Raw genomic sequence first — 111,191 nt, 5'->3', positions numbered from 1 at the left:
CCATTGCCGTCAGTGACCTGAGTCCAGCAATCGGCAGTGAACTGCACCTTGATCTGACCTGCACCGGCAGGAATCGGTGCCGCCTCGACAGGTGCCGCCGGTGCCGAAGGCGCGGCCGGCGCGACGGATGGAGCCGGTGTCGCAGCAACCGCAGGCGCTACAGGAGCAGGAACGGGAGCTGGAGCAGTCGGGGCAACACTCGGCGCAGCAATCGCCGGGGCCGGTGCCACAGGGGCTGCGGCTGGCGCTTCGGACGGCGCGCTCGGCGTCAGAGGCAATACAGACTCGTTGGGAGCCTTGCTTTCGGCCACAGCCTGATCTTCCGGCTCATCCAGTGGATGAATCTGTGTCGTGCCATCGGCGCTTTCGACCTCGACATGCTCAAGGCTCAGACCAGACTGGTCCTTGCCGCGCATGGAGGTTTGATCCTGCCACCAGAGAAATCCGGCGCCAACCAGCACCATCAGCAACAGCAGGCTGACAATGCGCAGAATATTGTGGGAAAGACGAACAGGCTCTTCGATACGACCCAGCGCATGGACGGAACTGCCCTTGCCATCGGTGCCGGTGCATTGATCGAACTGATTGACCAGCACGGCCTGATCGAGCTCCAGCAGCTTGGCATAGGCACGCACATAGCCCCGGGCAAAGGTGTGCCCGGGCAGCTTGTCAAAGTTCCCGTTCTCCAGATGGGTCAGGGAGGTCACGGTGAGATTCAGCCTCAAAGCCACATCTGGCAGCGACCAGTTCCTGCTCTCACGGGTCTGGCGCAAGGTTTCACCAGGGTTCACGCGAGTGGTTGCCACAACTTCGGGATGCGCCGCTTTCATCATTGCTCCGACAGGTATTGCTGATATTCCGGCGTACCGGGATAGAGTCTTTTTAATTGCAGGCCAAAACTGGCCGCCTTGTTACGGTCGTCATAGACCTTGGCCAAGCGAATGCCGAGCAACAGGCTACGCGCATTCTGCTCGCTCAACTGGCTGAAACGGTCGTAGTAGTCACGCGACGGCACATAATGCCCGTCTTCGTAAGACAACTCAGCCATTTCCAGCAAGGAGCGCGGCTGCTGGCGATCCAGACGCAATGCCTTGGTGAAGTGTTCTCGGGCCTCTTCGCGCCGGTTCAGCTTCAAGGCGGTCATGCCCAGGCTTTCGAATACACGGGACCGCTCAGGATACAGGTTATCTGCGGCAGCCTGCTCAAAACGCTCGTAGGCTTCCTGATAGCGCTTCTGTTCGTAGAGGAAACTGCCGTAATTGTTGACGATACGTGCATCGTTGTTGCTTGACGCGAGAGCCTTCAGAAAGTGCTGGTTGGCCAGTTCTGGTTCCATCTCGGCTTGAAACACCAGAGCCAGCGCTGCGTTGGCGGCTGGATCGGAGCTGTCGAGCTCCAGCGCTTTCTTCAAGGGAACCTTGGCTCGCTCGGTCTGCCCCTGCTGGAAATAGCCCAGCCCCAGTTGCACGTAAGCCTTGCGAGCCTCTTCACGCCCCTGGCTTGTCTTGAGCGGATCGACCTGCCCTGTCGAGACACACCCTGCCAGCAAGATAACGGAACATAGCAACAACAAGGCACGCACAGACATGGAGTCTCTCTCGGTCAGGTTCGAGCTGTAGTGCCTGGAGCCACATCGGCGTCGGCATTCAGCTCACGCACTGCAATATAGCGTTCGCTACGGCGTGTGCGGTCCATGACCTGCCCGACCAGTTGGCCACAGGCGGCGTCGATGTCCTCGCCACGCGTGGTACGCACTGTGACGTTATAGCCCGCCTGGTGCAACAGGTCCTGGAAACGACGGATCGCATTGTTGCTCGGTCGTTCGTAACCGGAATGCGGGAACGGGTTGAACGGGATCAGGTTGATCTTGCAAGGTGTGTCCTTGAGCAGCTCGATCATCTCGATGGCATGCTCGACCTTGTCGTTGACGTCCTTGAGCAGGGTGTACTCGACGGTCAACACACGCTTCTCGCCCAGGCTGGACATGTAGCGGCGGCAGGCGTCGAGCAGAACGCTCAGCGGGTATTTCTTGTTGAGCGGCACCAGCTGGTTGCGCAGCGCGTCGTTGGGCGCATGCAGCGACAGGGCCAGAGAGACGTCGATGTGCTTGGCCAGCTCATCGATCATCGGCACCACGCCGGAAGTGGACAGCGTCACACGACGCTTGGAAATGCCATACCCCAGGTCATCCATCATCAGATGCATGGCGGCAATGACATTGTCGAAGTTCAGCAGTGGCTCACCCATGCCCATCATCACCACGTTGGTGATGGCACGGTCGACGGTTGCCGGGACACTGCCAAAGGATTTGTTGGCAATCCAGACCTGGCCGATGACTTCGGCGGCGGTCAGGTTGCTATTGAAGCCTTGTTTGCCGGTGGAGCAGAAACTGCAATCCAGGGCACAGCCCGCCTGGGACGACACACACAAGGTGCCACGCTTGCCCTGGGGGATGAAAACGGTCTCGACGCAGCTGCCGGACTCCACGCGCACCACCCATTTACGGGTGCCGTCGCTGGAAATGTCCTCGCTGACGATTTCGGGACCACGCACTTCGGCACAGGCCTTGAGCTTTTCGCGCAAGGCCTTGCTGACGTTCGTCATGGCATCGAAATCATCGATGCCAAAGTGGTGAATCCACTTCATGACCTGACCGGCACGGAAGCGCTTCTCCCCGATCGAGTCGAAGAATTTCTCCATTTCCTGTTGAGTCAGCCCCAGCAGGTTGGTTTTACCAGTCGATGCAATCATGAATTCACCTTTCACTCGTGAGTCGGCAAGACTTAGCGAGTGGTTACCTCTGTAGCAGCGAAGAAGTACGAGATTTCGCGAGCGGCAGCGGCTTCGGAGTCCGAACCATGAACGGCGTTGGCGTCGATGGAGTCAGCGAAGTCAGCACGGATGGTGCCGGCAGCCGCTTCTTTAGGGTTGGTAGCGCCCATCAGCTCACGGTTCAGAGCGATAGCGTTTTCACCTTCCAGAACCTGAACAACGACAGGACCGGAGATCATGAAGGCAACCAGGTCACCGAAGAAGCCACGAGCGCTGTGCTCAGCGTAGAAACCTTCAGCTTCAGCCTTGGACAGTTGCTTCAGCTTGGAAGCAACGACGCGCAGACCGGCTTTCTCGAAACGAGTGGTGATCTCGCCGATTACGTTTTTAGCAACGGCGTCAGGCTTGATGATGGAGAAAGTACGTTGAACAGCCATGTGAAACTCCAGAAACGATGATTAAAGCGAAAAATTAAACCCGCGAATTATACGCGGGTTCTGGTGTATTGCCTAACTGCTTGCGTTACAGCGTCAGTCAGCCTCTTCGATCCAGGCCGCCTGAATGGCTTCCAGGACCTTCTCTCCGCCGCGATTGATCTCGTCGTCGAACTCGGGCAAAGCCGCTACCCAGTTGCGAAGATCGACGAAGTTCACGTAGCGCGGATCGACATCAGGCCTTGTTTCAGCCAGCTGAATCGCGATTTCCAGTACATCAACCCACTTGAGACTCATGAGTGTTCCTTGAATCAATGCGGCGCTTCGGCAGCATGGTTGAGCGAATACTTTGGAATTTCAACGGTCAGGTCTTCATTTCCGACGATTGCCTGACAGGACAGGCGCGACTGCGCTTCCAGCCCCCAGGCCTTGTCCAGCATATCCTCTTCCAGCTCGTCCGCCTCATTCAGCGAGTTGAAACCCTCGCGAATGATGCAGTGACAGGTCGTGCAGGCACAGACACCGCCGCAGGCGCTCTCGATTTCGATGTGATTATCGTGAGCGATTTCAAGAATAGACGTACCGGGCTCCACTTCTACAACCAACCCATCCGGGCAATGCTCGGCATGGGGCAGAAAAATCACCTGCGGCATCAGTTATTCCTCAATATCATTCAGGTTGCGCCCCGCGAGCGCGGCTTTCACCGTCGAATTCATGCGTCGGGCAGCAAATGCATCGGTCACCTGCGACAGACGCCGGGTCTGTTGCTCGATGGCCATGCCATCGGTGCCTTGCATCAATTCACGTAGTTCTTCCATCTGCAGATCGATCACCATCCGCTCTTCGGCATCGAGCAGGCGCTCGCCGTCAGCTTCCAGCGCCGCCTCTACCGCCTCGACAAGGCGCTGGGCATCGACCTGCTGTTCACGCAGCACGCGGGCAACCTTGTCGTCACCAGCATATTCAAACGAATCCTTGAGCATCCGGGCAATTTCGCCGTCGGTCAGGCCATAGGACGGCTTGACCTGAATGCTCGACTCGACACCCGAGCCCAGCTCACGCGCCGAAACACTGAGCAGACCATCGGCATCGACCTGGAAGGTGACACGAATCTTCGCCGCACCGGCCACCATCGCCGGAATGCCGCGCAATTCAAAGCGCGCCAGCGAACGGCAATCACTGATGAGCTCGCGCTCACCCTGCAGGACATGGATCATCATGGCCGACTGGCCATCTTTGTAAGTGGTGAAGTCCTGAGCACGCGCCACCGGAATCGTGGTGTTGCGCGGAATGACCTTCTCCATCAAACCGCCCATGGTTTCCAGCCCCAGCGAGAGCGGAATCACATCGAGCAGCAACAACTCCTCACCGTCACGCTTGTTGCCCGCCAGGGTATCGGCCTGGATCGCAGCCCCGATGGCCACCACTTGATCCGGATCGATACGGGTCAGCGGCTGGCGACCGAACAGCTCGGCAACCGCTTCACGAACACGCGGCACACGGGTCGAGCCGCCCACCATGACAACAGCGCCGACCTCTTCAAGCTCGACGTTCGAGTCGCGAACCGCACGACGACAGGCTTTCAGGCTGCGCGCCACCATCGGCTCGATCAACGCATTGAAGGCTTCGCGCGTCAGGACGCCACGCCAGTCACCATGAGCCACGTCAACCGATTCGACATCGGTCAGCGCTTCCTTCGCCGCACAGGCCGTCTGCAACAGGCTGCGCTGAACCGAAGGATCCAGACTGGCCGACAGGCCTGCCTGGGTAACAATCCAGCTTGCAATGGCGTGATCGAAGTCGTCACCGCCCAGCGCCGTGTCGCCGCCAGTCGCCAATACCTCGAAAACACCACCGGTCAGACGCAGGATCGAAATATCGAAGGTACCGCCACCCAGATCGTAGATGGCGACCACGCCTTCGGCCTTCTGATCGAGACCATAGGCCACGGCTGCCGCCGTCGGCTCATTGAGCAGGCGCAGCACATTGAGACCGGCAAGCCGGGCCGCATCCTTGGTGGCCTGACGCTGGGCATCGTCGAAATAGGCCGGGACGGTAATCACCGCACCCACCAGATCGCCACCCAACGTCGCCTCGGCCCGCTGACGCAACACCTTGAGGATATCGGCCGACACTTCGACCGGGCTTTTCGGCCCCTGGACGGTATCGATGAACGGCATGTGCGATTCGCCATCCACGAAGCGGTAAGGCAGTTGCTCACCCAGTTGCTTCACGTCGGACAGGCCGCGCCCCATGAGGCGCTTGACCGAAAGCACGGTATTGAATGGATCGGCAGGAGCGGCAGCCCTGGCGGACAATCCCACCTCGACACGGTCGGCGTGGTAGCGCACAGCCGATGGCAAAATGACCTGCCCGTCGGCGTCGGCCAGCGGCTCGGAAAGACCGCTGCGCAACGCAGCGACCAGCGAATTGGTAGTGCCCAGGTCAATGCCGACAGCAAGACGGCGCTGATGCGGTTTAGGACTTTGCCCGGGTTCAGCGATCTGCAGTAAGGCCATGCTTATTCTGAATAATCACAGGCGTGCGGCCAGGGCGGCACGGGGTTAATCGTCGAGGCGCTCTTCCAGCTGGCGCACTTCGTAGGAGAGCTTGTCGAGGAACTGCATACGCCGCATCAACCGTTCGGCGTGCTCGCGTTGTGCAGCGTCATCCCAACAGGCGGCGAAGCTTTCGTTCAGTTCATCCTGAGCGCTCTTGAGGCGACGCTTGAACGCCGCTACTCCGGCCAGATCGGCCTCGTCCTGCAAATCCTCCAGCTCTTCGCGCCATTGCATCTGCTGCAGAAGAAAATCGGGATCATGCACAGTGACTTCGAGCGGCACCTCATCGCCTTTCATGACCAACAGGTAGCGCGCTCTTTTCGGGGCGCTCCGAAGGGTCTGGTAGGCATCGTTGAGACGTGCTGACTGCTCAAGTGCCAGACGCTGCTCATGCTCGGGAGCATCGGCAAAACGGTCTGGATGTACGCTGCGCGCCAGCTCACGGTAGCGCGTCGCCAACTGGTCGAGATCAAGACGGAAATCAGGCTTGAGATCGAACAGGGCAAAGTGACAAGGAGTACCCACGATAGAAAGCCTCAGACGTTGAAGCTTTCGCCACAGCCGCACTCACCGCGCGAGTTGGGGTTATTGAACTTGAAGCCTTCGTTCAAACCTTCCTTGACGAAATCGAGCTCGGTGCCGTCGAGGTAGACCAGGCTTTTGGGATCAACAATCACCTTGACGCCGTGCATTTCGAACACAGTGTCTTCACCGCCCGCCTCGTCCACGAACTCGAGCACATAGGCAAGACCCGAGCAGCCTGTGGTGCGAACGCCCAGACGAATGCCATCACCCTTGCCACGCCCTTCGAGGGAACGACGCACGTGGTTAGCGGCAGCTTCTGTCATGCTGATAGCCATCGGAACTCCTTACTTGTCGCCAGCTTCTCTGAAAAGACTGCTTCTTACAGCAAGCCTTTCTTCTGCTTGTAGTCACGAACCGCCGCCTTGATGGCGTCTTCCGCGAGCACGGAGCAGTGAATCTTCACCGGAGGCAGGGCAAGCTCTTCAGCCAGCTGAGTGTTCTTGATGGTCTCTGCTTCATCCAGAGTCTTGCCTTTCATCCACTCGGTCGCCAGGGAGCTGGAGGCGATCGCGGAGCCGCAGCCGTAAGTCTTGAACTTGGCGTCTTCGATGACACCCTGCTCGTTGACCTTGATCTGCAGGCGCATCACGTCGCCGCACGCAGGAGCGCCGACCATGCCGGTGCCAACATCTGGATCTTCCGCGTTCATCTTGCCGACGTTACGCGGGTTCTCGTAGTGGTCGATGACCTTTTCGCTGTAAGCCATGATTATGTTCCTCTCACATCAGGGAGTCGCTCTACAGGCCGGTCAAACGGGTTGAGCCCGGCCTGTGTGGCGGCGACTTTAAATTAGTGCGCCGCCCACTCGATCTTGGAGATGTCGACGCCGTCCTTGAACATGTCCCACAGCGGCGAAAGAGCACGCAGCTTGGTAACAGCTTCACAGACTTTCTGTGCGGCGTAATCGACTTCTTCTTCAGTGGTGAAGCGACCGAAGGTGAAACGGATCGAGCTGTGAGCCAGCTCGTCGTTGCGACCCAGAGCGCGCAATACGTACGAAGGTTCAAGAGAAGCCGAGGTACAGGCCGAACCGGACGAAACCGCCAGATCCTTGAGTGCCATGATCAGCGACTCGCCTTCGACATAGTTGAAGCTCAGGTTCAGGTTGTGCGGCACGCGAGCAGTCAGGCTGCCGTTGACGTACAACTCTTCCAGATCTTCAACCTGCTTGTAGAAACGATCGCTCAAGGCCTTGATCCGCACGTTTTCGGCGGCCATCTCTTCCTTGGCAATACGGAAAGCTTCGCCCATGCCGACGATCTGGTGAGTCGCCAGGGTACCGGAGCGCATGCCACGTTCGTGACCGCCACCGTGCATGGTCGCTTCGAGGCGAACACGCGGCTTGCGGCTCACGTAGAGCGCGCCGATACCTTTAGGGCCATAGGTCTTGTGAGCCGAGAACGACATCAGGTCAACCTTGAGGCTGGCCAGATCGACTTCAACCTTGCCGGTGGACTGGGCAGCGTCGACATGGAACAACACGCCGCGCGAACGGGTCAGCTCACCGATGGCAGCGATATCGTTGATGGTGCCGATTTCGTTGTTCACGTGCATGACCGAAACCAGAATGGTGTCGTCACGCAGGGCTGCTTCGATCATCGCAGGCGTGATCAGGCCGTCTTCGCCCGGCTCGATGTAGGTCACTTCAAAACCTTCACGCTCCAGCTGGCGCGTGGTGTCGAGAACAGCCTTGTGTTCGACCTTGGAAGTGATGATGTGTTTGCCCTTGGTGGCGTAGAAGTGCGCAACGCCCTTGATCGCCAGGTTATCGGACTCGGTGGCACCGGAGGTCCAGACGATTTCACGTGGATCGGCGTTGACCAGATCGGCGACCTGACGGCGAGCGTTCTCGACTGCCTCTTCGGCCTTCCAGCCGAACACGTGGGAGCGCGAAGCCGGGTTGCCGAAGTTTCCGTCAACCAGCAGGCAATCCATCATTTTCTGCGCTACGCGCGGATCGACCGGGGTCGTCGCGGAGTAATCGAGGTAAATCGGCAACTTCATTGAATCTCTCCTATCAGGCAGGCGCACCGCTCATTCATCTACGTTCATTCGACGGCGGACGTTTCAATCTTACCCAGCTGCGAAATATGGTTACTGCTGCGGCGCAGGTCCTGGCGCTGGGCGACTTCCTGCACTTCACGGCGAGTGACAAGGTCAGCCAGGCTGATACCGCTTAGAAATTCGTGGATCTGCTGGCTGAGGTCACACCACAGGTGGTGGGTCAGACAGGTATCACCGGCATGGCAATCACCCAGCCCCTGGCAACGGGTGGCATCGACCGACTCGTTGACCGCGTCGACGACCTGAGCGACCTGGATGCCCTGCATGTCGCGGGACAACTGGTAACCACCACCAGGACCGCGCACGCTCGACACCAGATTGCTGCGGCGCAGCTTGGCGAACAATTGCTCAAGGTAAGACAGGGAAATGCCTTGCCGCTCGGAGATATCGGCCAGAGACACTGGCCCGTGCTGTGCATGCAATGCCAGGTCAAGCATTGCCGTTACAGCGTATCGGCCTTTTGTAGTCAGTCGCATGGCATGTACCGCAGAGGTTCGGAATGGGAGCGAGTATGCTATTCCCGAGCATTTAAGTCAACTATTAGACCGAGTGAAATAGTCGGGTTTAGCAAAAATAGCGGGCGGTATCATAACAAAGGGCGTGGCGTATTGACACGCCCTTGTACATAGACCTTCAGCCGACCTTCTCTTCGCTCTTGTCCTTGACGCAATCGAAGACCTCATCGCGCAACTCAGGCAGCTCCTTGGCGCAATAATCGCTGCCCAACCGGCTGAGCGCGCCACACATATCCTCAAGACGACCATCCACCGCATGCAGATGATCGAGCAACTGGCCAATGGCACGCGCAACCGGGTCCGGCATGTCCGCACTGACACCGTAGGCATCAAAGCCCAGCTTCTCGGCCATCGCCTTGCGTTTGGCTTCCGCATCGTCGCCCGACTTGACGATGATACGCCCCGGAATACCGACCGCCGTAGCTCCTGCCGGCACCGCCTTGGTCACCACGGCATTGGAACCGATCTTGGCACCGGCACCGACAGTGAACGGCCCAAGCACCTTGGCACCGGCACCGACCACCACACCGTCTTCCAGCGTCGGGTGACGCTTGCCGGCATTCCAGCTGGTACCGCCCAGGGTTACACCCTGATAGAGCGTCACATCATTGCCGATCTCGGCCGTTTCGCCGATCACGATCCCCATGCCATGGTCAATGAAGAAACGACGACCGATGCGAGCCCCGGGATGGATTTCAATCCCGGTCATCCAGCGACCGAAATTGGAAACAAGCCGTGCAGGCCACTTCCAGCCGCTGCGCCAGAGAATATGCGCCAGCCGATGCAGCCAGATCGCATGCATGCCCGGATAGCAGGTCAGGACCTCGAAAGCGTTGCGCGCAGCAGGGTCACGATGGAACACACTTTGAATATCTTCTCGTAGACGCTCGAACATCACTGATCCTTCCGCTTATAAGGCTCACCGCGAGCCGCTTTCTGGGTTTCGGTGAGAATGCCGCGCAAAATACTCAACTCCGAACGCTCCACCTCGCTGCGACCATACAAGCGCCGCAAACGCGCCATCAGATGACGTGGCTTCTCAGGGTCAAGGAAACCGATGGCAACGAGCGAGGCTTCCAGATGCCCATAAAAGCCTTCCATCTCATCCATGGTCGCCAGCTCATCATGACGCGCCGACACGACTTCAGCCGCTTCACCACTCGACGATTGAGCCTGAGCCGCCAGCCACGACATGCGCACCTCATAGCTCAGCACCTGAACGGCGGCGGCCAGATTGAGCGAACTGAAGCCAGGGTCCGACGGAATATGCACATGGTAATGACAGCGCTGCAATTCTTCGTTGGTCAGACCGGCATGCTCACGCCCGAACACCAGCGCGACCTCTGCCCCCTGCCCCGCCTGCTCGACGACTTTCACTCCCGACTCACGTGGGTCGAGCATCGGCCACGGCAGACTGCGATCACGGGCACTGGTGCCCAGCACCAGACTGCAACCGACCAGCGCCTCTTCAAGGGTCGCCACTACCTGCGCACCCTCCAGGATATCGCCCGCCCCAGAGGCCCGCGCATCCGCCTCAGGAGAAGGGAATACGCGCGGTTCGACCAGCACAAGGCGCGAAAGCCCCATGTTTTTCATGGCTCGGGCAGCCCCTCCGATATTTCCGGGATGGGTAGTGCCGACCAGGACAACACGAATGTTCTGCAGCAATGCGAGCGCTCACTGACACGATTAAGGGGTGCAAATATTACAGAACCGACCCGATTAACGCTATGAAGCCGTGCGCCCTGCACAGCGCGCAACGAAGAAACGGGCACACATCAAAAATCACAAAACCTGATCGCGACGACAGCCCCGGGGCTGGAAATAATTCGACATACGCCATAGAATGTTCGGCTCTCTTTAACAACCTTAGGTGAAATGTCCATGCAGCCCATGCTGAATATCGCGCTGCGCGCCGCCCGCAGCGCCAGCGAATTGATTTTCCGCTCCATCGAGCGCCTGGATACCATCAAGGTTGACGAAAAAGAAGCCAAGGACTACGTCACGGAAATCGACCGTGCCGCCGAGCAGAGCATCATCACCGCCCTACGCAAGGCCTACCCTACCCACGGCATCCTCGGCGAAGAAAGCGGCCTGCATGCTGGCAGCGGCGAAGGCGCCGACTACCTGTGGATCATCGATCCGCTGGACGGCACCACCAACTTCGTTCGTGGCATTCCTCATTTCGCTGTCAGCATCGCCTGCAAATACCGCGGCCGTCTTGAGCACGCCGTCGTTCTCGACCCGGTTCGCCAGGAAGAATTCACCGCCAGCCGTGGCCGTGGTGCTGCACTGAATGGCCGTCGCCTGCGTGTCAGCCAGCGCAAGAGCCTCGAAGGCGCTCTGCTGGGCACCGGCTTCCCGTTCCGTGACGATCAAATGGACGGCCTGGAAAACTACCTGAACATGTTCCGCAGCCTGGTCGGCCAGACTGCTGGCATCCGCCGCGCAGGTTCCGCCAGCCTGGACCTGGCCTACGTCGCCGCCGGTCGCTTCGACGCCTTCTGGGAATCCGGCCTGTCCGAGTGGGACATCGCCGCAGGCGCCCTGCTGATTCAGGAAGCAGGCGGCCTGGTCAGCGACTTCACAGGTGGTCACGACTTCCTGGAAAAAGGCCACATCGTTGCCGGCAACACCAAATGCTTCAAGGCTGTCCTGACCGCCATCGCACCACACCTGCCGCCTTCGCTGAAACGCTAAGCGACAGACGTAAAAAAACCGGCGAAAGCCGGTTTTTTTATACCTCGATTCTGTAGGAGCGAATTCATTCGCGAATAAATTCGCTCCCACACGACAGCATTACTGAGCAGCCTGACTCAGGATCAACTGCCCATTCTTGTCCACTGGAATCTGGCTGCCCGGATCATTGGCCATACGCACCTGACCCACTTTTTCGTTCAGCTTGTACTTCACGTTGTAGCCCACGACCTTGTCGCTGATATCGTTGACCGTGTTGCAACGGGTCTCAGTCGTTGTGTAGGTATCACGGTTCTGCATGCCTTCCTGAACCTTGTTACCGGCATAACCGCCACCGACCGCGCCCGCTACCGTGGCAATCTTCTTGCCGTTACCGCCACCGATCTGGTTGCCGAGCAAACCGCCCGCCACTGCACCGATGACACTGCCTACGATCTGGTGTTCATCCTTGACTGGAGCGCGGTGGGTTACCGCCACGTCCTTGCAGACCTCACGCGGGGTCTTGATTTGTTCCTTGATCGGCTCGACCGCCAGGACATCGGCATACTCCGGGCCGCTCTTGACCAGGCTGTAGGTAGCAACGGCACCGCCCGCAGTTACGACAGCAGCACCTAAAACAGCACCAACAAGCATAGACTTGTTCACTTCAACCTCCTGACCATCCTTAAACGCAGTTTCCTGCGCAGTACCAAGCCTTGGAGCAGAAAAAAAGGCGCGAGTTCCGAACTCGCGCCTTTTTCGTTACAGCGTGTTGTTTTCGCGAATAAATTCGCTCCTACCGTGTGGGAGCGGATTCATCCGCGAAGAGTCCCTTACGGCAGGTCGTCCGCCTTCTCCGTCACCACCGGCGGGATCAGGTCCTCGGTCGTGAGGTTCAGCCAGATCAACACCACGTTGGCGATGTAGATGGACGAGTAAGTACCCGCCAGAACACCGATGAACAACGCGATGGAGAAGCCTTCCAGGCTGTCGCCGCCGAAGATCCACAGGGCAATGATCGCCAGCAGGGTCGAGACCGATGTCGCCACGGTACGCAGCAGGGTCTGCGTGGTGGAGATGTTGATGTTCTCGATCAGCGAAGCCTTGCGCAGCAGACGGAAGTTCTCACGAACCCGGTCGAAAACCACGATGGTGTCGTTCAGCGAGTAACCGATGATCGCCAGCACCGCCGCCAGCACCGTCAGGTCGAAGGTGATCTGGAAGAACGACAGGATACCCATGGTCACGACCACGTCGTGAATCAGGGAAATGATCGCGCCGACCGCAAACTTCCACTGGAAGCGGAACGCCAGGTAAATCAGAACGCCACCGAGCGCCAGCAGCATGCCGATACCGCCCTGGTCACGCAGCTCTTCACCGACCTGCGGACCAACGAACTCGACGCGCTTGACGGTCGCCGGGTTATCGGCACCCGCCTTGCGCAGCGCCTCAGCCACCTGAGTACCCAGTTGTGGATCTTCACCCGGCATGCGCACCAGCAGGTCGGTGGTCGCGCCGAAGCTCTGCACCACGGCTTCGTGATAACCGGCCGAAACCAGCTCTTCACGCACCTTGCCGAGATCCGCAGGACGCTCGTAGGTCAGCTCGATCAGCGTACCGCCGGTGAAGTCCAGACCGAAGTTAAGCCCTTTATGGAACCAGCTGAACAGCGCCAGTGCGGTAAGGAGCATGGTAATGGCGAACGCAACATTGCGAACGCCCATGAAGTTGATGGTACGTAACATGGCAGCCCCTTAAATCCACAACTTCTTGAAGTCACGACCGCCGTAGATCAGGTTGACCATTGCGCGGGTCACCATGATGGCCGTGAACATCGAGGTAAAGATCCCGAGCGACATGGTCACCGCAAACCCTTTGACAGGGCCGGTGCCCATCGCAAAGAGAATGCCGCCGACCAGCAGCGTCGTCAGGTTGGCGTCGAGGATCGCCGTGTAGGCACGATCGAAACCTTCGTTGATTGCACGCTGCACGCTCATGCCGTTGGCAATTTCCTCACGTATCCGCGAGAAGATCAGCACGTTGGCGTCCACCGCCATACCCATGGTCAGCACGATACCGGCGATACCCGGCAGGGTCAGCGTCGCCCCCAGCAAGGACATCAGTGCCAGCAGCATGACCATGTTGAAGGCCAGGGCGACAGTGGCGATCAGACCGAAGAAGCGGTAGATCGCCATGATGAACAGCGACACGAACAGCATGCCCCACAGGGAAGCATCGACACCTTTGGTGATGTTGTCGGCACCGAGGCTCGGGCCGATGGTACGCTCTTCAGCGAAGTACATCGGAGCTGCCAGACCACCGGCGCGCAGCAGCAGCGCCAGTTCGGAAGACTCACCCTGGCCGTTCAGACCGGTGATCCGGAACTGACTGCCCAGTGGCGACTGGATGGTCGCCAGACTGATGATTTTCTTGTCTTCCTTGAAGGTCTGCACCGCCACGTCTTTCTCGACGCCATCGACCATCTGCTTGACATAGGTCGTGGTCGGACGCTGCTCGATGAAGATCACCGCCATGCTGCGCCCCACGTTGCTGCGGGTTGCACGGCTCATCAGCTCGCCACCGTGACCATCGAGGTTGATGTTCACCTGTGGACGACCATGTTCGTCGAAGCTCGCCTTGGCGTCGGTCACCTGGTCACCGGTGATGATCAGGCCACGCTCGACCGCAGCGGCCGGACGTCCGCCTTCGCGGAACTCGAACATCTCGGTCGTGCCCTTGGAATCATCAGGACCTGCGCCCAGACGGAATTCCAGGTTGGCGGTCTTGCCGAGAATACGCTTGGCTTCGGCGGTGTCCTGCACGCCCGGCAGCTCAACCACGATACGGTTGGCGCCCTGACGCTGGACCAGAGGCTCGGCCACACCCAGCTCGTTGACACGGTTACGCACCGTGGTCAGGTTCTGCTTGATGGAGTATTCACGAATTTCAGCCAGCTTGGCTGCGGTCAGCGCCAGACGCAGAACAGGGATACCGTTCAGCTCGGCAGGCGTAACCTCGAAGTCGGTGAAGCTCTTGCGGATCAGGGCACGGGCCTGTTCACGCTCGGCATCGTCGGTGAAACCCAACTGAATGACGTTGTTGACCTGCGGAAGGCTGCGATAACGCACCTTCTCCTTGCGCAGCAGTGTCTTGACTTCGCCTTCGTAGACTTTCAGGCGGGCATCGATGGCCTTGTCCATGTCCACTTCCAGCAGGAAGTGCACACCACCGGAAAGGTCCAGACCCAGTTTCATCGGGCTTGCACCCAGGTTGCGCAACCAGGTCGGGGTCGTACGGGCCAGGTTGAGCGCGACGACATAGTCATCACCCAACGCCTTGCGCACCACATCCTTGGCTGGCAGTTGATCTTCCTGCTTGCTCAGACGCAACAAACCGCCCTTGCCATTCTCAGCCAGAGAGGAGGCCTTGACCGAGATACCGGCATCGGCAAGCGCCTTGCCTGCACGGTCCAGATCCGCCTGACTGACCTGCAGCGCAGTACTGGCGCCACTGATCTGGATAGCCGAGTCGTCAGGGTAGAGATTGGGTGCGGAATAAATGAAACCGATCGCCAGCACCGCCAGGATCAGTACGTATTTCCACAGAGGGTATTTGTTCAGCATCACGCCGCCCGCTTAGAACGCGGGGCGCCTTGCGCGCCCCGTCGATTGGTAAAAGATGGTACTCAGATCGCTTTCAGGGTGCCCTTTGGCAGAGTGGCAGCGATAGCGCCCTTCTGGAACTTCAGCTCGACCGTGTCGGACACTTCGATGACCACGAAGTCTTCGGTCACTTTGCTGATCTTGCCCGCGATACCGCCAGTGGTCACGACTTCGTCGCCTTTCTGCAGGTTGCTGAGCAGGTTTTTCTGCTCTTTGGCGCGCTTGGCCTGTGGACGCCAGATCATCAGGTAGAAGATGACCAGAAAGCCGACCAGGAAGATCCACTCAAAGCCGGTGCCCGCAGGACCGGCAGCCGGTGCAGCAGCATCCGCGAAAGCGGGAGAGATGAAAAAGCTCATTTAGCGCTCCAATTGCATAATTAGTATAAGAAACACGAAAAATCGGTTCTGTTTCAGCCAAGCGGCGGCGTTGGAAGGCCGCGTTTGGCATAGAAGGCATCGACGAAGGCGGCCAATGTACCTTGTTGAATAGCCTCGCGCAAACCAGCCATAAGCCGCTGGTAATGCCGCAAATTGTGGATCGTATTGAGCATGCTCCCCAACATTTCACCGCACTTGTCCAGGTGATGCAGATAAGCACGGGAGAAGTTCTGGCAGGTGTAGCAGTCACAGGTCGGATCCAGCGGCGAATCATCATGACGATGGAACGCATTACGGATCTTCAGTACACCGGTGTCGATGAACAGATGGCCGTTGCGGGCATTGCGGGTCGGCATCACACAGTCGAACATGTCGACGCCTCGGCGCACACCCTCAACCAGATCCTCGGGCTTGCCTACCCCCATAAGGTAACGAGGTTTGTCTGCTGGCATCTGGCCCGGCAGGTAATCCAGTACCTTGATCATCTCGTGCTTGGGCTCGCCCACCGACAGGCCGCCAATGGCCAGACCGTCGAAACCGATCTGCTCCAGGCCTTCGAGCGAGCGCATGCGCAGGTTTTCATGCATGCCGCCCTGAACGATACCGAACAGCGCCGCCGTGTTTTCGCCATGGGCAACTTTCGAGCGCTTGGCCCAGCGCAGCGACAGCTCCATGGACACCCGCGCCACGTCTTCATCGGCCGGGTACGGCGTGCATTCGTCGAAGATCATCACGATATCCGAGCCCAGATCGCGCTGGACCTGCATGGACTCTTCCGGCCCCATGAACACCTTGGCGCCATCGACCGGAGAAGCGAAGGTCACGCCCTCCTCCTTGATCTTGCGCATGGCCCCCAGGCTGAACACCTGGAAACCACCGGAGTCGGTCAGAATCGGGCCTTTCCACTGCATGAAATCGTGCAGGTCGCCGTGGCCCTTGATGACCTCGGTGCCCGGACGCAGCCACAGGTGGAAGGTGTTACCCAGAATGATCTGCGCACCCGTGGCCTCGATATCCCGAGGCAGCATGCCCTTGACCGTGCCATAGGTGCCCACCGGCATGAACGCCGGGGTTTCCACCACGCCACGGGGGAAGGTCAAGCGACCGCGACGGGCCTTGCCGTCGGTGGCCAGCAACTCGAAAGACATACGACAGGTGCGACTCATGCTTGATCCTCTGGGGCCGATTCCTGCGGGGCCGTCGGCGCGGGATTGCGGGTGATGAACATTGCATCACCGTAACTGAAGAAGCGGTACCCATGCTCGATGGCCGCCGCGTAGGCCGCCATGGTTTCGGGATAACCGGCGAACGCCGAAACCAGCATCAACAGCGTGGATTCAGGCAAATGGAAATTGGTCACCAGGGCATCGACCACATGGAACGGCCGGCCCGGGTAAATGAAGATGTCGGTGTCGCCACTGAACGGTTTCAACACGCCATCACGGGCAGCACTCTCCAGCGAACGCACGCTGGTGGTCCCCACAGCAATCACTCGACCGCCCCGGGCACGGCACGCAGCCACGGCATCGACCACGTCCTGGCTGACTTCCAGCCATTCGTTGTGCATGTGGTGATCTTCGATGCGATCCACACGCACCGGCTGAAAGGTGCCTGCACCCACATGCAGGGTCACGTACGCCGTCTCGACGCCCTTGGCGGCAATCGCCTCCAGCAAAGGCTGATCGAAATGCAGGCCCGCCGTCGGCGCCGCCACCGCACCGGCACGCTGGGCATAGACCGTCTGATAACGCTCGCGGTCCGCGCCTTCGTCCGGGCGATCTATATAAGGAGGCAACGGCATATGCCCGACCCGGTCCAGCAGCGGCAACACCTCTTCGGCAAAGCGCAGCTCGAACAGCGTGTCATGGCGCGCCACCATCTCGGCCTCACCACCGCCGTCGATCAGAATCGACGAACCCGGCTTGGGCGACTTGCTCGACCGCACATGCGCCAGCACCCGATGACTGTCCAGCACCCGCTCCACCAGAATCTCCAGCTTGCCGCCGGACGCCTTCTGCCCGAACAGCCGTGCGGGAATGACGCGGGTATTGTTGAACACCATCAGATCGCCAGGGCGCAAATGTTCAAGCAAATCAGTGAATTGACGATGCGCCAGCGCGCCGCTCACCCCGTCCAGGGTCAACAGACGACTGCTGCGCCGCTCGGCCAGCGGGTGACGAGCGATCAGGGAATCAGGAAGGTCGAAGGTAAAGTCAGCAACGCGCATGATGGGGTTCGATTAGCAGGGCCGGGAAGTTTATCCGGTTTGAAGGCATTAGTAAAAAACCAGCAAAAATCCTTGTTGACCAACGGTATGCGCATCCCTATACTTCGCCGCCATTGAGCCCTGATGGCGGAATTGGTAGACGCGGCGGATTCAAAATCCGTTTTCGAAAGGAGTGGGAGTTCGAGTCTCCCTCGGGGCACCATATAGCAACACACTCAAGCGGTTACAGAGCTTGAGCTTAAAAGAAACCGGCCAGTTGAGCCGGTTTTTTTGTGCCCGTTTTTTGATGATTGCCGGGCCTGTAGGAGCGAATTCATTCGCGAAACGGCGTACCAGGCAATACATGTCCTTTGAATGTGCTGGCCTCTCGCGACTGAAGTCGCTCCTACAGGTCCGATGCCAGGCCACGACTTAACTCCCCCTCTTTTGACCCTCTTTTTTAACCCTCTCAAGGCTTCCTTTAAAATCAACAAGTTACGAAGGCCTCAAAAAAGAGGGTAAAACGACGTCAGGCAGGTGGTTTCTCTTTAAAAACGGAGAGTTATGAGGCAAGGTGTCTACTTCACTGCCGTATAGGCAGCTCAGAAATGATCGAACGCTTCATCCCGATGGTCGCTGACCTTCACTGCCGTATAGGCAGCTCAGAAAAACCAAGCTCAATACCGTCTCTGGCTCATTGTCTTCACTGCCGTATAGGCAGCTCAGAAAAGGGAGTCGAACATCCACTGGAGCCACTGGGCCTTCACTGCCGTATAGGCAGCTCAGAAACGCATAAAGGCCCCGCGTCCGCCGAAGTCACGCTTCAACCCCGAGAGTTCACCTACAACTCGTTGTGACTTTACCCACGACCTCAACCGTACCTCTGGCCTTAAAGACTGCGCGCCTTCCAATTACCATGCTCGACATTCGCTACCAGTTCAGCGATCGGGTTTGGCGACCCGGCCAAGCTAAATCTCTCTCCATCGTGATGCAGTCGTTTTATCCTGTCTGCTCATCGCGTTATGGCGGTTGTGTGCGGGAGGCCTTCGGGCCTGCCGGGTTTGGAAATAGCTACCGGTTCGCCAACCCACACACAACTGCCACCCATTGTTTGGCGACAATTCAGGCAGTTCCATCAGCCATTTCCGATGAATGTAAGCCATGCACAATTTCAGCAGCGATATTCCTTGTACCTCTCACTTTGAAGCCACCCTCTTCCTCCGCCACAGCCGCATGCTGCGCGCCATGTTCACAGAATCCCAAGCCTGGTTCTGCCTCTCAGACCTCGCCCGCTTGATGGGCCAAACCCTGGGCGAGCGGTCAGCGCTCAAGCTGGATGCAGACCAGCATCGGGTTGTGTGGTTGCAGGCCAACGGCAAGTGGCAAAAGCAGTTTATGGTCAGCGAGTCGGGCGCATTTGCGTTGTTGGTTCATCATTACGTGCCTGAAAACCGGGCATTGCGGCAGTGGCTGACGCATGAGGTGTTGCCGGTACTGCATGGGGCGCAGAGCGCAACGCTGGATAATCCGAGGCTGAGCCATTTGCAGTGGCCGGGTACGTCGCTGAGTGTGATGCAGTGGCGTGATGAGTCCTGGATTCGGTTGCGGGATATGCCGAATGTTGCGCCGGAGGTTTTGTCTTCACCTGAGCGTGGGTTCTGGCAGAAGGTGATGGGGCGCTGAGGCAACACAGTGATTGAGTAAGGTCGTGTTGCTTATACGGCCTTGCTGATCAGCGTATTTTCACCGGGTAGACATCGTTGGCAGAGCTGGCTCCTTCCCGGATAAATCCGGTCCCACAAAAGCGATTGGGAGCCAAAGTCATTCCACCCTGGAATGCATATCATAAAAATTATGAATTTTTGTTATTTCGGCAAATGGCTATAGTGGCGATACACGCCCTCGGCGTTTCAGTCGCCACTCAATAACAATGAACATTGGAGCCTGCCATGTCGCTGAAAGAAGAATTCGATAATCCCCAGTTCAAGAAAGGCCTGGAAGTGCGTCGCGAGGTGTTGGGGGCGTCGTATGTGGACAAGTCGGTCGATGAGGTCGAGGACTTCATGATTCCGATGCAGAAGATCACCACCGAATGGTGTTGGGGCGAGGTCTGGACCCGTCCGGGGCTGGAGCGCAAGACTCGCAGTATGCTCAATCTGGCCATGCTCACAGCGCTCAACCGGCCTAACGAGGTGCGTCTGCATGTGCTGGGTGCCTTGAACAACGGCGTGACGCCGGCCGAGATTCAGGAAATTCTTCTGCAGGCCTGTATCTACTGCGGCGTGCCGGCGGCGCTCGACAGTTTCAAGATTGCCAATGAGGTGGTGAAGAAGTTCCAGGCCGATCAGGCCGCAGACCAGGCGTGACCTGAGCGAATCACGTACCGGCACAGGAGCAACACCGGACCATGACGTCTTCCACCGCAATCAGCCCGCCGCCGCAGCTCACCGCACGACAGTGGCGGGCGATGGCGGCGATTCTGGTGTCCATCGCGCTGGCAACGCTGGATATCGCCATTGCCAATACCGCCCTGCCCGCGATTGCGGCGGATCTGAATACGCCACCCGCCGCAGCGGTATGGATCATCAATGCTTATCAGTTGGCGGCGGTGGCGACCCTGCTGCCGCTGGCGGCGTTGGGGGGTGTCATCGGGCCGCGCAAGATTTATCTGGGCGGCATCATTGTGTTTGTCCTGGCTTCAGGGCTGTGCAGTCTGGCGGATTCGTTGGGCACACTGATCGCTGCACGGGTGCTGCAAGGTCTGGGTGCCAGCGCGATCATGAGCGTGAACACCGCTCTGATCGGCCAGATCTTTTCGCGGGAGCATCTGGGGCGCGGGGTGGGCCTGAATGCTCTGGTGGTGGGCACTTCCTTTTCAATCGGCCCCACCGTGGCCTCGCTGGTGCTGTCAGTCGCCAGTTGGCCCTGGCTGTTTGCGATCAACCTGCCCATCGGCCTGTTTGCAGTGGCCTTCGCCTGGAACTCCTTGCCCACAAGCCATAGCCGTGCCGAGCAGCCTTTCGATTACAAGACAGCCTTGCTGAACACGATCACTTTCGGCGCACTCATTTTCGCCCTGGGTCAGGCCGCCCAACTGGCGTCCATGTTCAGCGTACTGGCTGGCCTGGGGGTATTCCTGATCGCCGGTGCCCTGATGTTGCGTCGCGAGCGCCATCATCCGGCCCCGATGTTTCCGCTGGACCTGCTCAAACGCCCGATGTTTGCCTTGTCGGCTCTCACCGCGTTCTGTGTGTTCAGCGCCCAGGGGCTGGCATTTGTGTCGCTGCCGTTCTTTTTTGAACACACGCTGGGCCTTGATCCAATCCAGACCGGCTTTCTGATGACGCCGTGGTCGGTCGTGGTGGCTGCCATCGGCCCCTTTGCCGGGCGGTTGTCGGATCGCTATTCACCGGGCGTGTTGTGCAGCATCGGACTGGCCATCTTGAGTACCGGCATGCTGTCGCTGCTGTGGATGCCCGATCATCCTTCGACCGGCGAAATCGTGGCACGCATGATTTATTGCGGGATCGGGTTCGGGTTTGTTCAAGCCCCCAACCTCAAGGCGATCATGACCAGTGCCCCCAAGGAACGGGCCAGTGGTGCCAGCGGCACTGTGGCCAGTTCCCGCCTGATTGGCCAGGCCACCGGCGCAGCTCTGGTGGCCCTGTGTTTCGGGCTGGTCGGTGAAGGCGGCCCCAGTCTGGCGCTGGCTGTCGGTGCAGGCTTTGCGGCGGCGGGTTGTGTGGCCAGCAGTCTGCGGATGGTGGCTCGATAGCGCCTTCCCGGATAAATCCGGTCCCACAGAGCACGCGGTGAAGATTGCATTCATCGCGTCCGTTGCCTATATTCCCGCCAGGCGCCATCCACGCCCCCATCCGCGGAAAGGGCTGCGCCCAGGATCTTACCTCTCGCATTCGTCACTACGACTCCCGACCTTCAAGCGGACAAGGTTTGTGCAAGGAGATCGTATGCCTACTCGTCCCACATGGTTATCCCACGACGGTCGTATCAACCTTGAGCAGCAGCGCAAGCGCGCCAAGGCGCTTCTGCAGCATCTGAAAAACGGCGCTGCACCTGATGGGCTTTCACTGATTTCACGTGGTCCCTCTTTCGCTTCCCCGACGTTGTCCGATGCTCAATGGCTGATCGCCAGAGAGTTGGGGTTCAGCAGTTGGCCGAAGCTGAAGGCGCACGTGGATGCAGTCGAGTTTGCAGCGCGTCATCCGGATTTCGAGGCCAGTGATGAGGCGCGTACGGTGCATTGGCGATGCGGCAATGACATTGCGCACAGCCTGCAACTGGCGGGTTTCAAGGGTTCGTTTCAGATGCTGACGGACCCGCTGTGCATGGGACCGGTTCAGGATTTGCCTGCCGAGGCGTATCGGGCGCTTCGTGGCCAGTTCATCAGCCAGGCCTTCGGGATGGCGGTGGGCGATACCACGCGCAGGCTCGATGACGAATACACTCACCTCAAGCTACTCGGCAGCGCCGACCACAGCGTTTTGTGGTGTGAAGCGGATGCCTATGATCAGCTTTTCCTGATTCGGGCTTTGGCGGGGCTTGAACGCCTCCCACCTAAACTTGAGCTGATCGAAGTGGACCGTGTACCCGGCATTCAGCGTTTTATCGGCATTGGTCAGTTGGCTCCCGACGTTCTGGCCTGGCTCTGGCCGCAGCGCAGACCGGTCGATGAGGAGGCGCTGCTGTTGGCGCGTCAGGCATGGCTGGCTTATTGCGATGCATCGCCCGTTGCCCTGGCGAAGCTGGCCCACAGTCCGCATGACGCCCTGCCCTTTCTGGCTCCGGCGTTGTTGCGACAGTTACAGGAATTGCCGGGCGTTCGCGACGGTTTATCGCTCACGGAGCGTCTGGCCTTGCAGGTGATAAATGAAGCTGGCTCGATGCCCTTTGCCAGGGTTTTCGCCGAGCTGATGGGTAAGCGCGAGCCGCTGCCCTTTCTCGGGGACATCATGTTTCACGCGATGCTGAGGCCTCTGATCGATACCCCACACCCCTTGCTGATAGAGTCTGAGGGCCACTTGGAATGGCCTCGCCGCCTGCTGACGATTACTGAGTTGGGCAAACAGGTTTTGAGTGGTGCGGCTTATTGGCTGGAGCATGCGACCCATGAGCGCTGGGTTGGTGGGATTTGCATACGTTCCGGTCAGCCTCATTGGGGAATTGATCAGCAGGCGTTGCCAGTTTGGTGTGAATCGTTTTCGGACAGTTGAGAGGCTGAATAGGCCCGCATTAGTGGCGTTCTTTTCACCGGTAATACACGAGAAGCGCTGAAGCGTTTTGAAAACGGCGAGACCTATGACCTGCTCTTCCGCGACCTGATCATACCGGGCGGAATGAACGGGTCAATGCTGCCCGGGGAAGTGAAACAGCGCTATCCGAAAATCAAGGTGCTGCTGACCACAGGTTACGTCGAAAGCTCTATCAAGTGCAGTGACTTGAGCGGTACTGAGTTTGAAGAAGTGCCCAAGCCTTGCATGTCTCACGGAAAGATACGCTAGGTGTTCGATGGCCCTCCCGGGGTAGCCTAGATTTTGTACGTAAAGAGGCTGCGCTCGGTCATGCTGCGTTAAAAACCGGCTCGTGCGCGAGTCCGATCAGAATGCTCATGGACAACCCGTCAAGTCGAGCGAGACTCCAACCGTTTCTCTCCGTTTTTTGCCTTGCCTGACCTTAGCTCGCCGATTTTTCGTAAAAAACCTAGGGATCTGCACGCTCCTACATACCGCAAACCAGCGTGGAGGCGTCCCGAAGCACCAGACCAAGTATTTCAGTTTGCCAATCATCACTGAACAGCGGCAGCCAGGAAAAGAACTTCGGACTGCCGCAAGCCAGCCATCAATGAAGGGGGTCGATACGTGCAACGAGGCTCTGTCGATGGGTACCGATCTCGCCCGTCACATCAGGCCCTTCGTACACCATGGACGTTTCATAATTGGCCCCACCTCCACGCTTTGCGCTGAACCAGTTGAATGAGCCCATGCACAGTAACTGATCATCAGCCATGACGATTTTGCTGTGTACCTTGCGCACGACATGGGACTCGATTTTCTGGCCTCGTAATGCCTGCAAGGCCTGCTTGAGTGCTTCGCCGGGATTGCTTTCCCAATGCGCGCCAAGATTGAAATCCCGATCCGTATAAACCTTCACCTTGATGCCACGTGCAACAGCATCAATCATGGCTTGCCATGCACCGATGTCATGGATCCGCTGCAAAATGATCCACGGCGAAACGATGTGTACTTCGCGTGTTGCAGTAGCCAGGATCTTGAGCAGGAACTGATCGTGGGCCGGGGCATTGATCAGATGCTTCAGAGTTGATCGAGAAGTCTGCAGGTCCTTGCGCGGCTGGTATTGGAATATCAGTTCACTGGCAGGGTCGCGCAGCAGGTATTCAGCCAACAAGCCCCGAGGTTTAGTTTCAGGCACCATGCCGAACAGGTCCATGTCGCCGAATACCAGAAAACTGTCCTTGGCGCGGGATACCGCGACATTCAGCATGCTTGAGCGACGGTCGATGAAACCACCATTGGCGTGTTTGGAATACACCGCCGAAAAGATCACCACGGGGCGCGCGGCTCCTTGGAAGGAATGCACGGTGCCCACCGTCAGTTCACCGTCGCCCTTTCCGGTCCTGATACCGCAAGCATCACATGCCTCGGCGATAGCCTGGGACTGAGCGCCAAAGGGTGTAATGACCCCGACGATCTTCCACAACTCCTCACCATAACGCTCTTCAAGCTGCGAGCGATGGGCGGCGAGCCATTGCGCGATGGTTTCCGCTTCCAGCCGGTTCATCCGGCTCCGGCCGTTCTGCTGTTGGCACATACCATCGACATGCAGATAACCCAATGCTGGTAATCCGCCTTGAGGCTTTTCACCACGTCTGGGCACCAGCTTGCCCTTATAGCAGAGGGCATTGCAGTAATCGACGATCGAATCGTAGCAACGACGATGTTCGTAGAGGAACATGCCGCGCGCCATGTCGGGGTCGTAATGGTAGCGGCTGGCATTCTGGGCAATACGCATCACGCTGCCCGAGGCCGCACTGACACCGGTGTCACAGAGCGCTTCATAAGCTTGGTCGACGCCAACCCGTGGCAACAGCCCGGCGCTCATCAGGTTGCCTATATCCACCGAATCGGGGATCGACCAGATAGGCTCGATTTGCAGGGTATCGCCAATCACCAACGCCTTTTTGGCCAAGGCAAAGGAGGCCCCCGCCACTTCGGGCAGGACCTGGCCGGCCTCATCGACGATCAACAGGTCGATAAGCTCGTACATGTAACTCTCGTCGTGGCCACTGCCGTTATATTTGCTGCCCTTCAGATGGCTGGGCAGCATGAAAAAGGTCGACACCACGCAAGGGGTCAACTTCATCCAACGATGCCAGCGCTTCTCCAGGCTCTTACGACCATTTTTTTTGTGATCTTTCAGAATTTGCGGCAAGGTCTGCTCAAGTTCAAGCAACCAGCGCCCTTCCCAATAATGGGTACTCAACAGGAAAATCGGAAAGCGTATGCGGGTGTCGGTCAGTGCATCGCACTCGCTGAGCGTCATATCGTCGGTCACCGCATCGGCAGGCAACTCCAAAGGCAGCAATGCTCTCTGCCAGTTCGTCAGGCATTGCTGCCGAACCTGCAGCAGGACTTGAGCACTGACGATTCTGGCTTCCTGCGTGGCGACCAGCTCTGTGACAGCCTTACGCCAAGCCACCAGGACATCACTAATTGCCGACACTTTGTTCAGAGATGACAACTGCTCCAGTTGCTCCTCACTGAGCAGAGGCTCTGAGGTCTGCGGATCAAGGTGGTTGAGCTCGATATGCAGGTAAGCCCGCAGCTGACGTTTTTGCTGTATGGGAGCGATCCAGGCAAACAACACGTACCACAGGGGCTCGTCGGCCAGATACTGACGAAATGAGTTTTCCAGAGCCTTGAGCCGGGAGCTTTTTGTCTTGAGCGTCTGTACAGCAGCTCGCACGCTTTCGATAGCAGCATCAGGGTCGTCGCCCCATTCGGACCGAAGTACCTCTCGGGCATCGACAAGCGCATGCCACGAATGCTCGATCGCCTTCAACTCATTGACGCGAGCCTCAAGCGTGCGATGCAGTTGCTGGACTGCTACATCGACCGTAAGCGGCGTAACCTCCGCAAAAGCTACTGCCGCGCGGCTCAACCATTCGCCTTTTGCACGCGTCAGATAGTCCGAGGACTCAGTCTTGGTAAAGAAGCTCTGGCTCTGATACTTGCGTACTGTTTCAGGGTTAGTAGATGAGCTTGCAAAATAGGCCCCGAAACTGTCGACACCCGGTAGCCAGCGTCCGGCAAAAGGGCCATCCCCCTTGGCGAAATCCGAGCCGAAGGCATCGAGAATATTGGTCACAGCCTGGTTGTTGGTGGAACTGGCCACAATCACCGCAGGCTCTCCCTGCGCAAGCGCCGCCTCGGCCCACAATGAGGCAACCACGGATAACAGCAACGTTGTCTTGCCGGTGCCGGGCGGCCCGTTCACCCCCAGAATATCGCCATGGCGAGATGCCAGAAAATGCGCCAGCGCATCACGTTGCTCATCGGCCAAAGCATATTGATCGCTGGCATGTCCGAGTCGCGATGCAAAACCTGAACTTTTCGGCAGACAGGGTTCAGGTCTAAGGGTTACCTGACTGGTATAACGCTCAAAAAGTGGACTGTCAGGGTTCGTATCACGCATATGATCATACAGACGAACGATATGCTGGCTGGCCCCGGATATCTTTTCTTCCTTGAACAGACACCATTCATTGGAACGCTCGTAACCGTTGTCGCCTTGCAGCCAGCCAGGACAGACATTCTCTAGGAAGCGCTCACAAAACTGCAGGTAGGCGGCCCATTGCGAAGCATATTCATCGGCATCCGCAGCCTCGTCATCTTCCGGCGGCTCAAAGGTCGGTAGCGTGTTGACTGCCAGAAAGGTATCCACATCGGAGACATCGCCCAGCGAGAAACAGCCCGATTCCAAGGGTTCGAGAATGTCGCGTGGTATGACGGTATTGGCGGTTGGGAAAAGTTGCCCGTGGCGATTGACCCGCACATGCCCGATCAATGGCGTCACTATCGCATGCATGCCGCTTCGGACTTTACCGTGCTCAAGTCGCGCCCTGAAAACCCAGGGCCGAATAGTGACCTCAATATTCTGGCATCGCTCAGGCTCATCCTTGAACAGGGATTCGACGGTTTCGCTCCCCAGATAGCCCGACTGCAAGGCCTCAGCCGGAAGACCAATATGACCGCTCAGGCCATCAGACTTGAGACCACCGTTATCATTTTCTGCATCGACCAGCGAGTTACGCCAATACTTGGCGAATTTGAGAGCGTTTTCGTTCATCGTCCTGATTCATATTGATCCATTAGCGGGATAGAACCTTAACAGACAAGCAAATGATGCCATATAGCCTCCAGCCCGCATCTCTGTACAAAAACCAGCGAGTCTGCCTGGCTGGTCTATCGTTGAACCTGATCGCCCCATGACGGGACGGCCGTTCGGAAAATGGAGAAGTCTATGAAGAAGCTAGTGATGGCGACATTCGCTACAACGCTGCTGTTGGGCAGTGTCACCAGCCAGGCCTTTGCTGAAAGCGAGCTGGAAAAAGGCGTCCGGCACGATAATCGTGAAGTGGACAAAGGGGTCGAGCATGACGCCAAGGAAGCCGAAAAAGGCCTCAAGCACGATGATGAAGAGCGCCACAAGGCAGACAAGCATGTGGACAAGGAAGTGAAGAAAGATCTCTAGTCCAGAACGAATATCCAAAATCTGGTCGTCAGCCAGTCATGACGACCAGGTCCCCTCACTTCAACGACTCGTCAAGAAACACCATCAAGGCCTGTATCCGTGCAGTGCGGTGTTTGCGCGAAGGCACCAGCAATAGGATCGGCGCGCTCTCGAACGACCAGTCCGCCAATACCCGGACAAGTGCGCCACTCTGGATGGCATCGCTGACATCCCACTGCGAACGCAGGATCAACCCCTGATCCTGCTCGGCCCAGCGTCGAGCAACGCTGCCATCGTTACAGAGCATAGCGGGTTCGATGCGTAGGGTATGCCGGGTGTTCTGTTTACGAAGGTGCCAGAGCGTGACGTCTTCTTCGTTCTCACGAATGCAGATGCAGCGATGGTCCGCCAGTTCCTCCGGAGTCTGCGGTGTGCCATGAGTCTTCAAGTAATGCGGACTGGCACACAGCCAACGTTCGTTCTGCATCAATGTGTGGGCAACCCATGAACTGTCATGAATGCTACCGATGTGGATCACGGCATCGCTGTCATGCCGATCCGGCCAGGGTGTTTCACGCAAGTCCAGGTGCAGACGAAGCCCGGGGTGCAGCTTCGCAAAGCGAGCCAGCATTGGCGCAATGCGCTGACGGCCATAACCGAAAGGCGCTGCGAGCCGCAGGATGCCGCTCAATTGATCGTTTGGTTGTCTGAAGGACTCCGGCAGTGCCTCAAGCTTCTCCAGCAAGGCCACGCTTTCCTTGGCAAAACGTTCTCCTTCGGCTGTCAGGCTCAAGCGTCGGGCATCCCGACTGGCCAGATTGGAGCCCAGCAAAGCTTCTAGCTTGCGCAGGCGCATGGACAGCGCTGGCGGCGATACATTAAGGGCTCTGGCAGCAGCACTTAGCGACTCTGAGCGCGAAAGGGTCACGGCCAGACGCAGGTCTTCGATAGTTATCATTCACTTTATCTTAATCATAGGTAACATTTGATTTAACCATGAATTTACGATCATTCAGTAGAGTGAGGTCCTTCAGCCGCCATTCGAGAACCGATCATGCCCAACGTCCTTTCCGGCCTGGAAACACCTGCTGCAGTCATCGATGTGGCAAGGATGCAGCGCAATATTCAGCGCATGCAGCAACGCATGGAGGGGTTCGGCGTTCGCCTGCGCCCTCATGTCAAAACCAGCAAGTGCCTACAGGTAATCGATGCACAGATTTCGGCGGGAGCCAGTGGTGTCACGGTTTCAACCTTGAAGGAAGCCGAACACTGCTTCGCGGCCGGGATCACCGACATCCTCTATGCCGTCGCCATGGCTCCCGGCAAATTGCCTCAAGCCCTGGCGCTGAAACGTATGGGCTGCAAACTGAGTATCATCACCGACAGCATTGCTGGTGCCCGGGCCATCGTCGCGTTTGCCGGGGGACAAGGCGAAGTCCTGGATGTCTGGATCGAAGTGGACAGCGACGGGCACCGCTCGGGGATCAAGTACGACGACAATTTGTTGCTCGACGTCGCGCAGACATTGCATGACGGAGGTATGCAACTCGTCGGAGTCATGACACATGCTGGCTCCAGTTATGAACTGAATGATGCCGAAGCCCTGCAACGACTGGCCGAGCAGGAGCGCTACCAATGTATCAGTGCCGCCGAACGAATCCGGGCAGCAGGTCTGACATGCCCTGAGGTGAGTATCGGCTCGACGCCTACGGCGTTATCGGCAGCCGATCTGGAAGGAGTGACTGAAGTCCGCGCCGGGGTTTATGTGTTCTTTGATCTGGTGATGCATAACGTGGGCGTGTGCCAAACCGATGAACTGGCCTTGAGCGTACTGACGACGGTCATCGGGCATCAACTGGAAAAAGGTTGGGTGATCACCGACTCAGGCTGGATGGCCATGAGTCGGGACCGTGGCACCCAGCGTCAGCAACAGGATTTTGCCTATGGCCAGGTGTGTCACGAGGACGGCCAATGGATCGACGGCGCTCTGCTGCGCAGCGCCAATCAGGAACACGGCATCGTCACCCTGCAAACCCCGGCAGACAGCGACCTGACCGTCCTCTTCCCGATAGGCAGCCACCTGCGCATTTTGCCGAATCATGCCTGCGCCACAGGTGCGCAATTCCCTCATTACCACGCTCTTGATGCCAATGGCGAAACCCACATCTGGAGTCGCCTCCATGGCTGGTGAACCGATCGGACTGATCCACTCCCCGAACGTCGCCGCACCGGGCGGGCATTATTCACAGGCCGTGCAACATCAAGGTCTGCTATGGATATCCGGACAATTACCGATACGCGCCGATGGCAGCCACAGTGCCGACGAACCTTTCGACACCCAGGCTCGGATTGCCTTGAATAACCTGATGGCGATTCTCGACAAGGCAGACTGCCGCGCCGAAGACCTCCTGAAAGTGACCGTCTACATCGTCGGCATTGAACACTGGCCCGCGTTCGATCAGCTCTATGCCTGCTACCTGGGCCAGCATCGCCCGGCTCGCGCGGTGGTGCCTGTTCCAGTTCTGCATCATGGATACCGGGTTGAAATCGAGGCGGTTGCGCGCTGCGCGGTCTGACCTCACTGCAAGAATCCTGCCCACGCCGACACAAGCAATAGCACCGCCATGCAGCGATTCAATCGCTGCATGGCCTGCGCGGACTTGAGCAACCGCGCCGATCCTGTCCCGAGCAGCGCCCAGCTGGTCATGCAAGGCAGCGATACCAGAAAGAACACCAGCGCCAGGTCCGTCACCGAGCTCTGGCTGAAGACACCCACAACCGCCAGCGCCATCATCCAGGTCTTGGGATTGACGACTTGCAGGCCCGCCGCGCCGATAAAACCGAGACGTTGTGGCTTGTCCGTCTGTTCGAGGGGGTTGGCCGTGTCGCTGAAAATCTTCCCCGCCAGCCAGGTCAACCACGCCACACCGACCACCGACATCAGCGACTGGGCACCCGGCACCTGGACCAGCGAACGCCCGACGCCCGTGCCCACCAGCAGCACCAGGGCCGCCGCGCCCATGCAGCCCCCGAGAATGATCGGCAAGCTGGCACGCAGGCCATAGCGGGCGCTGTTGCTCAGCACCAGAATGTTGGTCGGACCGGGGGTAATCGAGGACACAAAGGCAAACAGCATGAAGGACAGCATGAACACAGGCTCCGCAGGCAAGGAGCCGTTATGCTCGCCCGGCGCAAGGGCCTAGTCTGGAAGGTCTGTGCAATGCTTGCGATAAGCCGAGGGGGTCATGCCATTGGCCCGCAAGAACCATCGCCCCAGATGACTTTGGTCGGCAAAGCCCAGATCGCTGGCGACTTGCGCAGGCCTTGCGCCGGCCGCCAACAACCGACGAGCCTGAGCCAGACGCAATTGCACGAGATAGGCATGGGGCGGCAGACCAAATGCCGACTTGAAGGCCCGAGTCAGGCGGAAACGGTCAACACCACAGGCCTGTGCCAATTCATCGAGCCCCAGATCGCGGCGAAAGTGGGCATGCAGATAATCACGGGCGCGCAAGGCAACCTGCGGCAGACGCGGGTCCTGATGCTGTCGAAGACGCCAGCGCAGATTCCCGGTCAGTCGCTCCAGCAAACCATCCAGCGCGCTCTGCCTGAACAGGCGCGTCTCCTGCGTGTGCAGCGCGGAGAACGCAAACAGCGTGGCGTTGGTCAACCCGGCATCTTGCGTCAGGGTGTTGGCGAACCCGAGCTGATAACCGTCAGGCGCGTCCTCAAACAACGCCGGCAATTCACGGGCCACCCAACCAGGGTCGAGGTACAGCATCCGGTACGTAAAGCCATCCGCGCTGGGCGCATCCCCATCATGAATCTCCCCCGGCTCCAGCATGAACACCTGCCCCGGCGTACTGGCGTAACGTTGCCGCCTGCAATGAAACTGCTGCACCCCTTGCTCCGTGACACCCACCAGGTAGCTGTCATGCCAATGGGGGTCATAGACATGAGCATTACCCTGGAAATGCGCGTGCAGGGTCTCGATACCGGTATCGCGGTCCTGAGCAAGATTGATCCAGTTGTTCTGTGCCATGACGACCTGTGGGCCAGTGGAGGGAGGACTGGCTGTTATCGCGTGAGAGGAAGGCAGAGTCTAGAAGGTTTGTGCGGGAGACGTAAAACGGCCATGACAAACCTTTTCTGCAGGACCGGATTTATCCGGGAACAGGCCGGGCAATCACAGCCAGTGTGCCGTCAGAAAGAATGTCTTCCCGGATAAATCCGGTCCTACCTGCTTCCCGTTTGTTATCCAGTCAGCGACCGGACCTGACGACCTTGAAGATAAATGGCCTGATTGCGGTCGAGCCATGCCTGCTTCATCAGAGGGTGTTCTTGACCCTCTTTTTTCGGCGCTTTTCGACACCTTTTAAAATCAATCACTTACGAAACACGCAGAAAAAAGGGTAAAACTGCGTTTCGTGCATGATTTCTCTTTAAAAACGATGGGTTATTGAGCACAGTGTCTACTTCACTGCCGTGTAGGCAGCTCAGAAATCACTGTCTTATTGAATTCGCTTCGGCACATGCTTCACTGCCGTGTAGGCAGCTCAGAAAAGAGGAAAGTGAAATGCCGATCACGCAACAGCCTTCACTGCCGTGTAGGCAGCTCAGAAATACTCGCGGAGCCTCAAGCGGATTAGACTGTACTTCACTGCCGTGTAGGCAGCTCAGAAAAGATGCAGGGCCATGTGTCGATCGAGGTGCCGCTTCACTGCCGTGTAGGCAGCTCAGAAAATCACCAGCGACTACTCCGGCGGCGAACAGGACTTCACTGCCGTGTAGGCAGCTCAGAAATATGAGACCAAGGAGACCAAGAACCCAGAGGACTTCACTGCCGTGTAGGCAGCTCAGAAAAACGAAGATTACTTTGTTTACGCCACGTGCCACTTCACTGCCGCATAGGCAGCTCAGATGACAGCCTCGCACTTGACGTAGAAAAGACCCACCCGCGAAAACACAGACAGTCCGCAGACTCATCACGTTACCAGAGACAACTCAACGAAGACGGCTGGATGCGCTCTCATACACGTTGCCTCGTTCGCGTCTGCCAACGGCAACCACACTGACAACCAGGCGATTGTCGATGACTTCATAAACCAGACGATAACCAATGGACCGGAGTTTTATCTTGTAGCAACCCGGCATGTCTTTGAGTTTATCGGCCTCGACGCAAGGGTTATCCAGGCGCTCCTTGAGCTTCTTTGCAAATTGCAACTGGATACCACTGCCGAGCTTGTCCCATTCTTTCCTGGCTCGTGCATTGAATTCCAAAGAGTACTTAGTCTTTACCGGCTCCGCCGGCTTCTGCGATGAGGTCATCGATATCTACTCGGACTGTAGGCTCACCGCGTCGCGCACGTACGATCTCAGCCAGCCGCATATCATCAATCAGTTCCAGCATTGCTTCGTACCGTGCAGGAGGCACTGCGTAAAAAGCTGGCTCGTTTCGATTAAGGATCACAACCGTTTCGCCGCCGCCTTCGCGGATGGTGCCCATGGGGTCTTTTTTGAGGTCTGTAACCGACGCTGCAATGTCAGCCAGCACCGCATAAGTCATTGCCATATCCACCTGTCCTCGCTATCTGCGCTGTCTATCGTGCCTGAGCTATCTCTAATGGCCGAGTCATACGGGCTCTCTGTATGGAGCTAATCTGGACTCTCTACTGTCGGGCCTGGCTATCGTGATTAAGGTCTTTTCTTCAAAGGGATAAGGGTGTTCGGACACTGGGTCAAGCGACAGCAGATTAGCACTTATAAAAGCACTCTGAAAAGCACCATTTTAACCATTTACAGTGGCTGGGCACGTCATTGAGCGTGATGCAATGACGTGATGAATCATGGATTCGATTGCTGGATATGCCCCATGTAATATCAGAGATTCCGCAACGGCCCCAACGGGGTATGTGGCGCAAGGTACTGGATGCTTTCGCAACCTGATCGATATGACCCGCTCTTGGTGAAATGGCCTGATCAGAGGGTATTCTGGACCCTCTTTTTTCAGGCTCTTTCAACACCCTTTAAAATCAATCAGTTACGAAACCCGCAGAAAAAAGGGTAAAACTACGTTTCGTGCATGATTTTTCTTTAAAAACGATGGGTTATTGAGCACAGTGTCTACTTCACTGCCGTATAGGCAGCTCAGAAAAAGCGCATATTCGACCGACCCGACGCGGTCTTCTTCACTGCCGTATAGGCAGCTCAGAAAAGATCCAAGTTGTACTTCTCGCGAGACGAAAGCTTCACTGCCGTATAGGCAGCTCAGAAAATCAACCTCGTAATCTGCGCTGCTTACCTCTCCTTCACTGCCGTATAGGCAGCTCAGAAAGCCATGGGTCTGGATGATGGAGTTGCGAATGCCTTCACTGCCGTATAGGCAGCTCAGAAAATCGAGAACTGCTGTGCGTACCTTCACAACTTCTTCACTGCCGTATAGGCAGCTCAGAAAATCGAGAACTGCTGTGCGTACCTTCACAACTTCTTCACTGCCGTATAGGCAGCTCAGAAATGCACGGTCGGCATCGACCCGGTGAGTCAGACCTTCACTGCCGTATAGGCAGCTCAGAAAACGCAGGCTTGAAGCTGCCATCCCAGACGCCGCTTCACTGCCGTATAGGCAGCTCAGAAACAATTCTGAATCACGCCAGCCCGGCAATGCCGCTTCACTGCCGTATAGGCAGCTCAGAAAAACGTCATCGACGGTAAATTCAATTACTCGGGCTTCACTGCCGTATAGGCAGCTCAGAAACGGTACCAGCATGGCGCAAGGAGAGAGTCATGCTTCACTGCCGTATAGGCAGCTCAGAAATGCCGCCGAGTGGTATCACCCATGACCTGCAGCTTCACTGCCGTATAGGCAGCTCAGAAAGATCGTGTTTGGTATCAAACTCAGTTGGACCACTTCACTGCCGTATAGGCAGCTCAGAAAGAAGCAATGGCCGCGGCTGGCAGCGATATTGCCTTCACTGCCGTATAGGCAGCTCAGAAAGTCCAGGTTCTCCTGGTTGCGGATCCGCTGACCTTCACTGCCGCACAGGCAGCCATAACCAAATCAATCTCCCCCCACTCGCCTCCATCCGTAGCCCCGGTCCCACAAGAATAACGGAATGCTCTCTCGGCCAGACCATTGACCCCCCATCCTGAAAAACCCGAGACGCGGCATTACGCTATCGGCTATATATGTAGCCCTCATATGGCATAACGCCTCTATTGGTTCGATTCATGGATGACATCAGTTCTTCGGATCTCAAGACGATCCTGCACTCCAAGCGTGCGAATATTTATTACTTGCAGCATTGCCGGGTATTGGTGAATGGCGGGCGGGTCGAGTATGTGACCGACGCGGGCAAGCAGTCGCTTTACTGGAATATCCCCATCGCCAATACCACGACGGTGTTGTTGGGCACCGGTACTTCGGTGACTCAGGCAGCCATGCGAGAACTGGCCAAGGCCGGTGTATTGGTCGGTTTCTGTGGCGGTGGCGGGACGCCGCTGTTCAGTGCCAATGAAATCGATATCGAGGTCGCCTGGTTCTCGCCGCAAAGCGAATATCGCCCGACCGAGTACCTGCAACAGTGGGTTGCGTTCTGGTTCAAGGACGATCTGCGTCTGGAAGCCGCCAAGGCGTTTCAACGTTTGAGGCTGGAGCACATCCGTCGCCAGTGGTGTCAGCACAAGGCCTTCGACAAGGCCGGGTTCACTGTGGACGCCGCCGAACTCGACGCGATATTGGCTCAATCCCTTGCAGCCCTCGATAACGCCCCGGACCATACCTTTCTGCTGACGGAGGAGGCCCGGCTGACCAAACGCCTGTTCAAGCTGGCCGCGAACGCCATGAAATATGGCGACTTCACTCGGGCCAAGCGTGGCACCGGCGGCGACCCGGCCAACCGGTTTCTCGACCATGGCAATTACCTCGCCTATGGCATGGCCGCGACCGCCACCTGGGTGCTCGGCCTGCCTCATGGCCTGGCGGTGCTGCATGGCAAGACCCGTCGCGGCGGGCTGGTGTTCGACGTGGCCGATCTGGTCAAGGATGGGCTGATTCTGCCGCAGGCCTTTATCTCGGCCATGCGTGGCGACGATGAGCAAGCGTTTCGACAGGCCTGCATCGAAAATCTGACTCGCAGCGAAGCCCTGGACTTCATGATCGACAGCCTCAAGGACATTGCGCAAAGACTGGGGGCGTCAGTCGTTTGAATATTCTGCTGATCTGCCAGTGCGACAAACGAGCCCTCGTCGAAACCCGCCGTATTCTGGATCAGTTTGCCGAGCGTCGGGGTGACCGGACCTGGCAAACGCCGATCACGCAGGCGGGGCTCGACACATTGCGCCGCCTGCTGAAAAAGACAGCACGTCGCAACACGGCTGTGGCCTGTCACTGGATAAGAGGGCTGGACCACAGCGAATTGTTGTGGATCGTCGGCGATGCCAGCCGCTTCAACGAGCAAGGCGCAGTGCCCACCAACATCACCCGTCGCAATGTGCTGCGCAAAGGCGATGAAAACGACTGGCACACCGCTGAAGACATCACCTTGCTCGCACAAATGGCGGCGCTGCTGCATGACCTTGGCAAATCCAGCATCGCCTTCCAGCAGCGGCTGCGCACACCCGTGCGGGAGAAAAACCTTTATCGCCACGAGTGGGTGTCGTTGCGTCTTTTTCTGGCCTTTGTCGGCCAGGATACCGATGAGGTCTGGCTAAGACGTCTGGCTGAACCGACTGCACAAGACGATGCTCACTGGCTGGAGCACGGCCGTTACCTGCGTGATGGCATCGATGCCCACACGCCTGCGCCCTTTCAAAATCTGCCACCGCTGGCAGCAGCGATTGCCTGGCTGGTGGTCACCCATCACCGTCTGCCAGTGCTGCCGTGGAATGATAAAGAAGTCCCAGGATGGTTTGGCAAGAAAGTCCAGTTGTTCAATATGAAACAACTTCCCAATCTGCTTGAAAGCGTCACCCATGAGTGGAATGAGGTGAAACGCCCCGCCGCCCCCAATGAAATCGAAGCCTACTGGCAGTTTGAGCATGGCTTGCCGGTCACGCTTCCCAAATGGCGTGCCCAGGCGGCCAAGCTGGCGACTCGATTGCTGGCCCTGAACGGCAAGGCTGGCAAAGGCGACTGGTTGAACAACCCGTATGTCATGCACCTGGCACGCCTGAGCCTGATGCTGGCGGACCATCATTACTCCAGCCTCAAGGCGGACTCGAAAGAGCGTATCAAAGGCGATGTGCAATGCGTGCTTTATGCCAATACAGAGGACGGCAAGCCCAAGCAAACGCTGGATGAACACCTCTTGGGCGTGGCGCGCCTCACCGGAACCATCGTCCACGGTTTGCCAGGCTTCGAGCGTCATCTGCCACGCCTTGCCCGCCACAAAGGGTTGCGCAAGCGCAGTGGCTCAGAACGCTTTCAGTGGCAGGACAAGGCCACCGATGCTGCCGTCGGCCTGCGTGCCCAGTCCGTCGAGCAAGGGGCGTTCATCATCAACATGGCGTCCACCGGTTGCGGCAAAACGCTGGCCAACGCCCGCATCATGAACGCTCTGGCCGATCCACAACTGGGGTTTCGCTGCACCTTTGCGCTGGGGCTGCGCACGCTGACTCTTCAGACCGGTGCCAGTTATCGTAAGGACCTGCACCTGAGGGATGACGAACTGGCCGTGCATGTTGGCGGCTCCGCCAGCCGGGCGCTGTTCGAGTTTCATCAGGAACAGGCCGAGAAAACCGGCTCCAGCTCAGTGCTGGACCTGATCGAGGAAGACAGCCACGTTCTGTACGAAGGCCAATTGGCCGATCATGGCCTGTTGTCCAAAGCCATGGACAATCAGCAGATACGCTCGCTGCTCACCGCCCCCATGCTGGTCTGCACCCTCGACCATTTGATGCCCGCCACCGAAGCACAGCGGGCAGGCCGCCAGATCGCGCCCATGCTGCGCATGATGAGCAGCGATCTGGTGCTCGACGAACTGGATGATTTCGACCTTGCCGACCTGCCCGCCCTGACCCGCCTGATGCACTGGGCGGGCATGCTGGGCACACGCGTGCTGCTGTCGTCGGCAACACTACCGCCCGCGCTGGTCGATGGCATGTTCCAGGCCTATCGTGCAGGGCGTTTACACTATCGCCGCAATCGCGGCACTCATGACCAGCAGACTTATCCGCCCTCCGAAGTGGCCTGCCTGTGGGTGGATGAGTTTTCCGCACACAGCGCAACCTGTGGCGACCCTCAGCACTTTCTTCGAGAACATGAAGCCTTTGTGGAGCGTCGCGTCGAAGCGCTGGGCAAAGAAGAGCCACGTCGATGCGGCGAACTGATACCTCTGAATATCACGGTCAAAAAGCCAGAGGCCATTCGTGCCGACTTCGCCAGTCATGTGGGCAACGCCATGCTGCAAGCACACGCACGACATGCCGAAACCTGCCCGCGCAGTGGCAAACGGGTGAGCTTCGGGCTGGTACGCATGGCCAATATCGAACCGCTGCTCGATGTGGCGCTGGCGTTGTTTCAAGCCGGAGCCACAGAAGATCACCACATTCACTTATGCGTGTATCACTCGCGCTTTCCGCAATTACTGCGCTCCGCCATCGAGGCACAACTGGACAGCAGCCTGAACCGACGCAAGCCGGAAGCGGTTTATGACGTGCCGGACATTCGACGGGCCATCGATCAGTATCCGGAACACAATCACCTGTTTGTGGTGCTCGGCTCGCCGGTAACCGAGGTCGGGCGCGATCATGACTATGACTGGGCCATCGTGGAGCCTTCGTCCATGCGCTCACTCATTCAACTGGCCGGGCGTATACAGCGCCATCGCAACAAGCCGTGCCAGTCGCCCAATGTGTTTATCTTCGATACCAACCTGCGGCACTTCGAGCAGCCGCAAGACGCAGCGTTTGTTCGGCCTGGTTTCGAGAGCACGAGCAAGGTGCTAAGCGATCCCTTCCGGCTGACCAAACACCGGCTCGGCAATCTATTGCAAGAAAACGAATACAAGCTGCTGACCGCCCGCCCCCGAATCCAACCGCGCCCGATTCAAGAACAACAGGCCAAAACCAGCCTGGTCGATCTGGAACATCAGCGGCTCACGGCACAAATGCTGCCCAAGGATCATAGTCAGGCATTACAACCGACAAAGCGTGGCGTCAAACCGCAGGTACTCGATCTGGATGCTGCCTGTGCCTGGCAGTACCCGCAGGCTTCATTGACCTGGGCGCTACCTCAACAACAGCCCTTCCGCGAACAGACTACCCCGGAAACCGAACTGCTGTTTCTGCCCGACGACGATGAGGAACAGCTTTTGTTGAACCGCATTCATGAAGAGGCCAAACGCGGTAAACCGGCGATTCATACCCTCGCCCAAGGCGACCTAACGCTTATCGACCTCGACAACCAGCTTGGCCCACGCATAACGCCTTGGGGTCGGCACGATTTGATGGCGTTGCTGGTAGAGCAGGCCGAAGCCCAAGACATGGAACTCAAGAAATGCGCCGAGAAATTTACCTCGGTCAGTGTGCATGAGAGCAAGTTTGGGTGGCGGTATCACCCGGTTTTGGGCTTTGGAAAATCCAGAAACGAATAAGAGACAAGACAAAGGAAGGCATATGCAGCTAACGAGTGACCACAACGAAACCACAAGACGGGCATCCGCCAAGTCGATTTTTAAAGGTTCCGAACATGGATGAAGGATCTAACCGCTCCAACCTATTCCGCAACGCCATCGCCGCTTTTATCAACGAGCGCAAAGAAGCCAAGCTCAAAGGCAACGATGGCGATGGCAATGAGGCCGCCAGCAAATATGACTACGCCACCTGGCTGGCCGATGCCGCTCGCCGGGTTTCGCAGATTCAGGCGGTGACTCATGTGCTCAAGGCCACGCATCCCGATGCACGGGGCAGCAGTTTGCATGCAGTGCCGCAATCACTGCATCAACATACCGAGGTAGGCAGCCATGTATTGGGCGAGGCCTATGCCGACGATATCGTGGGCAATGCAGCGGCGCTCGATGTGTACAAGTTTCTCAAGCTGGAAGTCGGAGGCCGGCGCTTGCTGGACTGGCTACAGGACAATGATGCCGATCTGTTGAAGGCTCTGAGCGATGACCAGGCCATTGCCCATGAATGGGCAACGGCCTTCAAGGGACTGATTCGCCCTGCGGCGGCCTTGACGACTCACACCATGGCCAAGCAGGTGTACTGGAGCGTTTCCGGTGATCCGACTGACAACTTGGGCTTTCATCTCTTGCAGCCCTTGTTCGCCAGCAGCCTTGCCCATGCGGTGCATCAGGACATCAACGATAGTCGCTTCGGTGAAACCAATAAGGCCGCCCGACAGGCCAAGCGCGAGGACAAGCTTCACGAAGCGCCATACAGCGATTATCGCAATCTGGTCACTCGCAAGCTCGGTGGCACCAAGCCGCAAAACATCAGCCAGTTGAACAGCGAGCGGGGCGGGGTGAATTACCTATTGGCCTCGATACCGCCAAGCTGGAAACAGGACAGGCCACGCAACTTTCTCAATATCGAGTCGGCGCTTGATCGCTTTCGGCGCTTTGAGGGCGTTGATGAGCAAATCAAAGCCTTGTGCGACCTGCTTAGACGCGATCCGCCCAGAACGATGCCGACTCGTGAAACGCGCAAGCCTATCGAACAATCGCTGGGCGCATCACTGGCCGCCTTCGGCCTAGCCAGTCGCGAGTTGTTTGAACCCGGCTGGAGCCGCCACCCGGATTGCACACTGGCGTTGTGCGAACAGCTATGGCTTGATCCCGGGCGTATCTCTCTGCCCTTGCGTGACGATCATCTCGATGAAGACCAGGCCTTTATCACAGCCTTTCATAGCGGTGACTGGCCCGAGCAGGTCGCCCTGCGTTTTGGACAATGGCTGAACGATATCCTGCGCAAGATCGGCTTGCCTGTCGGCGATGTGGAACTGAAACATTGGGCAAAACAGGCCATCATCGAGGCAGACTCCTCTCTGCCCATCACAGGCCTGGAGGCATCCCATGGCTGAATGTCCTCACTTCACTCATCTGTTGGTCATCCCGCGTATTCGTGTGCAGAACGCCAACTCGATTTCCAGCCCGTTGACCCACGGTTTTCCGTCGATGACAGCCTTTCTGGGCCTGATGTGGGCACTGGAACGCAAGCTCAGCGAGACGGGGCTGGATCTGCAATTCAATGCCGTTGGCGTCGTGGCTCATCATCATGAAGAACAGATCACCCAAAGCGGTTTCGTCAGCACATTGCGCCTGACCCGCAACCCGATCAACAAGGACGGCAGCACTGCCGCGATTGTCGAAGAAGGTCGGATGCACATGGAAATCAGCCTGGTGTTTGCAGTGCAAAGCGAAACGCCGCCTGCCAATGCCGAAGCCGCCCAACTACTCGCAAGACAAGTACGCGATCAGCTTGCGCAACTGCGCATCGCCGGTGGCAGCGTGATCCCGTCCTCGGCACCGCCTCACAAGCAACAGCCCTTCATGGTGAACATGCCCGAAGACGATGAGGCCAAAGAAACACTCTTCTCCAGGATCCGTTTGCGCCTGCTGCCGGGCTTTACGCTGGTCGATCGTCAGGAGTTGCTGGAACAACGGCATGACGCGCTCCGGGAAGACAATCCCGATGCCTCTCGACTCGACGCCTGGCTGTCGTTGTCACGTATCAACTGGCACTGCGTTGCCAACGAAGACCCGGACAAGAAACCTGAGTGGGTCAACGATAAGAAGGGCGGCGGCTGGATCGTGCCCATCCCCGTTGGCTATGGCGCGTTGAGTGCACTGCAAGCCCCCGGCTTGGTGACCAATGCCCGCGATGGGCAAACCCCGTTCCGTTTCGTCGAAAGCCTGTACGGCATCGGTGAATGGATCAGCCCTCATCGCCTGCAAAAGCCTGAACACATGCTCTGGTACGCCGACTCACAAGCTGATGACGGCCTCTATCGCTGCGCCAATGACTATCGCCCCGTAGTGCTTCACGACTTCGACTGACTTGCTGACCATCTTCCTAAAAGGTATTTGAACATGGCTAACGACAACACCCTCAAGACCGCTTCCGTTCTGGCTTTCGAGCGCAAACTCGACCCTTCCGATGCGTTATTTCATGCTGGCGACTGGCAGTCCCGCAAGGATTGGACGCCACTGGCGATTCGTGAAAAGTCGGTTCGCGGCACCATTTCCAATCGCCTGAAAACCAAGGATCTGGACCCCGCCAAGCTGGATGCACAGATCGAAAAACCCAACCTGCAAACAGTCGATGTTGCTGCCCTGCCCCATGATGCCGACACCCTGCGAGTCAGCTTTACCCTGCGCATCCTGAGCGGCACCGGTCAACCTTCGGCCTGTAACGACACCGAGTACCGGGACAAGCTGCTGGCGACTGTCAAAAGCTATGTGGACAGCCACGGCTTCGATGAACTAGCACGCCGCTACGCCCATAACCTGGCCAATGGTCGTTTTCTCTGGCGCAACCGCATCGGTGCCGAACAGGTGCAGGTGGAAGTCGCTCACTTGGTCGATGGCAAGGCTACATCGACCTGGATTTTCGATGGTCTGGCGCTGTCGTTGCGGGACTTCAATACCAGCGCTGAAAACACCAAGGCACTGGGCGAACTGACGAAACTGATCGCCAGCGGTCTGGCCGGAGAACAGCATGTGCTGCTGGGCGTGACGGCGTATGTACGCATGGGTGCCGGGCAGGAAGTCTTCCCGTCACAGGAACTGATTCTGGATCGTGCCAGTGGCAGCAAAAGCAAGACGCTGTATCAGGTAGATGGCGTCGCGGGCATCCATTCGCAAAAGATCGGCAATGCCCTGCGCAGCATCGACACCTGGTATCAGGAAGCCGATACCAACGGCCCGATTGCCGTGGAACCCTATGGCTCGGTCACCACTCAAGGCAAGGCCTATCGCCAGCCACGCAGCACCAAGGATGACTTCTACACCCTGCTCGACGGCTGGGTGCTCAAGGACAAGGTGCCGGAGTTGAATCAACAGCACTTTGTCATCGCGACCCTGATTCGTGGCGGTGTATTTGGTGAGGCGGGCTAAGCCATGGATCATTACCTCGACCTGCAATTACTGCCCGACCCGGAGTTTGCAGCCACTTACCTGATGAGCGCACTGATGTCCAAGTTGCATCGTGGTCTGCATGACCTGCGCCGCGACGACATCGGCATCAGCTTCCCGGGTGTAGAAGGCAAAGGAGCCGGCCTTGGGGACCGTCTGCGCCTGCACGGCAGTGCACAAGCCCTGGATGCCCTGCTGGCGTTGAACTGGCTGACAGGCATGCGTGACCATGTGCGGGTGGGCAATCTGAGTACCGTGCCGAGCGGCGCACAGCATCGTCGCGTCAGCCGCGTACAAGTGGACAGCAACCCGGAGCGCGCACGGCGACGCCTGATCAAACGTCATGGCCTCACCGAAGAACAGGCCCGCGAACGCATCCCGGACAATGCCGCCAAGCGCTGCAACCTGCCCTTTACCCAACTGCGCAGCCACAGCAATGATCAGACATTCCGCCTGTTCATCCAGCACGGCCCGCTACAGGCCAGCGCTCAACCCGGAGTATTCAATAGCTATGGGCTGAGCGGCACGGCCACTGTTCCCTGGTTCTGATTTCAGGGGGCAAAGGCTGTCTTGCCCTGTCACGGGCAAGCCCCCTCCCACTGATGTGGGAGGGGGCCTTGGCCGCGACGGCGGCGTCTCGGATAACCAATAAACAGGGGCATAGGTGGGAGCGAATTCATTCGCGAAAACGGCATTCACGAGCGCTGTTTCTGACCCTCTTTTTTTGCGTCATTTCAGGCTCCTTAAAAATCAATCACTTACAAAGTCTGCTGAAAAAAGGGTAAAAGCGACTACAAAGCATGATTTCTCCTTTAAAACAGATAGTTATGGGGAAATGTGTCTTCTTCACTGCCGTGTAGGCAGCTCAGAAATGTCGCCGGACGAGACCTTCCCAGTTATGGACCTTCACTGCCGTGTAGGCAGCTCAGAAAATACGGTCAAAGGCCTGTTCGGCGATCTCGAACTTCACTGCCGTGTAGGCAGCTCAGAAAAACCTGCGCTATGCCAACCTGCGCTACGCCGACTTCACTGCCGTGTAGGCAGCTCAGAAAATCGCGAAAGCTGCAGAGCAGAGCAAGCCGGACTTCACTGCCGTGTAGGCAGCTCAGAAAGGATCGGCCTGTTTGCTGATCCCGGCCATTGCCTTCACTGCCGTGTAGGCAGCTCAGAAAACTGGCATCCATGATCGGGGTGTTGTCGAGATCTTCACTGCAGTGTAGCCAGCTCAGAAATTGAGCGGTACCGTGCGCTTGAGTTCTGAGCGCTTCACTGCCGTATAGGCAGCCCCCTAAATTGCTTTCTTGACCTACACATCGTGAACGGTATTCCTACAGCCTGCTCATAACTCTTGACTGGCTTAAGCTGAATTCCCTCATTTCTTACCCCTGGTCCTCAAGCTAACCTCACTGCCGTTCGCTGCTCAATCAGCGAGCGGGTTTGGCGACCCGATCAAGTACAAATACTCCCCATCGCGGTACAGTCGTTTTATGCTGTCTGCCACCGCGTTATGGCGGCTGTGTGCGGGAGGCCTTCGGGTCTGCCGGGTTCTTCTACTTGCCGGTTCGCCAACCCTCACACAGCTGCCACCATTGTTTGGCGACAATCCATGGCAGCTTTATTGAGCAATCCAAGTAGAGTGCCCTTAATGCGAAATTTCTTGCCCGCGTCCCCTTGCACCGACCACTTTGAAGCCACCTTGTTCTCCCGCCACCACCGCATGTTGCGAGCGATATTCACCGAAGCTCAGGCATGGTTTTGCCTTGCTGACCTCGCCCGCCTGATGGGCCAGACACTGGGTGAACGCTCGGTGCTCAAGCTTGATACCGATCAGCGCCGGGTTGTCTGGTTGCAGGCGAATGGCAAGTGGCAAAAACAGTTGATGGTCAGCGAATCAGGTGCATTTGCGTTGTTGGTTCACCATTACGTGCCTGAAAACCGGGCATTGCGACAGTGGCTGACACATGAGGTATTGCCGGTGCTGCACAGCGGGCAAAACGTGACGCTGGATAACCCGAGACTGAGCCATTTGCAGTGGCCGGGTACGTCATTGAGCGTGATGCAGTGGCGTGATGAGTCATGGATTCGTTTGCTGGATATGCCCCATGTGATATCAGAGATTCCGCAACGCCCCCAGCGAGGCATGTGGCGCAAGGTACTGGATACCTTTGCAACCTGATCCGATATGGCCTGACCAGAGAGTGTTCTTGACCCTCTTTTTTCGGGCCTTTTCGGCACCTTTTAAAATCAATGACTTACGAAACCCGCAAAAAAAAGGGTAAAACAGCACCCAGTGCATGATTTCTCTTTAAAAACGATGGGTTATTGAGCAAAGTGTCTACTTCACTGCCGCATAGGCAGCTCAGAAATGGTCGATGCCGGCGTCGGCCTTCTCGTCAAGCTTCACTGCCGCATAGGCAGCTCAGAAAAGCAGCAGGCGGGTCAATGGGGCGAACTGCAACTTCACTGCCGCATAGGCAGCTCAGAAACTGGGATCCCGTCAGGTGCCAAGGCGTCCCCACTTCACTGCCGCATAGGCAGCTCAGAAATGTACGGCCTGTGCAGCGAGTCCGAGAAGTGGCTTCACTGCCGCATAGGCAGCTCAGAAACGCATGAGTGATGGATTTGTACGCCTTGTAGCCTTCACTGCCGCATAGGCAGCTCAGAAAGTCAGAAATCATTGTGTTTGGTGGGCCATGGCCTTCACTGCCGCATAGGCAGCTCAGAAATGCCGGCCGCCGCCGAGATCTATCAGTGCTGGCTTCACTGCCGCATAGGCAGCTCAGAAATTCGCTCCTTTATGTTTCTCGGGTTGATTTCCCTTCACTGCCGCATAGGCAGCTCAGAAAATAACGGACAGCCCCACCCTCCCCAATTCTGACTTCACTGCCGCATAGGCAGCTCAGAAAAACAATTCGGCGGGGACATCGCAAAAGTTGCTCTTCACTGCCGCATAGGCAGCTCAGAAAAGGAAGAGCGGGCATAAAATCAGGACAACCAGCTTCACTGCCGCATAGGCAGCTCAGAAACTGGGCAATACCGCTGAACAGGGCGGTGCCAGCTTCACTGCCGCATAGGCAGCTCAGAAAGGCACAAACTGCAGAAGTCGTTTTCTGTGACAACTTCACTGCCGCATAGGCAGCTCAGAAAACAAGCCCCGCCGTCAAACGTGGGGCCGAGCCCTTCACTGCCGCATAGGCAGCTCAGAAACGCAGGCGAATCCGGGACCAATCGGTCAGACCCTTCACTGCCGCATAGGCAGCTCAGAAACGGTCGTTATCCGCAACACGAATGATCTGCCCCTTCACTGCCGCACAGACAGCCTCATTCCCCTCAAAGCCTCCCTCCTTGCCGTTCGCCAGCAAGCCCCGCCCTTCGCTGCAAACACCCCCACTCTCGTCTACCCTCAAACCCATCATTTAAGCGGTTGATGCCCTAACCACCTTGATTGATGGGGCCAGAACAAGAATGAAAGACCCTTATGCCTTCGGGTTCTACAGTGCCTGTCTTGCGCTGATGGTCATTGTGGCGGCGACTTTCTACAGCGCGGTTTCCGGTACGGGGCCTGCCAGGGGGCCGGAGGCTTATTTTGTCATCTATTCAGCGTCCTCTCTGATCGAAGCGCTGGCGGTGATCGGTATCGCGGGGGTGGTATTCAAGGCTTATGGTGCCTGGAAGCGGGATGTTCGCCAGCACAAGGCGCTCAGTATCATCTGGGAGGCGAATGTCGCGTTTCGGGAGATCGAGATCGGCTTCAGCGAGTGGTTTTTCGGCCCCAATGCCGATCAGAAGGCTGGCAGCGATATGCACAGTCTCGAGGTGTTGCTGAGTGGAAGCCCGTTTGGCCTGGCGCTGCGGGCGTTCAAGAAGCAATGCATCCTGCTGGACAAGGTGGTCATCAAGGATCACTGGCGCTGGCTGAACCATGCCACGACACTCGACATGCTGGCACGTGCACTGAGCACCGAGGCATTCGGGGGTGTTGCCAAAAGCCGAAGCCCCCATTCGGTCGTGGACTTTCTCTATGTGCACGAGGGCGAAGCCTGGCAACGGACCCTCGGCGAATGGGAAAACCTCATGGCGACGGTCGAAGAACAACTCGCGGCCCTGGAAGAGACCTGCACCTGAGGCCTCCTCCTGCCATTACCGATCAGATATCCAGCGTGATCTTGCCGAAGTGCCGGTTGGTTTCCTGATAGCGGAAGGCTTCGACGATATCCGTCATCGGGAACGAACGGTCCATGACCGGGCGCAGGCCGTTGGCGTTGATCGCACGGATCATGTCTTGCTGCTGGGTGCGGCTGCCGACCAGCACACCTTGCAGGCGCAGTTGCTTGAGCAGGGCCGGTACGATCGCCAGTTGACCGCTGACCCCGGTCAGAATACCGATCACCGAGATATGCCCGCCTACACGGGCCGCGTTCATGGACTGCTCCAGTGTCGAGGGGCCGCCCACTTCGATGATGTGATCAACGCCACGGCCACCGGTCAGTGCGCGTGCGGTCTCGCCCCAGTCGGGGTCCTTGCGGTAGTTGATGAGATGATCAGCACCCAGTTTGCTCAGGCGCTCCATTTTCTCATCGCTGGAGGATGTGGCAATGACCGTCGCGCCAGCCATCTTTGCGAATTGCAGGGCGAAGATCGAGACGCCGCCGGTGCCTTGCACCAAGACGGTATCCCCCGCCTTCAAGGCCCCGTCGGCCATCAAGGCGCGCCAGGCGGTCAGACCGGCGGTGGTCAGGGTCGAGGCTTCGGCATGGGTGTATCCGATCGGTGCATGGGTGAAGGCCGTAGCACGTGCCGTGACCTGCTCGCGGGCATAACCGTCGATGCCATCCCCCGGAACCGTGATAAACCCTTCTACCAAGGGTTCGCCGCTGATCCAGTCCGGGAAGAAGGTGCTGACCACCGAGTCTCCCACCTTGAATTCGCTGACGCCCTCACCCACCGCAGTGACCACGCCCGCACCGTCGGCCATGGGGATGCGCGATTCGCTGGGCCCCCACATGCCGCTGACCACGGCAAAGTCGTGATAGTTGAGGGAGTTGGCATGCAGGCGCACGGTGATTTCCCCGGCCCTGGGTGCCAGCACCTCACTTTCCCCGACAATCACCCGGTCGTAACCGCCACCGGCCTGCACGTAAATGGTCTTGTTGCTCATGAAAAACCTCCTGTCGATTCAAGATTGTGCGAAAAACGCCTGTTGGGCATGGCTTCGTTTTTGCTTCCTCTGTCACTCCTCCATTGATCGCGAGTACCGCCCATGATGAACCTGAAACACTGCACTCTGCCGCTTCTGCTGGGGCTTTCAAGCATGGCACAGGCTCAGGAGTTGTCTTCGCATCTGGACAAGGTGCTGCAAACCAGGCAAATGACGGTATGCACCACGGGTGACTACAAACCTTATTCGTTCCTGCGCGAGGACGGTGAGTACGAAGGTATCGATATCACGCTGGTGCGTTCGCTGGCACAAAGCCTGGGAGCCAGCATTCAATGGGTGCCCGGCACCTGGAAGTCCCTGATGCCCGATATGATCGCGGGTAAATGCGATATCGCGGTCGGCGGTATTTCCGTCACGCTGGAAAGGCAGAAACAGGCCTTCTTCAGCAGCACGCTCGATATCGACGGCAAGGTCCCCATCACACGCTGTGAAAACCAGGCGCTGTATCAAAGCATCGAGCAGATCAATCAGCCCTCTGTCCGCGTGATCGAACCGGCTGGCGGCACCAACGAAGCATTCGCCCGTACCTATCTGCCCAAGGCGCAACTGGCCTTCCATGACAACAAAAGTATCTTTCAGGAACTGCTGGATAAAAGAGCCGACGTGATGATCACCGAGGCTTCCGAAGCGCTTTACCAGCAAAAGCGGCTGCCCGGTCTGTGTGCAATCAACCCCACGCGTTACCTGCAATACGGCGAAAAGGCCTATCTGTTACCTCGCGGCGATGTGGCCTGGAAAAGCTATGTCGATCAATGGCTGCACCTGAGCAAAGCCACCGGCGCGTATCAACAGGCAGTGGGCGAATGGCTGGCTTTGCCGGACCAATGATTAAAAGCCATTAAATAGACATCGCTCACGCTTGAGTTTGCTTTTGTGAAGCCGATAATCGTTAAGCCCGCGCTTCAGCCGCGAGGCCTCTACTCTGCGCATAAGAATCCCATAGGGGAACGCCATGGTCCAAACTCAAGCCGCCGTTAATAAGGGCTTCACCGTAAAACAACGATTGATGACCTCTACTTTCGCCATCATCGTTGCCTTCTTCGGGCTGTCGGTTTTCATGATCCACACACTCAAGACGTCGACCGAGAATGTGGATGCACTTTATAACCGTGATTTCCTGGCGACCGAATCCGTAAACAATATCGACGGTGCGCTGACCCGGGTGGACATCAACATTCTGCGCATGATCGCTATCGCGAATCCTGAACAGACGGTCATCTGGAAAAACGAAAACGAAGCCGCCTTTGCCCAGCTCGACAAACTGACGGCCCAATTGAGCAAGGACACTGCCGATACGCTGGACGTGAAACTGACGCAACAGTTGCAAAGCGACTATGCCAAGTTGCGTGACGGCATGCGCCATCAGACCAGCGTCATCCAGGCCGGGGACATCGCCGCCGCCACCAACATCAACCGCACCGAGGTCAAACCCTTTGCAGAGCAGGTCTTCAAGACCCTGCAAACCCTGCGTGAACAAGGCAAGCAGCAGGCGGGCAAGCGCTTCCAGGAGCAGGAAGCCAGCGCCAGCCAGGCCAATACACTGGCCATTGGCGCGACCCTGCTGATTGCCGTACTGGGCGTGATCGTCACATTGCTGACCACCCGTAGCATTCTGGGGGCCATTGGTGGCGAACCGGACATGGTGGCCGCTATCACACGCACCATCGCCAAAGGCGACTTGAGCAGCACCATCCGGACGGCACCCAATGACAACGCCAGCGTCGTGGCGGCCGTCGGAGCCATGCAGGCGCAACTTCGGGAAACCTTGCAGCAGATCTCCAGCTCCGCCACCCAGCTCGCTTCCGCAGCCGAAGAGATGACGGCCATCACCGAAGATGGCGTGCAAGGTATCCAGAGGCAGAACAACGAAATCGATCAGGCCGCCACGGCGGTCAATGAAATGACCAGCGCGGTCGAAGAAGTCGCCCGCAACGCCGAGCACACCGCCCGTTCTTCCAGCAATGCCACAGGGGCGGCGCAAGACGGTCTGGGGCTGGTCAAGAAGACGGTCAACGCCATCGACACCATGAGCACCGATGTGCAGAAAACCGCCACGCTGATCGGTGAGCTGGCAGACCAGTCGCGTGATATCGGCAAGGTACTGGATGTGATCCGCGGCCTCGCGGAACAGACCAACCTGCTGGCCTTGAACGCGGCCATCGAAGCGGCGCGTGCCGGTGAAGCCGGGCGCGGGTTTGCGGTAGTGGCCGACGAGGTGCGCGCCCTGGCTCATCGCACTCAGCAATCGACCAGCGAAATCGAGCGTCTGGTCACCAATATCCAGAACGGTACAGAGAAAGCCGTAGGCTCCATGCGCGGCAACACGGAACTGGCCAGCGAAACCCTGGGCATCGCCGAAGGGGCCAACGAGGCGTTGAGCAAGATCAACGCCGCAGTCAGCGAGATCAACGACCTCAATCTGGTCATTGCCAGCGCAGCACAGGAACAGGCCCATGTGGCCCGTGAAGTGGACCGCAACCTGGTGAACATCCGCGACCTGTCGGCACAATCTTCATCCGGCGCCCAACAGACCAGCACAGCGAGTCGCGAACTGTCGCGGCTGGCGGTCGATCTGAGCGGCATCGTCGGACGTTTCCGTCTGTCCTGATGCAGACGACACCCTTTCCGCTGCAACGGCGGAAAGGGTTGCCCGCCCACCTCTCCTCGTTTTATCCGAACATCCCTGTTGAAAGCCATCACGAGCTGAAATAGCGTATCGCCCTGGACGACCAAGGAACTACGCATGAAGCCCAGCCAAACCATCACTCGTGCGTTCTGCGTCGAGTTGCAGCAGGAACTGTCGATCACAGCGGCCCGACGGGAGTATTTCTCTCAGGAACCACCACGCTCGCGATTCGAGTTTCTGTGCTCAAGCGAGGCCTGTCGTGCGCAGGGGGTCAAGGTGACGGGTGTCAGGTATGACGTGAAGCCTCAGGACAATCCGACCTTCGTGGCCGCTCACTTTCGCGCCAACCCGCATTACGGCCATCACCCCGATTGCGAATGGGTCGATGAAAATGCCGAAGAAACCGAGGCAGAGGTCAGCTCCGAAGAAAGCGATCCACTCGTACGCCAGCGCAAGGCCCGGCGCAAGCTGGATGATTACATCGATGTCTTCGATCCCGTCATAAAAGACCCCGTCAAGGAGAAAGCCGGGGAAGACAAATCAGGCTCTCGTACACCACAGCCAGCCAACGCTAATCCCGCGACAGCAACTACCAGCCCTGGCGCGCCTCGCTACAACGAAACCCGCACCAATAACCTTGAGCGGCTGGTGGAGTGTTATCGCCAGGCCAAGGCTCAACTGTCTCCCGATGATTTCAAACTGCTGACTCTCAGGATTCCCGGGCAGGGTGAGCTGTCTCTGCGTTCGTACTTTCGCCATATCAAGTACGCGCAAACAGGGAACAATGAAAAAGTGCTTTATGGAGGCGGCCTGGTAGAACGCTATGGGCTGGGCTTCAAGTTCAAGTTCTTCGACCGTCTCGAAGGCAAACTGGTAACCCTGTACGTCTCGCCCGCGCAAATGCAGGCCTATCGTTCCAGCCGGTATATCAGCGAATTGCTGAGCCACGCTGACGAAGTGAAGTTCTTCACGGTCTACGCGCTGGGGAATGTGGTCAAAAGCCCGTCGGGCAAGAGCTTCAGCGTTGAAGTCGATGACCTTCGGCACCTGGTGATTGTGCTGGGGCCGACGAAGGAATAGAGCATGTATTCGCGGATAAATCCGCTCCTACAGTGTAGGAGCGAATTCATTCGCGAAACCGGGGTGAAGCGATCAGACCTTGACGATCCAGCCTGCAGGCGCTTCAACATCACCCGATTGCACGCCGGTAAGCTCAGCGTAAAGCTTGCGGGTTACCGGGCCGACGTCTGTCTCGCTGTAGAAGACGTGCAGCTTGTCCTTGTAGGAAATGCCACCAATCGGGGTAATGACAGCAGCGGTACCGCAGGCGCCCGCTTCCTTGAACTCATCGATCTTGTCGATGAGCACATCGCCTTCCACGACCTTCAGCCCCAGGCGGGTTTCGGCCAGCTCCATCAGCGACAGACGGGTGATGCCCGGCAGTACCGAAGGCGACTTGGGCGTGATGAACTCATTGTTGGCCGTGATGGCAAAGAAGTTGGCCGAACCGACTTCCTCGATCTTGGAGTGGGTTTGCGGGTCCAGGTAAATGCAGTCGGCGAAGCTGTATTTGCGCGCTTCGGAACCCGGCATCAGGCTGGCGGCATAGTTACCACCGACCTTGGCGGCGCCAGTACCGTTGGGAGCCGCACGGTCGTAGCCGGAGATCACGAAGTTGTTCGGCTTCAGGCCGCCTTTGAAGTAGGCACCGACCGGGATACAGAAGATCGAGAAGATGAACTCGGGGGCACTGCGCACACCGATGTTGTCACCAACGCCAATCACGAACGGACGCAGGTACAACGCACCACCGGAACCATAAGGCGGGATGAAACGTTCGTTGGCCTGGACGACCTTGCGGCACGCCTCGATGAACACATCGGTCGGCACCTGTGGCATCAGCAGGCGACCACAGCTGCGCTGCATGCGCAGGGCGTTCTGGTCCGGGCGGAACAGGTTGATCGAGCCATCCTTGCAACGGTAGGCCTTCAGACCTTCAAAGCACTGCTGGCCGTAATGCAGCGCGGTGGAACCTTCGCTGATGTGCAGGATGTTGTCTTCTGTCAGGGAACCTTCATCCCAGGCACCGTTACGCCAGTGAGAGAGGTAGCGCATATCGGTTTTGATGTAGTCGAAACCCAGGGTTTCCCAGTTAATGCTTGCTTGACTCATAACGCCCTCTTTCATTTAGCCGCTGCCTGGACGAATCAGGCCAAAGCCGTATTCTGCCAGATCATTTCAAGGCTGAGGCTTGAAATAAGCACTCTTCATGGGTTTTGAAGCAACCACTGCAACCAATGCCCGTCATTTACCCCGGCCACTCAACACCAGACGCTTGAAACGCTTCCAGGTGGTGCGGTTCATGTGCTTGAGGGGAATCGAGCGCAGCAGGCCCCAGGCATGTTTCTTGTCCGACACGACGGCGTACTTGAGCGCCTTGTGAACGATGAATGTCCGGCCTTTCTGGTATTCGTGGTGCGAACTGTAGGGTGCGATGCTCTTGAGGTCAGCATCGAGCAGCACCTTGTAACGCCGGGAAAGATTGTTCGCATGACGCCGGTAGCGTGTCACGATGACAGGAATGACATCGACGCCATAACCCTGGGCGGCAATTCTCAGTGTGATCTGGAAATCCTGAACCTTGATCGCAGGGTCATAGCCGTTGGCGTCCTTGAGGGCCTGCATGCGATAAAGCGCCACCGGAGCCCCCACAACCGAGGCACGACGGAGAATATCGTCGAAATTCAGGTGTTCCACTTCAGTCCGCGACTGGGACTTGGTGTTATTGCCATCACTGTCCATGTAAGTGATCAGCGCGCCGACACAGCCTACGTTCGGGTGTTGGTCCAGGTACTGTGCACGGACACGCACGGACGACTCGAGCATGATGTCGTCCAGATCCGGCGTGGAGACATACACGCCCTTGGCGTATCGAAGACCGTGGTTGAGCGCGGCGCTCACGCCCTGATTGGGCTGGGTGTACAGTTGAAAGGAATACTTGCCCTGCAATGACTGGAGCATGGCGTAGCTGTTGTCGGTGGAACCGTCATCGACAATGATGACCTCGAAGTTTTCATAGTCCTGCGCGAAGATGCTTTCCAGGGCTGACTCGAGGTATTTTTCTGCGTTGTAGCAGGGTGCAATGATCGAAACGAGAGGAGACCCTCCCGACGACTGCTTTTCTGTAGAGATCATTTGGTCATTCATCGTTTGTATTGTTATACCTTTACGAGCGGACGCTGAACGTTCCACCCTGCAACCAGCCACATGAGAACCTGATGAATCGGCAGTCCCTGCGCACTACGCGATTAAACAACGTTCAACAGGGCAATGTCGAACGACAGCATGCTAACGAAACCGCACACCCGACGGAGAACAACCATGGGTATAGACAAGATCCTGCTGGCACTGGCCCTCACCGGCCTTGCAAGCCTGGCCAATGCTGCCAATAGCCCGGTGGTCAACGCTAAACCCGCACCGACGCCGACGACCACAACCACCACGACTCAGCAGACCACCCACGTTGATCTGCCCAAGACCAGCACGGTTGTCAGCCCCGAAGACATCAAACGTTTCAAGGCTGGCAGCAATGACTCGAAAGCCGAAGTGAAGTGAACACCCATAAAAAAACCCTGCTCTTTTCAGAACAGGGTTTTTGATGTTTCGGCTTCAGGGGATGAGTCAGAAGGCGTAGGTCACCAACAGCTCTTTTGTCACCTGAAAGTCCACCGACATCATCACGCTCAAGGCAGTGATGGTGAAGATGGAGAACACGAACAGCTTGCGGGCCCAGACAGTATCGTCCGCAGCCTTGTAGCCCTTCCATGCCATGTACAACCAGTACATCCCCATGCCCGCTGCAACAGCGAGGTAGTTCAGACCGGCGTAACCGCCGAACGTCAACATCAAGGTGGCCACGAGGAACGCCAGGATGTAGAGCAGGATATGGCGCTTGGTAACCAGAATGCCGCGCTTGACCGGAAGGACCGGAATCTTCGCTGCACGATAGTCGTTGAAACGGAAGATCGCGATCGCATACGAGTGCGGCATCTGCCACAGGCTGAACATCACCAGTAGCGTCCATGCCGCAAAGTCGAAGCTGTTGCTCACTGCGCAGTAGCCAATCACCGGAGGCATGGCCCCCGACAGGCTGCCGATCAGGGTGCCGTGTACGGATTTACGCTTGAAGTACAGGCTGTAGAAGCCCACGTAGATCACGAACCCGATCACCACCAACATGGCAGCCAGAGGATTGGCGTAGGTGTACAGCAGGCTGACACCGGCTATGCCAAGAATCGTGGCATAGATCAGTGCAAGCTTGATGGAAACCAGGCCCTGCACCAGCACACGGTTGCGAGTCCGCTCCATGCGCTGGTCGATATCACGATCGATGCAGTTGTTGAATACGCAACCGGACGCTACGACCAGGGAGGTACCGATTACCGCCGCAAGAAACACGACGAAATCGATATCACCCTTGGATGCCAGAAAAAAGCCACCTGCCACCGAAAGCACGTTACCGAAAATGATCCCCGGCTTGGTGATTTGGATAAAGTGCTTCAGGGACATCTGGTATTCCTCAATGCGCCATCATTTCGCGATGGATGCTGAAAATGATCCACAGCGACAGGCCAACCAGCAGAACGATAACCAACGTCGTGAAGGCAAAAGCCATCACGTTGTTGCGCTGCGTACCCGAGAAGTCCAGGTGCAGGAAGTAATGCAGGTGTACCAGGATCTGGATGATCGCGAATGCCAGGATGATCGCGATGGTCATGTCTTTCGGCAACGAAGGAGACATTACCAGAGCGAACGGGATGGCCGTCAGGATAATCGACAGAATGAAGCCGATGACATACGACTTCACTGAGCCATGACTGTTGTCATCGTGGTGTGAATTCGCCATTTACAGGGCCCCCATCAGATAGACAACAGTGAACACGCCGATCCAGACCACGTCCAGGAAGTGCCAGAACAGGCTCAGGCAGCTCAGACGCGTCTTGTTGCTGTTGGTCAGGCCCTTTTTCTGGACCTGATACATCATGACCGCCATCCAGATCAGACCGCTGGTCACGTGCAGACCGTGCAGACCTACCAGCGAGAAGAACGCCGACAGGAAGCCGCTGCGGCTAGGACCGTAGCCTTCGTGGATCAGGTGATGGAATTCATAGATTTCCATCCCGATAAACGCTGCACCGCACAGGAAGGTCAGGAACAACCAGCCCAGTACCTGGCTTTTCTTGCCCTTGTAGAGCGCCAGCATGGCAAAGCCATAAGTGATACTACTGACCAGCAGGAACGCAGTTTCGACCGCTACGAAAGGCAGCAGGAAGATGTCCTGGCCCGACGGGCCGCCCGCGACACTGTTGACCATCACGGCGTAGACCGCGAAGAACGATGCGAACAACACGCAGTCGGTCATCAGGTACAGCCAGAAGCCGTAGACCGTCATGCCACCGCTGTCGTGGTGATCGTCATGCCCATGATCATGGTCATGACCGTGGGCTTCGGAGTTCATTGCAATATTTGACATGTTTAAACCTGTTCCAGCGAGGACTTGACAGGAGTGTATGCACCGTTGGCCGCCAGGACCTTGTGATGCTCACCTTCAATACGCGCTACTTCTTCAGCCGGCACCATGTAGCCCTGGTCGTCACGCGCAGCGTGAGCAACGAAGACAGAGATGGTCGCGATCAGGCTTGCACCCACCAGCCACCAGATGTGCCAGATGAACGCGAAGCCAAAGACGGTCAGCAGCATACCCATGTACAGGCCGGTGGCCGTGTTGTTAGGCATGTGGATCGCCGAGTACTTGGCCGGAACCTTGTAGGCGGTACCGTCACGCTTGGCATCGGTGAACGCATCGATGTCTTTTGCCTCAGGCAGCACGGCAAAGTTGTAGAACGGTGGTGGCGAAGAAGTGGACCACTCCAGGGTGTGGCCATTCCACGGGTCACCAGTGACATCGCGGTTCTTGTTGCGGTCACGGATACTGACGAACAGTTGAATCAACTGGCAGGCAACACCCAGCGCAATCAGTGCGGCACCGAAGAAGGCGACGTTCAGATAGATGTTCCACTCAGGCATGTCGGTAGCGTTCAGGCGACGGGTCATACCCAGGAAGCCCAGCGCATACAGAGGCATGAATGCAACGAAGAAGCCGGTGATCCAGAACCAGAATGCGCCCTTGCCCCAGCCTTCGTGCAGCTTGAAGCCGAACGCTTTCGGGAACCAGAATGCGAAACCGGCAACGTAACCGAATACCGCACCGCCGATGATGACGTTGTGGAAGTGAGCGATTACGAACAGGCTGTTGTGCAGTACGAAGTCAGCACCAGGGATCGCCAGCAGAACGCCGGTCATGCCGCCGATCGAGAAGGTGACCATGAAGCCCAGGGTCCAGAGTACTGGCGCGGTGAAGCGCAGGCGGCCCTGGTAGATGGTGAACAGCCAGTTGAACAGCTTCACACCCGTCGGGATCGCGATGAGCATCGTCGCCAGACCGAAGAAGGCGTTGACGTTCGCACCCGCACCCATGGTGAAGAAGTGGTGCAGCCAGACCATGAAGCCCAGTACGCAGATCGCACCGGAGGCGAAGATCATCGACTTGTGGCCGAACAGACGCTTGCCGGTGAACGTCGAGATGACTTCGGAGAAGACACCGAACGCCGGCAGAATCAGGATGTAAACCTCAGGGTGACCCCATGCCCAGAACAGGTTCACGTACATCATCGGGTTACCACCCAACTCGTTCGTGAAAATGTGGAAGTCCAGGTAACGGTCAAGTGTCAGCAGCGCGAGGCAAGCGGTCAGGATCGGGAACGAAGCCACGATCAGAACGTTCGACCAGGTGCAGGTCCAGGTGAAGATAGGCATGTCCATCAGTTTCATGCCAGGAGTGCGCATTTTCAGCACGGTCACCAGGAAGTTCACGCCCGTCAATGTCGTACCCAGTCCGGACAGCTGTAGCGCCCAGATGTAGTAGTCGACACCCACGCCAGGGCTGTACTGCAAGCCCGACAGCGGCGGATACGCAACCCAGCCGGTCTTGGCGAATTCGCCAACACCCAGCGAGATGTTGATCAGCAGCATGCCGGCTACCAGCAGCCAGAAGCTCAGGGAGTTCAGGAACGGGAAAGCCACGTCGCGAGCACCGATCTGCAGAGGCAGAACGATGTTCATCAGGCCGGTGAAGAACGGCATCGCCATGAAGATGATCATGATCACACCGTGAGCGGTGAAGATCTGGTCATAGTGTTCAGGCGGCAGGAAGCCTTCCGCGCCGTTCTGGGCCATTGCCAGCTGGGCACGCATCATGATGGCGTCAGCAAAGCCACGCAGCAGCATGACCAGAGCGACGATGATGTACATCACGCCGATTTTCTTGTGGTCGACGGACGTCAGCCACTCAGTCCACAGGTAGGACCACTTCTTGAAATAAGTGATAGCCCCGACAACGCCCAGACCACCGAGCGCGATCATGGCAAGGGTCACCATGACTATCGGCTCGTGGAACGGAACCGCTTCCCAACTTAATTTGCCTAACATCGTTTACTCCTCTGCCCCAGCAGCTGAATTTTTGCCTTTTTCCGCACCTTCGGTACCGGCAACTTCCTTCTCACCAGGGACAAGCTTCTTGCCTGGATTCATACCTTCATACTTGTCGATGACGATCTGGAACAGGTTCGGAGTGACCGTGGAATAAAGTTCGACGGGGTTGCGCTCGCTAGGTTTGGCCAGTTCAGTGTATTCAGCCGCACCAAGCTGTTTTGGTGAACTCTTGACTTCGTTGACCCAGGCATCGAAATCAGCCTGGCTGGTAGCGATAGCCTTGAATTTCATGCCGGTGAAGCCCGCGCCGCTGTAGTTGGCCGAGATACCGTTGAATTCGTGGTTTTCGTTGGCGATCAGGTGCAGCTTGGTGTGCATACCCGCCATTGCGTAGATCTGGCCGCCCAGACCTGGAATGAAGAACGAGTTCATTACAGTGTCGGAGGTCACCTGGAAATTGACCGGTGTGTTGGCCGGGAAAACGATCTTGTTGACCGTGGCAATGCCTTGTTCCGGATAGATGAACAGCCATTTCCAGTCCAGCGCGACAACCTGGATGGTCACAGGTTTCACTTCGGACTCAAGCGGACGGTATGGGTCCAGCGAGTGAGTGGAAATGTAGGTGAAGTAACCCAGGAAGATCAGCAGGATGATCGGCACGCCCCAGACCGCGACTTCGATCTTGGTGGAGTGGGACCAGTCCGGCGTGTACTTGGCGGCCTTGTTGGACGCGCGATACTTCCAGGCAAAGATGAGGGTCATGAAAATGACCGGAATGACCACGATGAGCATCAGCAACGTAGCGATGACGATCAGGTTCCGCTGTTCGATACCCACCTGCCCTTTCGGATCGAGGAGAGGAAAGCCGTCACAGCCGCTGAGAAACAGCATGCTGAGCAGGGCCAAATAGCCAAAAAACCAGGGGTACCTTTTTTTACTCATCTCACGACCTCTAAAAGCAGCTTGCGCGGTGCAGTGGGTTTCGACCGCCAACACTTCACCCTGCCAGTGCCGGCATATTTTTTAAATTGAACAAGGACCAGCCAGTACGCACAGAGCGAAATGACCAATCCGGATTTGCTATGGATTCTTATTTTGAGTAGCTGGTAATTGCTCGCTCTGCAAAGCAATCGCCTTCAGCGCAGCCATTCTGATGCGCTCGGAGGCCAGCATTGCGCTGCCTGTTTAGCCTGCACAGGGCGCCTCAAGCCTCAAAATTTCCGATCGCCAAGCATGGCTGGACGATAAGTGCTGGCGATTGTAGATATGTAAATTTTTATTGACTATGCCTAATTTTGTAACAGTTATTATCGAAAAGCGCAACAATCGCAAACCATTGATCTGTATAACCAGAAAAAATGCCTCGTCGAAACGAGGCATTTTTTCCCTAAAGCCCTTGTAATCAGTAAGGTCTACGGCGATTGCGGATGACCCCGAGCGGGACCAGAACGGCAGTCAGGACGAAGGCGATCAATGCCCATTGGGCCAGTGAAAGTCCGAGAACGGGAGGATAGGGAGTGGAGCAGAAACCGCTGACCTGGAACACCAGGGGAAACATCGTGGCCAGAGGCAGGCCATCGACGATGGGTTGCAGGGTGTCGATTCCGCAACTGACCGCCGGGTAGGCCAGGGTGTAGACATGGTGCCCGGCGGCAGCGATACCGCCCAGCGCACTGAGGGTGACGAGGGTTTCAAGCAGGGTGATGCTGCGACGACCCGGCATGGCCGCGCCGATGAACGCGAAGAGCGCGATGAACAGCAACGCATAGCGCTGCAGGATGCACAGCGGGCAAGGTGCTTCGCCCAGAACGATCTGCATGTACAGGGCGCCGCCGATCAGGGACAGGCAGATGATGCCCAGCAAAACCAGGAAGCGCTTCTCGCGTTTCAGGTACAACGTGTTGTCGCTCATTCACATACCTTATCGAAATGGTGCGCAGGTGCGCCGTACTGACGCCTGCGGTGACTGTCGCGCGGGATGGAGACCCGCTGCCGGACCGACCGCGATATTCATCTCCCCGCCTCGACAACTCAAGCACCCACCCGCCATACGGATGCTTTTGGCCGCCGGATGGTTCCGACGGTTTTTGCAACGGTGCGACCCGAAACGGGCCAAAAGGCAAATCTCTTCCTTATATATAGAAGGATGCGTCCTTTTGTCGCACCACACCGCTTGCCGAAGCGCTGCGGCAGTTTACCGCAGCCAGATGACGAAGCGCGTCTTCCTCAGGACGATCTCACAGCGAGATGAAACAATCCGTCATGTTCCTGGCCCGGCAAGGGCGACCAACTATTTGACGTCAAATAAGCCAAACTGCCAGTATTACGCACCCGACCCTGCGGCCGAAACAGTCCTGCACGAGTCACCCTCACGCTAAAAACGTGAACGAGTACCCAGGCCCTCAACGCTACGGCCAGCTACCCTGTTAAAAACCTAAAGCCAGCCTTTCGCATGTCGATAGCCTGTCACAGAAGTTGTTTCTTGCCGCGCAGGCGACGAACACCGTTAGTCAGAAGGTTTATATGTCACCCAAGAATGTCCGAGCAGATTCACTTTCGCTGCTGCTGTTCACGCTGCGCAGTGGCAAGTTGATGGCAATCAATCTGCTCAAGGTCAGTGAAATCATTCCCTGCCCACCCCTGACTCACCTGCCCGAGTCCCACCCGCACGTCAAAGGTGTCGCCACACTGCGCGGGGCTTCCCTTTCGGTGATCGACCTCAGCCGTGCCATTGGCGAGCGCCCGCTGGCCGATCCCGATGGCGGCTGCCTGATCGTCACGGACGTCAGCCGTTCCAAACAAGGCCTGCATGTGCAAGCCGTCAGCAAGATCGTCCATTGCCTGACGACCGATATCCGTCCACCGCCCTATGGTTCGAGCAGCAAGTCGTTCATCACCGGCGTCACCCAGGTCGACGGCGTACTGGTGCAAGTGCTGGATATCGAGAAAGTGATTCACGGCATCGCGCCAGCACAGATCGTTGTCCAGTCTCACGAGCTGGCAGCCGAAGACGCCATGGCCCTGGCCCAGGCACGGATTCTGGTGGTCGACGACAGCCAGGTCGCCCTGCAGCAATCGATCATCACCCTGCGCAACCTGGGTCTGGAGTGCCACACGGCCCGTAGCGCCAAGGAAGCCATCGATGTCCTGCTTGAACTGCAAGGCACGCCTGCACAGATCAACATTGTGGTTTCCGATATCGAAATGTCGGAAATGGACGGCTATGCCCTGACCCGGACCCTGCGCGAAACGCCAGACTTCCAGAAGCTGTACATCCTGCTGCACACCTCGCTGGACAGCGCGATGAACGGCGAAAAGGCTCAACTGGCCGGTGCCAATGCCGTACTGACCAAATTCTCGTCCCCCGAGTTGACCAAATGCCTGATCGAGGCCGCACACGCCGTCATGGCCTGACTGGTTTCTCGCCACGGACGACGCTCCCCTCCCCCACCGACGCATCAGCCCGGCACAGCTGGTTGATGCGTCGGGATCTTGCAAGATGTTTAGGACTGAGATAAAGATACAGGGGAAGTTGAGATAATTGTGGGATATGGCGAGGGACTGTGGGAGCGACTGGGATGGCGGTTGCAAAAGCGTTGCTGGTGCTGCAATTGGAAATGACCCGGTCAGTTGTTGCTGACCGGGGGATTAAAGCCTCACGCCGAGCCGTTATTCATCCTCGGGTGGCGCGAAGAGATCATGTTGATCGCGGGCAATGATTGCCAAGCGCATGCGTTTAACCACTGCGTAAACATGCTGTACGGACACACCATGCTTCGTCGCAACTTCATGGTGATTGCGGCCATTCCAGTCATCATAGATTTTCTGGTGCAGCTTGGATGCCTGGATGCAAACACCCTTAGGGATATATACAACCTGCCCACCCCAGAGATGAGCGAAGAGCATCGTAATTTCGACGCTCGCCGCCTCTGCCTGCTCTGCACTCACCCCCAGCGTTTGCTGGATCACCTTAGCGATAGGCTCCACGGTCTCACTCAAAAGATCACTTCCACGGATCGTACTCATTGCTGAACTCTCCCCATCCACTGCTTCAACGTTTCAATCACATGACTCGCTTGACTGGTCGTAAGCCACTGCAGTGCTTCGACTTTGGTCATGCTGAAAACATATTTCGCTAACGCAGTTTCAGATGAGTCTCGAACAGTTCCCATCTCATGAAGCTGTAGCCAAAGAGACCGGATCTTTTGTGCTTGTGGATCATCTGCCAAGGGGCGCTTTGGCTTTTTGTTTGGACGGACCTTGAAGCCTTTAGATTTCAGTTGTTCCAAAACCCGCTTTAGGTTTGGAAGACTCAAGTCGGCTGTAGATGTAGTACCTTCCAACCCCTTCATACCTGCAAGCATCAATCTATAGGTGTCGCTCTCCATGCTCAGTTCACGCCGAGCTACATGAATCAGTCTGATTAAGCGCGTACGTTGATCGTTCATATCAGCCTCCGGCAGTCAGGCGAGCAAGAGGCTGATGGCTCACTGCTTGGTGCAATTGAGCTGTTTTTCCTGCTTTGTAGCCAGCGTCAGCAGCAATTTCATCACGTGACTTAAGTTTTCGACGTTTGAGCTCAAAACCTTCCAGATCTGGATGGTTTTTCTTCATAAATGCCTCAATAGCATCGGCTATGTTGTCTTCAACCCCCGCAAATGCGTCGATTTTGCTATGCACCGCATCAATCCAGGCGTTAGCAAATGCATCTCCACGGGCTACTTTTGTTGACCGTTTGCAGCGCTTTTGCGTGTCCAAGTAATCGCGCCTGGCCTTTTGGAGCTGACGAACCAAGACTTGATAGGCATAGCCAGTGAGTTCTGGCGATGCAGCGCAACCGATCAAGATGAAGCGAGATGCACTGAAAATGCTTGTGCGGATTATTAGTCGGGTACCAAATGCGAGACAGCAGACCTCTGCAAGACGAACACGCCATGCAGGAGGAGCCCCTTCAGATCCAGCAGGAATCGATATCTCACACGCCATACTGGCGAGAATATCGCCCATTTCAAAGCTGTACATATCCATCAACTTGCGAGCTTGGCGCAGAGCAATTTCCGCTTCATTTGGATTACTGGTTTTGGACTTGGCCATTTCCAGGCATTTTTTGATCTTGTCGAGAATACGATTCTCTTCCATCTCACGCCCCCGCGATATCGAGGCTGATTGGGCGGTACTGATCCGAGTCGCCAATTCGCTCATATACGCGGATGTAGGACTTGGAACCCACCACTTGGCATGCCTCACCGATCGCCTTCATTGCTAGCTGCCAGCGTTCATCCTTGATGTCTAAGCGCCGAAGCGCCAAGACTCGTGCAGTACGGATTTCGCCCTGAGCGTCAGTGCGAAACGCATCATTCGCTATGGTTGCGACCTCTGGCCTGGCCCCTTCAGTCCAATCGCGTAGGCATTCGTCGATCAATGCGCGGGCTGCCTGCAGACGTTCGTCGAAGGCAATCGACTCCTGCACGGCGCGCAGGATCTTGAACCGACCATCGAAGCTATAGAGGGTGACGTTGCCTTTTTTACCACCGACTTTAACGTCATATTGTTCGGCACTTAGCTCGACAAACGCCTCAATGTCGCCAAATGCAGCAGCCTTGAAAGCAATCAGTTCAGCATTTAGTTTGCTGGCACGATCAACCAGATCGCGCACCAAGCGATCTCGTTCGGCATCAATAGGCTTGATCAGGTTTTCGTGGACCAATCGACCCTGTGCGTCCTGCCAGAACCCTTCGGGGATCATTGCTTTTTGTGCTTCAGCCACGGGTTTTAACCTCATGATGGTTGCAGATTGCGGACTTGCTAGTCGCGAAGTCACCGATCGTGCAGTGATATGTAGCCGATTCGCTTAGCGAGTCGGGATTCTTGATTTTCTGATTGACATGCATGCAGTTCCCACACTGGGGGCGTTGCTTAGCGGTGAGCCAGCCTTGTGTAAAGCGCATTTGCTCTACATAAGTGCCGTACTTCAGGGCCTTCATAGTTCGATCCCCTGAGGTTTGAATAACCTTGAGCCCTCAGGTGACTCCAAAGTACAGCCACGGCCAGCCAAGACACCGTTGTAAAGTAAGAGAACCGTACGAAAATCCTTACGAGCTCGCTCTCGCTGGGCTACCGTGTCGATCAGCATCAAGCACATAGCCATAAGTGCTGCAAACAGGACCCAAGACACCTTATTCATTTTCATCAGCGCTTCTTTGCTCAGAAAGTACCGGTAGATCTGTTTGGGCTATCACAAGCACATCGACTACATTCTGAATTCCTAGGGCAAACCCCTTGGGTTTATTGGGTTGTAGGGTTGTAAGTCTCTGGATGGCATCGCTAATACCCTTGGGGGTAAGCAACTGCGGTCCAAATGACTCGACAAGATCCAGTGCAAACCGACGTCCTTGGACGAGTTGGTATTGATCCAAATATGGCTTGGCTTTTACTTGAGGTTTCAAAGACATATTCAGGGACTGGCTCATTTGTCCTGCTCCTTCACACGAGAGAACCAGGACACGCTCATATCGCGGATGCGTACTGAATGGCGGGTGTGGGGACCATGGGTTTTGCTGCTCTGACTACGAATTTCGTGACCAAAGCGGCGCGAGATAATGTCCAGGTCATCACCTGAGATCACGATGCGTTTATCCAGGAGGTTCAGTGAAAGGATATTTGCACCTGCATTGCGAAGATCCCGAGTCAATTGGTTGAACGCAGCGAGCATGGGTTGAAAGTCATGAGCCAGCAGGCTCAGTGGCGGCTTGGGCTGTGGTGGTACGAGGTGTAGGTGTGCCATCTCACACCCCCTTTACGACGTCAGCATTGACCACAGGCACGCCCAGTTCGGCGGCAAGGTTCAATGACGCTATTACGAGATTTCCGATGGCCAGCGGGTACAGGAGCGAAACGGACTCATCGCGGCCCCCGCGACGTGCGGCCTGGGAAAGGCGTGCAGTAATAGCTTGGACGCCGCTCTCGTCGATGACTTGGCGCATGTCCTTGCCTGCTCGCTCAAATCTGAACCCGAGAAACTCTTCCAGGCGCGGCCCTTCAATCGGTGGCAGTGTTACGCGCTCGCAGCGCTGCACAACCTCGCGCACGTCGGCGTTACGCTCGGAGAGTTTCACGCCCAGTTCCGGCTGACCGATCATGATGATGCTGACCAGTTTGGTGAAACCGATCTCCAGCTCCAGGAAGCGCTTGAGGTGCTTGAGGGTCGAAATCGGCATGCTGTGGGCCTCTTCGATGACCAAGCAGTGCCGGTAACCCGCAGCATGGGACTCTTTTAATGCCCGGTGGAGTTGAGAGAAGCGAGCCTCAGGACTGCTCTTGACCTTTTCCAGTGGTGCGACTGCCGCCATCATGGATTCGGCGATATGGGTGCTCTTCAGAGGTTTGCCCTTGGGCTCGTTGTCCTCAGATGCAAGCACGTAGGGTTCAATGATGATTACCGGGTCGTTTTTTTCGACCAGTCGGTTGATCAGATCTCGGCGCAAAGTGCTCTTGCCAGCGCCTGACTCGCCTTCGATCGCCAGAAAACCACCGTGGCGCGCCACCTGATACATCGCTTCTCGAACGTAACGAATGTCGGGGCTGACCCACATGTCCTTGGCGTCCTGCAGCTCATCGAAGGGATCTCGGAAAAGGCCAAAGGCTTTACGTGTAGCTGCCTTCAGGGTCTGTTTTGGTAGTAGCATGGGTTCGTCCTCCCCGGACGGCTCTTTATTAAGGGCCGGACCTACCGTGTTGGCGCACGGTGGGTCCACTTTTTCAAATACATCTGCAACGTCAGCATCATTGGCCCCGTACTCGACCAGGAACGCACGAATGCGTCCCTGCAGGTCTTCACTGTCTAGGCTGCGGGGCCATTGACCATGGTTGATCAGTTGGGCAACGGTGGCAGGACTGACCTTCAACGCGTCAGCCAAGGCCGATTGAGGTCGGCCCATCCCCTGCAACACTTGCTTGAGCTTCAACATCATTCACCTCCAGCAGCACGCACCAGGGCTAGCGCTGGACGCACTGCCTCGGCAGGTTGGGTTAGCTCAACTTCAATGGTGTCGAGCTGTTCATGGGGAACACCTTCAGGAAATTTCTGCTGTAGCCAGGCGAAGGTTTCGCCTGACCACTTTGAACCCAGCCGGGAGCGCAGAAGCTTTGCGGCCTCGACATGCGTGAGTGGAGTCTGGTCAACAGCGGGCACGCTCACGTTCAGCGAGGTACCACGACGTGGCATGTACGTTGGCAGAACGGTGTCGGTGATATGCTTGTGCGGGTCGATCTGACCACCAAAGGGCAAAGTTTTGGCCTTACGAGCGGCCTTGGCGTCTTCCTCATTGGTGGTGCCAGTAGCAAGCTGTTCCAGAACTTTTCGAGATAACTGGGCAGGCGTCTGTGCATGACTTTTGAAGTTTTCCCCGATCGTTGCCGATCCTTCGGAAAAGCCAAACTGGTCTGTGCCAAGACGTTCAATTACGTGATAGCACTCGCGTCCGTCCTCGCCGATCAGCATGACCAATGCTGCGTCCTTGTCCCTCCAGCAGTTTCGAGTTACCAGTAGTTTTTCACCGACCATTACACCCGGCACATTGCTGACATCGAACTGGGCACCCCGGAACGAGATGCGTAGGAGCGTCGTGACCTTGCGCTCTTCAGGCGTGCTGACAGCGAGTTCACGACAGACCTCAACGCTGGGTGCCAGTCGAAGATGCTCTGCCTTGATCAACTGCCAGACGCCGTAACGGGTGCGTTGAGTTCGTGTGTGTATCGCCGTTGCGTTGTAGTAGCGCAGCCACTGCCCCGCCCAGTCGTTGATTTGCTTAAGGCTCTTGGCTGCCTGGAATTTCAAAGCGCTTTCAAACTCACGCTCAACCAGGTTATGGGCTTGCTCGACCTGGCCTTTTGCCCGAGCGTTGCCGACTTGGTTGATGATCAGCTCAATGGACATAGCCCGACACAGATTGCGGAAGATACCGCTGGTCATGGCTGCGCCTGGGTCAGTCATCAGCATGAAAGGCACGCCGTGGAATGGGTCTGACTCGTGCCGTTTCTGCATAGCATTGATCAGCACGTTGCACAGGTTCTCCGAAGATTCAGCACCCAACACGTATTCCAGATAAAGCGTCCCACTCGTGTGGTCTGTGATGACGTAGCGCCAGAGGCGTTGGCGTTCAATCTTCTTGAGATTTGAAGGCTTACCGTCATAGAACTCGGCAGGATTCATTACCTGTGCGCCGTCATCCGCCAAGTAATACTGGGTCGAGATAGAGGCATCGATCTGCCAGACATGATTCGGATGCTTGCTGGCCAACGATACTGAAGGAGCGTCGTGCAGCAGTTGCTCCGGGTGCAATCTGTAAGCCCGCAATGCGCGGGTGATTGCTCCTGTTGAAAGCTCCGTAAATACGCCGGTGCTCTCATCCAGGCGACCGGCGATGATCATGTTGTTGCTACGTAGGCGTTCAACTGCACGTTCGACTGTCGACAGTTGTTTGTTATTGGCTCGGATCGACTCAAGAAGCACTGCCGAAATCAACTGTGCTTCGTTCAACGGCAGTGCGCTACAGCCTGCATCGCTCCGGCGTTTACGTGGTTTGCTCACAGACGTCTCCTTCAGCTTGCGCTGCAAGGTCTGGATCGATACGCCCAGCTCGACCGCGCCCGCCTTGTAAATGGCCGTTCGCTGTCCATGCGGGGCATTGGCTGCTTGCTGGGCAATACGAGCCAGAAGCTGGGTTTGTACCGGTGTCATGAGTTAAGCCTCAGCCGTTTCGAGCCAGACAGGCGCGCTGGCCATGGCATTGGTCAGGAAGAACTCACTACGTATTGAGGCTAAGGCCAGTTCCAAATGCTGGATCAGACCCGCCTGAAAGGTGCGTTGGTCTTCGCCACTTTCCTCAGCGTGTTCCGATAACCTGGTGAGAGCCTCGCGCAGTCCACCAAGAATGCTGGTTTCTGCAACATAGGCGACACGCTGAGCTTCTTGGCGAATATTGACGGAGAGCTCGCTAGGCGGCAGCAGGTTGATGTGACCGCGTACCTTCTCCAGCTCCATCTTGGTCTGATCGAGTTCGCTGGTTTTCGTCGCCATCAGTTTGCTCTGGGCGTCGTAGTCGGCATTCACTTCGTCAAGCCGCTGGGTCAGCGCTTCTTTTTCTTTGGAGTGTTTGGCAATGATCTCTTCGGCCAGATCAATGAACGCATCTTTGTCGCCAGTCTTGGCAATTTCGATCAGAGCGGCTTGCTGGTCCTCTGGAAGTCGACGGTACTGGCGCATTTCGCGGTAGCCGATGCCCATGCTGCTCATGCTTTCGAGAGCAGCTTCGCCAAAAGCACGCAGATTATTGATGTCTTCATTTACCTTGGGCGCTGAGGAACCCAATAAGCTGCAGAACTCTTCCCATGTGCCTTTCAAACCGCGACCGTCGCGGTTGCGCATCCCTTCCAGGCCCTTATAAAGCTTGTGTTCTTTAACGTGAGCCATCTTAGAAACCGCGACCGTCGCGGTGAACTTCCCAATTGCGTCGGCCATCTGTGCTTGACCCAGGAGTTGGTTAACCAGGTCTCGCTCTTCGCTGTGTGACCCCAACACTGTTGCCATCAAGTTCTGATTGGCAGTCAGCTCATCGCCATTCAGTGCAGGAAGTTCGATAGTCTGTGGTTGATCCAGTTTTTTACGCGCCATGGTGTTACTCCCCTTAATTCATTGAGCCAGCAGCAATGCGCTGATTGATTTCCTGCATTCGGCCTTGCAAACGTGCCATGTGCTCAGCGTGGGCCTGTGCGATTTGCAGCATTCCAACCGAATGTGCGAATCGCCCGTTATCCAGCTTCACTGCCAGCCCCTCTTCAATGAGGGTTTGCATGGCACGTGTGATGTTGCTGGGGCTGTCCCCAGCCAACTGCGCCAGCTCGGTGTTGCTGAGCCCTGTAACGGTGTGGCCTTTAAGTGCTTTGAGCACACGCAGGACTCGCGCCGAGGCTGAGATCGTGACGCTCATGGCCGGTCTCCAAATTCGAGCTGAGGGTTTTGGGTTTGAACTACGTTGCCGTTGTGCCAAGCCAGTGCTTCCATCGCCGCCTGAATAGCCGCCAAGGTCTCATCGGCTTCGCTGTTCTTTGAATAGAACGCGAGGAGCTTCCCTGAGGCTGTAGTCAACAACTCTTGCAAGGCCTGCATGTCCTCGGCGGAGCACTTGCGCCCGGATGGCATTTCAATGGTCAAGCGGCCAGCGCTGGCGGCAATCCACCGTGTGACGTAGTCACAGCCACAGGCACGCTCGTAGGGGCGAATCAGGTTTGCAGGCATGCGCCCTGTCTGGAGCCACTTATAAAGTGTCCAGTGGTCGGACAGCCCCATTTCAACAGCAATGCGTTCGACGCTTTGGTTGTGGATGTCTTTTGCGAAGTCCTTGCACAGCTCCAAGGCGTGCCGCAGAGATGTCGGTTGAATGCCTTTCCAGCGCCTGCGGGTCATTGGAAGGCCTCTAAAACGGACACATCCAAACAAATGACACGTTTGTGTCTATGCAAAAGGATTGCGCTGGATGCAATCTTTTGGGGTAAATTGACAAGCGGAGCCAATGAGAATGACAACGCAGGAATTTGGTGAGTTGGCTGGGCGCATTGAGGGCATTGCCCGTAGCGTGTTGATCTTGGCTGGGACGCTTCAGCGCCAAGGCGCTTTAGATGAACAGAAGCTGCAGGCTGATCTGAGGATTGCAGGTGAAAGACTTGCGTCTGGGGTGTCGAACCGCTCAACAGTTGTGCAGACACTTGGCGAGATCGCTGAGCAGCTTTTGGCTGACTACAGGTATCTGAAGACGGGCGAACGCAGTTAGGGTCATTGACGGCCTTGTTTGTGCCGAAGCCGTGAGGCATGACGGCGCTCATGCTGCCAACGCCACGATCGGTTTCAGGCCAAGCTTTACGGCGATGTCATGAGCCTTACCGTAGTTCGCTTTGGCTTGTCCATTGAGGACACGATAAACCTCATTGCGGGTGTATCCGTTCTCGGTCGCCCATTCCGAGATTGTTTTACCAGCTTGGCGGAATTTCTCTTTCACTTGGCTGGAGGTTAGGGCTTTGGCATGGGTGGCCATGGTGGTGGCTCCTGTGATGCAAAGATGATTGCTGTTTGTGCAAATGATTATGAGAACTTTGGTTCTCTATTTCAAGGGGTTTTTGTGTCGTTTTCTTCTCTTTCTGCTGGTCGGCTTAAGGCAGAGCGAGCACGGCTGGGTCTTAATCAGGCTTCTGCCGCCCATATATGCGGTGTTTCTCGCGAAATTTGGGGGCGCTATGAGCGTGGGACCACGGTTCCAGGAGGGGATGTATTGTTCTCTTTTGCCAATGCAGGAGCGAATGTGCAGTTCATTCTCACTGGGTCATCAGGTTCAGAGCGCGAAGCGCCCGCTCATCTAAAAGAACTGGCGCAGATCAACATTGACCGCCTGGAACGAATAACGGAGATGTTAGAGGCTGCTGCACAACGAGCAGGAAAGCGTTGGCCAGCAAAAAAGCTCGCTACGATTGCGGCCGAGGTCTACAACGCGATTAGCGCAGATAAAGGGATGGATGAGCCTCAGGTCGAACGAATATTGAAATTGGTAGTGAATCGTTGAAATGACGAGGGGCTTTATGCTGCGTGAGGATGAACTGATTTCCAAACTATCGGACAGACTTGATGAGGAAATTAAAAATCTCCCCAAGGATGGTAAAGATCATGAATTGATAATTAAGATCAAAGGCGATCATGGGAATATAAACTTAGGCAAGCAGACCTTTGAAATTCATTCCGGTGGCAAGCAAACTCCTCCTCAGGGGAGCGCTATGGCACGTGAGTGTCCGCAATGTGGAAACACTGCTTGGCGTTTCACACAGCTATGCATGCATTGTGAGTATGATTTACGTCTACACGACGAAATTGAAGCCGAGCAAAAGAGGAAGCGCCAGGAAGAATTGGAAAACCTTCGGATGCTAAAGTTTTTTGGAGGAGCCGCTTTTATCGCCATTGTTAGCTTTCTAGTAAGGGATCACTTACCCGAATCGTTGCAAAACTGGGCATTGGGCGTAACAGTAGCAGCGGGTTTTTTAGCATTTTGCATCATGCAGAGCCAAGGTAAGTGATTTCTGCCAGAATCCAGAAAACACGTCATAACACCATTAAAGGAATGTATTTTGAAAGCTTGGATTTTTGCTCTCCTCTCCCTATTTTCTGTATTCGCCAAGGCCGAAGGCGTTGCTGAAAAACTTACTGAACTGAGTCTGGACAAATCTCTGAAAAGCAGTTCTCCAGAGGTCGAGCGTACTCAAACGGCACTCAAGAGAGGAATGACCGTCTGTAACTTTGAAAGCGAGGAAAAGCTTGCCAACGTTGTATGGTTCATAACCAAAGCAATTCGTGAGAAAGGCCAGTATGCAGAGGCCACCGATATCATTGAAGGTGTGAATGCTGTGCTCTTAGGCGCGAAGAGTAAGCAAGACTGTACCGAACTGATGTCTTCGTATGCGGTAAACCGTATTGACGGAAATACACATTCTGATGCTGTCACGGGGGCGCGAGGAATATATCGCACCATGGGAGTCGTAAAGTAATTGCACAAAGATGTCTTTCCGCCATCTCTTTAAACAGGATTAAAAGCTCTTCTGCACCACGCCGCCGATCATGGCGGCGTGTTCGTTTCTGGTGTCCGCATCCTGTGGCACCGAACAGCAGGAGGCTTACATGCGTTCCAAGACCCCACGCGGTATCCGCAACTTCAATCCTGGCAACATCCGCCACGCAAAAGGTGTGCGCTGGCAGGGCCAAGCCTCGACGCAAATTGACGCCGAGTTTGTTCAGTTCACTGACCCCCGCTGGGGTATTCGTGCTATTGCCCGTGTTCTGATCACCTACCAGGACAAACGCCGCGCAGCTGATGGCAGCCGAATCGACACGGTACGCGAGATCATTGCGCGTTGGGCACCGCCCAATGAGAACAACACCGAAGCGTATGTGGCCAGTGTGGCGCGCGTGCTGAACATCGGCCCGGACGACGAGAGCATCGACGTCTACGACTTCAACACCATGCGTGAGCTGGTGCTGGGCATCATTCGCCATGAAAACGGTGCAGGTCAGTTGCCTGATAACCAATGGTATGGCGAAAAACTCATTCAGGAAGGCTTGGCTTTTGCGGGCGTCGTACCTGATGCGCTACATGGTCGGAGTGTAGCTGTATGAAGCTGATCCCCGAATGGCGGCGTTGTTATCGCCTGTACAGTGTCCAGTTGGGCCTGCTCATTGCCTTCTTCGGCTTTGCACAGGTCACCCTGTTGCCGATGTGGGAAGCCGAGTTGTCTGCCAGTGCTTACGCCACAGCCAACAGTATTTTGGCCGCTCTGCTCTTTGTAGTGCGCTTGGTCAAGCAAGGTCCTGACCAGGAGATATCCTGATGCGCCTCCTACGTCTCGTTTCATTGCTCGGTAAACGCTGGCGCTGGGTGCCGCACCTATGGGGTGTGCAACGGCGCCTGATTTTCACTGCTGGGGTCTGTTCACCTGGTCGCTGGGGACACCGCTCACCACTCCCTCAATACCGCCTCGGCAAAACCAGTGTGGCCATTGCAAAGCGTCGTGCTCGAAAAGCCAGGTTCTGGCATGGATCTGGAGGCGGCTATGGGCGTAGTTGAAGCATTGAAATGGCTGCTCGACCGTTGGCAGATAGTCCTGATCATTGCCATTTTGGTCGTTGCGTACTTTTACGGCCAATCCCAATGGGCTGAGGGCTACAACAAAGCGCAAGCGGAAGGTACTGCGGCTATTGCCGTACTGAAAAAACAGTATTCAGAGCAAGCGTTTGAGGTAGCGAGCAAGGCCCATAGCGACCTGCTCTTGCAGGTTACACGTGCCCAGGCCGCCGAGGAGTCATTGCTCGGCCAATACACGCTTCACGCTAAAGAAGTGGAACAACTCAAGGATCGGATCGCCCATGTCACCATTCAGTACAAGCCTGGGCCGAGTCTTGCTGCTCGTCCTGTTCCTCACTGTGTGTTCACTGCTGGCTGGCTGCGCGACTACAACACCGCCCTTGGTGTGTCCCCAGCCAGTACGGGTGCCGCTGTCACCGTTGCTGAAAAAGCAGCCTGGCCCACCCCCGGTACTGACGCCGAACTACTGGAAAGCGGTGTCACCCCAGCAGACATTCTGGCTCATGCCCAGGACTACGGGCGTTGGGCTCGAAACAACCTGGCTCAACTCAACGCGCTACTCGACCTGCAAAAGGAATGACCCTGCATGGATTTTGTAGAACCCGTCATGGATGACGACGAAGCTGCGACGACACTGTATGCCCGCCGGTATACCCGTAGCAGTGGCTTACAACACAGATCCGGCAATTCGGGTTATCGGTGCGAAGCCTGTGGCGATGCAATTCCTGAAGACCGACGCCAGGCAGAGCCTGGCACTCAGCACTGTGCAGACTGTAAAGACACCCTGCAATTTTTGATAAAGGAGGCTTGTGATGACCTTTGAAGAAACCAGTTTTAGCCTGAAAACGGTGCAGTGGGTCGTCATGGCCGTGCTCGGTGTATACACCTGGCTGACCAACCGTCAGGCCGCCAGCGCACAGGAAATGATGGTGCTGCGCACTCGCATCATTGCCCTGGAAGAACACATTCGGCATTTGCCAGATCACTCTGCCGTCACCGATTTGCTCGGGGACATGAAAGCCATGCGATCCGAACTCACGGGGGTCAAGGATGCATTGGCCCCTTTGTCTCGATCGCTGGACCGGATTAACGATTACCTGTTGCGAGATAAAAAATGACTCACTATGCCGAGTTTCTGCGCGAAGACGTACGCCTGGTATTGCTGCGCTTGCTGTCCGAAATGGTGGCTTACCGCGCCAATAGCTCGGTACTGACAATGGCTCTTGACCGCTATGGCCACAGCCTCAGTCGTGACCAGGTCAAGACCGAGCTGCACTGGCTGGCCGAGCAAGGTGCTCTGACGGTTTCTGATGTGGGCCCAGTACTGGTGGCAACTTTGACCGAGCGTGGTCAGGATATCGCAGTTGGACGTGCCCGCGCTCCAGGCATCAAGCGTCCGGGAGCCTGAAATGGCAGGAAAATCGTCGATCGATCGCTTGCCCCCAGTGGTCAAGGCCTATATCCAGAAGCTGCTGCGTGAAGATCGATTCACGCTTGATGACATGCTTGATGACATTCGAGCACGTTTCCCTAATGAAAAGTCTCCGAGCCGCAGTGCATTGGGCCGCTTCAAACAAGGCTTTGAAGAACTTACCCAAAAGGCACGCCAGCAGCGCGAAATGGCCGAGGCATTCGTCGGTGCCTTAGGCGAAGATGCCTCCGACAAGACCGGCGTATTGCTGGTCGAAGCCATCTCGACGCTAACCTACCAGGCCGCCCTCGGTGCGCACGAAAAAGACGATGTGACCATTGGCGAAGTGACGGCGTTGGCCCGTGCTGCGAAGGCGACAATGGAAGCCCGGACGATGAGCGTCAAGGAACGCCAGGCGATCGAGAAAGCTACCCGTGAACGCTTACTGCGAGAGCAAGCAGCCGAGCTGGACAAGGCCGTCAAGACCCAAGGCATGACAGAAGACCAGGCCCAGTTCTGGCGTCAGAAGTTCCTGGGGGTGTGACGTGAGCGCCTCAGCTGTTAAACCGTCAACCAGCACTCTGCGGGTCGTTGAATGGGATGAGCTGCCTGACAGCGTTCGCCAGATCCCAGAGGATTACAATCCTGTCGCCGACGGCATTCTGATGGCGCACCAGGCTGACTGGCTGCGCATCCAGGCCCAAATCAAACTCTGTGAAAAAGGCCGCCGTACCGGTATCACTTTCGCCGAGGCGCTGGACTCGGTGATCACCGCTGCTTCTCGCAAGAGCGCCGGGGGTATGGACTGCTTCTACATCGGCGATACCAAGGAAAAAGGCCTGGAGTTTATCGGCTACTGCGCCAAGTTTTCGCGGGTCATGGCTGAAGCCCAGGCGTCCGGTGTCAGCCAGATCGAAGAGTTCTTGTTTGAAGACCAAGACACCGATGGCAACACACGGCAAATCAATGCCTACCGCATTCGCTATGCATCCGGCTTCAAGATCGTGGCCCTGTCAAGCAACCCGGCCAACCTGCGCGGTCTACAGGGCAAGGTGGTGATCGATGAGGCAGCGTTTCACCGTGACGTATCCGCCGTACTCGATGCTGCTACGGCGCTCCTGATCTGGGGCGGTCGTATCGTCATCATCAGCACGCACAACGGCAAAGGTAACCCCTTCAACCAGATGGCCAACGACATTCGTGACAATCGTTACGGAGACTCTGCAGTCGTGTACCGGGCGACCTTCGATGACGCTGTGACCAATGGCTTGTATGAGCGTGTGTGCTTCATGTCTGGGAAGGAGGCGACCCCTGAAGGCAAGGAAGCCTGGTACAAGAAGATCCGCAATGCCTATGGCCCGCGCAAGGCACAGATGCGTGAAGAGCTGGATGCCATCCCGCGTGACGGCAATGGCGTGTGCATCCCCGGTGTGTGGATCGATGAGGCCATGCAGCCCGGTCGCGAGGTTTTGCGCCTGGCCCTGGACGACGACTTCGCCCTGCAGGCGGTTTATCGCCGGGAAGCCTATGTCGACGCCTGGATCGAGCAGCAACTGCTGCCATTGATCACGACACTGAACAGCGGGCTGCGCCATTACTTGGGCATGGACTATGCCCGTCACCGGGACTTTTCGATCATCTGCCCGATGTCGGTCGATCAGGACCGTCACCGTGACGTGCCGTTCGTTGTCGAGATGCATAAGGTGCCAACCCGGCAACAGCAACAGGTGCTGTTCTACATCCTGCGCCGGTTGCCCCAGTTCGTCGGTGCCGCGCTGGATGCCACCGGCAGCGGCGAGACCCTGGCCGAGGACACTGCAGATGAGTTCGGACACAACCGCATTCACCAGGTGAAAATCAGCCGTACCTGGTACGGTCTGTGGATGCCCAAGTTCGTACAACTCTTTGAGGACGGTGCGGTGACCATGCCTCAGGATGACTCACTGCACCAGGACATCCGCGCCATCGAGCAGGTCGACGGCATCCCGATGATCGTCAAGGCCCGCTCCCAAGACCTCAAAGACCCTGACCTTTACCGCCATGGCGACTTCGCCGGTGCCGGTGCGTTGGCCAACTTCGCCACGCTCGAAGTCGGCTCAGGACCGGTCAGCGTCAAATCACGTCGCCCTCGCCAGGGCCGAAGAATCACCCAGGGGTACGCATGAAAAACCAAGGTGTGTGGGTCAGCCCCACCGAGTTCGTGAGCTTCGCAGATGCCAAGCGCTCGCCCAGCCTCACTAGTCACGTCGCCACCCGTGGCCGAGCCGATATCGCGTCAATGAGTGGCATCAATCTGCCAAACCCTGATCCGATCCTGAAAGCCCAGGGCAAGGACATTACGGTCTATCGTGACCTGCGCAGTGCTGCACTGGTCGGCGGTAACGTGCGTCGCCGGAAGTCGGCAGTGCTTGCTCTTGAGCGCGGGTTGAAGCGTGGCAATGCCCCGACCAAGGTCGAACGTTTCATCCGCGACTGGCTTACAGACTTGGACCTCGATCGAGTGATCCGCGAGCTGCTCGATGCGCCTCTGTATGGCTATCAACCCATAGAGTTGATGTGGCAACCGGTTGGCTTGTTCTCTATGCCTGAAGATCTGTTAGGTAAGCCGGCTGAGTGGTTCTTCTATGACCAGGAGAACGCGCTGCGTTTTCGCTCCAAAGAGGCAGGCAAGGACGGCGAGATCTGCGATCCGCTGCGCTTCGTTGTGGCGCGCCAGGACGCCACTTACGCGAACCCTTACGGCTTCCCGGACCTCAGCATGTGCTTCTGGCCGGCCACCTTCATGAAAGGCGGCCTGAAGTTCTGGGTGCAGTTCACTGAGAAGTACGGCTCGCCCTGGGTCATCGGTAAGCACCCTCGTGGCGCAACCGATGCAGAAACCGACCTGCTGCTCGACAGCCTGGAGGCCATGGTGCAGGACGCCGTGGCGGCAATCCCGGACGACTCCAGCGTGTCGATCGTCGAAGCGGCGGGTAAGGCTGACAGTGCAGATGTATATCGCGAGCTGCTGGAATACTGCCGCAGCGAGATCAACGTGGCCATGCTGGGTCAGAACCAGACCACTGAAAAAGAAAGTAACCGAGCCAGTGCGATGGCGGGAGCCGAGGTCACCAATGATATTCGTGACGGTGATGCAGGCATTGTCGAAGCCAGTATCAACGCGGTGATTCGTCGCATCGTCGACATCAACTTTGGCGAAGCGGTGGTTGCTCCGGTCTATGAGCTGTGGGAACAGGACGAGATCGACAAGACCCTGGCCGAACGCGACAAGAACCTCACCGACTCGGGTGTCAAGTTCACCCACGCATACTGGATGCGAACCTACAACCTGCTGGAAGGCGATCTCGCGCAAGAAGTGGCAGCACCTGCGGCTGAGTTCGCAGAGCCAACTTTCAAACCCATCGTTGATCAGACAGCGCTTGACCAGGTGATTGCAGCGCTACCTGCAGAGTTGCTGCAGGAACAGGCTGAGCAAGCGATTGCACCGATTCTGGAGGCCCTGCAACGTGGTAGAACCGAGGCCGAAGCGCTACGCCTGCTCGCCGAGGCGTACCCAAAAATGAACGATCAGGGTTTGCAAGAAACCCTGACACGTCTGATGTTCGTCGCTGATATGTGGGGTCGATTGAGCGCTGCTGCTGACCTGGAAGACTGACATGGCCAAGAAAACGCTACCCTCCCAAAAAGCGCTCAAGGCACCTCTCAAGCAGCCGGTCATGGCGGATCTGAAAGCTATCTTTGGTCTGGAGCCAAAGATAGCTGTCGAATACATGAAATCAAAAGGCTATGCCATCACCTGGGCATGGCAAGACATGCTCGATGAGGCTCACGATCAGGCATTCACCGTTGCCAAAGCCATGCGCCTCGATCTCCTGTCTGATATCCGTGCAGCCTTGGAGACGGCTCTGCAGGATGGTCAAACCCTGCCTCAATTCATCAAAACGCTGCAGCCAACCCTCGAAACACAGGGTTGGTGGGGCAAGCAGGGAGTTGTCGACAGCCAAGGTAATGTTGAGATGGTTCAACTGGGCAGTCCGCGTCGCCTTAAGACGATCTACCAGACCAACTTGCAGAGTGCATACATGGCGGGCCGTAAGGCCAGTATGGAGGAGACAGCTGACACGCATCCATACTGGCGCTATGTCGCTATTCTGGACGGGAAAACCAGAGCCAGTCATCGCGCCTTGAGTGGCAAGGTCTATCGCCATGATGACCCGGTTTGGTCTGCGATCTATCCACCAAACGGGTTCAACTGCCGGTGCCGGGTAACAGCGTTGACCGAGGCAGCGCTTAAACGTAAAGGGCTGGTCGTAGATACCAGTGCTGGACGAATGCAGACGGAAACAGTTGAAACCGGTACCAACATGCGTACTGGCGAAATCCGCACAGCCCAAGTGACCGCTGTCCGCACAACCAATGCCGGAGGTCAGGTGGTGTTGTTTCGCACCGACCCTGGGTTCAATCATGCTCCTGGTACTGGCCTTTCTGCCGTTCTGAAAACCAAACAGGCCAAGGCCACGCAAAGAGACTGATATGATCACTATCGAGATGGATCACCAGCGCCTGCAGCAACTGCTGAGCAAAATCGAGTGGGCTGTTGGTGATACAGCACCTCTGATGCGAGCATTGGCTGCTGAGATGGCCTCACTGACTGAAGAAAATCTGGGAGAGCAAGGTCGGCCCAACTGGGCCGGGTTGTCCGATGCGCGGATTGAGCAGCGTGAGAAAGCCGGTACATGGCCAGGACAAATTTTGCAGGTCAGCTCTGCAGGCTTGGCAGCTTCGATTTCGAGTTACTCCACCGATACAACAGCCGTGGTGGGCAGCAACAAACCTTACGCAGCCATGATGCATTTTGGCGGTTCAAAGGCATCCTTTCCTCACTTATGGGGAGACATTCCAAGCCGACCATTCTTACCCATGGATGAAAAAGGTGTATTACAGCCTGAAGCCGAAGAAGCACTTCTTAATCTGGCGTTGCTGCATCTGCAAAGGGCTGCTCGCCTATAAGGCTTCAGGACGCGATTAGGGACGCTCATTTTCGATTCATAACAACTGCCCCATGAAATTAACTGAATGGGCCTTGTAAAGCTTTATAAAGCGCTCCCTGCCGCACCTCATGCTCAGATGAGCAGGTGCATATGCGGTTTTCCTGGAATCCCCCTCCCAAACACTCTTTAAACCCGATTAAAAGTCTTGGCTCTACTCGTGGGGCAGTCTGTGCGTGTACTCCACAAACACGCCAAGACACCCCATGAAGCCACTGCATATTTTCAAGCCAGGTAAGCACACTGCAATGAGCGGTGACAGCTTTAACTTCAGTGAGAGTGATCTGGCTGCCACTGTTCGTGCTTACTCTCCAGCCTTGCATGAAGCACCGTTAGTGATTGGTCATCCCAAGCATGATGCACCTGCTGCTGGCTGGGTGAAGTCTCTGCAGGCAACACCTGAAGGTTTGATTGCCGAGTCACAACAGGTCGACCCAGCGTTCGCCGAGCTGGTTAGTCGAGGCAGCTACAAGAAAATCTCCGCATCGTTCTATCACCCCGACTCACCGAGCAACCCTGTGCCAGGCGTGTACTACCTGCGCCATGTCGGCTTTCTCGGCGCACAGCCGCCATCGATCAAGGGCCTGCGACCGATCGAGCTCGCTGACGCCGATGAAGGAGTGATTGAGTTCGGTGACTTTGGACATGAAGTCAGTTCTGGTCTGTGGCGCAGATTCCGCGAATTCCTGATCGGCCAGTTCGGTGCCGAAACTGCCGATAAGGTCGCCCCGTCCTGGGAGATCGAAAGCCTCGCTGAAATCGGACGTCGTCCAGAGCCAGGCGTTGGCCCGTATTACGCCGAATCCCAACCCACCACCACTGAGGTAAATACCGTGACCACGGAAGAACAGGCCGCCCTGCAGGCGGACAACGAGCGCCTCAAAGCGCAACTGGCCAAGCGTGAAAAGGCAGAGAAGGTTGCGGCTCAAGAAGCGATCCATGCTGCCAATACGGACTTTGCCGAAGCATTGGTGGCCAGCGGTATGAAGCCTGTCCACGTAGCCGCCGTAGTGGCCGCGTTGGACTTTGCCGATTCAGGGGCCAAGCCCCTGGAGTTCGGTGAGGCTGATGATCGTCAGCCGCTGAGTGAAGGCCTCAAGGCCGTGTTCCAGGAGCTGACAGGGGCTGTCAGCTTCGGCGAGCAAGCATCCAAAGCCCGTGCAGGAAAAACTATGGACAAGTCCGTCAATCCGCTTGTGGCCGACGCCGAAGCCCGAACCAATAAATAGGAGGTTTTATGGCCACTTTTAAACCCGCCAAGCAGGTTGGCGATTTGCTCCTGGTCGAGGTCGCCGCGGGATGGACCAAAGACACTGTCACGCTGCTGGGTGGTTCGGTTTACCCATTCGGTGCTGTCCTTGCGACAGTCAGCGGCAAGTTTCAGGTGCTGGACCCCGCAGGTACTGCCGCCGCGAAAAAGTCAGTTGCTGTACTGACTGAACACGTCGATGCCTCTGGTGGAGATGCCCCTGGTGTCGTGATTGCTCGTGGAGCGGTGCTCGATATCGCTGAACTGATCTGGCCTGAGGGCATCACTGATGCCCAGAAAACCTCTGCACTAGCCGAACTCTCTGCTCAAGGCATCGTCGCCCGTGCGGCACTTTAAGGAACTGTTATGAACCTTCAAGATCTGTTTACCGTTTCGAGCCTCAGCGCTGCCGTCAACAAGCTGCCTACCATCCCGAGCAAAGTCGGCTCGATGGGCCTTTTTGAAGAAAAAGGCATCACGACCACCAGCGTTGTGATCGACGAGTACGAAGGCCGTCTGGTACTTGTACCCAATACCTCACGCAATGCTGATCCTTCACCGATCAAAGGCGGCCAGCGTGCGCGCCGTACCTTTGAAACCCTTCATCTGCCGATCTCCCGCCCATTGCTGCCGAGCCAGCTTCAGGGTATTGCCTCGTTCGGTCAGGAAAACGCTGCACTGCCTCAGGCAACGGTGATCAACGACCAACTCCAGGAAATGAAAAACAGCATTGAATCCACCCGTGAGTTTCAGCGTGTGGGGGCATTGCGCGGCAAACTGCTGGATGCGGATGGCAAGGTGATTGTTGACCTTTTCGACGAGTTCGGTGTTGAACAAAAAAAGATCACCGTCGCTCTGGGGACTTCTACCACAGACGTTCGCCGCACGTGTCTGGCTGCCAAGCGCCATGCTGAGTCAAAGCTTGGTGGTGTGATGGTGACTGGTTTTCGTGCCTTCTGCGGCCCAGAGTGGTTTGACAAATTTACCGATCACGAAAAGGTTCAGAAGGCATTTGCAAACTACCAGGAAGCTCAGGATCGAATCGGTGGCGATCTGCGCTCTGGCTTTACTTTCGGTGGTATCGAGTTCGTTGAGTACGACGTGACTGTCAGCGGTCAGCGCTTCATCCCAAGCAACGTTGCCCAGGTGTTCCCGGTTGGTCAAGGCGTCTTCAAGATGTTCAATGCCCCTGCCAACTACAACGAGACAGTCAACACCATCGGCCTGCCGTTCTACAGCAAGGCCGAAGAGCGCAAGCTCGGCAAGGGCTGGGACATGGAAGCCCAAGCCAACCCACTGGCCATGTGCTTGTTCCCCGAAGCACTCGTCGAACTGTCGTTCTAAGCCATGCGTTACTGCACTCGCGCCGATATCGGCACCGCCATTCCCGAGATGACGCTTATCCAGCTCTCGAACGATGACCCAGCGGCCATGGAGGCCAACGAGTCGGTGATCGAGGACGGTGTACGCCAAGCCGAAGAATTGGTCGATGGCTATCTGCGCGGGCGCTATAGCTTGCCCCTCGACCCGGTGCCCACGGTTCTGCGTGACGCGGTGGTCTACCTGGCACGGCACTGGCTGTATCAGCGCCGTCCCGAGGGCGTGCTGCCGGATGCGGTCAAGGACAGCCGCAAGGACACCATCAAGCTGCTGGAAAGCATTCGTGATGGTGTTGTCACTCTCGGCATGCCGTCTGGCCAAGCAGCTCCAGAACCAGGAGAGATCCGCGTTCGATCCAGGCGTCAGCAATTCACCAACACAGAATGGGAAAAATACTGATGAGTAGGCCGGGGACGCCATCACAGACCCAAACAGAGCAACTGATCGCATCGATCGTCGATCGCCTGGCAACAGGCTTCGGCAAAGAGTTGATGGTTGAGCTGTTCCCGGAGAGTCCTGGTGTTTATCGGATGAACCACCCACGAGGTGCTGTTCTTGTGGCTTTTGGCAAATCGACGTTTGATGAGTCTGAGGCATTTGACTCGATGTTCCAGGCTCGAAAAATCACCTTTCGCCTGACATTGGTGTTTCGGCAATTGAACGGTAAGGATGGGGCAATCAGCTATCTGGACCGTATTCGCGCCAGGCTTACGGGGTGGAAGGCTCCTCACTGCGACATCGCCTGTCGGGCAGTCGCAGAGGCATTCATCGGTCAGAGCCAAGGGCTCTGGCAATACAGCCTCGACATTTCTACCCGTTCGACTCAGATACAAACCATGGAGCCCGAATCCGGGTATTACGCAAAATCGTTCAGTTCTGAGGAAGTCCTGTGAATCTTACCCGCTACATCTACAAAGGCCCTCAGAGCGCAGCGTCTCTGCGTGTGGGAGAAGCCAAGGAGTTGCTTGAAGTGCAGCTCATCCCAGGACGGGAAGTCGAACTACCAGCTGGACATGAATACGTCGAGGTGCTGCTGGTGCTCAAGCATTTGGAGGCGGTCCCCGCTCCGGTTAAAATCGGCAAGGAGAAAAGCTGATGGCTGCCAACTATCTGCACGGTATCGAAACAATCGAAATCTCCCGTGGCCCTCGTGCTATCAGGGGCGTTAAGTCTGCGGTCATCGCGTTGGTTGGCACCGCACCCACTGGCCCTGTCAATGCGGTCACGCTATCGCTGAACGATACGGATGGAGCCAAATTTGGCCCTGGTGACCTGGATGGTTTCAGCATCCCCAAGGCCTTGGAAGGCATCTACGACTTCGGCGCTGGCACTGTGCTGGTCGTCAACGTGCTCGATCCGTTGATCCACCGCACCAATGTCGTAGGCCAAGCCCGTTCGTTTGGCGATAACGAACGGCTGAAACTTGGGCATGGTGCTCTTCAGGCTCTCGTCGTGAAACCGGCCAACAATGGCGCTGAGTACGCTGTCGATGTTGATTACACCGTCGACATGCTCACCGGCCAAGTAACTCGCTTATCCAAAGGCTCTATCCCGGCCAACGGTGCGATCCTCGCTGACTACACGCATGCTGACCCGTCCAAAGTGATGTTGGCGGATATCGTGGGTGCAGTGAACATCGCTGGCCAGCGTAGTGGTATCAAAGCATTCGCTGACAGCTACAACGAATTGGGCTTCTTCGCGAAGATCTACATTGCCCCTGGTTACAGCCAGCTCACTGCGATCAGCACCGAGTTGATCGCGGCGGCCACTCAAGTGGGGGGCGTTGCCTACATCGACGCACCGATCGGCACAACGGTGCAGCAATGTATAGCCGGACGCGGACCTGCTGGCGTAATCAACTTCAACACCAGCAGCGACCGCGTACGACTTTGCTATCCCCACGTAAAAGTGCTCGATACAGCGACCGGCCTGGAACGCCTGGAGCCGCTTTCGATTCGTGCGGCGGGCCTGCGCGCCAAGATCGACAACGACAAAGGCTACTGGTGGAGCAGCTCCAATCAAGAGCTGCTGGGGGTGATCGGCTTAGAGCGCCCACTGACGGCTCGCGTAGATGATGCGAGCAGTGAGGTGAACCTACTCAATGAGAATGGCATCACCACAGTCTTCAACTCGTTCGGTACCGGCCTGCGACTGTGGGGTAACCGCACAGCGGCTTGGCCGACAGTGACCGAGATGCGCAATTTCGAGAACGTTCGACGCACCAAGGATATTGTCGACGAGTCGATCCGCTACAGCTCATTGCAGTTCGTTGACATGCCGATTACAGACGCGCTGATCGACAGCATCACCGAAAGCGTGAACCTGTTTCTGCGCAAGCTCATTGGTGACAGTGCGTTGGTGGGTGGTGAGTGCTGGTACGATCAGGCTCGCAACCCTCAAACAGAGTTGGAGCTGGGGCATGTATTGTTCAACTACAAAATGACGGTGCCGCTGCCATTTGAACGCGGCACCTTTGAAACTGAAATTACCGGGGAATACCTGGTCAACCTGGGAGCTGCATAATGGCCTTCTCAGCACATCGTATTTCAAACGCCAATATCTATCTGGACGGTTCCAGCTTCTTTGCCAAGGCTGAAGAGATTGATCTGGGCTCCGTGAAAACAGTGATGTCAGACTTCCAGGGTTTGGGGATGATCGGCCTGATCGAGCTGCCTGACGGTTTCGACAAGATCGAGGGCAAAATCAACTGGAACAGCCTTTACAGGGATGCAGCCATTAAACTTGCAACACCTTTCAAGAGTGTTGCATTGCAGTGTCGCTCGAACGTGCAAGTTTTTGACAGCACCGGCCTGGTGAAGGAAATCCCGCTGGTCACAATGATGACCATCACTTTCAAGGAGTACAAACTCGGAAGCCACAAACCTCGCGACCCTGCCAAGTACGAGTCTCCATTTTCGGCCACCTACGTGCGGCAGGTACTCGACGGGGATGAGGTTTTACTGCTGGATTACATGTCGAACATCTTCAAGGTCAAAGGTGAAGACCAGTTGGCCACGTATCGCAAGAATATCGGCCAAGCGTAATAGCTGATTTGGAGAAGCCCCATGGACGGGGCAGCAAGGATGCATCTGAAGCCCCGCCATCGTGCGGGGCTTCTTTTATTGAGCGACTAGATATGCAGGTTTGGTTGCAAGCAGTGAGGGGTCGCGTTCACAGCTAAAAGGCCCTTGCCAGTTAGTACTACCCCTATGAAGGTGGCATTCGTGCCGCCAGATCCGGTGATGAGGCCTTCACCAATCAACCAAGAAACACTGGCGGAGAAAAAGGTTTCCTCTGCTGTCAGCTTTGGCCTGGCATTTCCACTGAACCCCACATTTTCCTGCGAAAGCTCAGCGCTCCCGGAAACACCTACAACCTCTGGCCTCAAGGTGATAGTGCGAGGAAACGCCTCAAGCAACGCAGCAAAAACGCTGTTTACTACATCGTCGAATTGATCTGAATTTTTGATTCTCATTCCTAAATCCTTAGTGGGTGAAGGTCTGATATTGCATGCTTTAGCTTCCTTTATCAAAACGACTTTTAGCCTCTTTAAAGTCGATTAAAAGCAGGCCCCGCCCTTAGGTGCGAACCTCTGGATTCTTTCAGAGTTTACCCACTACCTGGAGCACCTATCATGGCCGATCAAATCAAAGTCCCCCTGAAGTTTCCCATCACCACCGGCGCTGGCGAGCGGTTGGAATCACTGCCAATCACACGGCTCAAACGCAAAGATCTGGGCGCAGCTCAGAACTACAGTAAAAACGACGCTGACCAGGAAGACTTCCTTCTTGCGAAGATGACAGGCGTAACACTTGAAGATCTGAATGACCTGGATATTGCCGATTCAGCGATGCTCACAAAGGTGTTTCGGGGAATGGTTGAGGGCAGCGACTTGGCTGCAATCGTGGGACGAAGCGCTGCTTCTGGTACTGCGGATGCAGCCTTCGGAGATAGCCAATCTGGACATGCCGGACTACCTGATCTGGGTTGAAGCCTGTGGACGGGAGATCGATCGGCGTATTGAAGCTGCCGACCGCATGAGCTCCCAGTAACCCTTTCTCGAAATACTTTCTCCAGGAGCCCGGCAGTGGCCAATGAAGTTCTTGTCGGACTCCGTATCGGAGCTGCTGTTTCCGGCTCCCTGCAATCAGCTTTCGGCTCAGCCAGATCGACCATGCAATTGCTTGGCCGAAGCGCTGACAATCTCACCTCTCGACAGAAACTGTTGGGTGCCGAACTTGCCTCAAGCTTGGCGCGAGGTGGAACTGGCATTGAAAAAATGCGCAATCAGTACGCGCAGCTTGGTCGGGTAATCGATCAATTGAAGGCCAAGCAAGAAAACCTCAACGCGAGTATTGCTCGCCAAGACAGGCATACAGAAGCACGTGGCGAAACACGTGGCCAGATCATGGAGACACTCGGCAACGCGGCTGCTGTAGCGGCTCCTATCGTGATATCGATGAAGTCGGCGATCGATTACAAAGACCAGACGAACGATATTGCAATTACAGGTGGCTTTGACGAGGCCAACGAAGAGTCACTCAGCAATGTCATGCGTGGGGCCGCTCTCAAATGGAACCAGACACAGGAAGAAGTCGCCAAGGGAACTGCAGTTCTGATTGCTGGCGGTATCTCTAACGTAAAAGAGCTTGAAGGCTATGCTCCGATCATGGCCAAAACTGCAACAGCGACACGTGCGAGCATGGACGATCTTGGTTCTGTTGCTATTGCTTTGAGCGACAACCTTGGTATCGGGGCAGCAGGTCTTGAACGTTCAATGAATATGCTGGCTTTCGCAGGGAAGAGCGGCCAGTTTGAGCTGGCCGACATGGCTAAGTGGCTTCCACAGCTTACACCTCAGTTCGCAGCCTTAGGCATCACTGGTGAACGTGCCGTCGCCGAGATTGGGGCATCTCTGCAGATTGCTCGGAAAGGTGCAGGGAGTAACGATGAGGCAGCGAACAACTTCAAGAATTTCCTCTCAAAAATTACAGCATCAGACACCCTTAAGTCATTCAAGGACGCAGGGATTGACTTGCAGGGCTCAATGAAAAATCTCGTTGGCAAAGGCATGACGCCTATGCAGGCCATGTTGGAGATCATCACCCAATACATGACGAAGAAAGGTCCCAAAGCGGCCTCTGAGTTCGAGAAGGTCATGGGCATTAAGGATGATAAAGAACGGGAGATGGCACTAGAGCGGCTGAATGAGTCGTACAAACTGGGGGAACTATTCGCAGACCAGCAAGTGTTGGCTTTTATTCGGCCAGCAATCGCTAACAAGGCGGACGGGGCCAACATCCAGAAGGGCAGTATGGAAGCGGCAGAGAACGGTGTTCTGGATCAAGATTGGGAACGCCGGATGCAAAGTCCTAAGGAGCAGCTGAAGCTGCTCACAACGAACATCAACGATGTTGCGATTACGGTGGGTACCATCCTCTTGCCAGCATTGGTTGATGTCTCATCGGCCATTCTTCCAGTTGCTAAGTCCTTCTCAGTTTGGGCTGGCCAAAATCCTGAAGTCATAAAAACTGCAGTTGGCGTGGTGGCAAGTCTGTTCGCCGTCAAGCTTGCATTCCTCGGAGTCGCCTATGGTGCGAATCTGGTTATATCTCCGTTCCTCTCGATCCACAGAGCATTCACGCTGGTCTCTGCGAAATGGACATTGCTACGTGCCGCTTGGGTGGCTGGTAGATTTGCGCCCTTCATTTCCGCATTGGGAGTTGTTGGGCGATCCTTGCTTTCTGTTATGCGATATAGCGGACTGTTTATCAGAGGCTTTGTCATGGCATTGGGAGCCCCACTGCTGATGATAGGACGCGGAGCCCTCGCGTTAGGACGTGTTTTCGGAGGCAGTTTATTACTCGGTTTGAAGCTTGTAGGCCAAGCAGTGCTGTGGCTCGGTCGTGCATTGCTGATGAACCCGATTGGGCTGGCAATTACAGGTATTGCATTGGCTGCATACCTGATTTATCGATATTGGGAGCCTATCAAGAGTTTCTTCACAGGCTTGTGGAGTGAGATCAAGGCAGGCTTCAGCGGTGGGTTTGCAGGGATTGCGAGTGTTATTACCAACTTCTCCCCAATGGGGCTGTTCTACCGTGCCTTTGCGGGCATCGCGAACTACTTTGGGATAGAGCTGCCAGGCAAGTTCACCGACTTTGGCGGGATGATCATTGATGGTCTGATCAACGGCATTAGCAACAAACTCGAAAGTGCAAAGGGTGTTGTTGTCGGTGTTGGCTCATCGATCAAAAGCTGGTTTACCGAAACCTTAGGTATCCAGTCGCCGAGTCGAGTATTCATCGGCTACGGAGCCAATATCAGCGAAGGCGCAGCGATCGGTATCTCGTCGCAAGCTGATCAGGTACGTCAGGCAGCCCTCGGCATGGCCAGCCAAACGGCAGTTCAGATGGGGGTGCCCAATCTGGCCGGCGCTACTCAGGCTAATATGGCTGGAGCCTCTGGTGGAATGGGTGGAACAGGTAGTTTTGGAGTCGCAGCCCAAACTACGATGCCGCCAGTTGTCTATTCCCCCGTAATCAATATTCCGGGCGGCGAAGGTGCATCCAGTCAAATCACTCAGGCCCTGCAGGCAGGTTATGCCGACTTCGTGAGATTCATGGAGCGCTATCAGCATGATCAGAACCGCCGTAGCTACGGCCCTTCTGCTGGAGGCAACTGATGTACGCAGTTTTGGGGACTCTTGAGTTTGAAGTAGCCAGTGGCATCACAGGCATGGAGCAACGTGGTACTGCTGACTGGGCTGAGCACTCCCTTATCCAGGGAAAACCGCTTCTGGAGTGGATCGGTGAAGGTTTGGAGGAACTGACATTCACGATGCAGTTGCATCCGTGGCTTGGAGATCCTGAAGTCCGCTTACGTAACTTGCGTGAGTTAAAGGCCAAGCACGAACCGTTGGCATTTGTGCTGGGTAGTGGTGATTACATTGGTGCATTCGTTATCACGGATATCAGTAACGTGCCGAAGCGTACGTCCTCTGACGGCAGAGTTTTTTCTAGCGCCGTGCAAGTAGGCCTACGTGAGTACGCAGGCCCATTCAAACCCAAAGTGTTCAAGCCAGGGCTTGTCGAGTCGGCTCTGACAAACACCTCAGCCTCTAAAATTGCAACACCTGCTGTAGTTTCAAAGTTCGCACCTCTACTGACAAAAACCCAGCAAGTGATCGGATATGCCCGCACTGCGGGCAACATGATTAAACAAGCAAAGAACATCTACGATGCAGTAAAAAACTTCAATCCGATGACTCTGCTGACTCAGGCTCCGCAGATGGCCGCTCTTGCTGAACGGGCTTTGGGACCGATAGCAGGTCTGACCGAAGCCGCGAGCTATATCAGCGAAGGGCAGGACATAGTGCAGATGAGCCAGGGGTTGTACAGCGATGTCGCCAATGCTCGATCAAGTCTGAGTCCGCTGGATCTGGACAGTGTCGCAGACCGATTCAAGAGCTCGGGCAATTATATTACTCAGGCTTATGACAAATTCGATGGTGCTTCAACCAGGCTTTCCGGCTTGGCCGCTCAAGTCATCACCAGGAGAGCCTGATGTTCTTGACCCATACAACGACCGAAGGTGAGCGCTGGGATCAGTTGGCCTGGAAATACTACGGGGATGCACACAGGTATCACCCGATCGTTGCAGCAAACCCTCATGTGCCGATCACACGAGCCTTACCTGCTGGCCTGACACTGGCCATTCCAATGCTTGAGCCTGTTACAACCAGCGAGGATTTGCCCCCATGGATGCGTTAGTACCGGGCCAAGTACCTGAGGCACGTTTTGTACTGAATTATCAGCAGCGGAACATTACTCGTGATATCAGCAAGCACCTTATTTCAATCTTCTATTCAGACATCCTGAGCGGACAGGCTGACAGCCTTGACGTCGAACTGGAGGACTCGGATGGAAAGTGGCTTGATGCCTGGTATCCAGGACATGGTGATACGCTGACATTAGCACTGGGATGGGAAGGCAAGCCATTACGTCAGTTGGCCAGCCTCGAAATCGATGAAATCAGTTTCAGTTCGCCACCGGCAACGGTCACGATTCGTGCAATCGCTGCAGGTATCAATACAGCATTACGCACCACCGAACATCATGCCTACGAGAAAACCACATTGGATGCCGTTGCTCAAACGATCGCGAAGCGTCAGGGGCTGAATCTGGTGGGAAGTATCGAGCCCATCAAACTCGATCGATTGACGCAGCAAGAGCCAGATCTGGAGTTTCTCCGCAACTTGGCTGATGAGTATGACTATGCCTTCAAGGTCACCGGCTCGCGCCTGGTCTTTCATGCGATCAGCGAGCTGGCCAAGGGACAGTCAGTGGCACAGTTGGTTCTGAAGGATCTTAAAAGCGTCCGATTACGTGACCAGATTCTGACCGTGCCGCAGAAGGTCTCGGTCAAGCACAAGGACTCAGCCAAGAAAAAGCTGATCTCCTATGACATCAAGAATGGCGAGACAGTAGCTGTCCCGAGTAGCGCCAGTCAGGCCACTACCAGCTCTGATACCAAAAAGTCCCGTAAGCGTGCGGCCTCTGAAGAGGTGGCTAAAGCCAAGGCAAAGGCTGACTTGGCTAAATCCAACCGGGAGCGCACCACCGGCAGTTGGGCGTTGATGGGCAGGCCAAACCTGGTCAGTGGCAATGTGGTTACGCTGGTAGCGGCAGGTAAGTTAGGTGGCAATTACTTGATCTTGGCCGCGCATCATCGGATCAACCGAGGTGGCGGCTACACCGTCGATCTCGACTTATGTCGTATCTCAGCGTCCTCGATCTCGCTCTCTTTTGAGAACACTAAACCTGACTTGGCTCTATCGAGCTACGGCATGCAAAGCGAAGTCCTTGTCTGATCATCATGAGCCACCATCGAGGCCGCAATGAGCGTTGAACTTGAATACGGAGAAGTGAGCGCCGTCGATTACCTGGGCTGCCGCATTCGCGTTCGCCTGGATGATCGCGACGGGGTCGAGAGTTACTGGCTGAATGTGCCGCAGCGTAATACCCAGGGCACACAGCGACGTCCGCTGATGCCCGAGTTGGGAGAGCAGGTAGCAGTGCTACTCGATGCAGATGGAGTTGGTGGTGTGTATCTGGGCGGTGTCTACTCGTCTGCTGAACCTCCTCCAGTTACTGATGAGGACACCGATTTTGTGAGGTTCAGCGATGGGACCAGCGTGACCTATGACAGCATGACGAATGTTATGGCCGTTGATTGCGTCGGCGCTACAACGCTCAAGTGCGCGAGGAGCCTGAGCGTTGACTGTGGAGAGCCGGTCACGATAAAGGCCCCCTCAGCGACGCTGAACATCGCCGAGGTGGCTTTGAATGGAAATCTGAAGGTCAGCGGTAGCGTGACCGTTGGGGGAGATGTTGACGTTGCCGGTAAGGTTCTGGATGCAGGTGGCAACTCAAACCACCATAGCCATTAGATCTACGGTTTTGGTGCGTCTCTCTTCGCGATTGCAGCCAAACTGTCCGCTGGAAGAGAGGCGAAGCGAGTTGCTCTGATTTGCGGTCTGTGGATCAGCTCCTCCACGATAAAGTTGATCATGTCGAACATGACGACAACCTGCTCAGGATTCTCCTCTAAGTTGATCTCTCCAGGGTGGACCGCGTTATTACCACTGATTCTAATGAAGTCCAACGCTTGTTGAACCTCCTGAGCTAGGCCTTTCCTGACCAGTTCAGCTATATCATCATTGATGTTTTTCCCCTTCTCACCTAAATGCACGCAGAGCTTTTGAAGAGATAGTCTCAGCAATGCTGCAGCTCCGCGTGGGGATTCGCCTAAGATATTTCTGGCTTCGTCGAAGTCAATTTTGCAGTCGTCAGGCAGCGAGTTATGCGATAAGGGAGCGGTCGTATCTCTTGGTACTATCATCGAGTAGTTTAACTCGGTCCAAAGACTCGAACCGTTACAGTGATCGCAAGAACATAGCCAATAATGAGTATGTCTATATCCGTTAGCCCGAAAAAAGGCCAACTGCATCCATAACTGGGTCGTCAAGGTTCCGCAATGGATACAGGAGAACGATTTTCCTTGGAAGGTTGGTACAACGACTGTAGCCATTCGATCTGGTCCTTCATGGTAGTGGCACAATGATGGATTATTGTCTTTAAACCCGATTAAAAGCCAGCCGACCGCCAAATCGTCACCATTGGCGCATGACGACGCCTATCTCCCTCTCCAGCATCACCGCCGCTCACTGGCAGCCCGCACTGGGATCTGCCGGTGTGGTTGTCGAAGGCCTGCGTGATATCGACCAAGCAATCCGCATCATTCTCACCACCCCTAAGGGCAGTGATCCTCATCGCCCGACCTTCGGTTGCGACATCAATTTCTATATAGATTGGCCCGTAAATCGCGTTGTACCACACCTGGTACGTGAGGCGGTTGACGCGATTCGTCTTTGGGAAACTCGCGTAAGTGTTGTGCAGGTAAGTGCTGTGATTGAAGGTGCTCAAATCACAGTGCGTGTGATCTGGCGTATAGCGGATGGCGTAGATCAATCTACCGAGGTGGCGTATGCGCGAGCTGCCTAAGCCGGTATTTGTCGCCATCGACCCTGCTGTCACCGAAGCGGATCTTATTGCTCGATATGAGGCTAAGTCGGGTAAGACGTTGTATCCAGCCCAGGTCGAGCGACTGTTCATCGACCAGATCGCCTATGCAACCACCGGCATGCAGATGTCGATACAGAACGCTGGCGAGCAATTACTGGCTAGGCATAGCGATGGTCCAATCCTTGACCACTTGGGCGAGCTGGTCGCAACTCCTCGCTTACTGGCAGTAGCAGCCCGTTGCACATTGCGCTTCGCCACTGCAGTTGTCGCAACCCAACCACTGCTGATACCGGTCGGCACTCAAGTAGCCACGCAAGATGCCAGGCTCTCATTCCTGACTGATGAAGATGTGTTGGTTCCTGTGGGTCAGTCCCAAGTAAGTGTCACCGCGACCTGCAGTTCGGTTGGCGAAATTGGTAATGGCTGGGCGATCGGGCAAATCAACGTAATTACCAATCCACCATTGACCGATCTGGTAGCCAGCAACATCACAGTAAGTGCAGATGGTGCAGAGGATGAAGGTGATGATCGTTATCGCGAACGCATCATTCTGGCCCCTGAGGCTTACTCCAACGCTGGTAGTCGTGGGGCTTACCGCTATCACGCAATGGCGGTGCATCAGTCAATTATCGATGTGGCGGTGCATGGTCCTGCTGAAGGTCAGCAGCCGGGGCATGTTGCACTGTTCCCCCTCACGGCCAGCGGATTGCCGTCAGCAGATCTTTTGCAGCGTGTACTGACCCTGGTGAGCGGCGAGAAGATTCGGCCTCTTTGTGACACTGTGCATGCGTGGCCCCCAACTCAGGTCAACTATGCGATCAGCGCTCGTATTGTGTTCTTCAATAGCGCTGATCGCGTCACGACCATGGCCTTGGTTCAAGCCGCTGCAGATGCTTATGTACTTGAGCTGAGCGCCGCACTGGGTGTCGATATAGTCCCTGAGCAACTGATTGCTCGCCTTCAGGTTCCTGGTGTCTACCGGGCATTCGTAGAGTTGCCAGCAGCACCTCGTGAACTGCTGGGCAGCGAATGGGCTGTTTGCTCTTCGATCCAGTTGGTTGATGCAGGTACATCCAATGGCTGACCAGCTACTACCACCAGCGTTGGCCGGTGACGAGCGCTTCGTCTGGCTGAACGAGTTGCTGAACGAGAACATTCAGCAACTCGATCTCAATGCGATGCTTGTGTACTTGGTTGATCTGGCGAAGCCTTCTCTGCTTCCGATCCTGGCCGAGCAGTTCTCGATGCTTGAAGAGGCTACTTGGCCTGTAGCCAGGTCAGATGACGATCGGCGAGCGTTGATCAAGACCGCCATCATGCTGCACCGCTACAAGGGCACGCCCTGGGCAATCAAGCAGGCCTTGGCGACTATTGGCTATCCAGTCCTGGAACTGATCGAGCAGAGCCCGTATCAGGCAGAGTGGATTGCTGCCGGTGGTAAGACTTTGGACGGTACCTGGCTACTTGATGGTGCCGTCAGCCTTACTCCACCTGCGACAGGCATAAATGGCCAAGTCATGAAGCGAATCGCCCTGAGCCATTGGGCTCAATATGCGATCCGTATCAACGCGTCTGAGGGCGACTGGTCTCGCGAACAGCAGAAACGTATTCGCAAGGTTGCAGAAGCCTATGCACCAGCTCGTGACGAACTGGTCGGCATCATCATAGCCCTGCAAGCCAGGTTTGACTCTCGTATCACCCTGAAGTCGATGGCCGATCGCTTGCGCATGAAGTACTCCAAATGCCAGCGCTTTCAGCCTGCACAGCGTCGCACCCTTGACGGTTGCTGGAGGCTCGGTGGCGGTCATGTCGACGTGTTGCTTGATGGTAGCTGGCGGCTTGATGGCCGACGGCTTAGCGGACGATCGCCAACGGGGCTCGCCCTGGATAACGGTCACATCAATACCCGCCAAAAAATTTCGCTGCGTGCTGTCATGTCAATGGGTGGAGCGCGTACGCCAGCACCTGTGATCCTGGGAGACCGCTTTCGCATGCTGGATGGACGCTGGAGCCTGGACATGCAGACCTTGCAGGGGTGGCCCTTGGATGAGGGCCAAAGCTTGGCTGACGCTCAGTTGAATCGCATTGGTATGCATTGCCTGGACGGCACATGGCTGCTTGGCGGCAAGCTTGGCGGTCCTGGCATTAGGTTCAGCGCGACCATGCGCGTCAAAAACAACGGCATCACGACACAGGAGCCGCTATGAGCAACCCAAACGCCACACCTACCACACTGGCCTACCGGAATCACGTTGCAGTCTGCGCTGCGACAGGAGGCACCTTATCCAAGGCTGCCTGGATGTGTTTTGGCTCCGGCAGCAAGCCCTACTCACCAGATGAAGACGTTGGGTTGGTCGATGAGTTCGCTCGTGTCCCGGTTGTTTGTAACGTCGCGGGCACGGTTCTTACAGTCAGTGGAACGTTGACTGGAGCAATGGCCGGCAACCATGTACTGCGTGAGTTTTCCGTTGAAACCGATACTGGCGTGCTTATGGGGCGTCGTGTTGTGAAACCCAAAGAGTTCGAGTCCACCAGCGAAATCGAACTCGACCTTGATTTTGAATACTGAGGAATGCAGAGATGCCCCTGACTCCTAGCACTAACCCTGAGTTCTCCAACAATCTGCCCGCACTGACTACGTCCAGCGTGGCTCACCCTGATACTTGGAATCCAATCCATCAGGTATTACTGGACAACACTGTCGTAGTGAAAGAGGCCGTGGAGATAAATAAAGCTACGGCTGACCAAGTGGCACAGAACCTAAGTTTGCGACTGGATGGCGTCGAAGCCACCAGCTCAGTATCCGTTCAGCGAGCAGTATCGCTCGATTGGTTGTATCGCAATAACGCTATCAGCTTCGAGATGTTCGTGAAGGGCTACACGCTAATTGATCTGACGCCCATACCCGTTGTTCAAGGCGTTAGCGGTGACGATAGTCTCGACTTAGCTGATACCAGCGCTTTGCGAGCAGGTGAGTACTACGTATTGAGTGATCCGACAGCTACTGACGGATCTGGAATTGTGGTACCGGTGTCATCCCTGGTGCAGGTGCAAAGTGTTCTCTCCGGCATTCGTGTACGCCTGGCGGCCAACATGAATCGCAATTGGGGAGCATCGGCCTTTCTGGTTCGGTCCAGTATCAAGGTGCTGGGCGCGTCAAACGCTTCTGCAGTACCAGGTGATATCTATCTGTCTCGATCAATAAACATAGGTACCGACCAGGCAGGTGGTGCCGTTGTCATTCGGCGAACATTGAACTCAGGCCTGGCCCGCCTGTATTACCGAGATGGCTATCAGCCTGCATGGAGAGAATGTGGTTGGTCTCTGCGCCGTACTGATAGCGATATCCCATCCGGCTATGCTGATTACGAGTACATCCTGCCTATGCGTGGTGACGGGGCAATACGCCTTGATATCCAAGGTGAGCCAATGAAGCTTGTTCATGTCGTCGCACTGGGGCAGGCGACTGGTCTGGGCGGTTTCATCAACCCCGAGCTTCGGCCCGTAACACCGCTTATCAGTGCGCCTTTGGCCGCAGCAACAGGTGTGATGGAGCGTCCGGGGCTGTCATTGGCCTCCTATAACTCTCCATCGGGCAATCCTCAAGCGGCAGTGCAGTTCCAGCTTTCAATGACTGCTGCGTTCACTGCAATCCTGCACGACTCGGGAGTTCTGAACTCCGGCCTCTCATATGTCATGCCTACTGGAGTGCTGACCGCTGGAGCAACTTATTACTGGAGAGCCCGAGTCCAGGATGTTGCCGGACTTTGGTCTGACTATTCTGCCGTGTCCAGTTTCTCTACGGCTGCATCTTTTGTGTATGTTGCATCACCCAGTATCTCTGGTCCTGCCGCGAACGCCACGGATGTTCCTGAGCAACCGACGATCACCAGTACAGCTTTTGCCGTTTCGGGTGGTACTGATACCCACGAATCCAGTCAGTGGCGGATTCGCCAGGCCTCAGGAACATTTGCCTCACCTGTCTGGGATAGTGGAGCCGATACGGTCAACAAGCTGGCCGTAGTTGTTCCTGCTGGCAAGCTGCTACAGGGGCAACTGATTTACTACGTCCAGGTTCGCTACAAGGGCGCTGCCAAGGGCTGGTCGGAGTGGTCCACTGAGAGCAAGTTCACGACCAAGGCTGCGTTTGCGAATATTGTCGGGATTGCCATGCTTACTACAGGCGGCGGTGCAGGCACTTGGGATCGAGTTGATGAAAACGGCTCAACAAAAGTGACTGACGCGTCGTTCTTCAGTTCGCACGCCACATATGGGGCTATCCAGGAGCAGGTTGTCGATAGCCAGAATATGGTCAGAATTCCGGCTTTCTACGTGAAACGCGGCACCATCGCTTCTGGAGTGAATGCGGGAAAAAAGGCGGTCTGGATCTCTGATCAGCCTGCGACAGGTTTTACTCTACATCCTGCGTTCAAGAATGCTGGCTCGGATCTGACGCAGTTTTGGGTCGGCAAGTACCAAGGTGTAGCAGACGGGAGCAAATTGGGCTCTAAGCCGGGCGCAACGCCGCTTGTAAACATCGACTTTCCGACAATGCAGTCTCGGGCGAATGCTCGCAATACCTCAGGCGTGAGCGGGTTTGCACTGTGGTCGATCTACCAACTATCCGCTATCCAGTTGCTGGCAATGATCGAAATGGGCGGGTCTGACTCTCAGGCGCTTATTGGCCAAGGCAACGTCAGTACCAGCAGCGTCCTCACCGTAGATAGTACGCTGGTGGCTCAGGCGACATGGCGAGGCATCGTCGGGCTGTGGGGAAATGTTTGGCAAATGATTGATGGCATTCAGACCGATGCATCAACTCGATTCGTTGTCTGGGATCGAAACGGGACCAAAACATATCAGACGACCACCCGAATAGCTGGGACTAGCTATCCAGTATCGATGTCTGAAGATGCCGGTACCAACTATGACTTGCGGGATATTTTCGCTCCCGCAACAGGTGATTCGACACCGAGCAATGGCAGCTATGGTGACTACTTCTGGGCAAGTGCCAACTGTGTCGCTTATTACGGCGGACACTACGGCGCAGGCTCTGGAGCCGGATTGTTCTGCCTGTTCATCAATAACTCCGCACAGACCACCAACGGCACGGTCGGCGGTCGACTCGCAAAGATTTAGGAGAACGAATTTGAAAATCGATAGTGGGGTTTTGAGCGTAAGCGGGCAGACCATTACATTGCCATTGGTTCACGCTGACGCGTTAGTTCGGGTATGGTCCGTGCCGCCGGAATACCGAGAAAACGGGTTGTTTGTTGCGGTCGTTCTTCCAGGGCAACCAGGTGAGATACCGGCCTGTTCCATGGCCGAGACCGAATACCTTGGTGAATTGGAGTACAAGGCTGCTGAAGCCCATAAGCTGGAGGCTGCCAAAGTTGCAAAGCTGGCACAGCTCAATGCGGGTTGCGAACTTGAGCTTATGGCCCTGACCAACACATATCCATCCGGTGAATTACAGAGCTGGCCACAGCAGGTTCAGGAGGCTACCGCCTTGCTGCTTGACCCCAAGGCCTCGACACCTTTGTTATCGGCAATTGCTGATGCTCGAGGACTTACAGTAAAAGATCTGGCCGAGAGAGTGCAGTCAAAAGCTGCAGGCTATGCAACTTATTCCGGCGCAATCATCGGCAAGCGTCAGGCTGCCGAGGATCTGTTGGACAAGGCCAATAGCCTTGAGGAAGTCGAGGCAGTCGCATGGTGATGCGGTTGGCACGAAGCTTAGCCTTAGGCTTGGCTCTTTGGTTGTTGTGCATGCTGGCAGCAATTGTAAGCGGGCTATGGATGCTCGCTGCTGTACTCGTCAACAGCACCCGCGCTTGGCGGTTAGCCGTTTCATATGATCAGTTGGCCAATACTGCATTCGGTGGCCATGAGGACGAAACTATAAGCTCTAGGGCAGGTAAAGAGGCGCGTAAGGGCAAGCGTTGGGCATGCGTGCTTTGCAAGTTTCTGGACCGGTTCGATCCAAATCACTGTGAGAAAAATATCGAACCTGACCGAGTGGCAACACGCGTTGATTGAAAGAGGGCGATCGACCTGAGTGTTGGAGCACTCAGATCGATCGCTGACCAGCAGATGTACCCTGCAAGCCAGCCATGGCCCCCTGCTCACGCGCGAGCGGCGGGGAGCCTACCAGAAGTGCAAAAGGTTTGCAGATGATGCAAGAGATTAGATGTGGTCACTGCAGTCGGAAACTCGCCGCTGCACGTGGATTCACTGAGCTACAGATCAAATGTCCGCGTTGCCGGACACTTAATCACTTGAAGGCCGAGAGCCTCCTGACACCGCCAACGAGCGCCCAAAGCCATCAGGAGGCCGCATGTACGCACAACCGATCATCCCCTGGTTAGGGGGCAAACGCCGACTCGCCGATCGTATCTTTCCTTTGTTCCCGGCTCATAGTTGTTACGTCGAGCCTTTTGCAGGAGGCGCAGCGCTGTTTTTTCTGCGCCCGGTACCGGCAGAGGTTGAAGTCCTCAATGACGTCAATGGCGACCTGGTTAACCTCTACAGAGTGGTGCAGAACCACCTAGAAGAGTTCGTCAGACAATTCAAATGGGCATTGTCGAGCCGTCAGGTGTTTAAGTGGCTGCAAATGACTAGGACAGAGACACTGACAGATATACAACGCGCCGCCCGATTCTACTATCTGCAGCAGTCAGCCTTTGGCGGTCGTGTTGATGGCCAGACATTCGGTACGGCCACAACCACACCGCCTGGGCTCAATCTGCTGAGGCTGGAGGAAACCCTATCTGCTGCTCATTTAAGACTGAGCAGCACCTATATAGAGCACCTCGACTGGCAGGAGGTCATTAAGAAGTATGACCGTGAGCACACCCTGTTCTACTGCGACCCACCATATTGGCAGACCGAGGGCTACGGTGTGCCATTCAGCCTTGAGCAATACGAGGCAATGGCGAAGCTGCTGGGGGAGATCAAAGGTAAAGCCATCATCAGCCTGAACGACCATCCAGATATTCGCAGGGTGTTCTCAGCCTTCCACATGGAGACGACGAACATCAAATACACGGTTGGTGGTGGCAAAGGGAGTGAGGCAACAGAGGTCTTGATCTTCAGTTGGGACATTCAAGCCGAACCAGCAGGCTTGTTTTGATATTCTGTTGCAACAGGTGCAACAGAACCTAAAGCTATTTATCTCACGTCAGAGCGCGGATTTTTCGCGCTCGGCATCAGCAAGACCTGTGCTTGCGACGCATGTCCCCTCTTCCGTCCAGCTTCTCCCCTTCACGCTTGAACAGGCACCCGACATCCACAACCTGCTCGCCCTCGGTTACCGGGATGGCAGTGGCAGCGTGCCGGATTACCCCGTCTGGTTGCAGGCGTTCGAGCGCGATCCCGAATTCGATACGGAACGGTGCTTCGTTGCCCGGGACGAATGGGGGACGGTGGGCATCATCACCTGCTGGACCAGCGCGTTCATCAAGGATCTGGTGATCCATCCACGCGCCCGGCGTCAGGGTATTGCCACGGCGCTGCTGACTCACCTGTTCGACTGCCTGCACCGGCGCGGCGAAGGACAGGTCGATCTCTCGGTCATGGAGAACAATCTGTCGGCACGGCGGCTGTATGAAAAATCAGGCATGTCCTACGTCCGGCGCTCCCCAATCGATCTTTCGTGATCTGACATAATCGGCGGCGCATGCGATACCCACGGAGACCGGTCATGAAAATGCTCATCGCCCTGTCGATCGCCCTCTCGGCCATCGTCACTCAGGCACACGCGGCAACACCTCAAGCCTGGAAGGCACTGGACAAGGCCATGCTCGAAAGCTGCCTCAAGGCCAGCCAGCTCAAGGACAGCCAGGCCGTCGGCAGCAGCGCACAGTTCGATGACCGGGTGGGCTACAGCGCCCTGCTGTTGCAAGGTCGCTACCCTCAGAAGCACATGAACAACCGCAAGGGCACCGAACTGTGCCTGTATAACCGTAAAAGCAGGCAAGCCAGCGTGACCGAATGGGACAGCCTCGGCACACAAACGCCCGGCACGCCATGACTGGCGCATAATTTGCTTCATAACCTGTCCAGTCCGTGCTGACCGCGCTTCACCGGCAGCCACGGCATATTTTCCGGACAGGCTATCCAAACGATGAATACTCGGTTTTCCTGTGTAGGCTGCGGCGGATGCTGCACCGACCACCACGTCCCCCTGACCCTGGTCGAAGCCACGCAATGGGCGGCGGATGGCGGCACGGTGATTGTCCTGACCGAAGCTTTTCTGAGTAACGGCTATGGCGTCCCGCAGGAGCAACTGACTCACGCCACACGCCGCTCGACCCTGGTGAATAGCGGTTCGGCCCACGCTCACGTGGCCATCACGTTCGCCGCGTATAACGTCGGACGCTGTCGAAATCTTGACGCGCAGAACCTCTGCCGTATCTATGAACGTCGGCCGCTGGTGTGCCGTATCTATCCGATGGAAATCAATCCGCACATCCCCCTGCGTCCGGAAACCAAAGGTTGCCCGCCAGAATCCTGGGAACAGGGACCGGACATGATCGTCGGCAACACCCTGGTCGATATGCAGTTGATGGCCCTGATCGAGCAGTCCCGCCAGGCCGATCGCGATGAAATCGCTGCCAAGCAGTCGATCTGCCAATTGCTGGGCATTCGCACCACGGCCCTCAAGGGAAACGGCTTTGTCGCGTACCTGCCGGACATGAATGCCTTTGCGGCCGCCATCGAACAGGTCACTGGCGGCGCAGGACCTGTCGTGTCAGAACAGGGATGGGTGTTTCACGTTGCCGGGCAAGAAGTCACCGACACCTTGAATCTGGCCGGGGCCGAGGTGGCCGACAGTGAACCGTTGTCTTACCTGTTCATTCCACTGCAGGCCGCCTGAGACCGGTCAGCGCTTGCCCATCGAACGACGGGTTCCGGGAGGCGCGGCACCCGGTGTCTTGTGATGGGCAGACGAGTTCGACTTCTGATACCAGGGCTGCCCTTTCGCGGTCTGGGTGAACTCGGAGGGCTTGAACGGAAAGCTGAACGGCGCAATGACCGCTTTCTTGCCCGTCTCGGGTACAGGGTCGGCGACGTTTTCTGAAGCAGGTGTTTGTTCGGGGGTGGTCATGGTGACACCAGAGATCGAAAGGGCCGGCGCAGCATACCTCAATCGCGAAACGCTTGCCCGGCCAGGCATCGGACGTCACTTGTAGAACAGGTCCACCATGACCTCTGCCTCGAACGGTCCGGCTTTCGGGCGAGTTGTCTGCCAGATCAGCTCGGCATTGAAATCGGCCCTGGCGGTCTGGTTTACGCCCAGCAAATCGGCCAGATGGAACAGGTCGTTATAGCGCAGAGGCGCATTGGCCTGCTCACTCACGATGCGAATGCCCAATGACGGGTTGGCTCCCGGTATCAACACATCCCCGGACAACTGCCCTGTTACAGGCCTGAATCGGGCATTGAGGCTGAAGGGCGATTCACAGGTTCGACTGGCCACAAGGGAGAACGGTCGACTGGCGAATACACGTCCGATCTCGACGTTCTGAATGCCCAGGGCGCCGAACTCCAGTGTTTCCGGCACCACTTGCAGGTCGGCCTCGCAGGCAATGAAACGCAGCCCTGACAGGTTGTTGATGACATAACTCAGGTTGCGCCCCGGTATCGGGTCCAGACCGGCGGAACTGTCGAGCTGGAACATCCGGTAATCCGGCAGATCGCTGGCCACACCCGAAGGTGGTGTCGGCCCGGACTTCTGCACAAACACGGAAAAGGCCAGATTGAAGCGCGCTCTGGGGCAGGCATCGATATTCGAGTCGCCCTCATGACAGGCTGGCAGAAACTGCCGGGTGCTGATACGCCCGCTGCCCTGCACATGATCCACACCATCAAGCGTCAGACCGGCGCGAATGCCCTGCCCGATAATCCGGTTGTCGGGGTTGAGGTAGAGAAAGAGTTCTTCCTGCATCGACGACTGACCATCCCTGGCGCACTCGACCTGAATGTTGAGAGGCTCGGAACGCCACACCACCTCACCTTCGGGGGCCGTGGCCGGGATCGCGACCGTGCTGCTCAAGTCCCCCTGAATCAGCGACTCCCCCGAGCCTTGTGTCTTGCAGACCAGTGCAAACCCCGTCGCGGGGCTCAACAGCAATAACAGCGCCAGCGGTTGCAGCCAGCGATTGACGGAACGATGTTTCATATCAGCATTCTTCTTGAAGTGGGAGGTTGTCTGACGTGAACGACTCGCGCCCCTTGAGCCGCATGCAATAGGGACGTTGGCCGCCATAGTCCGTCAGGGCCTTGAAGGAGATTGATCGTGGCGTGGCCTGCGACACCTGGAGCGGCAAGGGCAGCTCCAGGCTCATGCCCGGCTCCAGCAGCACATGGTCACGGATCGGGATGCCGTTGAACTGCACTGCCTGCAATGCCGCGTGATAAGGCGTCGGGTTGCTGACCCGCAAGGCCACGCTCCCGCTGTGCCCGGCCAGCGTCCAGTTCAGGAGCACCGGGGTCTGTGCGGGATCGCCGTTGAGGCCGGGCGGGCGATAGAACACGTTGAGACGCTGGCGAACGGCGATATTGAGCTGGTTAGGGCCTTCGCGCCGCCGAGGCACCTCCAGCACATACAGATGCAACAGGGACTCACGATCGTCGGGAGCCCCCGTGCCCTGATACAGCACGCGCAACGCCTGCTTTCCCTCTGCCGGCAGATGCAGCAGATGCGGCATGACCACGAAGGGCAAGCGCCTGCGTCGCTCTTCGGGCGTGTCGTCATCATCTTCGGGAGCGCTCAGCCAGGCCTGAATCAACACCTCATGTTTGCCACGGTTGCTGACCGGGAGACTGACCTCCCGGAAATCGCCATTGAAGATCAATCGTGTTCCCGCCAGCGATACGGCAGCCTGCGCACTTGTCACCGTCAGCCAGAACGGCACAAGCACAAGCCAGGACCCGCGAAACCCGCTCACTGGCAAACCACCCTGAGCCGTTCATAGGCCCGTTTCGGATCCCTGGCTGGCAGGCTGAACGGGGCGCGGCAACTGACGCCCGACCATTGCACACGCAATACGCCGCTGTCCGTCTCACTGAGCACCAGGGCCTGGCTAGAAGGATCGACCACCGCCAGCACGTTGCCCTGCTCGTCCTCGACGCTGGCCCCCAGCGGAACCCTGTTGCCATCGGCACGCACCAGCTCGAACTGCACGCGCCGCCCCTGCGATGCCTTGAAGGTGACCAGCGGTATTGCGCCACGACGCGGCACGATCTGGGTGATCGCGTTATCCACATCGATGTCGGCGCCCAGTTGCCGTGTGTCCAGCGATACCCAGTTGGTGCGGTAGGGCTGGGCATAGGGCAGGACGGCATAACCATTGTCCGCCGTTTCCACATTGCTATAAGACTTCAGCTTCGCGCCCCCGACATCCGGCACCTGAACCAGCGCGAAGGTTTCGCCCAGTGTCTGCCCCAGATTGATCCCCCCGCCATGAGCCACCAGCGACCCCGATGCTGCCAGGGTAAAAGCGTCGTAATCACGGCCCTGGCTGTACCCGGCCTCGAAACGACCGAACGGCAGGGTTGCATTGACCTTGCCCGCCCCGAAACTGCCTGAGCTGCTGTCATGACCGGCCTGTACCGAGTAGAACGTATCGCGCCGGTCCAGTACCTGGCCGTTGAGCCCGGCCTGTACGTTGTATTCGCCTGCACTGTCACGTACGGCATTGAACGACAGGCGTGAACTCCCTGGCCTGTCGCCCAGTGGCAAGGTCAGGCTCAGGGCTATGCGGTTATCGACTTCATCCTGCCCATCGAGGCCGAACTCCTGGTTACGCTCGATCGACACGCTGTAATTCAAGGTGCGCCAGACGGCGTTATAGGCCATATAGAACTGGCGATTCTTGCCCGTCCGGTTCCAGTAACGCTGCTCGGACGCGGTCAGGCTCAAGGAGCCCGTCTGGGCCGGTAATACCTGAGTGATATTGATCTCCAGCCGGTCCCTGGCCCTTCCGCTGGTAAACAACGGAGGACGTTCGTCGGTTTCGCTGACATGCTGGTTGAGGGTTCGATACTGCTCGGTGGAATAGCGATAGCCGGCCACCGCCAGGGTGGTGCTGGTCACATCCAGGGTGTTGGCATAACGCACCCGCATGCTCTGGCCATGACGGGTCTGCGCCTTGAGTTCGCTGTTCGAGTGCGTGATGTCGAAAGAGACAGCCCCCCACCCGGTATTGACCCCGGCACCGAGGTTCGTGGCGTTGTAGTCCTCGGCCAGTTGCAGACCGCCAAAGCCGGTCACGCGCTCGGAAAGACCATAGATCAAGGCGGCACTGGTGAAGTTTGGTGAGGCCTGGTGCTCGTCATTGCTGTCCACCTGCCCCGCGGCCAGGCTGTAGCGGAACGAGCCGGCGGGCACCATGATCGGTAACGAAGCATAGGCTTGCGTAAAGGTGCGCCGCCGACCATCGGCTTCGATGACGGTCACCACCAGATCACCATTGGAACCGCTGGGGTAAATGTCCGTGATCTCGAAGGGGCCGGGGGAAACATTACCGCTGTACAACAGGAAACCATTCTGCCGGACCTCGACCGTGGCATTGGTTTCGGCCGTCCCCCGGATCACCGGGGCATAAGTACGTTCGCTGTCAGACAGCATGCCGTCGTCCGAGGCCATCGCCGCGCCCTTGAAGCGCACACTGTCGAACACCTGGGAATCGCTGAAGGTTTCACCCAGAGTCAGTTGACTCTTGAGGGCCGTGATATCGCGCTGGGCAAAGGTGCGGTTACTGCGAAACCGGTAAGGCTGCCCGTCGCCATACACCAGCGAAGATTCGTTACGCAGCCGCCAGGCCCCGACGTTCAAGCCATTGCGCAGCCCGAGATAATACTGATCCGCCTGCACACCCCGGTTCTGGCGTCTGGCGGCATTGAAGGTGTAATTGGCAAAACCGGCGGTTTCACCCTGCTCCCACAACTCCGGTGAAACATAACCGCGCCTGCTACGCGCCATGACGGCCTGGGGAACACTGATATCGAGACGCAAGGCGTCAGGGCGGTAATCGACACGTGCAAATTCGACACGGGCGGCCAGATCGAAACAGGCTTGCCCGACCGCCTCGGGCAAGCGCTCCAGATCAAGGCCGAAGTTCTGCAACATCTCCGGACTCAGGCAGGGCTCGATCAGACCGGAGCGGTCGTTTCGACTGAAGGTGATATCCCGTCTGCCACTCAAGGCCCGATTGACGTAGACATCCACCCGATAGGTGCCCGGCAGGACACTGTTGGCCCGCAGAAACTCCTGAAGATCGGGCGGCTGATCACTGCCTTGAATGAACGCCGTATTGAATCTGACCGGCTGGGTGTTTCGAGTCTCGCCGAAAACCGTCGAGACGGCTGACATCGACAAGGTCAGCCCCACTCCAATAGCCAGGCGACGACGCCTGAACGAACGTCGGGCATCGTCTGTCATGAAACGAGTCATGTCATGAGGCTCAAGGCCTGTCATGTTCTTCTTGTTGTTCCGGGTGTGCCATTCCATTAGCTGTTTTCACTCTACTTCACAGATCTGACGCGCAGCGGAATCCGTTCACGCAGACGCACGACTGCTGAGCCGTCGTTATCGTCAGGACTTGAATATCGGGAATTGAATAAAAGCGCCCAGGCTGATATCCGAAAATCGTTCTCTATTGCGCCTTGCTGGCCTGTGCGGTGTGTCCGTTATCGAGCGTGGCCTGGTAGGCCACTTGCCCACCGAAGTCATTGATGCTGATAAAACTCAGCCTCAATGGCGTGCTGCCGGACTTGTGCATGAGAGGCAGGCGCAGGCTCTGACCCGGTGACAGCATCTGGCTTTCAAGGCTGACCAGTTCGGTCGTGCCCTGACGGGTGGACACCTTGAGCATCGAGACATGGTAAGGACCGGGGTTATCGACTTGCAGGACATCGTTTTTCAATAACCGCCACTGCAACGTTTCCGGAGCGGCCAGCGGGTCGCCCTTCAGCCCGTCAGGCCGGAAGAACACCTTGATACGCTGGCGTATCGCAATCTGCAGCCTGTTCTCCTCGGCGGTCTGAGGGATTTCCTGCACGTTGAGCCAGAACACTGACTCACGGTCCTGAGGCAAGCCGGTACCGGCATAGATGATGCGCAGCAATTGCCGGCTGCCACCGGCCATGCGGGCAAGGGCCGGTGTCACGACAAAAGGCAGGTTCGCGGCTACGCCCGTTGAAGCAGCGGCATCCTTGACCGGTGCTTCCAGCCAGGATTGCAGGAGGATTTCTCCCCCCCCACTGTTGTGCACGCCAAAACTGGCTTCCTTGTCACTGCTCTGATAAATGACCCGCGTCGTATTCAGCACGATGCCTGCCTCGACGACAGACATCCACAGCCCTGCGGCAAACATGACGAAGGGGCGAAAACAGGTAAAAAACATGGTGGCATTCACTGTGAGTTCGGCATGAGACAGGGTGAGCGACGCTCACCCTGCCGTTTCATTACTCGTAATCCAGCACGAACGGCATGAAGCCATCAGCATTACCCGGATTGGTCGGCGTGCCATTGAGGACATAGACGGCACCGAAGTTGATTTCGGCCGTTGCACCACCGGCTCCATCCTTGACCAGGGTATTGTCGATGGTCTCGTTGCCGCTCAGGTCCATCAGCACATTCGAGGCGTTGAGCAGGCCGATACCGACACCGTCCGCGGCACCGGTCGTGCGCAACAGTTTCGGATCGTTGTTATCCAGGCCACTGCCGTTGCGGGCGGTAAAGCGCATTTTCACCATGTTGTACTGATCGGCACCGGCGCTGCAGTTGACCAGCAATTGAATCGGGGTCGCCGTCTCAAGCTTGGTTTCGCTCGAAAGACCGATATCGGAAAACGAAACATTGCCGAGATCGACACTGATCTCACCAGGGTTGGTACCCGGGCTGACGCCGGTACCTGGAGCGACATCACAGGAAATATTGGTCAGGGTTCCATTGAATATCAACTTACCGTTATTGGCCGCGTTGGCCATGTTCGCAACACCCAACCCCAGCACACCCATTACAGCCAATGTGAGAGAAAACTTTTTCATACCAACGACATTCCTTGTGTTATTTCGTGTGTGCCCACTATCGGACGGCGAGCACTATAGGTCCCGGACCTTTTAACCGCTGTCAGGCTAGTTACTTTGCAACCAAAGACAATCCGACATGACTTGAAGCCGCTTTCTGTAGGAAGAATAAATAATTGCCTACAAGCCTTGAAACCAAAGGCCGACGCAGAAAAGTCGACCAAAAGACTCAACCAAAGGTTTGCATTTAACTGGCCGGATTATCGGAGGATAAAAACGTGCATTTTCCTTCCGGGCACAAAAAAACCGTCACACACTCAAGGGCAACGGTTTTCATGAAGAGGTGTTACTGATAAGTCACCGTCAGCACACCTGTCTGGCTTGTGCTTCGATTCTGTACGGCCAGCGACTGAGAGGATGACAGCGCTTGATAGTCCAGACCGACCGGGACGGTCTTGTCGCCACATGCATTGTGTGCGGTGTCTATCCTGACGGTAATGCCGGACACCTGGACATACCGGGCACTGTCGTCGCCTGTACGACTGATGGAGGTCGGCATGACCTGGCACGCCGCATGAACCAGTGTGCCGTGAAAGTTCAGATTACCTTGTGCCATGGTTATCGCAGACCATGACAAGGCCTGCACGGCTATAACAGCCACCCTCAACTTTCGGCTTTTCAAGACAGTCTCAAGCAAACATGTTCCAACCGACGCCTCGCCGTTCATAGCAACACCCCGTTTAATCAGTTCACAAACTTCAGTTAAGTAGACTAAAGGATTGACTGCCAGAAAAAACCCACATAGGTACGTAGGCTTTTTCTCATGAAGTGCATGAAACTTCTGTAATACGATTCCTACAACAACATCTATAACCTGCCAGAACAAGGCAGGCATCTCGCAGTCCCCCTATAAACGGGTATCGCCAGAGGCAGACCTTTCTTGATCCACGGCCTCCCCTCTTGGCGCTTGCTGACAATTCTGACAGCTAAAAGTCATTCTACTGACCGGATTTGCAGGCTATAAGGAGCACCTGACATCCTTGATTTTCAATTGACCCTCCCGGCGCCTCTTCAACATGCGTAAACAGACCCGAATCGTCATCGCCGTTGCCACCCTTGCAGCGCTTGTCGCGATTGCCGCCTGGAACCTGACCCGCCCAGCCTCCACCAAAATCAGTGCGCCAAGCGCCGTGCCGGTCAAGGTGATCACGGTCAGCGCCGAGGACGTCCCCCGCTTCGTCACCGGCATAGGGTCAGTGCTGTCACTGCAAAGCGTGATCATTCGCCCGCAGGTGGACGGCATACTGACTCGCCTGCTGGTCAGGGAAGGACAATCGGTCAAGGCCGGGGACTTGCTGGCCACGCTGGATGACCGCTCGATTCGTGCCGCACTCGAACAGGCCAGGGCACAACTGGCCCAGAGCCAGGCACAACTGGATGTGGCCCAGGTGGACCTCAAGCGCTACCGCCAGCTCACCGAAGACAATGGCATCTCAAGGCAGACGTTCGATCAGCAACAGGCTCTGGTCCGACAGCTCAATGCCACCGTGCTGGGCAATCAGGCGACGATCAATGCTGCACAGGTCCAACTTTCCTACACCCAGATTCGCTCTCCGGTGACAGGCCGGGTCGGGATTCGCAATGTGGATGAAGGCAACTTCCTGCGAGTCAGCGACACGGCCGGAATGTTCTCCGTCACCCAGATCAACCCGGTGGCCGTGGAGTTCTCCCTGCCTCAACAGATGCTACCCACCTTGCAGAACCTGACCGCCAGCAAGACCCCGGCAGCGGTCAAGGCGTATCTGGGCGAAGGTGCCAATGGCACACTGCTGGGCGAAGGCAAGCTGGCCTTGATCGACAACCAGGTGTCGGCCACTACCGGCACCATCCGCGCCAAGGCACAGTTCGACAATACCGACGAAAAACTCTGGCCCGGCCAGTTGGTCACGGTCAAGATCCAGACCGGCATCGAACACAATTCGCTCAAGGTCCCGCCGCAGGTCGTACAGCGGGGCATCGATCAGCATTATGTCTATCGGGTCACGGGCGAGCAGACGGTTGAAGTGGTGCCTGTCACAGTGCTTTATCAGGACAGCGACCTGACCCTGATCAGCGGCCCGAATGCCGGTGACGTGCTGGTCAGCGACGGCCAGTCCCGACTCAAGCCGGGCACGCACATCGAAGTGGTGCGTGAACCGCCAATGCCACCCCTGCTCAAGGTGGGGAGCGCGCAATGAAAGGTCAGGGCTCGATCTCGGCCTGGTGCATCGATCACCCGGTCGCCACGCTATTGCTGACCTTTGCCCTGGTGCTGCTGGGGGCCATCGCCTTTCCACGCCTGCCTATCGCCCCGCTGCCGGAAGCCGAGTTTCCGACGATTCAGGTCAGCGCCCAACTGCCCGGTGCCAGTCCGGAAACCATGGCATCGTCGGTGGCCACGCCCCTTGAAGTGCAATTCAGTGCAATACCGGGCATGACTCAGATGACGTCCAGCAGCGCCCTGGGCTCGACCAACCTGACCCTGCAATTCTCGCTCAACAAAAGCATCGATACCGCTGCACAGGAAGTCCAGGCCGCCATCAACACGGCCGCGGGCCGACTGCCTGCCGACCTGCCGAACCTGCCGACCTGGCGCAAGGTCAACCCGGCCGACAGCCCGGTATTGATTCTGAGTGCCAGCTCGAACCTGATGCCTGGCACCGAACTGAGCGACATCACCGAAACCCTTCTGGCCCGGCAACTGAGCCAGATAGAAGGCGTGGGGCAGGTGTCCATCGGGGGCCAGCAACGCCCGGCGATCCGTATCCAGGCTGCGCCGGAAAAACTCGCGGCGCTGGGCCTGACACTGGCGGACATTCGTCAGGCCGTGCAACAGACCAGCCTGAACCTGGCCAAAGGTGCCCTGTATGGCAAGGACAGCGTGTCGACACTGTCCTCCAACGATCAGCTGTTTCATCCTCAGGATTACGCGCAGTTGATCGTTGCCTACAAGAACGGCGCACCCGTGCATTTGAAGGATGTGGCACGGGTCATCAACGGTTCGGAAAACGCCTACGTCAAGACCTGGTCCGGCGACCAGCAAGGCGTCAACATCGCGATCTTCCGCCAGCCCGGCGCCAATATCGTCGACACCGTGGATCGCATTCAGCGTGAACTGCCACGCTTGCAACAAATGCTCCCGGCCTCGATGGAAGTCTCGGTGCTCAACGACCGGACCAAGACCATTCGCGCCTCGCTGCACGAAGTGGAACTGACCCTGCTGATCGCCATCCTGCTGGTGGTCGCGGTCATGGCGCTGTTCCTGCGTCAGCTGTCGGCCACGCTGATCGTCAGCAGCGTACTGGGCGTGTCGCTGATTGCCAGCTTCGCGATGATGTACGTCTTCGGTTTCAGCCTGAACAACCTGACCCTGGTGGCCATTGTGGTGGCCGTCGGCTTTGTGGTGGACGATGCCATCGTCGTGGTGGAAAACATTCACCGACACCTTGAAGCCGGCCAGAGCATGCGTGAAGCCGCCATCAAGGGCTCGGGAGAGATCGGCTTCACGGTGGTGTCGATCAGTTTTTCTCTGGTGGCCGCCTTCATTCCGCTATTGTTCATGGGCGGCGTGGTCGGACGTCTGTTCAAGGAGTTCGCCCTGACCGCCACGGCGACCATCCTGATTTCCGTCGTGGTTTCCCTGACCCTGGCACCGACCCTGGCTGCCCTTTTCAT

Annotated in this window: 119 protein-coding genes, 1 tRNA gene, 1 pseudogene and 5 CRISPR repeat arrays (2 of these 126 cut by a window edge); of the genes and pseudogenes, 65 read left to right on the top strand and 56 right to left on the bottom strand. The window is 56.7% G+C overall.

What is annotated here, in order from left to right; all coding sequences use genetic code 11:
- The 14 genes from ACIPY9_RS01865 to trmJ all read right to left on the bottom strand — a co-directional run.
- A protein-coding gene (locus tag ACIPY9_RS01865) for a helix-turn-helix domain-containing protein (protein ID WP_400696580.1) crosses the window boundary here: on the bottom strand, window positions 1-830 show its 5' portion. 178 nt of this gene lie to the left of the window's left edge; only the first 830 of its 1,008 coding nucleotides appear in the window; its start codon is at window positions 828-830; the stop codon falls past the left edge of the window.
- The gene (gene pilW / locus ACIPY9_RS01860) at window positions 830-1,588 is read right to left on the bottom strand and encodes a type IV pilus biogenesis/stability protein PilW (RefSeq protein ID WP_400696579.1); all 759 of its coding nucleotides are present in this window, start codon (window positions 1,586-1,588) and stop codon (window positions 830-832) included. Before pilW ends, ACIPY9_RS01865 begins: the two co-directional genes overlap by 1 nt.
- 14 nt (window positions 1,589-1,602) lie before the next feature.
- A complete protein-coding gene (rlmN, locus tag ACIPY9_RS01855) occupies window positions 1,603-2,751 on the bottom strand; it encodes a 23S rRNA (adenine(2503)-C(2))-methyltransferase RlmN (RefSeq protein WP_400696578.1) in 1,149 nt (382 codons plus the stop codon).
- Window positions 2,752-2,783: 32 nt separating this feature from the next.
- Complete coding sequence (gene ndk, locus ACIPY9_RS01850; protein ID WP_007916882.1) at window positions 2,784-3,209, bottom strand: nucleoside-diphosphate kinase; 426 nt, start codon at window positions 3,207-3,209, stop codon at window positions 2,784-2,786.
- Window positions 3,210-3,302: 93 nt separating this feature from the next.
- Window positions 3,303-3,503, bottom strand: coding sequence for a Fe-S cluster assembly protein IscX (iscX, locus tag ACIPY9_RS01845; protein WP_400696577.1), 201 nt, complete (start codon window positions 3,501-3,503; stop codon window positions 3,303-3,305).
- Between the two features lie 14 nt (window positions 3,504-3,517).
- Window positions 3,518-3,859 carry an ISC system 2Fe-2S type ferredoxin gene (fdx, locus tag ACIPY9_RS01840; protein WP_400696576.1) on the bottom strand — a complete coding sequence of 114 codons (342 nt, stop codon included), beginning with the start codon at window positions 3,857-3,859 and terminating at the stop codon, window positions 3,518-3,520.
- A 3-nt stretch (window positions 3,860-3,862) separates the two neighbouring features.
- The gene (gene hscA / locus ACIPY9_RS01835; RefSeq protein WP_400696575.1) at window positions 3,863-5,725 is read right to left on the bottom strand and encodes a Fe-S protein assembly chaperone HscA; all 1,863 of its coding nucleotides are present in this window, start codon (window positions 5,723-5,725) and stop codon (window positions 3,863-3,865) included.
- A 45-nt stretch (window positions 5,726-5,770) separates the two neighbouring features.
- Complete coding sequence (gene hscB / locus ACIPY9_RS01830; RefSeq protein ID WP_400696574.1) at window positions 5,771-6,292, bottom strand: co-chaperone HscB; 522 nt, start codon at window positions 6,290-6,292, stop codon at window positions 5,771-5,773.
- Window positions 6,293-6,303: 11 nt separating this feature from the next.
- Window positions 6,304-6,627, bottom strand: coding sequence for an iron-sulfur cluster assembly protein IscA (iscA, locus tag ACIPY9_RS01825; protein WP_400696572.1), 324 nt, complete (start codon window positions 6,625-6,627; stop codon window positions 6,304-6,306).
- 44 nt (window positions 6,628-6,671) lie between these two features.
- A complete protein-coding gene (gene iscU, locus ACIPY9_RS01820; RefSeq protein ID WP_002552476.1) occupies window positions 6,672-7,058 on the bottom strand; it encodes a Fe-S cluster assembly scaffold IscU in 387 nt (128 codons plus the stop codon).
- An 83-nt stretch (window positions 7,059-7,141) separates the two neighbouring features.
- Window positions 7,142-8,356: an IscS subfamily cysteine desulfurase gene (locus tag ACIPY9_RS01815; protein WP_400696567.1), complete on the bottom strand. Its 1,215-nt coding sequence runs from the start codon at window positions 8,354-8,356 to the stop codon at window positions 7,142-7,144.
- A gap of 44 nt (window positions 8,357-8,400) precedes the next feature.
- Window positions 8,401-8,892, bottom strand: coding sequence for a Fe-S cluster assembly transcriptional regulator IscR (iscR, locus tag ACIPY9_RS01810; protein ID WP_400696566.1), 492 nt, complete (start codon window positions 8,890-8,892; stop codon window positions 8,401-8,403).
- 157 nt (window positions 8,893-9,049) lie between these two features.
- The gene (gene cysE / locus ACIPY9_RS01805; RefSeq protein ID WP_400696564.1) at window positions 9,050-9,826 is read right to left on the bottom strand and encodes a serine O-acetyltransferase; all 777 of its coding nucleotides are present in this window, start codon (window positions 9,824-9,826) and stop codon (window positions 9,050-9,052) included.
- The gene (gene trmJ, locus ACIPY9_RS01800; RefSeq protein ID WP_400696562.1) at window positions 9,826-10,599 is read right to left on the bottom strand and encodes a tRNA (cytosine(32)/uridine(32)-2'-O)-methyltransferase TrmJ; all 774 of its coding nucleotides are present in this window, start codon (window positions 10,597-10,599) and stop codon (window positions 9,826-9,828) included. The genes cysE and trmJ overlap by 1 nt, the downstream gene beginning before the upstream one ends.
- A gap of 216 nt (window positions 10,600-10,815) precedes the next feature.
- Here trmJ and suhB point away from each other — a divergent pair, with 216 nt between their 5' ends.
- The gene (gene suhB, locus ACIPY9_RS01795; protein ID WP_400696560.1) at window positions 10,816-11,631 is read left to right on the top strand and encodes an inositol-phosphate phosphatase; all 816 of its coding nucleotides are present in this window, start codon (window positions 10,816-10,818) and stop codon (window positions 11,629-11,631) included.
- A gap of 99 nt (window positions 11,632-11,730) precedes the next feature.
- On the opposite strand, the gene ACIPY9_RS01790 is transcribed toward suhB, so the two are convergent.
- From ACIPY9_RS01790 to queA, 6 genes are all read right to left on the bottom strand, one after another.
- Window positions 11,731-12,273 (bottom strand): glycine zipper 2TM domain-containing protein, encoded by a 543-nt coding sequence (locus tag ACIPY9_RS01790; protein ID WP_400696559.1) that lies wholly within the window; start codon window positions 12,271-12,273, stop codon window positions 11,731-11,733.
- A gap of 167 nt (window positions 12,274-12,440) precedes the next feature.
- Window positions 12,441-13,352: a protein translocase subunit SecF gene (gene secF, locus ACIPY9_RS01785; protein ID WP_400696557.1), complete on the bottom strand. Its 912-nt coding sequence runs from the start codon at window positions 13,350-13,352 to the stop codon at window positions 12,441-12,443.
- A 9-nt stretch (window positions 13,353-13,361) separates the two neighbouring features.
- The gene (gene secD / locus ACIPY9_RS01780) at window positions 13,362-15,230 is read right to left on the bottom strand and encodes a protein translocase subunit SecD (RefSeq protein ID WP_400696556.1); all 1,869 of its coding nucleotides are present in this window, start codon (window positions 15,228-15,230) and stop codon (window positions 13,362-13,364) included.
- Between the two features lie 62 nt (window positions 15,231-15,292).
- Window positions 15,293-15,628 carry a preprotein translocase subunit YajC gene (yajC, locus tag ACIPY9_RS01775; protein ID WP_400696554.1) on the bottom strand — a complete coding sequence of 112 codons (336 nt, stop codon included), beginning with the start codon at window positions 15,626-15,628 and terminating at the stop codon, window positions 15,293-15,295.
- Between the two features lie 53 nt (window positions 15,629-15,681).
- Window positions 15,682-16,797 carry a tRNA guanosine(34) transglycosylase Tgt gene (gene tgt, locus ACIPY9_RS01770; protein WP_400696840.1) on the bottom strand — a complete coding sequence of 372 codons (1,116 nt, stop codon included), beginning with the start codon at window positions 16,795-16,797 and terminating at the stop codon, window positions 15,682-15,684.
- A 14-nt stretch (window positions 16,798-16,811) separates the two neighbouring features.
- On the bottom strand, window positions 16,812-17,876 hold the full coding sequence (gene queA, locus ACIPY9_RS01765) for a tRNA preQ1(34) S-adenosylmethionine ribosyltransferase-isomerase QueA (protein WP_400696552.1): 1,065 nt from the start codon (window positions 17,874-17,876) through the stop codon (window positions 16,812-16,814).
- Between the two features lie 117 nt (window positions 17,877-17,993).
- Here queA and ACIPY9_RS01760 point away from each other — a divergent pair.
- The 6 genes and pseudogenes from ACIPY9_RS01760 to ACIPY9_RS01735 all read left to right on the top strand — a co-directional run.
- Window positions 17,994-18,078: transfer RNA gene (locus ACIPY9_RS01760), tRNA-Leu, on the top strand.
- A 358-nt stretch (window positions 18,079-18,436) separates the two neighbouring features.
- A CRISPR array of direct repeats spans window positions 18,437-18,644; the repeat unit is 28 nt; unit sequence CTTCACTGCCGTATAGGCAGCTCAGAAA.
- A 372-nt stretch (window positions 18,645-19,016) separates the two neighbouring features.
- Complete coding sequence (locus ACIPY9_RS01755; protein ID WP_400696551.1) at window positions 19,017-19,538, top strand: Bro-N domain-containing protein; 522 nt, start codon at window positions 19,017-19,019, stop codon at window positions 19,536-19,538.
- A 266-nt stretch (window positions 19,539-19,804) separates the two neighbouring features.
- Window positions 19,805-20,221: a carboxymuconolactone decarboxylase family protein gene (locus ACIPY9_RS01750; protein WP_400696549.1), complete on the top strand. Its 417-nt coding sequence runs from the start codon at window positions 19,805-19,807 to the stop codon at window positions 20,219-20,221.
- A gap of 41 nt (window positions 20,222-20,262) precedes the next feature.
- Window positions 20,263-21,630 (top strand): MFS transporter, encoded by a 1,368-nt coding sequence (locus ACIPY9_RS01745; protein ID WP_400696548.1) that lies wholly within the window; start codon window positions 20,263-20,265, stop codon window positions 21,628-21,630.
- Window positions 21,631-21,823: 193 nt separating this feature from the next.
- Complete coding sequence (locus ACIPY9_RS01740) at window positions 21,824-23,086, top strand: DUF1835 domain-containing protein (protein WP_400696546.1); 1,263 nt, start codon at window positions 21,824-21,826, stop codon at window positions 23,084-23,086.
- A 42-nt stretch (window positions 23,087-23,128) separates the two neighbouring features.
- Window positions 23,129-23,374 (top strand): annotated as a pseudogene (locus ACIPY9_RS01735) (hybrid sensor histidine kinase/response regulator); the annotation flags it as partial.
- Between the two features lie 337 nt (window positions 23,375-23,711).
- Here the strand turns inward: ACIPY9_RS01735 and ACIPY9_RS01730 are convergent.
- Window positions 23,712-27,239, bottom strand: coding sequence for an AAA domain-containing protein (locus ACIPY9_RS01730; RefSeq protein WP_400696544.1), 3,528 nt, complete (start codon window positions 27,237-27,239; stop codon window positions 23,712-23,714).
- A gap of 174 nt (window positions 27,240-27,413) precedes the next feature.
- On the opposite strand from ACIPY9_RS01730, the gene ACIPY9_RS01725 reads away from it, so the two are divergent.
- Window positions 27,414-27,644, top strand: coding sequence for a hypothetical protein (locus ACIPY9_RS01725; protein ID WP_400696543.1), 231 nt, complete (start codon window positions 27,414-27,416; stop codon window positions 27,642-27,644).
- Between the two features lie 55 nt (window positions 27,645-27,699).
- On the opposite strand, the gene ACIPY9_RS01720 is transcribed toward ACIPY9_RS01725, so the two are convergent.
- Complete coding sequence (locus ACIPY9_RS01720) at window positions 27,700-28,581, bottom strand: LysR family transcriptional regulator (protein WP_400696541.1); 882 nt, start codon at window positions 28,579-28,581, stop codon at window positions 27,700-27,702.
- 96 nt (window positions 28,582-28,677) lie between these two features.
- On the opposite strand from ACIPY9_RS01720, the gene ACIPY9_RS01715 reads away from it, so the two are divergent.
- Together ACIPY9_RS01715 and ACIPY9_RS01710 are read left to right on the top strand one after the other, a co-directional pair.
- Window positions 28,678-29,814, top strand: coding sequence for a DSD1 family PLP-dependent enzyme (locus tag ACIPY9_RS01715; RefSeq protein ID WP_400696540.1), 1,137 nt, complete (start codon window positions 28,678-28,680; stop codon window positions 29,812-29,814).
- Window positions 29,804-30,199: a RidA family protein gene (locus ACIPY9_RS01710; protein WP_400696539.1), complete on the top strand. Its 396-nt coding sequence runs from the start codon at window positions 29,804-29,806 to the stop codon at window positions 30,197-30,199. Before ACIPY9_RS01715 ends, ACIPY9_RS01710 begins: the two co-directional genes overlap by 11 nt.
- A gap of 2 nt (window positions 30,200-30,201) precedes the next feature.
- Here the strand turns inward: ACIPY9_RS01710 and ACIPY9_RS01705 are convergent, their stop codons facing one another.
- From ACIPY9_RS01705 to ACIPY9_RS01690, 4 genes are all read right to left on the bottom strand, one after another.
- Window positions 30,202-30,771, bottom strand: coding sequence for a LysE family translocator (locus tag ACIPY9_RS01705; RefSeq protein ID WP_400696537.1), 570 nt, complete (start codon window positions 30,769-30,771; stop codon window positions 30,202-30,204).
- Window positions 30,772-30,822: 51 nt separating this feature from the next.
- Window positions 30,823-31,665 carry an AraC family ligand binding domain-containing protein gene (locus tag ACIPY9_RS01700; protein WP_400696536.1) on the bottom strand — a complete coding sequence of 281 codons (843 nt, stop codon included), beginning with the start codon at window positions 31,663-31,665 and terminating at the stop codon, window positions 30,823-30,825.
- Window positions 31,666-32,098: 433 nt separating this feature from the next.
- A CRISPR array of direct repeats spans window positions 32,099-32,546; the repeat unit is 28 nt; unit sequence CTTCACTGCCGTGTAGGCAGCTCAGAAA.
- Window positions 32,547-32,627: 81 nt separating this feature from the next.
- On the bottom strand, window positions 32,628-32,951 hold the full coding sequence (locus tag ACIPY9_RS01695; RefSeq protein ID WP_400696534.1) for a type II toxin-antitoxin system RelE/ParE family toxin: 324 nt from the start codon (window positions 32,949-32,951) through the stop codon (window positions 32,628-32,630).
- Window positions 32,911-33,189 carry a type II toxin-antitoxin system Phd/YefM family antitoxin gene (locus ACIPY9_RS01690; RefSeq protein ID WP_400696839.1) on the bottom strand — a complete coding sequence of 93 codons (279 nt, stop codon included), beginning with the start codon at window positions 33,187-33,189 and terminating at the stop codon, window positions 32,911-32,913. The genes ACIPY9_RS01695 and ACIPY9_RS01690 overlap by 41 nt, the downstream gene beginning before the upstream one ends.
- Before the next feature lie 560 nt (window positions 33,190-33,749).
- Window positions 33,750-34,677: a CRISPR direct-repeat array (repeat unit 28 nt; unit sequence CTTCACTGCCGTATAGGCAGCTCAGAAA).
- Between the two features lie 173 nt (window positions 34,678-34,850).
- Here ACIPY9_RS01690 and cas1f point away from each other — a divergent pair.
- From cas1f to ACIPY9_RS01650, 8 genes are all read left to right on the top strand, one after another.
- Window positions 34,851-35,828: a type I-F CRISPR-associated endonuclease Cas1f gene (cas1f, locus tag ACIPY9_RS01685; protein WP_400696533.1), complete on the top strand. Its 978-nt coding sequence runs from the start codon at window positions 34,851-34,853 to the stop codon at window positions 35,826-35,828.
- Complete coding sequence (gene cas3f, locus ACIPY9_RS01680; RefSeq protein WP_400696531.1) at window positions 35,825-39,214, top strand: type I-F CRISPR-associated helicase Cas3f; 3,390 nt, start codon at window positions 35,825-35,827, stop codon at window positions 39,212-39,214. Before cas1f ends, cas3f begins: the two co-directional genes overlap by 4 nt.
- Before the next feature lie 95 nt (window positions 39,215-39,309).
- A complete protein-coding gene (gene csy1 / locus ACIPY9_RS01675; protein ID WP_400696530.1) occupies window positions 39,310-40,644 on the top strand; it encodes a type I-F CRISPR-associated protein Csy1 in 1,335 nt (444 codons plus the stop codon).
- Complete coding sequence (csy2, locus tag ACIPY9_RS01670; protein WP_400696529.1) at window positions 40,637-41,620, top strand: type I-F CRISPR-associated protein Csy2; 984 nt, start codon at window positions 40,637-40,639, stop codon at window positions 41,618-41,620. Before csy1 ends, csy2 begins: the two co-directional genes overlap by 8 nt.
- Window positions 41,621-41,653: 33 nt before the next feature.
- Complete coding sequence (gene csy3 / locus ACIPY9_RS01665) at window positions 41,654-42,679, top strand: type I-F CRISPR-associated protein Csy3 (RefSeq protein WP_400696528.1); 1,026 nt, start codon at window positions 41,654-41,656, stop codon at window positions 42,677-42,679.
- Between the two features lie 3 nt (window positions 42,680-42,682).
- Window positions 42,683-43,246: a type I-F CRISPR-associated endoribonuclease Cas6/Csy4 gene (cas6f, locus tag ACIPY9_RS01660; protein WP_400696527.1), complete on the top strand. Its 564-nt coding sequence runs from the start codon at window positions 42,683-42,685 to the stop codon at window positions 43,244-43,246.
- Window positions 43,247-43,541: 295 nt separating this feature from the next.
- A CRISPR array of direct repeats spans window positions 43,542-43,989; the repeat unit is 28 nt; unit sequence CTTCACTGCCGTGTAGGCAGCTCAGAAA.
- A 353-nt stretch (window positions 43,990-44,342) separates the two neighbouring features.
- On the top strand, window positions 44,343-44,873 hold the full coding sequence (locus ACIPY9_RS01655) for a Bro-N domain-containing protein (RefSeq protein WP_400696525.1): 531 nt from the start codon (window positions 44,343-44,345) through the stop codon (window positions 44,871-44,873).
- Between the two features lie 162 nt (window positions 44,874-45,035).
- Window positions 45,036-46,024: a CRISPR direct-repeat array (repeat unit 28 nt; unit sequence CTTCACTGCCGCATAGGCAGCTCAGAAA).
- A gap of 138 nt (window positions 46,025-46,162) precedes the next feature.
- Complete coding sequence (locus tag ACIPY9_RS01650) at window positions 46,163-46,822, top strand: hypothetical protein (RefSeq protein ID WP_400696524.1); 660 nt, start codon at window positions 46,163-46,165, stop codon at window positions 46,820-46,822.
- A 22-nt stretch (window positions 46,823-46,844) separates the two neighbouring features.
- On the opposite strand, the gene ACIPY9_RS01645 is transcribed toward ACIPY9_RS01650, so the two are convergent.
- Window positions 46,845-47,855: an NAD(P)-dependent alcohol dehydrogenase gene (locus ACIPY9_RS01645; RefSeq protein ID WP_400696522.1), complete on the bottom strand. Its 1,011-nt coding sequence runs from the start codon at window positions 47,853-47,855 to the stop codon at window positions 46,845-46,847.
- Window positions 47,856-47,957: 102 nt separating this feature from the next.
- Between ACIPY9_RS01645 and ACIPY9_RS01640 the strand changes: the two genes are divergently transcribed.
- The 3 genes from ACIPY9_RS01640 (at window position 47,958) to ACIPY9_RS01630 (ending at window position 51,621) form a co-directional block, all read left to right on the top strand.
- The gene (locus ACIPY9_RS01640; protein WP_400696520.1) at window positions 47,958-48,743 is read left to right on the top strand and encodes a transporter substrate-binding domain-containing protein; all 786 of its coding nucleotides are present in this window, start codon (window positions 47,958-47,960) and stop codon (window positions 48,741-48,743) included.
- A 124-nt stretch (window positions 48,744-48,867) separates the two neighbouring features.
- Window positions 48,868-50,523, top strand: a complete 1,656-nt coding sequence (locus ACIPY9_RS01635; protein WP_400696519.1) for a methyl-accepting chemotaxis protein — start codon at window positions 48,868-48,870, stop codon at window positions 50,521-50,523.
- A gap of 135 nt (window positions 50,524-50,658) precedes the next feature.
- Entirely contained in the window at window positions 50,659-51,621 is a 963-nt protein-coding gene (locus ACIPY9_RS01630; protein WP_400696518.1) for an ATPase, read from the top strand.
- A gap of 72 nt (window positions 51,622-51,693) precedes the next feature.
- Here ACIPY9_RS01630 and ACIPY9_RS01625 read toward each other — a convergent pair whose 3' ends face one another.
- Both ACIPY9_RS01625 and ACIPY9_RS01620 read right to left on the bottom strand, forming a co-directional pair.
- Window positions 51,694-52,713 carry a branched-chain amino acid aminotransferase gene (locus tag ACIPY9_RS01625; RefSeq protein ID WP_400696517.1) on the bottom strand — a complete coding sequence of 340 codons (1,020 nt, stop codon included), beginning with the start codon at window positions 52,711-52,713 and terminating at the stop codon, window positions 51,694-51,696.
- Window positions 52,714-52,845: 132 nt separating this feature from the next.
- On the bottom strand, window positions 52,846-53,736 hold the full coding sequence (locus ACIPY9_RS01620) for a glycosyltransferase family 2 protein (protein ID WP_400696516.1): 891 nt from the start codon (window positions 53,734-53,736) through the stop codon (window positions 52,846-52,848).
- Window positions 53,737-53,922: 186 nt separating this feature from the next.
- Here ACIPY9_RS01620 and ACIPY9_RS01615 point away from each other — a divergent pair, with 186 nt between their 5' ends.
- A complete protein-coding gene (locus ACIPY9_RS01615; RefSeq protein ID WP_400696514.1) occupies window positions 53,923-54,156 on the top strand; it encodes a hypothetical protein in 234 nt (77 codons plus the stop codon).
- 66 nt (window positions 54,157-54,222) lie between these two features.
- On the opposite strand, the gene cyoE is transcribed toward ACIPY9_RS01615, so the two are convergent.
- From cyoE to ACIPY9_RS01585, 6 genes are all read right to left on the bottom strand, one after another.
- Complete coding sequence (gene cyoE, locus ACIPY9_RS01610; RefSeq protein ID WP_400696513.1) at window positions 54,223-55,110, bottom strand: heme o synthase; 888 nt, start codon at window positions 55,108-55,110, stop codon at window positions 54,223-54,225.
- 10 nt (window positions 55,111-55,120) lie between these two features.
- Entirely contained in the window at window positions 55,121-55,447 is a 327-nt protein-coding gene (cyoD, locus tag ACIPY9_RS01605) for a cytochrome o ubiquinol oxidase subunit IV (protein ID WP_400696511.1), read from the bottom strand.
- Window positions 55,448-56,074 carry a cytochrome o ubiquinol oxidase subunit III gene (cyoC, locus tag ACIPY9_RS01600; protein WP_400696510.1) on the bottom strand — a complete coding sequence of 209 codons (627 nt, stop codon included), beginning with the start codon at window positions 56,072-56,074 and terminating at the stop codon, window positions 55,448-55,450.
- Window positions 56,075-56,076: 2 nt separating this feature from the next.
- Window positions 56,077-58,089: a cytochrome o ubiquinol oxidase subunit I gene (gene cyoB, locus ACIPY9_RS01595; RefSeq protein ID WP_400696509.1), complete on the bottom strand. Its 2,013-nt coding sequence runs from the start codon at window positions 58,087-58,089 to the stop codon at window positions 56,077-56,079.
- Between the two features lie 3 nt (window positions 58,090-58,092).
- Window positions 58,093-59,034, bottom strand: a complete 942-nt coding sequence (gene cyoA / locus ACIPY9_RS01590; RefSeq protein WP_400696838.1) for a ubiquinol oxidase subunit II — start codon at window positions 59,032-59,034, stop codon at window positions 58,093-58,095.
- Between the two features lie 460 nt (window positions 59,035-59,494).
- Window positions 59,495-60,004, bottom strand: a complete 510-nt coding sequence (locus ACIPY9_RS01585; protein WP_400696508.1) for a disulfide bond formation protein B — start codon at window positions 60,002-60,004, stop codon at window positions 59,495-59,497.
- Window positions 60,005-60,615: 611 nt separating this feature from the next.
- Between ACIPY9_RS01585 and ACIPY9_RS01580 the strand changes: the two genes are divergently transcribed.
- The gene (locus ACIPY9_RS01580) at window positions 60,616-61,506 is read left to right on the top strand and encodes a chemotaxis protein (RefSeq protein ID WP_400696506.1); all 891 of its coding nucleotides are present in this window, start codon (window positions 60,616-60,618) and stop codon (window positions 61,504-61,506) included.
- A 255-nt stretch (window positions 61,507-61,761) separates the two neighbouring features.
- On the opposite strand, the gene ACIPY9_RS01575 is transcribed toward ACIPY9_RS01580, so the two are convergent.
- The 11 genes from ACIPY9_RS01575 to ACIPY9_RS01525 all read right to left on the bottom strand — a co-directional run bounded on the left by ACIPY9_RS01575 (window position 61,762) and on the right by ACIPY9_RS01525 (window position 69,556).
- The gene (locus ACIPY9_RS01575) at window positions 61,762-62,118 is read right to left on the bottom strand and encodes a Mor transcription activator family protein (protein ID WP_400696505.1); all 357 of its coding nucleotides are present in this window, start codon (window positions 62,116-62,118) and stop codon (window positions 61,762-61,764) included.
- Entirely contained in the window at window positions 62,115-62,540 is a 426-nt protein-coding gene (locus ACIPY9_RS01570; protein ID WP_400696504.1) for a gp16 family protein, read from the bottom strand. The genes ACIPY9_RS01575 and ACIPY9_RS01570 overlap by 4 nt, the downstream gene beginning before the upstream one ends.
- A 1-nt stretch (window position 62,541) precedes the next feature.
- On the bottom strand, window positions 62,542-63,231 hold the full coding sequence (locus ACIPY9_RS01565) for a DUF2786 domain-containing protein (protein ID WP_400696502.1): 690 nt from the start codon (window positions 63,229-63,231) through the stop codon (window positions 62,542-62,544).
- 1 nt (window position 63,232) lies between these two features.
- A complete protein-coding gene (locus ACIPY9_RS01560; protein WP_400696837.1) occupies window positions 63,233-63,838 on the bottom strand; it encodes a DUF3164 family protein in 606 nt (201 codons plus the stop codon).
- 430 nt (window positions 63,839-64,268) lie between these two features.
- Entirely contained in the window at window positions 64,269-64,562 is a 294-nt protein-coding gene (locus ACIPY9_RS01555; RefSeq protein WP_400696501.1) for a hypothetical protein, read from the bottom strand.
- The gene (locus ACIPY9_RS01550; protein ID WP_400696499.1) at window positions 64,559-64,876 is read right to left on the bottom strand and encodes a hypothetical protein; all 318 of its coding nucleotides are present in this window, start codon (window positions 64,874-64,876) and stop codon (window positions 64,559-64,561) included. Before ACIPY9_RS01550 ends, ACIPY9_RS01555 begins: the two co-directional genes overlap by 4 nt.
- Window position 64,877: 1 nt before the next feature.
- Window positions 64,878-66,059 carry an ExeA family protein gene (locus ACIPY9_RS01545; RefSeq protein WP_400696498.1) on the bottom strand — a complete coding sequence of 394 codons (1,182 nt, stop codon included), beginning with the start codon at window positions 66,057-66,059 and terminating at the stop codon, window positions 64,878-64,880.
- Window positions 66,059-67,831 carry an integrase gene (locus tag ACIPY9_RS01540; protein ID WP_400696496.1) on the bottom strand — a complete coding sequence of 591 codons (1,773 nt, stop codon included), beginning with the start codon at window positions 67,829-67,831 and terminating at the stop codon, window positions 66,059-66,061. Before ACIPY9_RS01540 ends, ACIPY9_RS01545 begins: the two co-directional genes overlap by 1 nt.
- Before the next feature lie 3 nt (window positions 67,832-67,834).
- Complete coding sequence (locus tag ACIPY9_RS01535; RefSeq protein ID WP_400696495.1) at window positions 67,835-68,764, bottom strand: hypothetical protein; 930 nt, start codon at window positions 68,762-68,764, stop codon at window positions 67,835-67,837.
- 13 nt (window positions 68,765-68,777) lie between these two features.
- A complete protein-coding gene (locus tag ACIPY9_RS01530; RefSeq protein WP_400696493.1) occupies window positions 68,778-69,080 on the bottom strand; it encodes a helix-turn-helix domain-containing protein in 303 nt (100 codons plus the stop codon).
- Window positions 69,077-69,556, bottom strand: a complete 480-nt coding sequence (locus ACIPY9_RS01525) for a hypothetical protein (RefSeq protein ID WP_400696492.1) — start codon at window positions 69,554-69,556, stop codon at window positions 69,077-69,079. Before ACIPY9_RS01525 ends, ACIPY9_RS01530 begins: the two co-directional genes overlap by 4 nt.
- A 112-nt stretch (window positions 69,557-69,668) precedes the next feature.
- On the opposite strand from ACIPY9_RS01525, the gene ACIPY9_RS01520 reads away from it, so the two are divergent.
- Window positions 69,669-69,920, top strand: coding sequence for a hypothetical protein (locus ACIPY9_RS01520; protein WP_400696490.1), 252 nt, complete (start codon window positions 69,669-69,671; stop codon window positions 69,918-69,920).
- A gap of 48 nt (window positions 69,921-69,968) precedes the next feature.
- On the opposite strand, the gene ACIPY9_RS01515 is transcribed toward ACIPY9_RS01520, so the two are convergent.
- Complete coding sequence (locus ACIPY9_RS01515; protein ID WP_400696489.1) at window positions 69,969-70,181, bottom strand: DNA-binding protein; 213 nt, start codon at window positions 70,179-70,181, stop codon at window positions 69,969-69,971.
- Between ACIPY9_RS01515 and ACIPY9_RS01510 the strand changes: the two genes are divergently transcribed.
- The 22 genes from ACIPY9_RS01510 (at window position 70,170) to ACIPY9_RS01405 (ending at window position 84,899) form a co-directional block, all read left to right on the top strand.
- On the top strand, window positions 70,170-70,703 hold the full coding sequence (locus tag ACIPY9_RS01510; protein WP_400696487.1) for a helix-turn-helix domain-containing protein: 534 nt from the start codon (window positions 70,170-70,172) through the stop codon (window positions 70,701-70,703). The genes ACIPY9_RS01515 and ACIPY9_RS01510 overlap by 12 nt on opposite strands.
- A 16-nt stretch (window positions 70,704-70,719) precedes the next feature.
- Complete coding sequence (locus tag ACIPY9_RS01505) at window positions 70,720-71,208, top strand: hypothetical protein (RefSeq protein WP_400696486.1); 489 nt, start codon at window positions 70,720-70,722, stop codon at window positions 71,206-71,208.
- A gap of 51 nt (window positions 71,209-71,259) precedes the next feature.
- Window positions 71,260-71,676, top strand: coding sequence for a hypothetical protein (locus tag ACIPY9_RS01500; protein WP_400696484.1), 417 nt, complete (start codon window positions 71,260-71,262; stop codon window positions 71,674-71,676).
- Window positions 71,677-71,806: 130 nt separating this feature from the next.
- Window positions 71,807-72,301 carry a structural protein gene (locus ACIPY9_RS01495; RefSeq protein ID WP_400696483.1) on the top strand — a complete coding sequence of 165 codons (495 nt, stop codon included), beginning with the start codon at window positions 71,807-71,809 and terminating at the stop codon, window positions 72,299-72,301.
- Window positions 72,298-72,513, top strand: a complete 216-nt coding sequence (locus ACIPY9_RS01490; RefSeq protein WP_400696482.1) for a hypothetical protein — start codon at window positions 72,298-72,300, stop codon at window positions 72,511-72,513. The genes ACIPY9_RS01495 and ACIPY9_RS01490 overlap by 4 nt, the downstream gene beginning before the upstream one ends.
- A 204-nt stretch (window positions 72,514-72,717) precedes the next feature.
- Window positions 72,718-73,347, top strand: a complete 630-nt coding sequence (locus ACIPY9_RS01485) for a lysis protein (protein ID WP_400696481.1) — start codon at window positions 72,718-72,720, stop codon at window positions 73,345-73,347.
- 6 nt (window positions 73,348-73,353) lie between these two features.
- Window positions 73,354-73,590, top strand: a complete 237-nt coding sequence (locus tag ACIPY9_RS01480) for a TraR/DksA C4-type zinc finger protein (RefSeq protein ID WP_400696479.1) — start codon at window positions 73,354-73,356, stop codon at window positions 73,588-73,590.
- A complete protein-coding gene (locus ACIPY9_RS01475) occupies window positions 73,580-73,885 on the top strand; it encodes a DUF2730 domain-containing protein (protein ID WP_400696477.1) in 306 nt (101 codons plus the stop codon). Before ACIPY9_RS01480 ends, ACIPY9_RS01475 begins: the two co-directional genes overlap by 11 nt.
- Window positions 73,882-74,175 carry an ArsR family transcriptional regulator gene (locus ACIPY9_RS01470; RefSeq protein ID WP_400696476.1) on the top strand — a complete coding sequence of 98 codons (294 nt, stop codon included), beginning with the start codon at window positions 73,882-73,884 and terminating at the stop codon, window positions 74,173-74,175. Before ACIPY9_RS01475 ends, ACIPY9_RS01470 begins: the two co-directional genes overlap by 4 nt.
- 1 nt (window position 74,176) lies before the next feature.
- Window positions 74,177-74,722: a phage protein Gp27 family protein gene (locus tag ACIPY9_RS01465; RefSeq protein ID WP_400696475.1), complete on the top strand. Its 546-nt coding sequence runs from the start codon at window positions 74,177-74,179 to the stop codon at window positions 74,720-74,722.
- Between the two features lies 1 nt (window position 74,723).
- The gene (locus ACIPY9_RS01460; RefSeq protein ID WP_400696474.1) at window positions 74,724-76,343 is read left to right on the top strand and encodes a hypothetical protein; all 1,620 of its coding nucleotides are present in this window, start codon (window positions 74,724-74,726) and stop codon (window positions 76,341-76,343) included.
- Window positions 76,340-77,833: a DUF935 domain-containing protein gene (locus ACIPY9_RS01455; protein WP_400696473.1), complete on the top strand. Its 1,494-nt coding sequence runs from the start codon at window positions 76,340-76,342 to the stop codon at window positions 77,831-77,833. Before ACIPY9_RS01460 ends, ACIPY9_RS01455 begins: the two co-directional genes overlap by 4 nt.
- Before the next feature lies 1 nt (window position 77,834).
- Window positions 77,835-78,710 carry a phage minor head protein gene (locus tag ACIPY9_RS01450; RefSeq protein WP_400696472.1) on the top strand — a complete coding sequence of 292 codons (876 nt, stop codon included), beginning with the start codon at window positions 77,835-77,837 and terminating at the stop codon, window positions 78,708-78,710.
- Window position 78,711: 1 nt separating this feature from the next.
- On the top strand, window positions 78,712-79,188 hold the full coding sequence (locus tag ACIPY9_RS01445) for a phage virion morphogenesis protein (RefSeq protein ID WP_400696470.1): 477 nt from the start codon (window positions 78,712-78,714) through the stop codon (window positions 79,186-79,188).
- 244 nt (window positions 79,189-79,432) lie between these two features.
- A complete protein-coding gene (locus ACIPY9_RS01440; protein ID WP_400696469.1) occupies window positions 79,433-80,455 on the top strand; it encodes a peptidase in 1,023 nt (340 codons plus the stop codon).
- Between the two features lie 8 nt (window positions 80,456-80,463).
- Complete coding sequence (locus ACIPY9_RS01435) at window positions 80,464-80,832, top strand: head decoration protein (RefSeq protein ID WP_400696468.1); 369 nt, start codon at window positions 80,464-80,466, stop codon at window positions 80,830-80,832.
- 9 nt (window positions 80,833-80,841) lie between these two features.
- A complete protein-coding gene (locus ACIPY9_RS01430) occupies window positions 80,842-81,819 on the top strand; it encodes a major capsid protein (RefSeq protein WP_400696467.1) in 978 nt (325 codons plus the stop codon).
- A 3-nt stretch (window positions 81,820-81,822) separates the two neighbouring features.
- The gene (locus ACIPY9_RS01425; protein WP_400696466.1) at window positions 81,823-82,254 is read left to right on the top strand and encodes a gp436 family protein; all 432 of its coding nucleotides are present in this window, start codon (window positions 81,823-81,825) and stop codon (window positions 82,252-82,254) included.
- On the top strand, window positions 82,254-82,748 hold the full coding sequence (locus tag ACIPY9_RS01420) for a Gp37 family protein (RefSeq protein WP_400696465.1): 495 nt from the start codon (window positions 82,254-82,256) through the stop codon (window positions 82,746-82,748). The genes ACIPY9_RS01425 and ACIPY9_RS01420 overlap by 1 nt, the downstream gene beginning before the upstream one ends.
- A complete protein-coding gene (locus ACIPY9_RS01415; protein WP_400696463.1) occupies window positions 82,745-82,951 on the top strand; it encodes a hypothetical protein in 207 nt (68 codons plus the stop codon). Before ACIPY9_RS01420 ends, ACIPY9_RS01415 begins: the two co-directional genes overlap by 4 nt.
- Window positions 82,951-84,378: a phage tail sheath subtilisin-like domain-containing protein gene (locus ACIPY9_RS01410; protein ID WP_400696462.1), complete on the top strand. Its 1,428-nt coding sequence runs from the start codon at window positions 82,951-82,953 to the stop codon at window positions 84,376-84,378. Before ACIPY9_RS01415 ends, ACIPY9_RS01410 begins: the two co-directional genes overlap by 1 nt.
- Entirely contained in the window at window positions 84,375-84,899 is a 525-nt protein-coding gene (locus ACIPY9_RS01405; RefSeq protein ID WP_400696835.1) for a phage major tail tube protein, read from the top strand. The genes ACIPY9_RS01410 and ACIPY9_RS01405 overlap by 4 nt, the downstream gene beginning before the upstream one ends.
- A gap of 86 nt (window positions 84,900-84,985) precedes the next feature.
- On the opposite strand, the gene ACIPY9_RS01400 is transcribed toward ACIPY9_RS01405, so the two are convergent.
- Complete coding sequence (locus tag ACIPY9_RS01400; protein WP_400696461.1) at window positions 84,986-85,330, bottom strand: hypothetical protein; 345 nt, start codon at window positions 85,328-85,330, stop codon at window positions 84,986-84,988.
- A gap of 159 nt (window positions 85,331-85,489) precedes the next feature.
- Between ACIPY9_RS01400 and ACIPY9_RS01395 the strand changes: the two genes are divergently transcribed.
- The 6 genes from ACIPY9_RS01395 to ACIPY9_RS01370 all read left to right on the top strand — a co-directional run bounded on the left by ACIPY9_RS01395 (window position 85,490) and on the right by ACIPY9_RS01370 (window position 91,306).
- Complete coding sequence (locus ACIPY9_RS01395) at window positions 85,490-85,846, top strand: phage tail assembly protein (RefSeq protein ID WP_400696459.1); 357 nt, start codon at window positions 85,490-85,492, stop codon at window positions 85,844-85,846.
- Between the two features lie 96 nt (window positions 85,847-85,942).
- Window positions 85,943-88,540, top strand: coding sequence for a phage tail tape measure protein (locus tag ACIPY9_RS01390; RefSeq protein ID WP_400696458.1), 2,598 nt, complete (start codon window positions 85,943-85,945; stop codon window positions 88,538-88,540).
- Window positions 88,540-89,421: a phage tail protein gene (locus ACIPY9_RS01385; protein ID WP_400696457.1), complete on the top strand. Its 882-nt coding sequence runs from the start codon at window positions 88,540-88,542 to the stop codon at window positions 89,419-89,421. Before ACIPY9_RS01390 ends, ACIPY9_RS01385 begins: the two co-directional genes overlap by 1 nt.
- Window positions 89,421-89,627: a tail protein X gene (locus ACIPY9_RS01380; RefSeq protein WP_400696456.1), complete on the top strand. Its 207-nt coding sequence runs from the start codon at window positions 89,421-89,423 to the stop codon at window positions 89,625-89,627. Before ACIPY9_RS01385 ends, ACIPY9_RS01380 begins: the two co-directional genes overlap by 1 nt.
- On the top strand, window positions 89,615-90,727 hold the full coding sequence (locus ACIPY9_RS01375; protein ID WP_400696454.1) for a phage late control D family protein: 1,113 nt from the start codon (window positions 89,615-89,617) through the stop codon (window positions 90,725-90,727). Before ACIPY9_RS01380 ends, ACIPY9_RS01375 begins: the two co-directional genes overlap by 13 nt.
- Before the next feature lie 27 nt (window positions 90,728-90,754).
- A complete protein-coding gene (locus ACIPY9_RS01370) occupies window positions 90,755-91,306 on the top strand; it encodes a phage baseplate assembly protein V (RefSeq protein WP_400696453.1) in 552 nt (183 codons plus the stop codon).
- 2 nt (window positions 91,307-91,308) lie between these two features.
- Here ACIPY9_RS01370 and ACIPY9_RS01365 read toward each other — a convergent pair whose 3' ends face one another.
- Window positions 91,309-91,947 (bottom strand): DUF4145 domain-containing protein, encoded by a 639-nt coding sequence (locus ACIPY9_RS01365; protein ID WP_400696451.1) that lies wholly within the window; start codon window positions 91,945-91,947, stop codon window positions 91,309-91,311.
- A 95-nt stretch (window positions 91,948-92,042) separates the two neighbouring features.
- On the opposite strand from ACIPY9_RS01365, the gene ACIPY9_RS01360 reads away from it, so the two are divergent.
- The 11 genes from ACIPY9_RS01360 (at window position 92,043) to ACIPY9_RS01310 (ending at window position 101,319) form a co-directional block, all read left to right on the top strand.
- The gene (locus tag ACIPY9_RS01360) at window positions 92,043-92,420 is read left to right on the top strand and encodes a GPW/gp25 family protein (RefSeq protein WP_400696450.1); all 378 of its coding nucleotides are present in this window, start codon (window positions 92,043-92,045) and stop codon (window positions 92,418-92,420) included.
- Window positions 92,404-93,525, top strand: a complete 1,122-nt coding sequence (locus ACIPY9_RS01355) for a baseplate J/gp47 family protein (RefSeq protein ID WP_400696448.1) — start codon at window positions 92,404-92,406, stop codon at window positions 93,523-93,525. Before ACIPY9_RS01360 ends, ACIPY9_RS01355 begins: the two co-directional genes overlap by 17 nt.
- Window positions 93,518-94,648 (top strand): phage tail protein, encoded by a 1,131-nt coding sequence (locus tag ACIPY9_RS01350; RefSeq protein WP_400696447.1) that lies wholly within the window; start codon window positions 93,518-93,520, stop codon window positions 94,646-94,648. Before ACIPY9_RS01355 ends, ACIPY9_RS01350 begins: the two co-directional genes overlap by 8 nt.
- A complete protein-coding gene (locus ACIPY9_RS01345) occupies window positions 94,645-95,010 on the top strand; it encodes a hypothetical protein (protein ID WP_400696445.1) in 366 nt (121 codons plus the stop codon). The genes ACIPY9_RS01350 and ACIPY9_RS01345 overlap by 4 nt, the downstream gene beginning before the upstream one ends.
- 11 nt (window positions 95,011-95,021) lie before the next feature.
- Window positions 95,022-97,580, top strand: coding sequence for a hypothetical protein (locus tag ACIPY9_RS01340; RefSeq protein ID WP_400696443.1), 2,559 nt, complete (start codon window positions 95,022-95,024; stop codon window positions 97,578-97,580).
- A 10-nt stretch (window positions 97,581-97,590) separates the two neighbouring features.
- Window positions 97,591-98,160 carry a hypothetical protein gene (locus ACIPY9_RS01335; RefSeq protein ID WP_400696442.1) on the top strand — a complete coding sequence of 190 codons (570 nt, stop codon included), beginning with the start codon at window positions 97,591-97,593 and terminating at the stop codon, window positions 98,158-98,160.
- Window positions 98,161-98,554: 394 nt separating this feature from the next.
- Entirely contained in the window at window positions 98,555-98,809 is a 255-nt protein-coding gene (locus ACIPY9_RS01330) for a Com family DNA-binding transcriptional regulator (protein ID WP_400696440.1), read from the top strand.
- Window positions 98,779-99,573: a DNA adenine methylase gene (locus ACIPY9_RS01325; protein WP_400696439.1), complete on the top strand. Its 795-nt coding sequence runs from the start codon at window positions 98,779-98,781 to the stop codon at window positions 99,571-99,573. Before ACIPY9_RS01330 ends, ACIPY9_RS01325 begins: the two co-directional genes overlap by 31 nt.
- A gap of 88 nt (window positions 99,574-99,661) precedes the next feature.
- The gene (locus tag ACIPY9_RS01320) at window positions 99,662-100,099 is read left to right on the top strand and encodes a GNAT family N-acetyltransferase (protein ID WP_400696437.1); all 438 of its coding nucleotides are present in this window, start codon (window positions 99,662-99,664) and stop codon (window positions 100,097-100,099) included.
- A 44-nt stretch (window positions 100,100-100,143) separates the two neighbouring features.
- A complete protein-coding gene (locus tag ACIPY9_RS01315; protein WP_400696436.1) occupies window positions 100,144-100,473 on the top strand; it encodes a hypothetical protein in 330 nt (109 codons plus the stop codon).
- A gap of 93 nt (window positions 100,474-100,566) precedes the next feature.
- Complete coding sequence (locus tag ACIPY9_RS01310; RefSeq protein WP_400696434.1) at window positions 100,567-101,319, top strand: YkgJ family cysteine cluster protein; 753 nt, start codon at window positions 100,567-100,569, stop codon at window positions 101,317-101,319.
- 6 nt (window positions 101,320-101,325) lie between these two features.
- Here the strand turns inward: ACIPY9_RS01310 and ACIPY9_RS01305 are convergent, their stop codons facing one another.
- The 7 genes from ACIPY9_RS01305 to ACIPY9_RS01275 form a co-directional block, all read right to left on the bottom strand.
- A complete protein-coding gene (locus tag ACIPY9_RS01305; RefSeq protein ID WP_400696433.1) occupies window positions 101,326-101,550 on the bottom strand; it encodes a hypothetical protein in 225 nt (74 codons plus the stop codon).
- Between the two features lie 75 nt (window positions 101,551-101,625).
- Complete coding sequence (locus tag ACIPY9_RS01300) at window positions 101,626-102,624, bottom strand: fimbrial protein (RefSeq protein WP_400696431.1); 999 nt, start codon at window positions 102,622-102,624, stop codon at window positions 101,626-101,628.
- 1 nt (window position 102,625) lies between these two features.
- On the bottom strand, window positions 102,626-103,393 hold the full coding sequence (locus tag ACIPY9_RS01295) for a molecular chaperone (RefSeq protein WP_400696430.1): 768 nt from the start codon (window positions 103,391-103,393) through the stop codon (window positions 102,626-102,628).
- Window positions 103,390-105,849, bottom strand: a complete 2,460-nt coding sequence (locus tag ACIPY9_RS01290) for a fimbria/pilus outer membrane usher protein (RefSeq protein ID WP_400696834.1) — start codon at window positions 105,847-105,849, stop codon at window positions 103,390-103,392. The genes ACIPY9_RS01295 and ACIPY9_RS01290 overlap by 4 nt, the downstream gene beginning before the upstream one ends.
- Window positions 105,850-106,102: 253 nt before the next feature.
- A complete protein-coding gene (locus tag ACIPY9_RS01285) occupies window positions 106,103-106,852 on the bottom strand; it encodes a molecular chaperone (RefSeq protein ID WP_400696429.1) in 750 nt (249 codons plus the stop codon).
- A 61-nt stretch (window positions 106,853-106,913) separates the two neighbouring features.
- A complete protein-coding gene (locus ACIPY9_RS01280) occupies window positions 106,914-107,498 on the bottom strand; it encodes a fimbrial protein (RefSeq protein ID WP_400696428.1) in 585 nt (194 codons plus the stop codon).
- 325 nt (window positions 107,499-107,823) lie between these two features.
- A complete protein-coding gene (locus ACIPY9_RS01275; protein WP_400696427.1) occupies window positions 107,824-108,093 on the bottom strand; it encodes a hypothetical protein in 270 nt (89 codons plus the stop codon).
- 460 nt (window positions 108,094-108,553) lie between these two features.
- Here ACIPY9_RS01275 and ACIPY9_RS01270 point away from each other — a divergent pair, with 460 nt between their 5' ends.
- Together ACIPY9_RS01270 and ACIPY9_RS01265 are read left to right on the top strand one after the other, a co-directional pair.
- Complete coding sequence (locus ACIPY9_RS01270; RefSeq protein ID WP_400696425.1) at window positions 108,554-109,714, top strand: efflux RND transporter periplasmic adaptor subunit; 1,161 nt, start codon at window positions 108,554-108,556, stop codon at window positions 109,712-109,714.
- Window positions 109,711-111,191, top strand: the 5' end (the start) of a protein-coding gene (locus tag ACIPY9_RS01265; RefSeq protein ID WP_400696424.1) for a multidrug efflux RND transporter permease subunit. It continues 1,621 nt past the right edge of the window; 1,481 of the gene's 3,102 nt are visible here — the first part of the coding sequence; it begins with the start codon at window positions 109,711-109,713; its stop codon lies beyond the right edge, outside the window. Before ACIPY9_RS01270 ends, ACIPY9_RS01265 begins: the two co-directional genes overlap by 4 nt.

The sequence above is a fragment of the Pseudomonas sp. NPDC089734 genome (assembly GCF_044748865.1).
Taxonomy (GTDB): Bacteria; Pseudomonadota; Gammaproteobacteria; order Pseudomonadales; family Pseudomonadaceae; genus Aquipseudomonas.
The sequence above is the reverse complement of the archived record's forward strand: the minus strand, read 5'-3'. Positions and strand labels throughout refer to the sequence as shown.

Bases quoted from the DNA above. Each gene is read 5' to 3' on its own strand.
- ACIPY9_RS01340 (WP_400696443.1), top strand. From the start codon at position 95,022: ATGCCCCTGACTCCTAGCACTAACCCTGAGTTCTCCAACAATCTGCCC.
- ACIPY9_RS01705 (WP_400696537.1), bottom strand. From the start codon at position 30,771: ATGCTGTCCTTCATGCTGTTTGCCTTTGTGTCCTCGATTACCCCCGGT.
- ACIPY9_RS01300 (WP_400696431.1), bottom strand. From the start codon at position 102,624: ATGAAACATCGTTCCGTCAATCGCTGGCTGCAACCGCTGGCGCTGTTA.
- ACIPY9_RS01730 (WP_400696544.1), bottom strand. From the start codon at position 27,239: ATGAACGAAAACGCTCTCAAATTCGCCAAGTATTGGCGTAACTCGCTG.
- ACIPY9_RS01530 (WP_400696493.1), bottom strand. From the start codon at position 69,080: ATGAGCGTCACGATCTCAGCCTCGGCGCGAGTCCTGCGTGTGCTCAAA.
- ACIPY9_RS01635 (WP_400696519.1), top strand. From the start codon at position 48,868: ATGGTCCAAACTCAAGCCGCCGTTAATAAGGGCTTCACCGTAAAACAA.
- iscR (WP_400696566.1), bottom strand. From the start codon at position 8,892: ATGCGACTGACTACAAAAGGCCGATACGCTGTAACGGCAATGCTTGAC.
- iscU (WP_002552476.1), bottom strand. From the start codon at position 7,058: ATGGCTTACAGCGAAAAGGTCATCGACCACTACGAGAACCCGCGTAAC.
- iscA (WP_400696572.1), bottom strand. From the start codon at position 6,627: ATGGCTATCAGCATGACAGAAGCTGCCGCTAACCACGTGCGTCGTTCC.
- ACIPY9_RS01745 (WP_400696548.1), top strand. From the start codon at position 20,263: ATGACGTCTTCCACCGCAATCAGCCCGCCGCCGCAGCTCACCGCACGA.
- ACIPY9_RS01355 (WP_400696448.1), top strand. From the start codon at position 92,404: ATGCGCGAGCTGCCTAAGCCGGTATTTGTCGCCATCGACCCTGCTGTC.
- ACIPY9_RS01725 (WP_400696543.1), top strand. From the start codon at position 27,414: ATGAAGAAGCTAGTGATGGCGACATTCGCTACAACGCTGCTGTTGGGC.
- ACIPY9_RS01645 (WP_400696522.1), bottom strand. From the start codon at position 47,855: ATGAGCAACAAGACCATTTACGTGCAGGCCGGTGGCGGTTACGACCGG.
- ACIPY9_RS01750 (WP_400696549.1), top strand. From the start codon at position 19,805: ATGTCGCTGAAAGAAGAATTCGATAATCCCCAGTTCAAGAAAGGCCTG.
- tgt (WP_400696840.1), bottom strand. From the start codon at position 16,797: ATGTCTTTCGAGTTGCTGGCCACCGACGGCAAGGCCCGTCGCGGTCGC.
- cyoD (WP_400696511.1), bottom strand. From the start codon at position 55,447: ATGGCGAATTCACACCACGATGACAACAGTCATGGCTCAGTGAAGTCG.
- ACIPY9_RS01375 (WP_400696454.1), top strand. From the start codon at position 89,615: ATGGATGCGTTAGTACCGGGCCAAGTACCTGAGGCACGTTTTGTACTG.
- ACIPY9_RS01650 (WP_400696524.1), top strand. From the start codon at position 46,163: ATGAAAGACCCTTATGCCTTCGGGTTCTACAGTGCCTGTCTTGCGCTG.
- csy2 (WP_400696529.1), top strand. From the start codon at position 40,637: ATGGCTGAATGTCCTCACTTCACTCATCTGTTGGTCATCCCGCGTATT.
- rlmN (WP_400696578.1), bottom strand. From the start codon at position 2,751: ATGATTGCATCGACTGGTAAAACCAACCTGCTGGGGCTGACTCAACAG.
- ACIPY9_RS01510 (WP_400696487.1), top strand. From the start codon at position 70,170: ATGGGTGGCCATGGTGGTGGCTCCTGTGATGCAAAGATGATTGCTGTT.
- ACIPY9_RS01365 (WP_400696451.1), bottom strand. From the start codon at position 91,947: ATGGCTACAGTCGTTGTACCAACCTTCCAAGGAAAATCGTTCTCCTGT.
- ACIPY9_RS01690 (WP_400696839.1), bottom strand. From the start codon at position 33,189: ATGACTTATGCGGTGCTGGCTGACATTGCAGCGTCGGTTACAGACCTC.
- ACIPY9_RS01470 (WP_400696476.1), top strand. From the start codon at position 73,882: ATGACTCACTATGCCGAGTTTCTGCGCGAAGACGTACGCCTGGTATTG.
- ACIPY9_RS01755 (WP_400696551.1), top strand. From the start codon at position 19,017: ATGCACAATTTCAGCAGCGATATTCCTTGTACCTCTCACTTTGAAGCC.
- ACIPY9_RS01550 (WP_400696499.1), bottom strand. From the start codon at position 64,876: ATGGCACACCTACACCTCGTACCACCACAGCCCAAGCCGCCACTGAGC.
- ACIPY9_RS01450 (WP_400696472.1), top strand. From the start codon at position 77,835: ATGGCCAAGAAAACGCTACCCTCCCAAAAAGCGCTCAAGGCACCTCTC.
- ACIPY9_RS01580 (WP_400696506.1), top strand. From the start codon at position 60,616: ATGTCACCCAAGAATGTCCGAGCAGATTCACTTTCGCTGCTGCTGTTC.
- ACIPY9_RS01490 (WP_400696482.1), top strand. From the start codon at position 72,298: ATGAAGCTGATCCCCGAATGGCGGCGTTGTTATCGCCTGTACAGTGTC.
- ACIPY9_RS01655 (WP_400696525.1), top strand. From the start codon at position 44,343: ATGCGAAATTTCTTGCCCGCGTCCCCTTGCACCGACCACTTTGAAGCC.
- ACIPY9_RS01695 (WP_400696534.1), bottom strand. From the start codon at position 32,951: ATGACCTCATCGCAGAAGCCGGCGGAGCCGGTAAAGACTAAGTACTCT.
- ACIPY9_RS01425 (WP_400696466.1), top strand. From the start codon at position 81,823: ATGCGTTACTGCACTCGCGCCGATATCGGCACCGCCATTCCCGAGATG.
- ACIPY9_RS01435 (WP_400696468.1), top strand. From the start codon at position 80,464: ATGGCCACTTTTAAACCCGCCAAGCAGGTTGGCGATTTGCTCCTGGTC.
- ACIPY9_RS01280 (WP_400696428.1), bottom strand. From the start codon at position 107,498: ATGAAAAAGTTTTCTCTCACATTGGCTGTAATGGGTGTGCTGGGGTTG.
- hscA (WP_400696575.1), bottom strand. From the start codon at position 5,725: ATGGCCTTACTGCAGATCGCTGAACCCGGGCAAAGTCCTAAACCGCAT.
- ACIPY9_RS01505 (WP_400696486.1), top strand. From the start codon at position 70,720: ATGCTGCGTGAGGATGAACTGATTTCCAAACTATCGGACAGACTTGAT.
- ACIPY9_RS01495 (WP_400696483.1), top strand. From the start codon at position 71,807: ATGCGTTCCAAGACCCCACGCGGTATCCGCAACTTCAATCCTGGCAAC.
- ACIPY9_RS01545 (WP_400696498.1), bottom strand. From the start codon at position 66,059: ATGTTGAAGCTCAAGCAAGTGTTGCAGGGGATGGGCCGACCTCAATCG.
- ACIPY9_RS01440 (WP_400696469.1), top strand. From the start codon at position 79,433: ATGAAGCCACTGCATATTTTCAAGCCAGGTAAGCACACTGCAATGAGC.
- ACIPY9_RS01285 (WP_400696429.1), bottom strand. From the start codon at position 106,852: ATGTTTTTTACCTGTTTTCGCCCCTTCGTCATGTTTGCCGCAGGGCTG.
- ACIPY9_RS01305 (WP_400696433.1), bottom strand. From the start codon at position 101,550: ATGACCACCCCCGAACAAACACCTGCTTCAGAAAACGTCGCCGACCCT.
- ACIPY9_RS01330 (WP_400696440.1), top strand. From the start codon at position 98,555: ATGGCCCCCTGCTCACGCGCGAGCGGCGGGGAGCCTACCAGAAGTGCA.
- ACIPY9_RS01525 (WP_400696492.1), bottom strand. From the start codon at position 69,556: ATGACCCGCAGGCGCTGGAAAGGCATTCAACCGACATCTCTGCGGCAC.
- ACIPY9_RS01565 (WP_400696502.1), bottom strand. From the start codon at position 63,231: ATGGAAGAGAATCGTATTCTCGACAAGATCAAAAAATGCCTGGAAATG.
- ACIPY9_RS01445 (WP_400696470.1), top strand. From the start codon at position 78,712: ATGATCACTATCGAGATGGATCACCAGCGCCTGCAGCAACTGCTGAGC.
- ACIPY9_RS01310 (WP_400696434.1), top strand. From the start codon at position 100,567: ATGAATACTCGGTTTTCCTGTGTAGGCTGCGGCGGATGCTGCACCGAC.
- ACIPY9_RS01270 (WP_400696425.1), top strand. From the start codon at position 108,554: ATGCGTAAACAGACCCGAATCGTCATCGCCGTTGCCACCCTTGCAGCG.
- ACIPY9_RS01385 (WP_400696457.1), top strand. From the start codon at position 88,540: ATGTACGCAGTTTTGGGGACTCTTGAGTTTGAAGTAGCCAGTGGCATC.
- pilW (WP_400696579.1), bottom strand. From the start codon at position 1,588: ATGTCTGTGCGTGCCTTGTTGTTGCTATGTTCCGTTATCTTGCTGGCA.
- yajC (WP_400696554.1), bottom strand. From the start codon at position 15,628: ATGAGCTTTTTCATCTCTCCCGCTTTCGCGGATGCTGCTGCACCGGCT.
- ACIPY9_RS01410 (WP_400696462.1), top strand. From the start codon at position 82,951: ATGGCTGCCAACTATCTGCACGGTATCGAAACAATCGAAATCTCCCGT.
- ACIPY9_RS01420 (WP_400696465.1), top strand. From the start codon at position 82,254: ATGAGTAGGCCGGGGACGCCATCACAGACCCAAACAGAGCAACTGATC.
- ACIPY9_RS01575 (WP_400696505.1), bottom strand. From the start codon at position 62,118: ATGAGTACGATCCGTGGAAGTGATCTTTTGAGTGAGACCGTGGAGCCT.
- ACIPY9_RS01520 (WP_400696490.1), top strand. From the start codon at position 69,669: ATGACAACGCAGGAATTTGGTGAGTTGGCTGGGCGCATTGAGGGCATT.
- ACIPY9_RS01535 (WP_400696495.1), bottom strand. From the start codon at position 68,764: ATGGCGCGTAAAAAACTGGATCAACCACAGACTATCGAACTTCCTGCA.
- ACIPY9_RS01615 (WP_400696514.1), top strand. From the start codon at position 53,923: ATGGGTATAGACAAGATCCTGCTGGCACTGGCCCTCACCGGCCTTGCA.
- cas1f (WP_400696533.1), top strand. From the start codon at position 34,851: ATGGATGACATCAGTTCTTCGGATCTCAAGACGATCCTGCACTCCAAG.
- ACIPY9_RS01740 (WP_400696546.1), top strand. From the start codon at position 21,824: ATGCCTACTCGTCCCACATGGTTATCCCACGACGGTCGTATCAACCTT.
- ACIPY9_RS01480 (WP_400696479.1), top strand. From the start codon at position 73,354: ATGGATTTTGTAGAACCCGTCATGGATGACGACGAAGCTGCGACGACA.
- ACIPY9_RS01555 (WP_400696501.1), bottom strand. From the start codon at position 64,562: ATGAGCCAGTCCCTGAATATGTCTTTGAAACCTCAAGTAAAAGCCAAG.
- ACIPY9_RS01380 (WP_400696456.1), top strand. From the start codon at position 89,421: ATGTTCTTGACCCATACAACGACCGAAGGTGAGCGCTGGGATCAGTTG.
- ACIPY9_RS01620 (WP_400696516.1), bottom strand. From the start codon at position 53,736: ATGATCTCTACAGAAAAGCAGTCGTCGGGAGGGTCTCCTCTCGTTTCG.
- cas6f (WP_400696527.1), top strand. From the start codon at position 42,683: ATGGATCATTACCTCGACCTGCAATTACTGCCCGACCCGGAGTTTGCA.
- ACIPY9_RS01400 (WP_400696461.1), bottom strand. From the start codon at position 85,330: ATGAGAATCAAAAATTCAGATCAATTCGACGATGTAGTAAACAGCGTT.
- csy3 (WP_400696528.1), top strand. From the start codon at position 41,654: ATGGCTAACGACAACACCCTCAAGACCGCTTCCGTTCTGGCTTTCGAG.
- ACIPY9_RS01485 (WP_400696481.1), top strand. From the start codon at position 72,718: ATGGATCTGGAGGCGGCTATGGGCGTAGTTGAAGCATTGAAATGGCTG.
- ACIPY9_RS01360 (WP_400696450.1), top strand. From the start codon at position 92,043: ATGACGACGCCTATCTCCCTCTCCAGCATCACCGCCGCTCACTGGCAG.
- ACIPY9_RS01720 (WP_400696541.1), bottom strand. From the start codon at position 28,581: ATGATAACTATCGAAGACCTGCGTCTGGCCGTGACCCTTTCGCGCTCA.
- ACIPY9_RS01350 (WP_400696447.1), top strand. From the start codon at position 93,518: ATGGCTGACCAGCTACTACCACCAGCGTTGGCCGGTGACGAGCGCTTC.
- ACIPY9_RS01585 (WP_400696508.1), bottom strand. From the start codon at position 60,004: ATGAGCGACAACACGTTGTACCTGAAACGCGAGAAGCGCTTCCTGGTT.
- ACIPY9_RS01700 (WP_400696536.1), bottom strand. From the start codon at position 31,665: ATGGCACAGAACAACTGGATCAATCTTGCTCAGGACCGCGATACCGGT.
- ACIPY9_RS01370 (WP_400696453.1), top strand. From the start codon at position 90,755: ATGAGCGTTGAACTTGAATACGGAGAAGTGAGCGCCGTCGATTACCTG.
- ACIPY9_RS01630 (WP_400696518.1), top strand. From the start codon at position 50,659: ATGAAGCCCAGCCAAACCATCACTCGTGCGTTCTGCGTCGAGTTGCAG.
- fdx (WP_400696576.1), bottom strand. From the start codon at position 3,859: ATGCCGCAGGTGATTTTTCTGCCCCATGCCGAGCATTGCCCGGATGGG.
- ACIPY9_RS01625 (WP_400696517.1), bottom strand. From the start codon at position 52,713: ATGAGTCAAGCAAGCATTAACTGGGAAACCCTGGGTTTCGACTACATC.
- ACIPY9_RS01570 (WP_400696504.1), bottom strand. From the start codon at position 62,540: ATGAACGATCAACGTACGCGCTTAATCAGACTGATTCATGTAGCTCGG.
- secF (WP_400696557.1), bottom strand. From the start codon at position 13,352: ATGTTACGTACCATCAACTTCATGGGCGTTCGCAATGTTGCGTTCGCC.
- ACIPY9_RS01325 (WP_400696439.1), top strand. From the start codon at position 98,779: ATGTACGCACAACCGATCATCCCCTGGTTAGGGGGCAAACGCCGACTC.
- ACIPY9_RS01715 (WP_400696540.1), top strand. From the start codon at position 28,678: ATGCCCAACGTCCTTTCCGGCCTGGAAACACCTGCTGCAGTCATCGAT.
- ACIPY9_RS01315 (WP_400696436.1), top strand. From the start codon at position 100,144: ATGAAAATGCTCATCGCCCTGTCGATCGCCCTCTCGGCCATCGTCACT.
- ndk (WP_007916882.1), bottom strand. From the start codon at position 3,209: ATGGCTGTTCAACGTACTTTCTCCATCATCAAGCCTGACGCCGTTGCT.
- ACIPY9_RS01815 (WP_400696567.1), bottom strand. From the start codon at position 8,356: ATGAAGTTGCCGATTTACCTCGATTACTCCGCGACGACCCCGGTCGAT.
- ACIPY9_RS01710 (WP_400696539.1), top strand. From the start codon at position 29,804: ATGGCTGGTGAACCGATCGGACTGATCCACTCCCCGAACGTCGCCGCA.
- cysE (WP_400696564.1), bottom strand. From the start codon at position 9,826: ATGTTCGAGCGTCTACGAGAAGATATTCAAAGTGTGTTCCATCGTGAC.
- ACIPY9_RS01345 (WP_400696445.1), top strand. From the start codon at position 94,645: ATGAGCAACCCAAACGCCACACCTACCACACTGGCCTACCGGAATCAC.
- ACIPY9_RS01455 (WP_400696473.1), top strand. From the start codon at position 76,340: ATGAAAAACCAAGGTGTGTGGGTCAGCCCCACCGAGTTCGTGAGCTTC.
- ACIPY9_RS01540 (WP_400696496.1), bottom strand. From the start codon at position 67,831: ATGACACCGGTACAAACCCAGCTTCTGGCTCGTATTGCCCAGCAAGCA.
- queA (WP_400696552.1), bottom strand. From the start codon at position 17,876: ATGCGCGTTGCTGACTTTACCTTCGACCTTCCTGATTCCCTGATCGCT.
- csy1 (WP_400696530.1), top strand. From the start codon at position 39,310: ATGGATGAAGGATCTAACCGCTCCAACCTATTCCGCAACGCCATCGCC.
- secD (WP_400696556.1), bottom strand. From the start codon at position 15,230: ATGCTGAACAAATACCCTCTGTGGAAATACGTACTGATCCTGGCGGTG.
- ACIPY9_RS01395 (WP_400696459.1), top strand. From the start codon at position 85,490: ATGGCCGATCAAATCAAAGTCCCCCTGAAGTTTCCCATCACCACCGGC.
- cyoE (WP_400696513.1), bottom strand. From the start codon at position 55,110: ATGTCCCTGAAGCACTTTATCCAAATCACCAAGCCGGGGATCATTTTC.
- cyoC (WP_400696510.1), bottom strand. From the start codon at position 56,074: ATGTCAAATATTGCAATGAACTCCGAAGCCCACGGTCATGACCATGAT.
- ACIPY9_RS01275 (WP_400696427.1), bottom strand. From the start codon at position 108,093: ATGGCACAAGGTAATCTGAACTTTCACGGCACACTGGTTCATGCGGCG.
- suhB (WP_400696560.1), top strand. From the start codon at position 10,816: ATGCAGCCCATGCTGAATATCGCGCTGCGCGCCGCCCGCAGCGCCAGC.
- ACIPY9_RS01515 (WP_400696489.1), bottom strand. From the start codon at position 70,181: ATGGCCACCCATGCCAAAGCCCTAACCTCCAGCCAAGTGAAAGAGAAA.
- ACIPY9_RS01430 (WP_400696467.1), top strand. From the start codon at position 80,842: ATGAACCTTCAAGATCTGTTTACCGTTTCGAGCCTCAGCGCTGCCGTC.
- iscX (WP_400696577.1), bottom strand. From the start codon at position 3,503: ATGAGTCTCAAGTGGGTTGATGTACTGGAAATCGCGATTCAGCTGGCT.
- ACIPY9_RS01475 (WP_400696477.1), top strand. From the start codon at position 73,580: ATGACCTTTGAAGAAACCAGTTTTAGCCTGAAAACGGTGCAGTGGGTC.
- ACIPY9_RS01640 (WP_400696520.1), top strand. From the start codon at position 47,958: ATGATGAACCTGAAACACTGCACTCTGCCGCTTCTGCTGGGGCTTTCA.
- ACIPY9_RS01560 (WP_400696837.1), bottom strand. From the start codon at position 63,838: ATGATCCCCGAAGGGTTCTGGCAGGACGCACAGGGTCGATTGGTCCAC.
- cyoB (WP_400696509.1), bottom strand. From the start codon at position 58,089: ATGTTAGGCAAATTAAGTTGGGAAGCGGTTCCGTTCCACGAGCCGATA.
- cyoA (WP_400696838.1), bottom strand. From the start codon at position 59,034: ATGAGTAAAAAAAGGTACCCCTGGTTTTTTGGCTATTTGGCCCTGCTC.
- ACIPY9_RS01465 (WP_400696475.1), top strand. From the start codon at position 74,177: ATGGCAGGAAAATCGTCGATCGATCGCTTGCCCCCAGTGGTCAAGGCC.